The organism is Mesorhizobium amorphae (assembly GCF_014843845.1).
Lineage (GTDB): Bacteria > Pseudomonadota > Alphaproteobacteria > Rhizobiales > Rhizobiaceae > Mesorhizobium > Mesorhizobium amorphae_A.
The window spans coordinates 1-115,343 of sequence record NZ_JHQS01000122.1 but is presented as its reverse complement, the minus strand read 5'-3'; the positions used below and the strand labels follow the sequence as shown (position 1 = coordinate 115,343).

Annotated in this window: 99 protein-coding genes and 1 riboswitch (1 of these 100 running past the window's edge); of the genes, 44 read left to right on the top strand and 55 right to left on the bottom strand. The window is 64.3% G+C overall.

Annotation, left to right across the window (positions count from 1 at the left end; all coding sequences use genetic code 11):
* The 7 genes from DH08_RS31425 to DH08_RS31395 all read left to right on the top strand — a co-directional run.
* Positions 1 to 362, top strand: the end of a protein-coding gene (locus DH08_RS31425; RefSeq protein WP_192183111.1) for an ABC transporter ATP-binding protein. Its footprint begins 757 nt before the window's first position; the window shows 362 of its 1,119 coding nt (coding positions 758-1,119); its start codon lies beyond the left edge, outside the window; the stop codon is at positions 360 to 362.
* Positions 359 to 1,483, top strand: a complete 1,125-nt coding sequence (locus DH08_RS31420; RefSeq protein ID WP_192183110.1) for an ABC transporter ATP-binding protein — start codon at positions 359 to 361, stop codon at positions 1,481 to 1,483. Before DH08_RS31425 ends, DH08_RS31420 begins: the two co-directional genes overlap by 4 nt.
* Positions 1,483 to 3,036, top strand: a complete 1,554-nt coding sequence (locus DH08_RS31415) for an FGGY-family carbohydrate kinase (protein WP_192183109.1) — start codon at positions 1,483 to 1,485, stop codon at positions 3,034 to 3,036. The genes DH08_RS31420 and DH08_RS31415 overlap by 1 nt, the downstream gene beginning before the upstream one ends.
* A 10-nt stretch (positions 3,037 to 3,046) precedes the next feature.
* Positions 3,047 to 4,087, top strand: coding sequence for a 2-hydroxyacid dehydrogenase (locus tag DH08_RS31410; RefSeq protein ID WP_192183108.1), 1,041 nt, complete (start codon positions 3,047 to 3,049; stop codon positions 4,085 to 4,087).
* Positions 4,088 to 4,132: 45 nt separating this feature from the next.
* A complete protein-coding gene (locus DH08_RS31405; protein WP_192183107.1) occupies positions 4,133 to 5,650 on the top strand; it encodes a glycerol-3-phosphate dehydrogenase in 1,518 nt (505 codons plus the stop codon).
* On the top strand, positions 5,650 to 6,723 hold the full coding sequence (locus tag DH08_RS31400; RefSeq protein ID WP_192183106.1) for a class II aldolase/adducin family protein: 1,074 nt from the start codon (positions 5,650 to 5,652) through the stop codon (positions 6,721 to 6,723). Before DH08_RS31405 ends, DH08_RS31400 begins: the two co-directional genes overlap by 1 nt.
* Positions 6,724 to 6,806: 83 nt before the next feature.
* Complete coding sequence (locus DH08_RS31395) at positions 6,807 to 7,748, top strand: sugar phosphate isomerase/epimerase family protein (protein ID WP_192183105.1); 942 nt, start codon at positions 6,807 to 6,809, stop codon at positions 7,746 to 7,748.
* A 57-nt stretch (positions 7,749 to 7,805) separates the two neighbouring features.
* Here DH08_RS31395 and fba read toward each other — a convergent pair whose 3' ends face one another.
* Positions 7,806 to 8,870: a class II fructose-bisphosphate aldolase gene (gene fba / locus DH08_RS31390; RefSeq protein WP_120014302.1), complete on the bottom strand. Its 1,065-nt coding sequence runs from the start codon at positions 8,868 to 8,870 to the stop codon at positions 7,806 to 7,808.
* Positions 8,871 to 9,143: 273 nt separating this feature from the next.
* Between fba and DH08_RS31385 the strand changes: the two genes are divergently transcribed.
* Genes DH08_RS31385 through derI form a run of 3 tightly spaced genes read left to right on the top strand, consistent with a single transcriptional unit; the run spans position 9,144 to position 11,153 of the window.
* On the top strand, positions 9,144 to 9,914 hold the full coding sequence (locus DH08_RS31385) for a DeoR/GlpR family DNA-binding transcription regulator (RefSeq protein ID WP_192183104.1): 771 nt from the start codon (positions 9,144 to 9,146) through the stop codon (positions 9,912 to 9,914).
* Between the two features lie 12 nt (positions 9,915 to 9,926).
* Positions 9,927 to 10,685, top strand: coding sequence for a triose-phosphate isomerase (locus DH08_RS31380; RefSeq protein WP_192183103.1), 759 nt, complete (start codon positions 9,927 to 9,929; stop codon positions 10,683 to 10,685).
* A 27-nt stretch (positions 10,686 to 10,712) separates the two neighbouring features.
* Positions 10,713 to 11,153 (top strand): D-erythrulose-4-phosphate isomerase, encoded by a 441-nt coding sequence (gene derI, locus DH08_RS31375; RefSeq protein WP_120014119.1) that lies wholly within the window; start codon positions 10,713 to 10,715, stop codon positions 11,151 to 11,153.
* On the opposite strand, the gene dhaL is transcribed toward derI, so the two are convergent.
* The 5 genes from dhaL to mtnK form a co-directional block, all read right to left on the bottom strand.
* The gene (gene dhaL, locus DH08_RS31370) at positions 11,150 to 11,788 is read right to left on the bottom strand and encodes a dihydroxyacetone kinase subunit DhaL (protein WP_192183102.1); all 639 of its coding nucleotides are present in this window, start codon (positions 11,786 to 11,788) and stop codon (positions 11,150 to 11,152) included. The genes derI and dhaL overlap by 4 nt on opposite strands.
* Positions 11,789 to 11,796: 8 nt before the next feature.
* Positions 11,797 to 12,804 carry a dihydroxyacetone kinase subunit DhaK gene (locus DH08_RS31365; protein ID WP_192183101.1) on the bottom strand — a complete coding sequence of 336 codons (1,008 nt, stop codon included), beginning with the start codon at positions 12,802 to 12,804 and terminating at the stop codon, positions 11,797 to 11,799.
* A gap of 75 nt (positions 12,805 to 12,879) precedes the next feature.
* Entirely contained in the window at positions 12,880 to 13,353 is a 474-nt protein-coding gene (locus DH08_RS31360; protein WP_192183100.1) for a 6,7-dimethyl-8-ribityllumazine synthase, read from the bottom strand.
* A gap of 77 nt (positions 13,354 to 13,430) precedes the next feature.
* Positions 13,431 to 13,632, bottom strand: a riboswitch (FMN riboswitch).
* A gap of 79 nt (positions 13,633 to 13,711) precedes the next feature.
* Positions 13,712 to 14,806, bottom strand: a complete 1,095-nt coding sequence (gene mtnA, locus DH08_RS31355) for an S-methyl-5-thioribose-1-phosphate isomerase (protein WP_192183099.1) — start codon at positions 14,804 to 14,806, stop codon at positions 13,712 to 13,714.
* Positions 14,803 to 16,074 (bottom strand): S-methyl-5-thioribose kinase, encoded by a 1,272-nt coding sequence (mtnK, locus tag DH08_RS31350; protein ID WP_192183098.1) that lies wholly within the window; start codon positions 16,072 to 16,074, stop codon positions 14,803 to 14,805. Before mtnK ends, mtnA begins: the two co-directional genes overlap by 4 nt.
* A 136-nt stretch (positions 16,075 to 16,210) precedes the next feature.
* Here mtnK and DH08_RS31345 point away from each other — a divergent pair, with 136 nt between their 5' ends.
* The 3 genes from DH08_RS31345 to DH08_RS31335 all read left to right on the top strand — a co-directional run bounded on the left by DH08_RS31345 (position 16,211) and on the right by DH08_RS31335 (position 19,885).
* Entirely contained in the window at positions 16,211 to 17,722 is a 1,512-nt protein-coding gene (locus DH08_RS31345; protein WP_192183097.1) for a sugar ABC transporter ATP-binding protein, read from the top strand.
* Positions 17,723 to 17,788: 66 nt separating this feature from the next.
* Positions 17,789 to 18,784 (top strand): ABC transporter permease, encoded by a 996-nt coding sequence (locus tag DH08_RS31340; RefSeq protein WP_192183096.1) that lies wholly within the window; start codon positions 17,789 to 17,791, stop codon positions 18,782 to 18,784.
* A gap of 48 nt (positions 18,785 to 18,832) precedes the next feature.
* Positions 18,833 to 19,885, top strand: a complete 1,053-nt coding sequence (locus DH08_RS31335; RefSeq protein WP_192183095.1) for a substrate-binding domain-containing protein — start codon at positions 18,833 to 18,835, stop codon at positions 19,883 to 19,885.
* Between the two features lie 72 nt (positions 19,886 to 19,957).
* Here the strand turns inward: DH08_RS31335 and DH08_RS31330 are convergent, their stop codons facing one another.
* The 3 genes from DH08_RS31330 to DH08_RS31320 all read right to left on the bottom strand — a co-directional run bounded on the left by DH08_RS31330 (position 19,958) and on the right by DH08_RS31320 (position 24,276).
* Positions 19,958 to 21,034, bottom strand: coding sequence for a D-alanine--D-alanine ligase family protein (locus DH08_RS31330; protein WP_192183094.1), 1,077 nt, complete (start codon positions 21,032 to 21,034; stop codon positions 19,958 to 19,960).
* A 128-nt stretch (positions 21,035 to 21,162) separates the two neighbouring features.
* Positions 21,163 to 23,217: a bifunctional aldolase/short-chain dehydrogenase gene (locus tag DH08_RS31325; RefSeq protein ID WP_192183093.1), complete on the bottom strand. Its 2,055-nt coding sequence runs from the start codon at positions 23,215 to 23,217 to the stop codon at positions 21,163 to 21,165.
* Positions 23,218 to 23,310: 93 nt separating this feature from the next.
* On the bottom strand, positions 23,311 to 24,276 hold the full coding sequence (locus tag DH08_RS31320) for a sugar-binding transcriptional regulator (RefSeq protein WP_192183092.1): 966 nt from the start codon (positions 24,274 to 24,276) through the stop codon (positions 23,311 to 23,313).
* Positions 24,277 to 24,465: 189 nt separating this feature from the next.
* Between DH08_RS31320 and DH08_RS31315 the strand changes: the two genes are divergently transcribed.
* From DH08_RS31315 to DH08_RS31300, 4 genes are all read left to right on the top strand, one after another.
* Positions 24,466 to 26,106, top strand: coding sequence for an acyl-CoA synthetase (locus tag DH08_RS31315; RefSeq protein ID WP_192183091.1), 1,641 nt, complete (start codon positions 24,466 to 24,468; stop codon positions 26,104 to 26,106).
* Between the two features lie 250 nt (positions 26,107 to 26,356).
* Positions 26,357 to 26,965 (top strand): TetR/AcrR family transcriptional regulator, encoded by a 609-nt coding sequence (locus DH08_RS31310; RefSeq protein WP_192183090.1) that lies wholly within the window; start codon positions 26,357 to 26,359, stop codon positions 26,963 to 26,965.
* 75 nt (positions 26,966 to 27,040) lie between these two features.
* Entirely contained in the window at positions 27,041 to 28,177 is a 1,137-nt protein-coding gene (locus DH08_RS31305) for an efflux RND transporter periplasmic adaptor subunit (RefSeq protein WP_192183089.1), read from the top strand.
* Between the two features lie 257 nt (positions 28,178 to 28,434).
* The gene (locus tag DH08_RS31300; RefSeq protein ID WP_192183088.1) at positions 28,435 to 31,584 is read left to right on the top strand and encodes an efflux RND transporter permease subunit; all 3,150 of its coding nucleotides are present in this window, start codon (positions 28,435 to 28,437) and stop codon (positions 31,582 to 31,584) included.
* Positions 31,585 to 31,673: 89 nt separating this feature from the next.
* On the opposite strand, the gene DH08_RS31295 is transcribed toward DH08_RS31300, so the two are convergent.
* The 10 genes from DH08_RS31295 to DH08_RS31250 all read right to left on the bottom strand — a co-directional run bounded on the left by DH08_RS31295 (position 31,674) and on the right by DH08_RS31250 (position 46,164).
* The gene (locus tag DH08_RS31295) at positions 31,674 to 33,383 is read right to left on the bottom strand and encodes a trimethylamine N-oxide permease (protein ID WP_192183087.1); all 1,710 of its coding nucleotides are present in this window, start codon (positions 33,381 to 33,383) and stop codon (positions 31,674 to 31,676) included.
* A gap of 466 nt (positions 33,384 to 33,849) precedes the next feature.
* A complete protein-coding gene (locus tag DH08_RS31290) occupies positions 33,850 to 36,219 on the bottom strand; it encodes a trimethylamine N-oxide demethylase (RefSeq protein WP_192183086.1) in 2,370 nt (789 codons plus the stop codon).
* Positions 36,220 to 36,619: 400 nt separating this feature from the next.
* Complete coding sequence (locus DH08_RS31285) at positions 36,620 to 37,240, bottom strand: sarcosine oxidase subunit gamma family protein (RefSeq protein WP_192183085.1); 621 nt, start codon at positions 37,238 to 37,240, stop codon at positions 36,620 to 36,622.
* Positions 37,233 to 40,217, bottom strand: a complete 2,985-nt coding sequence (locus DH08_RS31280; protein WP_192183084.1) for a sarcosine oxidase subunit alpha — start codon at positions 40,215 to 40,217, stop codon at positions 37,233 to 37,235. The genes DH08_RS31285 and DH08_RS31280 overlap by 8 nt, the downstream gene beginning before the upstream one ends.
* Positions 40,217 to 40,492, bottom strand: a complete 276-nt coding sequence (locus tag DH08_RS31275; protein ID WP_192183083.1) for a sarcosine oxidase subunit delta — start codon at positions 40,490 to 40,492, stop codon at positions 40,217 to 40,219. The genes DH08_RS31280 and DH08_RS31275 overlap by 1 nt, the downstream gene beginning before the upstream one ends.
* A gap of 14 nt (positions 40,493 to 40,506) precedes the next feature.
* Complete coding sequence (locus DH08_RS31270; protein WP_192183082.1) at positions 40,507 to 41,760, bottom strand: sarcosine oxidase subunit beta family protein; 1,254 nt, start codon at positions 41,758 to 41,760, stop codon at positions 40,507 to 40,509.
* Positions 41,761 to 41,796: 36 nt separating this feature from the next.
* Complete coding sequence (glnT, locus tag DH08_RS31265; RefSeq protein ID WP_192183081.1) at positions 41,797 to 43,104, bottom strand: type III glutamate--ammonia ligase; 1,308 nt, start codon at positions 43,102 to 43,104, stop codon at positions 41,797 to 41,799.
* A gap of 92 nt (positions 43,105 to 43,196) precedes the next feature.
* Positions 43,197 to 44,525 carry an FMN-binding glutamate synthase family protein gene (locus DH08_RS31260; RefSeq protein WP_065518184.1) on the bottom strand — a complete coding sequence of 443 codons (1,329 nt, stop codon included), beginning with the start codon at positions 44,523 to 44,525 and terminating at the stop codon, positions 43,197 to 43,199.
* A gap of 6 nt (positions 44,526 to 44,531) precedes the next feature.
* Positions 44,532 to 45,263, bottom strand: a complete 732-nt coding sequence (locus DH08_RS31255) for a GltB/FmdC/FwdC-like GXGXG domain-containing protein (RefSeq protein ID WP_192183080.1) — start codon at positions 45,261 to 45,263, stop codon at positions 44,532 to 44,534.
* A gap of 4 nt (positions 45,264 to 45,267) precedes the next feature.
* On the bottom strand, positions 45,268 to 46,164 hold the full coding sequence (locus DH08_RS31250) for a class II glutamine amidotransferase (RefSeq protein ID WP_192183079.1): 897 nt from the start codon (positions 46,162 to 46,164) through the stop codon (positions 45,268 to 45,270).
* A gap of 361 nt (positions 46,165 to 46,525) precedes the next feature.
* Between DH08_RS31250 and DH08_RS31245 the strand changes: the two genes are divergently transcribed.
* From DH08_RS31245 to DH08_RS31230, 4 genes are read left to right on the top strand one after another with little or no spacing between them, the layout of a single operon-like run.
* Positions 46,526 to 47,659: an aminomethyl transferase family protein gene (locus tag DH08_RS31245; protein ID WP_192183078.1), complete on the top strand. Its 1,134-nt coding sequence runs from the start codon at positions 46,526 to 46,528 to the stop codon at positions 47,657 to 47,659.
* Positions 47,660 to 47,699: 40 nt separating this feature from the next.
* Positions 47,700 to 48,296, top strand: coding sequence for a dimethylamine monooxygenase subunit DmmA family protein (locus DH08_RS31240; RefSeq protein ID WP_192183077.1), 597 nt, complete (start codon positions 47,700 to 47,702; stop codon positions 48,294 to 48,296).
* Complete coding sequence (locus DH08_RS31235; protein WP_192183076.1) at positions 48,293 to 49,258, top strand: PDR/VanB family oxidoreductase; 966 nt, start codon at positions 48,293 to 48,295, stop codon at positions 49,256 to 49,258. The genes DH08_RS31240 and DH08_RS31235 overlap by 4 nt, the downstream gene beginning before the upstream one ends.
* A 9-nt stretch (positions 49,259 to 49,267) precedes the next feature.
* Entirely contained in the window at positions 49,268 to 50,317 is a 1,050-nt protein-coding gene (locus DH08_RS31230) for a heme-dependent oxidative N-demethylase family protein (protein WP_192183075.1), read from the top strand.
* A 219-nt stretch (positions 50,318 to 50,536) separates the two neighbouring features.
* On the opposite strand, the gene DH08_RS31225 is transcribed toward DH08_RS31230, so the two are convergent.
* The gene (locus DH08_RS31225) at positions 50,537 to 51,247 is read right to left on the bottom strand and encodes a helix-turn-helix domain-containing protein (RefSeq protein WP_192183074.1); all 711 of its coding nucleotides are present in this window, start codon (positions 51,245 to 51,247) and stop codon (positions 50,537 to 50,539) included.
* A gap of 319 nt (positions 51,248 to 51,566) precedes the next feature.
* On the opposite strand from DH08_RS31225, the gene DH08_RS31220 reads away from it, so the two are divergent.
* Positions 51,567 to 52,925: an NAD(P)-binding domain-containing protein gene (locus tag DH08_RS31220; protein WP_192183073.1), complete on the top strand. Its 1,359-nt coding sequence runs from the start codon at positions 51,567 to 51,569 to the stop codon at positions 52,923 to 52,925.
* Between the two features lie 17 nt (positions 52,926 to 52,942).
* On the opposite strand, the gene DH08_RS31215 is transcribed toward DH08_RS31220, so the two are convergent.
* The 3 genes from DH08_RS31215 to DH08_RS31205 form a co-directional block, all read right to left on the bottom strand.
* A complete protein-coding gene (locus DH08_RS31215) occupies positions 52,943 to 54,922 on the bottom strand; it encodes an ABC transporter permease (RefSeq protein WP_192183072.1) in 1,980 nt (659 codons plus the stop codon).
* Positions 54,919 to 55,998, bottom strand: coding sequence for a quaternary amine ABC transporter ATP-binding protein (locus DH08_RS31210; RefSeq protein ID WP_192183071.1), 1,080 nt, complete (start codon positions 55,996 to 55,998; stop codon positions 54,919 to 54,921). The genes DH08_RS31215 and DH08_RS31210 overlap by 4 nt, the downstream gene beginning before the upstream one ends.
* 75 nt (positions 55,999 to 56,073) lie before the next feature.
* Positions 56,074 to 57,048, bottom strand: coding sequence for an ABC transporter substrate-binding protein (locus tag DH08_RS31205; RefSeq protein ID WP_192183070.1), 975 nt, complete (start codon positions 57,046 to 57,048; stop codon positions 56,074 to 56,076).
* 23 nt (positions 57,049 to 57,071) lie between these two features.
* Between DH08_RS31205 and DH08_RS31200 the strand changes: the two genes are divergently transcribed.
* On the top strand, positions 57,072 to 57,227 hold the full coding sequence (locus tag DH08_RS31200) for a hypothetical protein (protein ID WP_192183069.1): 156 nt from the start codon (positions 57,072 to 57,074) through the stop codon (positions 57,225 to 57,227).
* 218 nt (positions 57,228 to 57,445) lie between these two features.
* On the opposite strand, the gene DH08_RS31195 is transcribed toward DH08_RS31200, so the two are convergent.
* The 6 genes from DH08_RS31195 to DH08_RS31170 all read right to left on the bottom strand — a co-directional run bounded on the left by DH08_RS31195 (position 57,446) and on the right by DH08_RS31170 (position 63,094).
* A complete protein-coding gene (locus tag DH08_RS31195) occupies positions 57,446 to 57,691 on the bottom strand; it encodes a hypothetical protein (protein WP_192183068.1) in 246 nt (81 codons plus the stop codon).
* A gap of 101 nt (positions 57,692 to 57,792) precedes the next feature.
* Complete coding sequence (locus tag DH08_RS31190; protein WP_192183067.1) at positions 57,793 to 58,578, bottom strand: glucose 1-dehydrogenase; 786 nt, start codon at positions 58,576 to 58,578, stop codon at positions 57,793 to 57,795.
* 11 nt (positions 58,579 to 58,589) lie between these two features.
* Positions 58,590 to 59,354, bottom strand: coding sequence for an SDR family oxidoreductase (locus DH08_RS31185; RefSeq protein ID WP_192183066.1), 765 nt, complete (start codon positions 59,352 to 59,354; stop codon positions 58,590 to 58,592).
* Positions 59,355 to 59,481: 127 nt separating this feature from the next.
* A complete protein-coding gene (locus tag DH08_RS31180) occupies positions 59,482 to 60,990 on the bottom strand; it encodes a sugar ABC transporter ATP-binding protein (protein ID WP_192183065.1) in 1,509 nt (502 codons plus the stop codon).
* A 50-nt stretch (positions 60,991 to 61,040) separates the two neighbouring features.
* Positions 61,041 to 61,979, bottom strand: coding sequence for a sugar ABC transporter substrate-binding protein (locus DH08_RS31175; protein ID WP_006204505.1), 939 nt, complete (start codon positions 61,977 to 61,979; stop codon positions 61,041 to 61,043).
* A 131-nt stretch (positions 61,980 to 62,110) separates the two neighbouring features.
* Positions 62,111 to 63,094 carry an ABC transporter permease gene (locus DH08_RS31170; protein WP_210328962.1) on the bottom strand — a complete coding sequence of 328 codons (984 nt, stop codon included), beginning with the start codon at positions 63,092 to 63,094 and terminating at the stop codon, positions 62,111 to 62,113.
* Positions 63,095 to 63,332: 238 nt separating this feature from the next.
* Between DH08_RS31170 and DH08_RS31165 the strand changes: the two genes are divergently transcribed.
* Positions 63,333 to 64,295: a sugar-binding transcriptional regulator gene (locus DH08_RS31165; RefSeq protein WP_192183063.1), complete on the top strand. Its 963-nt coding sequence runs from the start codon at positions 63,333 to 63,335 to the stop codon at positions 64,293 to 64,295.
* A gap of 41 nt (positions 64,296 to 64,336) precedes the next feature.
* On the opposite strand, the gene DH08_RS31160 is transcribed toward DH08_RS31165, so the two are convergent.
* The 5 genes from DH08_RS31160 to DH08_RS31140 form a co-directional block, all read right to left on the bottom strand.
* Positions 64,337 to 64,939, bottom strand: a complete 603-nt coding sequence (locus DH08_RS31160; protein WP_192183062.1) for a hypothetical protein — start codon at positions 64,937 to 64,939, stop codon at positions 64,337 to 64,339.
* Between the two features lie 98 nt (positions 64,940 to 65,037).
* Positions 65,038 to 66,531 carry a xylulokinase gene (locus tag DH08_RS31155; RefSeq protein ID WP_192183061.1) on the bottom strand — a complete coding sequence of 498 codons (1,494 nt, stop codon included), beginning with the start codon at positions 66,529 to 66,531 and terminating at the stop codon, positions 65,038 to 65,040.
* 21 nt (positions 66,532 to 66,552) lie between these two features.
* Positions 66,553 to 67,875, bottom strand: coding sequence for an NAD(P)H-dependent oxidoreductase (locus DH08_RS31150; RefSeq protein ID WP_192183060.1), 1,323 nt, complete (start codon positions 67,873 to 67,875; stop codon positions 66,553 to 66,555).
* 340 nt (positions 67,876 to 68,215) lie between these two features.
* On the bottom strand, positions 68,216 to 69,106 hold the full coding sequence (locus DH08_RS31145) for a DUF427 domain-containing protein (RefSeq protein WP_192183059.1): 891 nt from the start codon (positions 69,104 to 69,106) through the stop codon (positions 68,216 to 68,218).
* A 2-nt stretch (positions 69,107 to 69,108) separates the two neighbouring features.
* Positions 69,109 to 70,764, bottom strand: coding sequence for an ABC transporter substrate-binding protein (locus DH08_RS31140; RefSeq protein ID WP_192183058.1), 1,656 nt, complete (start codon positions 70,762 to 70,764; stop codon positions 69,109 to 69,111).
* A gap of 114 nt (positions 70,765 to 70,878) precedes the next feature.
* Between DH08_RS31140 and DH08_RS31135 the strand changes: the two genes are divergently transcribed.
* The gene (locus tag DH08_RS31135) at positions 70,879 to 71,799 is read left to right on the top strand and encodes a LysR family transcriptional regulator (protein ID WP_192183057.1); all 921 of its coding nucleotides are present in this window, start codon (positions 70,879 to 70,881) and stop codon (positions 71,797 to 71,799) included.
* Here the strand turns inward: DH08_RS31135 and DH08_RS31130 are convergent.
* From DH08_RS31130 to DH08_RS31090, 9 genes are all read right to left on the bottom strand, one after another.
* The gene (locus tag DH08_RS31130) at positions 71,759 to 73,834 is read right to left on the bottom strand and encodes a dipeptide ABC transporter ATP-binding protein (protein WP_192183056.1); all 2,076 of its coding nucleotides are present in this window, start codon (positions 73,832 to 73,834) and stop codon (positions 71,759 to 71,761) included. The genes DH08_RS31135 and DH08_RS31130 overlap by 41 nt on opposite strands.
* Entirely contained in the window at positions 73,827 to 74,711 is an 885-nt protein-coding gene (locus DH08_RS31125) for an ABC transporter permease (RefSeq protein WP_192183055.1), read from the bottom strand. Before DH08_RS31125 ends, DH08_RS31130 begins: the two co-directional genes overlap by 8 nt.
* Complete coding sequence (locus DH08_RS31120; RefSeq protein WP_081482077.1) at positions 74,708 to 75,661, bottom strand: ABC transporter permease; 954 nt, start codon at positions 75,659 to 75,661, stop codon at positions 74,708 to 74,710. Before DH08_RS31120 ends, DH08_RS31125 begins: the two co-directional genes overlap by 4 nt.
* 11 nt (positions 75,662 to 75,672) lie before the next feature.
* Positions 75,673 to 78,015, bottom strand: coding sequence for a molybdopterin guanine dinucleotide-containing S/N-oxide reductase (locus tag DH08_RS31115; protein ID WP_192183054.1), 2,343 nt, complete (start codon positions 78,013 to 78,015; stop codon positions 75,673 to 75,675).
* 131 nt (positions 78,016 to 78,146) lie between these two features.
* Complete coding sequence (locus tag DH08_RS31110) at positions 78,147 to 79,811, bottom strand: ABC transporter substrate-binding protein (RefSeq protein WP_192183053.1); 1,665 nt, start codon at positions 79,809 to 79,811, stop codon at positions 78,147 to 78,149.
* A 246-nt stretch (positions 79,812 to 80,057) separates the two neighbouring features.
* Complete coding sequence (locus DH08_RS31105; RefSeq protein ID WP_192183052.1) at positions 80,058 to 81,242, bottom strand: mandelate racemase/muconate lactonizing enzyme family protein; 1,185 nt, start codon at positions 81,240 to 81,242, stop codon at positions 80,058 to 80,060.
* A gap of 1 nt (position 81,243) precedes the next feature.
* Positions 81,244 to 82,347, bottom strand: a complete 1,104-nt coding sequence (locus DH08_RS31100) for an enolase C-terminal domain-like protein (RefSeq protein WP_192183051.1) — start codon at positions 82,345 to 82,347, stop codon at positions 81,244 to 81,246.
* Positions 82,348 to 82,372: 25 nt separating this feature from the next.
* Entirely contained in the window at positions 82,373 to 83,065 is a 693-nt protein-coding gene (locus DH08_RS31095) for a GntR family transcriptional regulator (RefSeq protein WP_192183050.1), read from the bottom strand.
* A gap of 97 nt (positions 83,066 to 83,162) precedes the next feature.
* Positions 83,163 to 83,951, bottom strand: a complete 789-nt coding sequence (locus DH08_RS31090) for a HalD/BesD family halogenase (protein ID WP_192183049.1) — start codon at positions 83,949 to 83,951, stop codon at positions 83,163 to 83,165.
* A gap of 103 nt (positions 83,952 to 84,054) precedes the next feature.
* On the opposite strand from DH08_RS31090, the gene DH08_RS31085 reads away from it, so the two are divergent.
* Complete coding sequence (locus tag DH08_RS31085) at positions 84,055 to 84,990, top strand: LysR substrate-binding domain-containing protein (RefSeq protein ID WP_192183048.1); 936 nt, start codon at positions 84,055 to 84,057, stop codon at positions 84,988 to 84,990.
* A gap of 74 nt (positions 84,991 to 85,064) precedes the next feature.
* Here the strand turns inward: DH08_RS31085 and DH08_RS31080 are convergent, their stop codons facing one another.
* From DH08_RS31080 to DH08_RS31070, 3 genes are read right to left on the bottom strand one after another with little or no spacing between them, the layout of a single operon-like run.
* Positions 85,065 to 86,216 carry an efflux RND transporter periplasmic adaptor subunit gene (locus tag DH08_RS31080; protein WP_192183047.1) on the bottom strand — a complete coding sequence of 384 codons (1,152 nt, stop codon included), beginning with the start codon at positions 86,214 to 86,216 and terminating at the stop codon, positions 85,065 to 85,067.
* 14 nt (positions 86,217 to 86,230) lie between these two features.
* On the bottom strand, positions 86,231 to 89,419 hold the full coding sequence (locus tag DH08_RS31075) for an efflux RND transporter permease subunit (RefSeq protein WP_192183046.1): 3,189 nt from the start codon (positions 89,417 to 89,419) through the stop codon (positions 86,231 to 86,233).
* Positions 89,413 to 89,664, bottom strand: a complete 252-nt coding sequence (locus tag DH08_RS31070) for a hypothetical protein (protein WP_192183045.1) — start codon at positions 89,662 to 89,664, stop codon at positions 89,413 to 89,415. The genes DH08_RS31075 and DH08_RS31070 overlap by 7 nt, the downstream gene beginning before the upstream one ends.
* A 246-nt stretch (positions 89,665 to 89,910) precedes the next feature.
* Between DH08_RS31070 and DH08_RS31065 the strand changes: the two genes are divergently transcribed.
* Positions 89,911 to 90,492: a TetR/AcrR family transcriptional regulator gene (locus DH08_RS31065; RefSeq protein WP_192183044.1), complete on the top strand. Its 582-nt coding sequence runs from the start codon at positions 89,911 to 89,913 to the stop codon at positions 90,490 to 90,492.
* A 310-nt stretch (positions 90,493 to 90,802) separates the two neighbouring features.
* Here DH08_RS31065 and DH08_RS31060 read toward each other — a convergent pair whose 3' ends face one another.
* The 6 genes from DH08_RS31060 to DH08_RS31035 form a co-directional block, all read right to left on the bottom strand.
* Positions 90,803 to 91,825, bottom strand: coding sequence for a LacI family DNA-binding transcriptional regulator (locus DH08_RS31060; protein WP_192183043.1), 1,023 nt, complete (start codon positions 91,823 to 91,825; stop codon positions 90,803 to 90,805).
* A 54-nt stretch (positions 91,826 to 91,879) separates the two neighbouring features.
* Complete coding sequence (locus DH08_RS31055) at positions 91,880 to 92,674, bottom strand: ATP-binding cassette domain-containing protein (protein ID WP_192183042.1); 795 nt, start codon at positions 92,672 to 92,674, stop codon at positions 91,880 to 91,882.
* A gap of 3 nt (positions 92,675 to 92,677) precedes the next feature.
* A complete protein-coding gene (locus DH08_RS31050; RefSeq protein WP_192183041.1) occupies positions 92,678 to 93,664 on the bottom strand; it encodes an ABC transporter permease subunit in 987 nt (328 codons plus the stop codon).
* A gap of 123 nt (positions 93,665 to 93,787) precedes the next feature.
* A complete protein-coding gene (locus tag DH08_RS31045; protein ID WP_192183040.1) occupies positions 93,788 to 94,720 on the bottom strand; it encodes a sugar ABC transporter substrate-binding protein in 933 nt (310 codons plus the stop codon).
* Between the two features lie 300 nt (positions 94,721 to 95,020).
* Positions 95,021 to 96,178, bottom strand: a complete 1,158-nt coding sequence (locus DH08_RS31040; RefSeq protein ID WP_192183039.1) for a fumarylacetoacetate hydrolase family protein — start codon at positions 96,176 to 96,178, stop codon at positions 95,021 to 95,023.
* An 85-nt stretch (positions 96,179 to 96,263) separates the two neighbouring features.
* On the bottom strand, positions 96,264 to 96,524 hold the full coding sequence (locus DH08_RS31035; RefSeq protein ID WP_192183166.1) for a hypothetical protein: 261 nt from the start codon (positions 96,522 to 96,524) through the stop codon (positions 96,264 to 96,266).
* On the opposite strand from DH08_RS31035, the gene DH08_RS31030 reads away from it, so the two are divergent.
* The 8 genes from DH08_RS31030 to ggt all read left to right on the top strand — a co-directional run bounded on the left by DH08_RS31030 (position 96,409) and on the right by ggt (position 105,715).
* Positions 96,409 to 97,692, top strand: a complete 1,284-nt coding sequence (locus tag DH08_RS31030) for an NAD(P)/FAD-dependent oxidoreductase (RefSeq protein WP_192183038.1) — start codon at positions 96,409 to 96,411, stop codon at positions 97,690 to 97,692. The two genes, DH08_RS31035 and DH08_RS31030, sit on opposite strands and share 116 nt — an antisense overlap.
* Before the next feature lie 97 nt (positions 97,693 to 97,789).
* Positions 97,790 to 98,677: an ABC transporter permease gene (locus DH08_RS31025; protein ID WP_192183037.1), complete on the top strand. Its 888-nt coding sequence runs from the start codon at positions 97,790 to 97,792 to the stop codon at positions 98,675 to 98,677.
* Positions 98,674 to 99,507: an ABC transporter permease gene (locus DH08_RS31020; RefSeq protein WP_192183036.1), complete on the top strand. Its 834-nt coding sequence runs from the start codon at positions 98,674 to 98,676 to the stop codon at positions 99,505 to 99,507. The genes DH08_RS31025 and DH08_RS31020 overlap by 4 nt, the downstream gene beginning before the upstream one ends.
* A gap of 26 nt (positions 99,508 to 99,533) precedes the next feature.
* Entirely contained in the window at positions 99,534 to 100,604 is a 1,071-nt protein-coding gene (locus tag DH08_RS31015; protein WP_192183035.1) for an ABC transporter substrate-binding protein, read from the top strand.
* A gap of 180 nt (positions 100,605 to 100,784) precedes the next feature.
* Positions 100,785 to 101,393, top strand: a complete 609-nt coding sequence (locus tag DH08_RS31010; protein WP_192183034.1) for a cupin domain-containing protein — start codon at positions 100,785 to 100,787, stop codon at positions 101,391 to 101,393.
* On the top strand, positions 101,383 to 102,468 hold the full coding sequence (locus tag DH08_RS31005) for an ABC transporter ATP-binding protein (protein ID WP_192183033.1): 1,086 nt from the start codon (positions 101,383 to 101,385) through the stop codon (positions 102,466 to 102,468). The genes DH08_RS31010 and DH08_RS31005 overlap by 11 nt, the downstream gene beginning before the upstream one ends.
* Positions 102,469 to 102,505: 37 nt before the next feature.
* On the top strand, positions 102,506 to 103,921 hold the full coding sequence (locus DH08_RS31000; protein WP_192183032.1) for an aldehyde dehydrogenase family protein: 1,416 nt from the start codon (positions 102,506 to 102,508) through the stop codon (positions 103,919 to 103,921).
* A 207-nt stretch (positions 103,922 to 104,128) separates the two neighbouring features.
* On the top strand, positions 104,129 to 105,715 hold the full coding sequence (ggt, locus tag DH08_RS30995; RefSeq protein ID WP_192183031.1) for a gamma-glutamyltransferase: 1,587 nt from the start codon (positions 104,129 to 104,131) through the stop codon (positions 105,713 to 105,715).
* Positions 105,716 to 105,800: 85 nt separating this feature from the next.
* Here ggt and DH08_RS30990 read toward each other — a convergent pair whose 3' ends face one another.
* A complete protein-coding gene (locus DH08_RS30990) occupies positions 105,801 to 106,493 on the bottom strand; it encodes a FadR/GntR family transcriptional regulator (RefSeq protein WP_192183030.1) in 693 nt (230 codons plus the stop codon).
* 189 nt (positions 106,494 to 106,682) lie between these two features.
* Here DH08_RS30990 and DH08_RS30985 point away from each other — a divergent pair, with 189 nt between their 5' ends.
* The 8 genes from DH08_RS30985 (at position 106,683) to DH08_RS30950 (ending at position 113,788) form a co-directional block, all read left to right on the top strand.
* A complete protein-coding gene (locus tag DH08_RS30985; protein ID WP_192183029.1) occupies positions 106,683 to 107,678 on the top strand; it encodes an ABC transporter substrate-binding protein in 996 nt (331 codons plus the stop codon).
* Between the two features lie 9 nt (positions 107,679 to 107,687).
* Entirely contained in the window at positions 107,688 to 108,515 is an 828-nt protein-coding gene (locus tag DH08_RS30980) for an ABC transporter permease (RefSeq protein ID WP_120014188.1), read from the top strand.
* A 1-nt stretch (position 108,516) separates the two neighbouring features.
* Positions 108,517 to 109,320, top strand: coding sequence for an ABC transporter ATP-binding protein (locus DH08_RS30975; RefSeq protein WP_040584280.1), 804 nt, complete (start codon positions 108,517 to 108,519; stop codon positions 109,318 to 109,320).
* 9 nt (positions 109,321 to 109,329) lie between these two features.
* Entirely contained in the window at positions 109,330 to 110,082 is a 753-nt protein-coding gene (locus tag DH08_RS30970; protein WP_006206628.1) for an ABC transporter permease, read from the top strand.
* On the top strand, positions 110,082 to 110,780 hold the full coding sequence (locus DH08_RS30965; protein ID WP_192183028.1) for a fumarylacetoacetate hydrolase family protein: 699 nt from the start codon (positions 110,082 to 110,084) through the stop codon (positions 110,778 to 110,780). The genes DH08_RS30970 and DH08_RS30965 overlap by 1 nt, the downstream gene beginning before the upstream one ends.
* Positions 110,773 to 112,293, top strand: coding sequence for an acyl--CoA ligase (locus DH08_RS30960; RefSeq protein WP_192183027.1), 1,521 nt, complete (start codon positions 110,773 to 110,775; stop codon positions 112,291 to 112,293). The genes DH08_RS30965 and DH08_RS30960 overlap by 8 nt, the downstream gene beginning before the upstream one ends.
* Entirely contained in the window at positions 112,293 to 113,276 is a 984-nt protein-coding gene (locus DH08_RS30955; protein WP_192183026.1) for a 2-dehydropantoate 2-reductase, read from the top strand. The genes DH08_RS30960 and DH08_RS30955 overlap by 1 nt, the downstream gene beginning before the upstream one ends.
* A 158-nt stretch (positions 113,277 to 113,434) precedes the next feature.
* The gene (locus DH08_RS30950; RefSeq protein ID WP_192183025.1) at positions 113,435 to 113,788 is read left to right on the top strand and encodes a nuclear transport factor 2 family protein; all 354 of its coding nucleotides are present in this window, start codon (positions 113,435 to 113,437) and stop codon (positions 113,786 to 113,788) included.
* 90 nt (positions 113,789 to 113,878) lie between these two features.
* Here DH08_RS30950 and DH08_RS30945 read toward each other — a convergent pair whose 3' ends face one another.
* Both DH08_RS30945 and DH08_RS30940 read right to left on the bottom strand, forming a co-directional pair.
* Positions 113,879 to 114,358 (bottom strand): SRPBCC family protein, encoded by a 480-nt coding sequence (locus tag DH08_RS30945; RefSeq protein ID WP_192183024.1) that lies wholly within the window; start codon positions 114,356 to 114,358, stop codon positions 113,879 to 113,881.
* Entirely contained in the window at positions 114,355 to 114,708 is a 354-nt protein-coding gene (locus DH08_RS30940; RefSeq protein WP_192183023.1) for an ArsR/SmtB family transcription factor, read from the bottom strand. Before DH08_RS30940 ends, DH08_RS30945 begins: the two co-directional genes overlap by 4 nt.
* Positions 114,709 to 114,882: 174 nt before the next feature.
* On the opposite strand from DH08_RS30940, the gene DH08_RS30935 reads away from it, so the two are divergent.
* Positions 114,883 to 115,230 (top strand): ArsC family reductase, encoded by a 348-nt coding sequence (locus DH08_RS30935; RefSeq protein ID WP_246801109.1) that lies wholly within the window; start codon positions 114,883 to 114,885, stop codon positions 115,228 to 115,230.
* Positions 115,231 to 115,343 lie beyond the last annotated feature (113 nt).

The window sequence follows — 115,343 nt, the reverse complement described above, 5'->3', positions numbered from 1 at the left end:
TCTATGTCGGCCTGTCTAATGTGCAGGTCCATCTCGCCGGCGCCTTCGAGGCGGCAGTCGGGCGCGACTGCGTCATCGGTCTGCGGCCCGAAGCGCTGAGCTTCGTCGGCGAAGCCACGCCGGGCGCTTTCCCGGTGACGGTCGAGGCCGAGACGCCGCTCAACGAAAAGATCGTCACGCTGGTGCGCACCGTGCGCGGCCGTGAAATCCTGGTCTCGCGTCCGGCCGGAGCCCCGGGCCAGGCCGAAGGCAAGGCCCACATCGCCGTCGACAGCAAAAGCGCGCTTCTGTTCGATCACGCGAGCGGCGAGCGCATCGGCGCCAACAAGGTCGTCAATTTGCGCAGCGGAGAAGCGGCATGAGCGCCAGCGCAATCACCATTTCCGGCGTCGACAAATTCTACGGTCCGATCGACCGCGGCGTGCACGCGGTCAAGAACCTGACGATGGAGATCGCCAAGGGCGAGATCGTCGCGCTGCTCGGCTCGTCCGGCTGCGGCAAGACCTCGACACTGCGCATGATCGCCGGCTTCGAGGAGGTCTCGCGCGGCGCGATCTCGGTCGGCGGCCGCAAGGTGCACACGCTGGCGCCGGTCAAGCGCAATGTGGCGATGGCCTTCGAGGGCTATTCGCTCTATCCGCCGCTCACCGTGCGCGAAAACATGGCTTTCGCCCTGAAGGCGGCCCGGCTGCCGAAGAGCGAGGTCGACGCCAAGGTCGCCAGCATCGCCAAGCTGCTCGAGATCGAGGACATCCTCGAGCGCTATCCGAGCTCGATCTCCGGCGGCCAGCAGCAGCGCGCCAGCCTCGGCCGGGCGCTGATCCGCAATGCCGACCTGCATCTGCTCGACGAGCCGATGGGCCAGCTCGAGCCGCAGCTGCGCGCCGTGCTGCGCGGCCGCATCAAGCACTTCATCAAGGAGCGCGGCCTGACCGCGATCCTGGTCACGCACGACCAGACCGAGGCCAATGCGCTGGCCGACCGTATCGCGGTGATGGAAGGCGGCGTGCTGCAGCAGTTCGACACGCCCGACATGATCAAACGGCGGCCGGCCAATTTGTTCACCGGCACCTTCGTCGGCGAACCGCCGATGAACGTCTTCGAGGCCTATGTCGGCAATGCCGCCGGCAAGATCAGTCTCAAGCTGCCCGATGGGCTCTCGCTCGACTACGACAAGGACGCCTTCAGCGCCCCGGTCCGCGACCAGTTGCTCAACCGCGAACGCGTCGTGATCGGCGTCAGGCCCTATGCGGTGCGTCGCTCGAAGGAGGGCGTGCCGGCCACAGTCTCGGCCAACCAATGGCTCGGCGACCAGACGCATATCGCCGCCGATTTCGCCGGCGGTTCGCTGGTCCTGGTCGAGCACGACCGCACCCGCCTGGAGTTGGGCGCGCCGATCAATGTCAGCATCGACCCGAAGAACCTGCATGTCTTCGACCAGGCGAGCGGCAATGCGATTTCGCACGGGATGGAGCTTGCCTGATGCGGGATGTGCTGATCGGCATCGACGCCGGCACGTCTGTCATCAAGTCCGTCGCCTTCGACACGGCGGGCCGGCAGATCGCAGCCGCGGCGCTGCCGAACAAATACGAGACACTGCCCGGTGGCGGCGCCGAGCAGGATCTGGCGCGCACCTGGGCCGATACGGCGACCACGTTGCGCCAGCTTGCCGACAAGGTGCCTGATCTCGCCAACCGCGTCATCGCCATCGCCGTGACCGGGCAGGGCGACGGCACCTGGCTGATCGATGCCGAGGGCGAGCCGGTCGCCAAGGGCTGGCTGTGGCTCGACGCGCGCGCTGCCTCGGTGGTCGAGGAGATCCGCGCCCGGCCCGAGGACCGACTGCGCTTCGAAAAGACCGGCAGCGGACTTGCCGCATGCCAGCAGGGATCGCAGTTCGCGTTCATCAAGCGCAACATACCGGCCATGCTCGCCAAGGCGGCGACGGCGTTCCACTGCAAGGACTGGCTCTATTTCCGGCTGACCGGCGAGCGGGCGACCGATCCGTCGGAAGGCACCTTCACCTTCGGCGACTTCCGCACCCGCGACTATTGCGACGATGTGCTCGATGTGCTCGGCGTCGCCGATCTCCGGCATCTCCTGCCGCCGATCGTCGACGGCACCAGGCAAAGCGCTGCACTGTCCAAGGCGGCGGCCGACGTCACCGGCCTGCTCGCCGGCACGCCGGTCGTGCTCGCCTATGTCGACGTTGTCTGCACTGCGCTCGGCGCCGGCCTGTTCGACCGGCAGCGCAAACCGGGCTGCACCATCATCGGCTCGACCGGCATGCATATGCGGCTTGCCGAGACGCCCGACGAGGTGCAGCTGAATGAGGCTGCGACCGGCTATACGATGGCGATGCCGGCGCCTGGCGTGTTCGCGCAACTCCAGTCGAACATGGCGGCGACGCTCAACATCGACTGGGTGCTCGGCCTCGCTTCCGGCATCCTCGCTTCGCAAGGGATTTCGCGTTCGAATGGCGAGATGATCGCGCTTGTCGACCAGTGGATAGCATCATCGAAGCCGGCGTCGCTGATCTACCAGCCGTACGTGTCGGAGGCCGGCGAGCGCGGGCCTTTCGTCGATGCCAATGCCAGGGCCGGCTTCGTCGGCATTTCCTCGCGCCACGGCTATGCCGACATGGTGCGTGCCGTCTTCGAAGGACTGGCCTTCGCGGCGCGCGATTGCTACGCCGCGATGGGCCCGCTGCCAAAGGAAATCCGCCTCACCGGCGGCGCGGCTCGCAGCCCGGCCTTGCGCAAGATCCTGGGTGCCGCGGTCGGCGCTGACATCCGCACCAGCGAGCGCGAGGAAGCGGGCGCGGCGGGTGCCGCGATGATCGCGGCGGTGTGCGTCGGCCAATACGCCTCGATGGACGATTGCGTCGCCGAATGGGTCACGCCCTTGCTCGGTGCGGCCGAGCCGAGCGACCAAAAGCTTGCCGCCATCTACGAGGCGATGGCCCCCTCCTACACATTGGCGCATGAGGCGCTGCGTCCGGTCTGGCGGTCGATGGCCGCGTCGAAAGCACATTGAGAAGTCGAGCATGCAGAAGAAAATAGCGATCATCGGCGACCGTTTCATGCTTCCGGAGGTGTTTCGGTCGGAGATCGAGAAGGCCTGCGGCAACAGCCTCGACATCCGCACGCTCGAGATGGCCTGGCCCGACGAGCCGATGGAGTTCGGTAATCCGGCGCTCGGCCTCGACAAGGTCAAGGAGTATTTCGGCGATCCGGACGAGGTGGTCGATTTCATCGGCGACGCCGAGATCTTCGTCACCCAGCTGTCGCCGCTGTCCGATGCCATGATGCGGCGCCTGCCGCTACTCAAGCTGGTCGCGGTGTCTCGCGGCGGACCGATCAACATCGACATGGCGGCTGCGAAAACGCATGGCATCACGGTGGTCAATGTGCCGGGACGCAATGCCAGCGCGGTGGCCGAATTCACCATCGGCGCCATCCTTGCCGAGACAAGGCTGATCCGCGTCGGCCACGAAGCCTTGCGCAAGGGCGAATGGCGGGGCGATCTCTACCGCGCCGACCGCACCGGCCGCGAGCTCAGCGAAATGACCGTCGGCGTCATCGGCTACGGCAATATCGGCACCAGGTTGGTGCGCCTGCTGCGCGCCTTCGGCTGCCGCATCCTGGTTTCCGATCCCTATGTGCAACTGAGCGCCGACGACCGCAATGCCGGCGTCGAACTGGTCGCGCTGGACGATCTTCTCGCCCGCTCCGATGTGGTCACGCTGCATTCCCGCGTGACCGCGGAAACCCGTTGGCTGATCAACAAGGACACCATCGCCAGGATGAAGCCCGGCGTGATCTTCATCAACACCGCGCGCGGCCCGCTGGTCGACTATGACGCGCTCTACGATGCGCTGGTGTCCGGCCACATCGCCAGCGCCATGCTGGAGACCTTCGCGGTCGAGCCGGTGCCGTCGGACTGGCCGCTGCTGCAGCTGCCCAATGTCACGCTGACGCCGCATATCGCCGGCGCCTCCGTGCGCACCGTCACCTACGCCGCCGAGCAGGCGGCCGAGGAGGTGCGTCGCTTCATCGCCGGTCTGCCGCCGGTCAATCCGTGCTAAGGCCGCCGCCATGAAACGGACAGTCTGCAGCGAGGGCCTAGCGTGATGAGCGGCGACAGCGAAATCGTCGACCTCTTCGTCATCGGCGGCGGCGTCAACGGCGCCGGCATCGCGCGCGATGCGGCCGGCCGCGGACTTTCCGTCATCCTGTGCGAAAAGGACGATCTCGCCGAAGGCACCAGCTCGCGTTCGGGCAAGCTCGTCCATGGCGGCTTGCGCTATCTCGAATATTACGAGTTCCGCCTGGTGCGCGAGGCGCTGATCGAGCGCGAGGTGCTGCTGGAATCAGCGCCGCACATCATCTGGCCGATGCGCTTCGTGCTGCCGCACAGCCCCGACGACCGGCCGGCCTGGCTGGTGCGTCTCGGGCTGTTCCTCTACGACCATCTCGGCGGCCGCAAGCGGCTGCCGGCCACCCGCACGCTCAACCTGCGCACCGCGCCCGAAGGCGCGCCGGTCAAGGATGCCTTCAAGCGTGGTTTCGAATATTCCGACTGCTGGGTCGACGATGCCCGCCTCGTCGTCATCAACGCGCTCGATGCTGCCGAGCGGGGCGCGAAGGTTTTCACCCGCACCGCTTGCACCGCTGCCCGCCGCGAGAACGGCCTGTGGGTCGTGGAAATGCGCGACGGCAGGACCGGCGTCAGAACCACGGTCAGGGCTCGTGCGCTGATCAATGCCGCCGGCCCCTGGGTCAACGACATCGTCAACCGCGTCGCCGGCCAGAACTCCAAGCGCAATGTGCGCCTGGTCAAGGGCAGCCATATCGTGGTGCCGAAATTCTGGGAGGGCCGGCAGGCCTATCTGGTCCAGAACAACGACAAGCGGGTGATCTTCATCAACCCCTACCAGAACGACCTGGCTTTGATCGGCACCACCGACATTCCCTATGACGGGCGGCCCGAGGACGTGACAGCGGAGGCGAGCGAGATCGACTACCTGATCAGGGTCGTCAACCGCTACTTCAAGCGCGGCCTTGCGCGCAGCGATGTTATCTATTCATTCTCCGGCGTCAGGCCGCTTTACGACGACAATGCCGACAATCCGAGCGCGGTGACCCGCGACTACATCTTCGAGATCGACGCATCGGACGGGCAGGCGCCGCTGCTCTCGGTCTTCGGCGGCAAGATCACCACCTTCCGCAAACTGGCCGAGCACGCGCTGGACCGGATCCAGCCTTTCTTCCCAAAGATGGGCAAGGCGTGGACGGCAAAAGCCCATCTGCCGGGCGGCGACATCGCCAATGCCGACTTCGAGCAGTTCCTCGGCGACCTCGGCCGCGACTATCCCTGGATGCCGGCCTCGTTGCTCAAGCACTATGGCCGGCTCTACGGCACGCGCACCCGCGCGCTGGTCGGCGCCGCCGGCTCGCTCGCCGATATGGGCCGACCTTTCGGCAAGGATTTCTTCGAGCGCGAGGCGAGCTACCTCTTCGCGCACGAATGGGCGCTGACGGCAGCCGACGTTCTCGACCGGCGCACCAAGCACGGCCTGCATCTCAGCGCCGCTGAGCGAGCCGCCTTCGAGGACTGGTGCGCAAACCGATTGGCGAAGGCCGGCTGATGGCTGCACGGATTGATCACGATGCCGCCGAGTTGGAGGCGCTGCAAGCGCTGTCCGCCAGCGTCGGCGCCGACCCGCTGCTGGTCCAGGGCGCCGGCGGCAACACCTCGCTCAAAGAGGCCGGCCTGCTGTGGATCAAGGCCTCCGGCACCTGGCTGATGAATGCGGCCACCACCGACATCATGGTCCCGGTGGAACTGGCCCCCTTGCTCGATGCGGTGGCGCGCAAGAGCCCGGCAGCCGAGAAGGCCGATCAATTCACACCGGCGGATCTCAATCCGCACCGGCTGCGGCCTTCGATCGAGACCACGGTGCATGCCTTGCTGCCGCAGAAGATCGTCGTCCATGTCCATTGCGTCGAGACGATCGCGATCGCCGTGCAGGCCAATGCCGAGGCCCTGCTTGAAGAACGTTTGCGCGGGCTCGACTGGGCGTTCGTGCCCTATCGCCGGCCGGGGCTGCCGCTGGCGCAAGGGATCGCCGAGCGGCTGCAGCCTCGCACCAATGTGCTGGTGCTTGGCAATCACGGGCTGGTCGTCGCCGCCGACACGGTTGCCGAGGCGAGCCTGCTGCTCAGGCGCGTCACCGGCCTGCTCGCCCGCCCGCCGCGCGCGGCACCATCGCCCGATCTCGACGCGCTGATCAGGCTCGCAATGGGCAGCGGCTACCGGCTTCCCGTAGCGGTTGAAGCGCATGCCGCCGCCACCGACCTCGCCAGTTGCCGCATCGCGGCCTCCGGCAGCCTCTATCCCGACCATGTCATCTTCCTCGGCACCGGATCGGTGATCGCCGGTCCGAACGAGAATGCCGACGCCGTGGTGGCCAGGACAACGGCCGCCGGGCAGCCGACGCCGGCCTCCATCCTCTTTCCCGGCAAGGGCATCCTGATGCGCAGGGATGCCAATGCCGGCGCCGAGGCGATGGCGCGCTGCCTCGCCGACGTCGCCGCGCGCATCGATCCCGCCGCGCGCGTCAACTATCTGAGCCTCGAGCAGAATGCCGAGCTGCTGAACTGGGACGCCGAGAAATACCGCCAGGAACTCAACCGGCGCAACGCCACCACACTGCAATGACGGCGCTCGGCCTCGATGGTTGCGGTCTGCATGGTCGTGCCGTCGAGCGCGATGCCCGGCTGGCCTGAACAGGAGTTTCGATTTTGGCCTTTACGCTGTCCCTCAACACCAATCCGCTGGTCAACCGCTTTGCCGACCCGGACGATCTGATCGACGCGATCGCCTATGGCATCGGCATCAGGGACGTGCAGCTGACGCATGAGTTCGTCAGTCCGGGCTGGCCGCCGGCGACGATCGCCAAGTTCGTGCGCTTGTTTCGTTCAGCGCTGGACCGGACGGGCGTGCGCATCACATCGGGCATGACCGGCCCCTATGGCCGGCTCAACCATTTCGGCCATCCCGACGCCGACGTGCGCCGCTACTATGTCGACTGGTTCAAGATTTTCGCCGACATCTCGGCCGAGCTCGGCGCCAGCGGCATCGGCACGCAGTTCGCCATCTTCACCCACAAGGACTATGACGATCCCGAGCGCCGCGCGAAGCTTCTCGACATCGCGCTCGAATGCTGGCGCGAGGTCGCCGAGCACGCCAAGGCCGCGGGGCTAACCTATTTGTTCTGGGAGCCGATGTCGGTCGGCCGCGAATTCGGCCATACCATCGAGAGCTGCCGGGCGCTGCACCGGGAGATCGAGGCGGCCGGCATGGCCATTCCGCTGCAGATGATGGTCGACATCGACCATGGCGACGTCACCTCGAGCAATCCGGCCGACATCGACCCCTATGCCTGGGCCGAGGCCTTTCCCAAAGAGTCGCCGATCATCCACATCAAGCAGTCGTCGATGAACAAGGGCGGCCACTGGCCGTTCACCGCCGCCTACAACAAGGACGGCCGCATCACGCCGGAAAAATTCCTGGAGACCGTGCGGCGCGGTGGCGGCACCGACAACGAGATCTGCCTGGAACTGTCGTTCCGCGAGCGCGATCCGGTCGACCATCAGGTCGTCGCCATGATCCGTGAATCGGTCGACTACTGGGCGCCTTTCATCGACGCTGGCAGGGCGGACCTGTTGCCGCGGGCAAAATGAAAGGGCGGAAGCCGATCTGGCTCCGCCCTTTGAGCCGGATCGTCCCGGCGGCCGAACTCAGCCGAACTTCGGGTCGAGGCTGCCCGACTTGTAGCGCTTGGCCATTTCGGCGACCGGCAGCGGCTTGATCTTCTGGGCATTGCCGGCGGTGCCGAACTGCTCGAAGCGCTCCTTGCAGAGCTTGCGCATCGCGGCCATCGCCGGCGTCAGATATTTGCGCGGGTCGAACTCCGAGGGGTTCTCGGTCAGCACCTTGCGGATCGCGCCGGTCAGCGCCATGCGGTTGTCGGTGTCGATGTTGATCTTGCGCACGCCGTGCTTGATGCCGCGCTGGATTTCCTCGACCGGCACGCCCCAGGTCGGCTTCATCTGGCCGCCATATTTGTTGATGATCTCCTGCAGGTCCTCCGGCACCGAGGACGAACCGTGCATGACCAGATGCATGTTCGGCAGGCGGCGGTGGATCTCCTCGATCACGTTCATGGCCAGCACCGCGCCGTCGGGCTTGCGCGAGAATTTGTAGGCGCCGTGGCTGGTGCCCATGGCGACAGCCAGCGCGTCGACATGGGTGTCCTTGACGAACTCGACCGCCTGCTCCGGGTCGGTCAAAAGCTGGTCGTGGCTGACGGCGCCTTCGACGCCGTGGCCGTCTTCCTGCTCGCCGCCGCCCATCTCCAGCGAGCCGAGCACGCCGATCTCGCCTTCCACCGAAACGCCGCCCCAATGCGCCATGTCGACGACGCGGCGCGTGATGCCGGAATTGTAGGCATAGTCGGCCGGCGTCTTGCCGTCTTCCTTCAGCGAGCCGTCCATCATCACCGAGGTGAAGCCGTACTGGATCGCGGTGACGCAGGTTGCTTCGTTGTTGCCATGGTCGAGATGCATGCAGACCGGGATGTCGGGGTGGATTTCGACCAGCGCATCGATCAGCTTGGCCAGCACCACGTCATTGGCATAGGCGCGCGCGCCGCGGCTCGCCTGCAGGATGACCGGCGACTTGGTCTCCTCAGCGGCCTCCATGATGGCAAGGCCCTGTTCCATGTTGTTCATGTTGAAGGCCGGCACGCCATAGCCATGTTCGGCGGCATGGTCGAGCAATTGTCTCAGTGTGATGCGAGCCACCCAATAGTCTCCCGTGTCTGGTTTCGAACCGTGTCTGTTGGCTGGCCGACCGTCGTCCAGCCCGTTGATGCTTCTGGCCGGATTTCCGCCGGACCGCAACCTGTCGACCGCGCGTCCGAAGCAATTCTTGTTACAGGACCGCAATCACAGGCGGACCGATATCCCAGAGAAATATAACATTATCACAAAGATTTTGGTGCAAACGTGCTTTTCCGGCGTTATATATCCGATCATGGGTTGAACGCGCAGCGTGTTGCGCGAGAAAGCGCCGGGATGAAAAGCGACGGCCGCCGCCAGGGCATCATGGATTTTCTGATGGACGCCGGCACGGCGTCGGTCGACGACCTTGCCTCGCGCTTCGGCGTGTCGAAGATGACCGTGCATCGCGACCTCGACGAACTCGAGGAAAGCGGCTTTCTGCGCAAGGTGCGCGGCGGCGCCTCGATCCAGCCGAGCGGCCTGTTCGAGAGCGATTTCCGCTACCGGCAGAAGCAGGCGGCCGAGGAAAAGCAGCGCCTGGCGGCCGCCGCGGTAGCGATGATCGAGCCGGGCCAGACCGTGATCATCGATGACGGCTCGACGGCGGGCGGCATTGCCGGTCGCCTCGCCGATCTTCGCCCGCTGACGGTGATCTCCAACAATCTGGCTGTCATCCAGGAACTGGCCGGCGTCGGCGGCATTACGCTGATCGCGCTTGGCGGCCAGTACAGCAAGAAATTCCATGGCTTCTTCGGCCTGCTCACCGAGGACATGCTGAAGTCGCTGCGCGCCGACGTCGCCTTCCTGTCGTCGTCCGCCATCCACGGCGCGTCGGCTTTCCATCAGGACCAGGAAGTGGTGCAGACCAAGCGGACGATGATGGCTGTCGCGGCGCGCAAATATCTGCTGGTCGATCACGGCAAGTTCGGTCGCACGGCGCTGCATTTCCTGACCGATCTCAGGGCGTTCGACACCGTCTTCACCGGTCGCGAACTGCAACCGCAGCTGCGCGAAGCGCTGGATGGCGCTGGCGTTTCACTGACGGTGGTTGGCAACAAGGATTAGGGAGCCGTACGCGTGGTCTACTGGGTCGGTACAAGCTGGAAGATGAACAAGACGCTCGCCGAGGCGCTCGACTTCGCGCGAGCGCTAGCCGGCTTCGTGCCGGGTTTCGACGAGCGCATCCAGCCCTTCGTCATTCCGCCGTTCACGGCGGTGCGCGAGGTCAAGGCTGCATTGTCGTCGACGCGCATCAAGGTCGGCGCGCAAAACATGCATTGGGCCGACGCCGGCGCCTGGACCGGCGAGATCTCCCCTGTGATGCTCGAGGATTGCATGCTCGATCTGGTCGAACTCGGCCACAGCGAACGGCGCGAGCATTTCGGCGAGACCGACCATGCCGTCGGCCTGAAAACGGCAGCGGCGGTCAAGCACGGGCTGGTGCCGCTGATCTGCGTCGGCGAAACGCTTGCCGAGCGCGAAGGCGGTAGGGCCGATGCGGTGCTGACCGCGCAGGTGCAAGGCGCGCTGCAATTCCTCGACGGCGAGGCAAAGGGCGCAAAGATCCTGTTTGCCTACGAGCCGGTCTGGGCGATCGGCGACAAGGGCATTCCGGCCAGCTCCGACTATGCCGACAGGCAGCAGGCGCTGATCAAGGAGGTGGCCGGCAGTCTTTTGCCTTCGGTACCGCCGGTTCTCTATGGCGGCAGCGTCAATCCGCAAAATGCCGCCGAGCTGATCGGCCAGCCCAATATCGACGGCCTGTTCATCGGCCGCTCGGCCTGGCAGGCGGACGACTACATCGACATCCTCAGCCGTGTCTCGGCGGCAATCTGAACCCATCGAATAGGAAAGGGCAAAAAAATGAAAATAGCCATTGGAGCCGACAGCGCCGGTAAGCCGCTGCTCGACGTGATTGCGGCCCATCTCGCCACCAAATCCGGCCTTACGGTCAGCGATCTCAGCCAGGCTGGCTACTATGCCGATCTGTCGCAGAAACTCGCGCAGACGATCGTCGACGGCGAGAACGACCGCGGCATCCTGTTTTGCGGCACCGGCATCGGCGTTTCGATCTCGGCCAACAAGGTGCCGGGCATTCGCGCGGCATTGACCCACGACACCTATTCGGCCGAGCGCGCGGCGAAGTCCAACAACGCCCAGATCATCACCATGGGCGCCCGCGTCATCGGTCCGGAACTGGCCAAGGCGATCGTCGACACCTGGCTGGCCTCGGAGTTCGACGAGAAGGGCCCGTCGGCCGGCAACGTCCAGGCGATCAATCGGCTCGATGCGGCGAAGGGCTAACCGAGGCTGCTCTTCATCGCGCCGATGACAGTGACGGCCGACGCCGCGCCCGGATCGATGTGCCCGAGCGAGCGCTCGCCGAGCCGCGAGGAGCGGCCCTTGGCCGCGATCATGTCCTTGGTCGCTTCCGCACCACGCTCGGCAGCGGCGAAGGCGGCATCGAGGCTTTCAGCCAGGGACTTGCCGGCGGCATGCGCGGTGGCCGCCGCTTGGGCCGCCGGCTGCCAGGCGTCGATCATCGTCTTTTCGCCGATCTCGGCCTTGCCGCGATCCTTGATGCCTTGCGTCATCGCCTGGAACAAGGCGATGACGTCGGCATCGGCCAGCGCCGCCTTGCCCTTGATGGCGGCAGCTCCACGCATGAGGGCCGTCGCGTAGAGCGGGCCCGACGAGGCGCCGACGGCATTGAGGAACGATTTTGCCGCCGTGTTCAGCAGCGCTGTAGGCTCGATCGCCGCAAGGTCGAGCGGCTCAAGCGCGTCGCGCACCGCGCCGAAGCCGAGCGCCATGGCAATGCCGTGGTCGGCGTCGCCGATGACGCCGTCGAGCTGGCAGAGCCGGTCCTTGTCGGCCTCGATCGCCACCGCGATGGCATCGAACATGTGCTTCAGCCGAGCCGTGTCGATGGCTGTCATGGTGTGCCTCAGCCGGCGCGGAACATGGCGCAGTCGCAAGGGTGGTCGAGCATCGTCTGCAGCTCGCCGTCGAGATGCTCCAGTGTCACCGAGGCGCCGGCCATTTCAAGCGAGGTGCAGTAATTGCCGACCCAGGTCGCGTGGATTGCAACACCGATGTCGTCGAGCCGCTGTTTGACGTGCCGGTTCATGATGTAGAGCTCCATCAGCGGCGTCGAGCCGAGCGAGTTGACGAGCACGGCGACCTTGTCACCGCGCGACGGTGCCATCTCGGCGAGGATCCTGTCCAGCATCTCGTCGGTGATCTCGTCGGCCGTTTTCAGCTTGCCGCGCGCGATGCCCGGCTCGCCATGGATGCCCATGCCGATCTCCATCTCGTCGGCGCCGATCTCGAAATTCGGCCGGCGAGTCTGCGGCAGCGAGCAGGGCGAAAGCGCCACGCCCATGGTGAAGGTGTGGCCGTTTGCCTTCCTGGCGATACGCTCGCATTCGTCGAAGGAAAGCATCCGATCGCAGGCCGCACCCGCCGCCTTGAAGATGAAGAAATTGCCGGCGACGCCGCGCCGTTTGTCCCGCTGGTCGCGCGGCGCGGAGGCAACGTCGTCGGTGGTCAGCACGGTGCGCACCTCGATGTCGTCCATCGCGGCCATCTCGGCGGCCATGTCGAAATTCATCACGTCGCCGGCATAGTTGCCATACATGAACAGCACGCCGGCGCCGCCGCTCACCGCCTTGGCGCATTCGAGGATCGGGTCCGGCGGCGGCGAGGCAAAGACGTTGCCTATGGCCGCGGCATCCGCCAGCCCCTTGCCGACAAAGCCGAGAAAGGTCGGCTCATGGCCCGAGCCGCCGCCGATGACGAGGCCGACCTTGCCGGGACGTGGACCGTCACGGGCGACGATCGAGCGCGGGCTGCCGTCCACGCTCCTGAGGTGGCGAGGATGCGCGGCGAGGATCCCTTCGAGCATCTCGTCGACGGAGCGGTTGCCGTCATTGATGATCTTCTTGGTCTGCACCGGCATCCTCCCGACTTTCGGTATTTTCCCAGATATTACCGGGTGTTGCCGGGATTTCCACCCGGCAAGGGCGCTTCAAGCCGCGATCTGTTCTCGCGCGGCGAGAATCTCGACGCAGGCATTGGCCGCCTCTTTGCCCTTCACTTGAAAATGCTCGAAGAAGAAGCGGTGATGCTCGGCGCTGTCGTGATAATTATGCGGCGTCAGCACCGCAGAGAGCACCGGCACGCCGGTCGCCAGTTGCACGTTCATCATGCCGTCGATGACGGCGCCGGCGACGAAATCGTGCCGGTAGATGCCGCCATTGACGACGAAGGCCGTGCCGAGGATCGCGGCATAGCGGCCGGTCCCGGCCAAAGTCTTGGCATGCAGCGGAATCTCGTAGGCACCCGGCACGTCGAACACATCGACGGCAAGGCGGCCGCCGCCGAGAACGGCAAGCTCGGCCTCGAACGCCGCCACGCACTGGTCGACGATGTCGGCATGCCAGCGCGCGCGAATGACGGCGACGCGAGCGATTTCATAGTCTTTTGGGGAATGCTGATTCATGGGTCCATCCTTCCGTTTCGAACCAGAATCAGGACGCACGATACGAAAATCCGGCCCGCACAAGCGGCCCGTCTTCCGTTCGTTCTCTTCCATCCGGACTGTGACCGTCGGCTCCGGAATCACACCGGATCTGCTGACCTTTCCGGCTAAGCGGAAAGCGCTCGCGGGCTTGGGCCTCGCGCATGACCCCGAAAACCGGAACGGTTTTCGGAAAGGAATCATGCGCAACCAAGAGTCCTTACCGCCGGTGGGGACTTTCACCCCGCCCTGAGAACATTGACGGCGTTTGTATGGAAGGGCAGTGCGTTGCTGTCAATCGCCGACAGGTGTTGGAACAACGATCCGTTCCATCTGCCAATCAGCCGCGCTCGGGGAACATCGCCTTCAACCCTTCGCGCGAGGCCTTGGCGATGCCGCGTTCGGTGATCAGGCCGGTGACCAGCCGTGCCGGCGTCACGTCGAAGGCGGGGTTTGCCGCCGGCGTCGCCTCCGGTGAGACACGCACCTGGGCGATATCGCCGGACGCGGTCTTGCCCCAGACCAGCGACACCTCGTCGCCGGAGCGTTCCTCGATCGGGATTTCGGCGAGACCGTCGCCGACCGTCCAGTCGATGGTCGGCGAGGGCAGTGCGACATAGAACGGCACGTCATTGTCGGCGGCGGCAAGCGCCTTGAGATAGGTGCCGATCTTGTTGCAGACGTCACCACTGGCAGTCGTGCGGTCGGTGCCGACGATGACCATGTCGATCTGGCCGCGCTGCATCAGGTGGCCGCCGGCATTGTCGACGATCAGCGTGTGCGGCACGCCATGGCCGGCCATCTCCCAGGCGGTCAGCTGGGCGCCCTGGTTGCGCGGCCGCGTCTCGTCGACATAGACATGGACGGGAATGCCGGCCTCGGTCGCCAGATAGATCGGCGCCGTAGCGGTGCCGTAGTCGACGGTCGCCAGCCAGCCGGCATTGCAATGGGTCAGGATGTTGACGGGTTCGCCCGGCTGCTTGCGTGCCGCGATCGCCTTGATGATCTCAAGCCCGTTCTCACCGATGGCGCGGTTCAGCCCGACATCCTCGTCGGCGATTTCGGCGGCGCGGCGGTAGGCTGCCTCGGCTCGTTGTTCTACCGGCAGTGGCTTGAGGAAGCGCCGCATCTCGTCGAGCGCCCAGCGCAGATTGATCGCCGTCGGGCGCGTCTCGTGCAAGGTTTCCCAGACGGCATCGAGAGCGGCGTCCGACGGGTCCTCGGCCATCTGGATAGCGACGCCGTAGGCGGCGGTGACGCCGATCAGCGGCGCGCCGCGCACCCACATGTCGCGGATCGCGGTGGCGATGCCGGCAACCGTGCCGATCTTTTCGACGCGAAAATCATGCGGCAGCCAGCGCTGGTCGATGATCGCGACCGAACGCTTGTCGTCGCTCAGCCAGATGGTGCGGTAATGGCGCTCGCCGACGTTCAAATGCTGTTCTCCCGTTCGATCAGCGCGGCCAGGGTGTTGACCTCGTCGATGCTGTGGATCTGGCGCCGGTTGACGGCGAGGTGACGGCCGAATTTCAGCGCCTTTGCTTCACATCTGGCGCGCATGTCTTCGTCGGCAATGGTCTCGAAATCGGCATTGTGGGCGAGGCCGAGGATGCGCCGGTGCACCTCGATGCCGGCGAAACCCAGCAGGTCGGTCCAGATCGAATGCAGCACGTGGTCGAGCGCCTGTTCGGCGCCGAGCAGGTCACCCTGATCCTCGAACAGGCTCTTCTGGTAGAGCATGCCGCTGCGCTCGGTTCGCCATAGATGCGCGAATTCGGTGCGGAACACGGCCCATGTCTCGACGACGACATCGAGCAGATAGGCACGCATGGCGTCGCGCTTGTCGGTCTGCTCATGGCCGCTTTGCGAGAAGAAGGACATCCAGAAATTGGCAAGCAGCATACCGACGTCGAAGGCCATCGGGCCGTAGAAGGCGAACTCCGGATCGATCATCCGGGTTTCCTGGTCGGTGACCATGATCGAGCCGGAATGCAAATCGCCATGCAGCAGCGTCTCGGCATTGGCGGCAAAGAGATGCTTCAGCCGCTGCGCCTCGACCTTGAGGTCACGGTCGGCGCGCAACTCGGCCACCAGGCTGTCGAGTTGCGGGCTGGTATGGCGATTCATTTTGGCGTCGAAATAGGGGTCGGAGAACACCAGGTTCTCGGTGATGTCGCAAAGCTCGACATTGTCGGCGAACAGCGCCAGATCCGCCTTGCGATCCTTGGTCACCATCGAGAGGTCGGAGCCGCGAAACAAAGTGCACGCCATGAACAGGCCGATGTCCCTGGCGATGTTCGGCAATTGCCTGCCTTCGATCAGCGCCCGCCGCAGAATGATGTGCGGCGACAGATACTCCATGATGATCAGCGCCTGGCCTTCGTCGAAATGATAGATCGCCGGCACCGAGCCGGGTGCGCGCGCTTCCTGCCTGGTCAGCGCATGATACTCGAAGAAGGAGCGCTTCAGCGGCAGCGGCCAGCTGTCGCCGACCAGCCGGACATAGGGCAGGGCCTGCTTGACCACGGCAGCGCCCGTTTCACCTTCGACGATGAACACAAGGTTCAGATTGCCGTCGCCGACCTCGCGCACTTTCCAGCGACTTGTGTCCTTGCCGATCTTCGCGGTGAGCGCGTCGTTGGCGCCAAGGCGCGTCGGCAGCGTCTCGACCGATAGTGCTTCGAACGGCAATTTCTGCGTCATCGTCATCCTCCCGCATATGCGCTCCGAACATAACGGAGGCATGGCGGTGGGGCCAAGCTAGAAAGCCATCTGGCAATTGTCAATCGTGTTGACAATTGCCGATACAGCCCATAGCGTCACGGTCAGGGAGGAACGAATGGGCGCTGATGCCGTGTTCCGTGTGGACGGCCTGAGGAAATCCTTTGGCCAGAACGAGGTGCTTGGCGGCATCTCGGTCGAGCTGCATGCGGGCGAGGTCACCGTGCTGATGGGCGCCAACGGCGCCGGCAAATCCACCCTGGTCAAGATCATCAGTGGCGTCTATGAGCGCGGCGCCGGCACAATGAGCCTCGCTGGTGAGGATTTCGCCCCGAAAACCCCGGCGGAGGCGATCCGCGCCGGCGTCGTCACCGTGCACCAGAACATCAATGACGGCGTCGTCGCCGATCTCGATGTCGCCACCAATCTGACGCTGGACAGGCTGAGCGGCAGCGGTGTGCCGACATTGTTCAATCCGGTCCGCGTGCGCCGCGAGGCCAAGGCCGTCGCCGACCGCATGGGTCTGGCCATCGACCTCAAGGCTCGGGTCAGCGACCTTTCGTTGGCCGACCGCCAGATGGTGGCCATAGCCCGCGCCATGGCGCACCGGCCGAAGGTGCTGATCCTCGACGAGCCGACGTCCTCTCTGTCCAGCGCCGAGGCCGACCGGCTGTTCGCGCTGATCGATCGGCTGCGCGAACAGGGCGTGGCGATCCTCTACATCTCGCACCGCATGTCGGACATCCGCCGGCTTGCCGACCGCATCGTCTCGATGCGCGACGGCGTGGTCAGTGGCGTGTTCGATCAAAAGCCGCTCGACTATGAGGGTGCGGTCAACGCCATGCTCGGCCGCAAGATCCATCTCGACCGCGTCGTCGCCCGGAATTCGGCACACCCCGTGCTGACGGTCGAAGGTTTGCGTCTTACGCCCGGCGCGCGGCCGATCTCGCTGACGCTCGGTGCCGGCGAGGTCGTTGCGGTCACCGGTCTCGTCGGCGTCGGCAAGACGGCGCTGGCCGAAACACTCTTTGGCGTGCGCAGGCCGCTGTCCGGCACCATGACGTTGAACGGCAAGCCCTATGCGCCGGCATCTGCGGGCGAGGCGATCGCCGCCGGCGCGTTTCTCGTCGCCAAGGACCGCGCCGAAAACGGCATCGTCGGCGGCTTCAACATCCAGGAAAACATCAGCCTGCCGTTCCACAGGCGCATGTCGCGTTTCGGTGTTCTCAAGCGCCGCATCGAGCGTGCCACCGCCCGCCGGCAGATCGATGAGCTTGGCATCGTCTGCCGCTCCGAGAAGGACGAGATGTCGGCGCTTTCCGGCGGTAACCAGCAAAAGGTGATGGTCGCCCGCTGGATGGCGCAGGAGGCAAAACTATTCATCCTCGACGAGCCGTTCCAGGGCGTCGACATCTCGGCCAGGCGCGATATCGCCGCCAAGCTGAGGGCAAGCGCCGACGGCCGCGCAACGCTGCTCTTCGTCACCGAGCTCGACGAGGCACTGGAGACGGCGGACCGCATCCTGGTGATGTCGGAGCAGACGATCGTCGGCGAGCACCGGAATGCCGACATCGACCTCGAGCGGCTGCTGGCCGAAGTGGCGGGCGGCCCGCTGCACAGTGCGGCATGAACCAGGGACATGGAATGGAGCAGGCATGAGTTGGGTTGAGACGACAGCAGCGCGCGGGTGTGCAGAATGATGCTGCGCGACCATGCCATCCGCTATGGCTTCATCGTTCTTCTGTTCGGGCTGATCGCCTATTTCGCCATCGCCGCCGACGGTTTCGTCTCGCCGCAAAGTGCGGTCTTCATCTTCCAGTCCGTCGCCATCACCGGCGTGCTGGCGCTCGGCGTCACCGCCACCCTGGTCGTCGGCGGCTTCGACCTGTCGATCGGCTCCGTCGCCACCAGCGCCATGATGGCGGCCTCCTATGTGATGGTTGTGCTCGAGCAGAACGCCGTCGTCGCGGTCATCGCCTGCCTGCTGATCGGCGTTCTCGTCGGTCTCATCAATGGCTGGCTGATCGTCTACATGCGCGTGCCGGACCTGCTGGCGACGCTCGGCATGATGTTCCTGCTCGTCGGCCTGCAGCGCATCCCGACCGAAGGACGCTCGATCGCCACCGGTATGACCATGCCCGACGGCTCGGTCGCCAACGGCAAGTTCGGCGATGCCTTCCTGGCGCTCGGCCGCCACCGCTTCGATTTCTTCATCCCGAACCTCATTCCGGTTTCGGTCGTCGTGCTGCTCGTGCTCGCCGTGCTGATCTGGTTCTTCCTCGAATACACCCGTTTCGGCCGCATGATGTATGCCGTCGGCAGCAACGAACGCGCCGCCGAACTCGCCGGCGCGCCTGTCAAGGCATACAAAATCTGGGCCTATGTTATTTCTGGAGTTTTTGCCTCGATCGGCGGGATTTTGCTCGCTGCCCGGCTTGGACGCGGTGACATCGCCTCGGGTAATAATCTGCTGCTCGACGCGGTGGCGGCAGCACTCATCGGTTACGCGGTCCTCGGGGCCGCCAAGCCCAACGCCTTCGGCACCGCCGTCGGCGCCGTGTTCGTCGGCGTGCTGCTGCAGGGCCTGACGATGATGAACGCGCCTTACTACACGCAGGATTTCGTCAAGGGCGTGGTTCTCGTCGTCGCCCTTGTCTTCACCTTCGCCCTTTCCGGCAGGGGCAAGAGATAGGGTTTCGACCGGGGCAGATTTTTGGGTTCAACAAGTGGAGGAAACAACGTGACGATCACAAGAAGACTTCTGGGAAAGCTGGCGCTCGGGCTTGCCGGCGCCACGATGCTGATACAGGCGCCGGCTCTTGCCGCGGACAAGCCGGCGCCGTTCGACAAACCCGGCGTCAAGATCGCGCTGGTTCGCTATCTCTCGACCGGCGACTTCTTCCAGGCCTATCTTTCCGGCGTAGAAGCGCAGTCGAAGGCGCTCGGCGTCGACCTGCGTGTGCTCGACAGCCGCCAGGACGCAGCGCTGCAGGCCGACATGGTCGACCAGGCCATCGCACTCGGCGTGCAGGGCATCATCATCCAGCACGGGCTGACGGAATCGATGAAGGACGCCGCCCAGCGCGCGGTCGATGCCGGCATCAAGGTCGTCGCCTTCGACGTCAATGTCGAAAACCCCAAGATCCCGCAGATCGAACAGTCAGACCGCGACCTTGCGCGCTTGGCGCTCGAACAGGCGGTCAAGGACAATGGCGAAAGCTGGAAGGCCGGCTATGTCTACGTCGCCGGCATCGCGCCGCTCGACCGCCGCAACGAGACCTGGGTCGACGTCAAGAAGAAGTTCTCCGGCATCAACGAAGTCGCGATGTTCGGCACGCTCGACAACCCGATCGCCAATTCGGTCGCCAACCAGGCGCGCTCGGTGCTGTCGGCGCATCCCGACATCAAGGTGATGTTCGCGCCCTATGACGAGTTCGCCAAGGGCGTGAAGATTGCCGTCGACGAGGCCGGCATGAACAAGGACATCAAGATCTATTCGGCCGACATCTCGACCTCCGACATCGCCGCGATGCGCGAGCCTGACAGCGCCTGGGCGGCCACCGCCGCCACCAACCCGGCCGTCGTCGGCCAGGTCTCGGTGCGCGCGCTGGCGCAACTGCTCGCCGGCGAAGACCCGGGCCACAACGTCATCGTGCCGCCGACGCTGATCACCCAGAAGGACCTCATCGACAAGGACATCAAGAACATGGAAGACCTGTCGGCCAAGCTGCCGCAGTTCGCCCATGCCGACGTCGCCATGCCGGCCTGGATGCCGAACCCGAACGCCAAGTAATCCTTGGCCTATCGGCAGAGTAAAAGAGCGGCTCGCGGGCCGCTCTTTTTGTTTGCAGCCGAAGCTTCGCCTTCAGCCCGATCGGCCGGCGCGCGCCAGCCCGTGCGCCACCAGCCGGTCGATGACCTCTGCGTAGCTGACGCCGCTTGCCGCCATCGCCTTGGCATACATGCTGATGTCGGTGAAACCGGGAATGGTGTTGAGCTCGTTGATGACGAAATCCATGTCCGGCGTGACGAAGAAATCGACCCGGGCCATGCCGTCGCAGCCGACCGCTCGGAACGCCTTTGCCGCCGTCTCGCGGACCCTGTCTTCGACCTCCTGAGGCAGTTCGGCAGGCACCTTCAGCGCCGCCCCATCCTTGTCGATGTACTTGGCGTCGTAGCTGTAGAAGCCGTGGCTTTCGGCCGGCACGATTTCGCCGGGGCGGGAAACGAACAGGCCGCCTTCTGTGTCCTCCAGCACGCTGCACTCGATCTCGCGGCCACGGATGAACTCTTCGGCCAACAGCTTGCGGTCGTGCTCAAAACCTTCGGCGAGCGCCCCGGCGAATTCCTGGCTGGCCGAGACCTTTCTGACGCCGACCGACGAGCCTTGCCGCGCCGGCTTGATGAACAGCGGCAGGCCGAGTTTTTCTTCCAATTCGGCGAAGGAAGGCGCCGCACCTTCATCGATCGTCACCGAGCGCGCGACAGGCAGCCCCGCAGCCCTCAGCAGCCGCTTGGCGATGTCCTTGTCGAGCGCCGTGGCCGAGCCAAGGATGCCGCAGCCGGCAAGCGGCACGCGTGCCACCTCGGCCAGCCCTTGCACGGCGCCGTCCTCGCCATGCAGGCCGTGCAGGACGGGAAACAAGATGTCGATGCCAGGCAGGTCGTGCGGCGAACCGCCGGCAGGGATCGCCAGCATCCGTCCATGCCCGCCCGGCACCAGGCAGACCTCCGTGCCGCTGGACGGTGTCGCCAGTGAGCCGCCTTCGAAGCGGCTCAGCAGCCATTGCCCTTCGCGGGTGACGAAGATCGGGATGGCGTCATATTTCGCCGGATCCAGCGCAGCCATGACATTGGTTGCCGAAAGCAGCGAGACCTCATGCTCGGCGGAGCGCCCGCCAAACAGCACGGCGATACGCAGTTTCTTCGAGGTGTCGGCCATGGTGTCTCCCAAGGATTCGTTCGTATGAGGATTCAATGGCAGGATTGGCGGGAGCAAGGCAGCTTGCCTCATTGGCAAAAAGAAAAGCGGCCCGCAGGCCGCTCTTTTGATGTTCTGATGTCCTGTCCCTACCGCATCGCGGCGGCGATATTGCCTCCATCCACTGTCGTCACGTCGGCGGTGGTCCGCTCGGCCAGCGCCTGGTGCAGGAAGGCCTGGGCGACGTCCTCGGCCGTCACCTCTTGCCCCAGCAGATTGCCGGACATGTATTCCTTCTCCGACACGCCGCGGGCACCCGAGCGGCTGGCGATCATGGCGTCGGTCAACAGCCCCGAGCGGATGCGGTCGGCATTGACCGCGTTGGAGCGGATGCCTTGGGAGCCGTAGTCGAGCGCGTATTGCCTGGACAGGAACAGCGTCGCCGCCTTGGGGATGCCATAGGCGCCGAATTTCGGCCCCGGATTGACCGCTTGCTTGGAGGTGTTGAACAGAAGCACGCCGCCGGTGCCCTGTTCCAGCATGATGCGTACGGCGTTCTGCGCCGCCGCCTGATGGGCGAAGAAGTTGAGCTCGAAACTCTTGCGTAGCATGGCGTCATCGAGCTCGCCGATCCGGCCTTCCCAGGCAGCACCGGCATTGGAGACCAATATGTCGAGGCCGCCGAAGACGGCGACCGCTTTGTCGAAGGCGGCGCGCAGCTCGGCCGGGTTGGTGATGTCGGCGCCGACGCCGATCGAGCCGTTGCCCGCCTTCCTGGCCGCTTCCGCGGCCTTGGCCGGATCGAGATCGACGATGACGGCGTGCGCTCCGTTGTCGGCGAACAGCTTGGCCGTCGCAGCGCCAATCGCGCCGGCGCCGCCGGTCACCAGCAGCACCTGGCCGGTCAGCGGCTTCGGCTTGTTCGAGGCAAGCTTGGCCTGCTCCAGCGACCAATATTCGAGCGGGAACAGATCGGCCTTCGACAGTGGATGGAAATGGCCGACGGCTTCGGCGCCGCGCACCGCCTCGATCCACATCTCGCCGACATCGGCAGCGATCCTGGCGTCCTTCAGCGTGCGGCCATGGCCGAACATGCCGAGGCCCGGCACCAGCGTCAGCCGCGGCATCGGGTCGAGCATGGTGCGCTTGACGTCGTCGAGCGCGTCATTGGTCTCGAAATAGGCGCGATAGTCCTTGGCGAAGGTCTCGACATGGCTGCGGATGACGGATTTGTAGTCGCCGATCTTGTCGGCGTCCGGCGCCGGCACCGCCATCGGCCCGGTCTTGATGCGGATCGACAGGTCCGGCGTCGACACGCCGCGGCCGGCATAGTCGGCGATCTCAGCGGAATTGATGAAATCGACGATGGCGTCGGAGGTGCGGAAATCGCTGATCATGCGGTCGAAGCGACCTTCGCCGCGCGAGACCGCCACCGCGCCGCGCAGCATTGGCGCGATGTCGTGCGGTTTCGCCAGCTTTGCCGGCAGCGCCGCTTTTTCGCTGCGCGGCTTGCCGTGCTTCGCGACATAGTCCTCGGCGACATTCACATAATGGATCATCCGGTCGTAGGCCTGCCTGGCATCGTCGCCGAAGGTGAAGATGCCATGCTTGTCGAGGATCAGGCCCTCGACGCTCGGGTCGGCGTCGAAGACGTCGCCCGCCGCCTTTGCCAGGTCGAATCCCGGCATGATGTAAGGCACGTAACCCATCTTGGCGCCAAACACTTTTCGCACCAGCGGCTCGCTGTCCTCCTGGTCGACGATGGCAAGAATGGCAGTCGAGTGCGTATGGTCGACGAATTTGTGCGGCAGGAAGGCGTGCAGCAGCGTCTCGACCGACGGATTGGGCGAGGCGGGGTTGATGAGGTTTGCCCGCTGCAACGCCACCATGTCCTCGTCGCCGAGCTTGTCCAGCGCACGCGCCTTGATGAGCGCGCCCATCTTGACCGCCGGCAGGCCCTGCGGCTCGATGACGGCCATGTCCCAGCCGCTGCCCTTGACGCAGAGCACATCCCACTCGTCGCCGACGAGGTCGGTGGCCTTGGTCTTGCAGGAGGTGTTGCCGCCGCCATGCAGCACCAGGCGGGGTTCGCCGCCGAGCAGCCGCGTCGTGTAGACGCGCAGCGCCAGATCGCGGCCGACGCCTTTCTTCGCATAGTCGGCAACCATCTTTTCGGCGTCGCCGTCATTCCACAAATTCCTCATTTCGCTTCGTCCGCTTTGCTGTCTTTGGTTGCTGTGAACAGGAATGCCGCGACGCTTTGATGACAATGCGCCGACGGCAAGGATTGTGTCTGTCTAGGAAGCCTTTTCGGTCGCCGCTCCCGCGTGCTCCAGCAGCCGCCGCGCCATCCGCGCGCCGACCACCAGATGCGTGCACAGCCCGCCGGCAAGCGCTGCGAGCAGCGGTTCGAACTTGCTGTCCTCCTGCACCACCATCAGGCGTTTTTCGATCTGGCGCAGCGACGACAGCGCCGCCGAGATGACACGGCGATTGTAGCTGCAGTCGAGCGCCTTGCCGCGGGCGTCGATGATCTGCCCGGCAATGACGCCAGCCGCACCCGCCTCGCGCAGTAAAGCCATCTCTCCGACGCTCAGCGCGCCGCATTTGACGACATGGCTGTCGGCATCGACCGTGCCGACCGAATAGAGCGCGAGATCGCAGTCGCTTATCCCGGACAATTGCTCGCGGATCACCGGTTCGGCGCGCAAGCCATGCGCCAGCGCTTCCGTCGTCAGCACCAGCGGCGCGTAGAAATTCAGCCCCTTGGCGTTGAGCCGGCGCGCTATTTCCATCGTGCACTGGTCCGGCCGGTAGGAATAGGGCGCGCCGAGATTGCCGCAGAGCTGCACCACGGTGACGTCCTGCAGGTCGGCATAGGACATGATGTCGGCGATGGTGTAGATGGTTCGGCCCCAGGCGACGCCGATGCGGTCGCCCTTCCTGACCAGTTCGAGAAAGACGCTCGCCGCCAGCACGGCGATGTCGGTCGACGCATCGATGACATAGTCGTTTTCCGGCGCGATCCAGACGGCGTCGAGGCTCAGCGCGTCTTCGAGCCGGCGCGCCATGACATCGTCGGTGAAAAGCTGGGTCGAGGTCGAGATGTTGACGATGCCGGTCTCGCGCGCCTTGCGCAGATACATGGCGACCGAGGCGCGCGAAATGTTGAGCTGGCTGGCTACCTGGTCCTGTCGCAGGCCGTGGGCGTAGTAAAGCCAGGCGGCCTTGTGGATAAGCTGTTCTGCCGGTCGGATCGCCATGCCATCTCCTCGGCTGACATTATTCACGGCTCTCGACAAAAGTCAAATTGAGCGGAGGCATACGATGCTCGCTCGCCCGCTGAATCTGGATCATCATTGTGCCAAATGCACCCTGTCGTGACATCGTTGTTGGTGACGCGGCGCGAGGCCTGTGATTAGAAGTCGATAATAGACATTGGGGAGGACGGGATGGGCAATCCCTACGAACAGGATCTGGGCAGGAACGCCGCCAACCACCAGCCACTGACGCCGCTGACCTATCTGGAGCGCGCGGCCAGGACCTATCCCGACCATGTCGCCATCATCCATGGCAGCCAGCGCATCGCCTATCGCGATTTCTGGCGGCGTTCGCTGAAGCTCGCCTCGGCGCTCTCGAAACGCGGCATCGGCAAGGGCGATACCGTGACCGTGATGCTCTCCAACACGCCGCCGATGCTGGAAGCGCATTTCGGTGTGCCGATGACCAAAGCGGTGTTGCATTCACTCAATACCCGCCTCGATGCGGCGGTGATCGCCTTCCAACTCGACCATGCCGAGACGAAAGTCCTCATCGTCGACCGTGAATTTTCCGGCGTCCTCAAGGAGGCTCTGGCGCAGGCCAAGACCAGGCCGCTGATCATCGACTATGACGATCCCGAATACGCCGCCGATGCGCCCTATCCGAAGGGCGGGCGCGTCGGCACGCTCGACTATGAGGAGTTCGTCGCCGGCGGCGACGAGGATTTTGCCTGGTCGATGCCCGATGACGAATGGGACGCCATCTCGCTGAATTACACCTCCGGCACGACTGGCAACCCCAAGGGCGTCGTCTACCACCATCGAGGCGCGGCCTTGATGGCCTACACCAACACCATCCATGCCGGCATGGCCAAGCATGCGGTCTATTTGTGGACGCTGCCGATGTTCCACTGCAATGGCTGGTGCTTTCCCTGGACGCTCGCTGTCCAGGCCGGCACCCATGTCTGTCTGCGCTGGGTGCGGCCGAAGCCGATCTACGACGCGATTGCCGACCATGGCGTCACGCATCTCTGCGGCGCGCCGATCGTCATGTCGGTGCTGATCAATGCGAAGGACGAGGATAAGCGGCAGTTCCCGCAGACGGTCACCTTCAACACCGCCGCCGCCCCGCCGCCGGAGGCGGTGCTGTCGGGGATGGCCGATGCCGGCTTTGCCGTCACCCATCTCTACGGCCTGACCGAGACCTACGGCCCGGCGGTCGTCAACGAATGGCACAATGAGTGGGATGGGCTGGAGAAGGGGCCGAGGACGGCAAAGAAGGCGCGGCAGGGCGTTCGCTATGCAGCGCTCGAGGGCCTGACCGTGATGAACCCCGAGACGATGATGGAGACGCCGGCCGACGGCGAGACCATCGGCGAGGTCATGTTCCGCGGCAACATCGTCATGAAGGGCTATCTGAAGAACCGCAAGGCGACCGACGAGGCCTTCGCCGGTGGCTGGTTCCACTCCGGCGACCTCGGCGTCATGCACCCCGACGGTTACATCCAACTCAAGGACCGCTCCAAGGACATCATCATCTCCGGGGGCGAGAACATCTCCTCGATCGAGGTCGAGGACGCGCTCTACAAGCATCCCGCCGTCGCCTCCTGCGGCGTCGTCGCCCGGGCCGACGACAAATGGGGCGAGGTGCCCGTCGCCTATGTCGAACTGAAGCCCGCCAAGACCGCGACCGAGGCCGAGATCATCGAGCATTGCCGCGCGCTGCTTGCCCGCTTCAAGGTGCCGAAGGCGGTGATCTTCGCCGAGATTCCGAAAACGTCGACCGGGAAGATTCAGAAGTTCCGGCTGCGGGAGATGGCGAAGGAGGCCTAGCTGTACTGCCGCTCTGGCCTCGACAATTTGCCGTGGGCCTTCGGAACTTCGTCATCCTAGGGTCTGCGCCGCGTCGCTTCGTTCCTTGCTTCGCCCTAGGATGACGAAGCGCCTGGCCGGCAGGCCGCTCTAGACTGTCACCATCTGTCACCAATTATACGCGTACGTCGAATCTGCGTTGACATCTCACGAATTTAGATTTACGACTGATGAAAATTGAAATTCGTCACTCATAATTTGACAGAGAGCCATGCCCGAGATCGCAAACATCGTGGCCGACCCGACCCGCCAGGAGAATGTCACCCGCATTCTCGACTGCGCCGAACGCCTGTTCCGCCACTATGGCTACGGCAAGACCAATGTCGCCGACATTGCGCGCGAGCTCGGCATGTCGCCGGCCAACATCTATCGCTTCTTCGCCTCCAAGGTCGAAATCCACCAGGCCGTCTGCGGCCGGATGCTCGGCGCCAGCTACCAGATGGCCTACGAGATTTCCCGCCTGCCGATCAGCGCCGAGGAGCGGCTGCGTCGCTACGTGCATGCGCAATACAAGATGACGATGGAGGTCATGCTCGACGACCAGAAGGTGCATGAGATGGTCATCGTGGCGCTCGAACGCGACTGGGGCGTCATCGACAAGCATATCGACAGCATCCACGATCTGTTCGCAGAGGTGATCCGCCAGGGTATCGAAGCCGGCGAGTTCGCCGAGCAGGATCCGGTGATCGCGTCGCGCTGTTTCGGCGCCGCCACCGTCATCCTGTGCCATCCGCAGATGGTGGCGCAATGTCTTGCCAAGACCAACCGGGCGATGCCCGACGACCTCATCGATTACGCGATCAAGGCCTTGAAGATATAACCGCCGCCCGCCGGGCGCCGGAAGACAGTTCATCTCCAGTTCGGGAGTACTAAAGTGTCTTTGTCCAATTCCATCATGAGCAGGCTTCCGGCAGTCGGTCCGGCCGTGCTCGTCGTCGCAGTGCTCGGGCTTGCCGGCTGCAGCCAGGAGAAGGCCGAAGTCAAGGATATCATCCGGCCGGTCAAGGTGGTCGAGATCGGTCAGGCGCAAACCACCCGCGAGCTCGACTATTCCGGCTCGGTGCGTGCCCGCACCGAGATGAACCTCGGCTTCCGGGTCGCCGGCAAGGTCACCGAGCGCCTCGTCGACATCGGCCAGCATGTGACCTCTGGCGATGTGCTGGCCCGCATCGACCCCTCCGACTACGACTTGTCGGTCAAGAGTGCGGTGGCGAACCTCGACGCCGCCGAGCGGCAGGTCGAGACGGTCGATCTGACCAAGAAGCGCGCCGAGCAGCTCTACGCCAAGAACTTCGCCTCCAAGTCGCAGCTTGAGCAGGCGACGCTGACCTACAACCAGGCGGTGGCGACGCGCGATGCGGCTCGCTCGACCCTTGCCCAGGCGCGCAACCAGGTCGGCTACACCGATCTCAAGGCAAGCCAGGACGGCATCGTCACCGCCGTCACTGCCGATGTCGGCCAGGTGGTCGGCGCCGGCACGCCGGTCATGACGGTCGCCGTCGACGGCGAGAAGGAAGTGCTGATCGCCGTTCCGGAAATGGATATCGCTGAATTCAAGCCGGGCAAGGACGTCAAGGCGAGCTTCTGGTCGGACGATGCGCTGACGCTTGCCGGCAAGGTCCGCGAGGTTGCCGGCAGTGCCGATCCGCAGTCGCGCACCTTTGCCGTTCGCGTCTCGCTGCCCAACGATCCGCGCGTGCTGCTTGGCATGACCGCCAACATCGAAGCCTCGGTGGCGAGCCGGCAGCAGATGGTGTCGGTCCCGCTCAGCGCGCTCGCCGAGAAGGACGGCCAGAAGATCGTCTGGACCGTCGACCGTAGCAGCGAGACGGTGCATCCGCGCCCGGTCAAGGTCGGCGACTTCACCGCCGACGGCGTCAATGTCGCCGACGGTCTGAAGCAGGGCGACGTCGTGGTTGCCGCCGGCACCCAGTTCATGACCGAGAACCTGAAGGTCAAGCTCTCCGGCGATGCAGCGCAGCAGGCCGCATCGGCGCAGAATGATGGCGAGACCACCAGCAGCCTGCGCTGAAGCCCAGGCGAAATGAAAACCCACTTGTCATCACCTTAGGCGGAAAGCCGCAGGGGTCTGGTGGGTCACGGTTTCCGGGCGGCGAGTGCCCGATTGTCGAGACGTCAGGTCGATGTAACCCCCACATCCGTCCTCGCGTCCCACCGCGACGAGTGTCTCTCCGCTCGGAAAGCCTCGTCGCCCGGAAGCCAGCATCGGAAATTCCGTGAGCATGCCGCGCGCATGCGCCGACAATCAATTGGATTGGACTGACGCCGATGACCACCGACACGAATGAAAAAAAGCCGTTCAACCTTTCGCGCTGGGCGATCGGACACCCGAGCATTGCGCGCTTCCTGTTTGGCCTGATCATCATCGCCGGCGCGCTCGGCCTGATGCGCATGGGCCAGAAGGAAGACCCGGATTTCACCTTCCGTGTCATGGTCGTCCAGGCGGTCTGGCCAGGCTCCTCGATCAAGGAGATGGAAGATCAGGTCGTCAACAAGATCGAGCGCAAGCTGCAGGAAACGCCGCATCTCGATTTCGTGCGTTCCTACACCCGTGCCGGCAGCGCCATCATCACCGTCCAGATCAAGGGCGACACCAACGCCGAAGAGGTGAAGGATGCCTTCTACCAGGTGCGCAAGAAGGTCGGCGATATCGCCGGCGATCTGCCGCAAGGGTTGCTCGGTCCCTATTTCAACGACGAGTTCGGCGACACCTTCATCACGCTGCATTCGATCAGCGGCGACGGCTACAGCTATCCCGAGCTGAAGAAGTTCGCCATCCAGGCGCGCGACATGCTGCTGACGACGCCCGGCGTCGAGAAGGCGGTCATCATCGGCGACCAGCCGGAAAAACTCTATATCGACGTCTCATCCAAGGCGCTCGCCGAACGCGGCCTGACGCTCACCGACCTGCAGAACGCCATCAAGGGCCAGAACAATGTCGATCCGGCGGGCTCGGTCGACACCGGCCTGCGTTCGGTGCGCATCTCGGTCGAGGGCGACGTGACCAAGGCGGCCGACATCCGCGAGCTGCGCCTGCGCGCCGGCAACCAGGTGACGCGTCTCGGCGACATCGCCACCGTGACCTCCGGTCTCGAGGATCCCTACCAGCGCAAATACCGCTTCAACGGCCACGAGAGCGTCCAGGTCGGCGTCGTCATGGCCAAGGGCTTCAACGTCAAGGACGTCGGCAAGGACGTCGAGGCGACCTATCAGCGCTTCGAGGAAGGGCTGCCCTATGGCGTCGCGGTCGACCAGATCTCCGACCAGCCAGAGGTCGTCAAGGATGCCGTCAACGAGTTCATGGAGGCGCTCGGCGAGGCGCTGCTGATCGTGCTCGTCGTTTCGTTCCTGTCGATCGGCTGGCGCTCCGGCCTGGTGATCGCGATCGCCATTCCTCTGGTGCTCGCCGCCACCTTCGCCATCATGTACGAGATCGGCATCGACCTGCAGCGCATCTCGCTCGGCGCGCTGATCATCGCGCTCGGCTTGCTCGTCGACGACGCCATGATCGTCGTCGAGATGATGGAACGAAAGCTCGAGGAAGGGCTGGTCAAGATCGAGGCGGCGAGCTTCGCCTATTCCTCGACCGCCTTCCCGATGCTGACCGGCACGCTGATCACCACCGCTGGCTTCATCCCGGTCGGCTTCGCCGCCTCGACGGCCGGCGAATATGTGCGCACGCTGTTCTACGTCGTCGGCATCGCGCTGGTCGTGTCCTGGTTCGTCGCGGTCTATTTCACGCCGTGGCTAGGCTACATGATCCTGAAGCAGCGCAAGCATGCCGGCAATCATCACGATGCCTTCGACACCAGCTTTTACCGGCGGCTGCGCGCCACCGTCGGCTGGGCCGTACGCCATCGCATCATCGTGCTGGCGATGACGCTAGTCACCTTCGGCACCAGCCTGTGGGCGTTCCAGTTCATCCCGCAGAATTTCTTCCCGCAGTCCTCGCGTCCGGAAATCCTCGTCGATCTCTGGCTGCCGGAAGGCACCAGCATCAAGGAAGTCGAGACGCAGGCCAAGGCGCTGGAATCCAGGATGATGGACGACCAGGACAAGCGCTTCATCGCCACCTATATCGGCGAGGGCGCGCCGCGCTTCTTCCTGCCGCTCGACCAGCAGCTCAGGAATCCGAACTTCGCCCAGCTTCTGGTGATGGCCAAGGACGAGCCGGCCCGCGAGAGGCTGATCGTCAAGCTGCGCACCATCCTGGCGCAGGAATTCCCCTCGATCCGTTCCAAGGTCGACCGCCTGTTCCTCGGCCCGCCCACCGGCTGGCCGGTGCAGATGCGCGTCATGGGTCCGGATCGCCAGGAGGTGCGTCGCATCGCCGACGAGGTGAAGGCCAAATTCCAGGCCAATCCGCTGCTCGGCGCCGTCCACGACGACTGGCTGGAGCCGGTGCCGGCGATGAAGCTGGTCATCGACCAGGACCGCGCCCGTGCCCTCGGCGTCAGCTCGCAGCGCATCCGCCAGATGCTGCAGGCGACCATGTCCGGCGCGCCGCTCGACGACTTCCGCGACGGCGAGGAGACGGTTTCCATCGTCGCCCGTGAGCCGGAGGCGAGCCGCAAGCTGCTGTCCTCGGTCGACTCGGTCTATATCCCGACCGACTTCGGTGGCTTCGTGCCGCTGTCGCAGGTGGCCAAGGTCGTTCCGGTGCTGGAGCAGGGCGTCGAATGGCGGCGTGACCGCTTGCCGACCATCTCGGTGCGCGGCACGCTGCCGGACGGCGTGCAGTCCAACGATGTCGTCACCAAGATGTACAACGACATCAAGGGCCTGCGCGATGGCCTCGCACCCGGCTACAAGATCGAGATCCAGGGCGGTGCGGAGGATTCGGCCGAGAGCCAGGCTTCGATCGCCGCCAAGGCGCCGATCATGCTCGCCGTCATCGTCGTGCTCTTGATGATCCAGCTGCAGCATTTCGGAAAGGCGATGCTGGTGCTGGCCACCGGCCCACTGGGCATCATCGGTGCGGCGGCGGCGCTTTTGATCAGCGGCGCGCCGTTCGGCTTCGTCGCCATTCTTGGCGTCATCGCCCTGCTCGGCATCATCATGCGCAACTCGATCATCCTGGTCGACCAGATCGACCAGGACATAGCCAGAGGCATGGAACGCTCGGAGGCCATCATCGGCTCGGCTGTCCGCCGCTTCAGGCCGATCGTGCTGACGGCGATGACGGCGGTGCTGGCGCTGATCCCGATCTCGCGCGCCGTGTTCTGGGGGCCGCTCGCCTACGCCATGATGGGCGGCATCCTCGTCGCCACCGTGCTCACCATCCTCGTGCTGCCGGCAGCCTACGCTCTGTTCTTCGGCCGCGAGCCCAAGAAGCGTGGAGCCGAGGAGCAACCGGCCGACGCCGTGCCGGAAAACACCGAACAGCCGCACTTGGCGCTGGCGCTGGCGGCGGAATGAAAAAAAGCCGGCCGGTCGATGTCTCGACCGGCCGGCAATCTCTTTGGGTCAGTCGGACGCTGCGACCAGCGCCCGGTTGGAGGCTGAGGTCAGATGACGAACAGCCAGTTGGCGAGCAGCATCACCACCACACCGGCGACCAGCGTCAGATAGGGCAGCATCCCCGCCTTCTTGACCTTGAGATCGGACGAGGTCATGCCGAGATCGGCCAGCATGTGGTCGGGGAATTTGCCCTTGTCCTGGATGTAGTGGCGGAAGCAGAACACCGGGATGATCAGCGCCGCCGTGATCAGGCCGGCCCACAGCGCCATCGGGTTCCAGACCTTGGCGCCGGCGCCCATGAAGATCACATTGACATAGGCGAAGATCGCGCCAACGCCGAGCAGCCAGCTCGGAGCCTTCCACGGCCGTGCGATATGGCCGTTGTCGATGCGGTGGATCCAGCCGGCATTGAGGTTGAGGAAGTTGAAGATGATGTAGCCGCAGTTCGACACGGCGAGGATGAAGAAGAAGCTCGTCGCGTCGGCCGAGGCGATGGCCAGCACGATCAGGTTGAAGACGAGGTCGGTCCACATCGCCCGCGTCGGCGCGCCGTGTTCGTTGACATGGCTGAGATAGCGCGGCAGCCAGCCATCGACCGAGCCCTGGTAGAGCGTGCGCGAGGAGCCGGCCATCGCCGTCATGATGCAGAGCACCAGCGCCAGGATCATCAGCATCACCAACAGGCTGTGGATCAGCTGTCCGCCGCCGACCATGCCGGCCAGCGCATCGGCAACGCCGGAGCCGTCGACGATCGGGGTGGCCAGCATGCCGTTCAAGCCAAGCACGCCCTGGAAGGTGAAGGGCACCAGGATGAACAAAAGCATGCACAGCAGGCCGGAGTAGAAGATCGCCTTGAACGTGTCGGTGCCGGGGTTCTTGAATTCCGACGTGTAGCAGACGGCGGTCTCGAAGCCGTAGGTCGACCACGCGGCGATGAACATGCCGCCAAGCACCAGCGTCCAGCCGGCGATGTTCCACGCGCCGGGCTCGGGCGCGTAGGCGGCGGCCAAAGGCACCAGCGGCGAGAAATTCGCCCAGTTGATCTGGCCGGTGAAGATCGGCACCACGCCGACGATCAGCATCGGGATGATGACCAGCAGCCCGATATATTTCTGCACATTGGCGGTGCCGAGAATGCCGCGATGCTGGATCGAGAAGATGATCAGCATCAGCACCGCGCCGATGAAGAAGGTTGAATTGAAGGTGAAGGAGACCGGGCCCAGCGTGTGGCTCCACAGCGACCAGGTGCGGATCGCCGGCGTCGCGGCGGCAGTCACCGCCGCGATGGCGTCGGCGGGAGCTGTTCCAACATGCGCCGCGATATAGGCGACGACTTCCGGCGAGGTCTCGCTGAACATCGGCAATGGCGCCAGCGCATTGAGGATGTAGGCGGCGGCGATCGAGCAGCCGAGCGACAGCACCGGCGACCAGGCGAACCAGTTGCACCACACCGACAGCGGCGCGATGAACTTCGAGTAGCGCAGCCAGGCGGTGGCGCCGTAGATCGAGGCGCCGCCGGACTTGTTCGGGAACAGGCCGGCGATTTCCGCATAGGTGAAGGACTGCAGGAAGCCCATGATCATGGACACGGTCCAGATCGCGAAGGCCAGCGTTCCGGTCGTGCCGGCAATGCCGCCGATCGAAAACAGGACGAGGGCTGGAACGCCGCTTGCCACCCAGAAGGCGCCGCGCCAGTCGATGTTGCGGTGCAGCTGCCCTTCGGCAGGCTGCACCAGGGCAGTGGTTACCGTGCTCATGTGTCTGTGGTCCCCTTTTTGTTGTCCCCGCCGGCGACGCCTCGGCTTCGCGAAGCTTCCCCCCGGCACAATATGACGACTGTCAGTGTTTCCACTCAGTCGTATTTTTTTCTTAACAGTGAAGATTGATCCGACGCGCTTTCACGTCAAGCGTTTTGTGACGCTGTGCACATCACGGTTGCGAAACGCGTCGGCCTTCGCAATGCGGATCACCAATTGTCGAAGGTCGGCGCGCCGCCCCTCATCGCCCTGCCGGGCACTTCTCCCCGTATAGTGACGGGGAGAAGGGGCTGGCCGCAACGCTGGCGCTCTTCTTTGCAGCGCCCGGCGATTGGCGAAACCGTTGATGAGAGCGCCCCTCTCCCCGTCACTATACGGGGAGAGGATGCCGGCAGGCAGGTGAGGGGTAGCGCAAACGTTTGGATAGACGCGATGGAGCGATTCAAACCTGATGCGATTGCCCCTCCTAGGAGCGCGGTTTGGTCTTCTGTGGGTCGTAGTGGGCGAAGGCAACGACTCGCGCCGGCAGCCGCTTGGCATGGCCGTCGAGCTTGCCGATCTCGACCTCGGTGCCGACAGCTGAATGCGTGACGTCGAGCCGCGCCAGCGCGATGGTCTTGTTCAGCACCGGCGAACGCATGCCGGAGGTGACAACGCCGATCTGGGCGCGGCCGACATGGACGCAGTCGCCATGGCCGACCGGAACATTGGCGTCGATGTCGAGGCCGACCAGTTTCGTCTGCGGGTGTTCCTTGCGGCGGATCAGCGCCTCGCGGCCGATGAAGTCGTCGGTCTTGGTCTTCAGCGGCACGGTGAAGCCGATGCCGGCCTCGAACGGGTCGGTCTGGTCGGAAAACTCGTAGCCGGCGAAGATCAGCCCGGCTTCGATACGCACCATGTCGAGCGCCTGCAGCCCCATCGGCTTCAGACCGTGCGGCTGTCCGGCCTCCCAGATCGCGTCGAAGACTTTTTCGGCGTCGCGCGGATGGCACCAGATCTCGTAGCCGAGTTCGCCGGTATAGCCGGTGCGCGAGACAACGACCGGAATGCCGTTGCCGCCGCCGATGCGGGCGACGGCGAAGCGGAACCATTCCAGCTCTTCGATCGACGGCTGCAGCGGCGAGGTCCAGATGACTTCTCTCAGGATGTCGCGGCTCTTCGGTCCTTGCACGGCGACATTGTGCATCTGGTCGGTCGACGAGCGCACCAGCACGTTTAGACCGAGTTTTTTCGCGGTCTCCCGCAGCCATTCGCCGGAAAGATCGTCGCCGCCGACCCAGCGGAAATTGTCCTTGCCCAGCCTCAGCAGCGTGCCGTCGTCGATCATGCCGCCATGCTCGTAGCACATCGCCGAATAGACGACCTGGCCGACGCCGAGCTTCTTGACGTCGCGGGTCAGCGTGTATTGCAGCAGCGCCTCGGAATCCGGGCCGGTGACCTCGAATTTGCGCAGCGGCGACAGGTCCATGATGACCGCGTCCTGCCGGCAGGCCCAGTATTCGGCGATGGCCCCTTCCTTGGCGAAGGAATTGGCCAGCCAGTAGCCCCTGTACTCGACGAAGTCGCGCGTGTGCTTGGCAAAGCTCGAATGAAAGGATGTCTCGCGGGTCATTTTCGGTTCCGAATCGGGCGTCATGCGTCTGGCGATCGCTCGCGAGAATTTGTGCTGGCCGGAATAGGTCCGCACATGGATGTCGGTGAGGTTCCAGCCATTGGCCGGCGTCGTGTCGTCCGGGCAGGCGGAGGACACGCAGACGATGTCGGTGAGCGCCCTGAGCAGCACATAGTCGCCCGGCCGCGACCACGGCTCGTCCGACACCATCACACCATGCGCGTCGATCGCCGTGTTGAAGAAGAAGTTGATCGCCATCCAGCCGGCACGAGGGGTAACGCCCTTGTCCGACAGCGCGCGGTTGAAATTTTCCGAGCAGTTGGTGTGACCGGGATAGCCGATGTCATCGTAATATTTGGCGGCACAGGCGAGCGCAAAGGCGTCGTGCCGGCCGCACGTATCCTGCACCACCTCGACCAGCGGCTCCATGTCCTGGTCGTAATATTTCGAATGCAGGCCGGGCATCGGATAGCTCGCGCCCATCAGCGTGCGCGTCGTCGTCACGTCGAGCGGATGGTCGCGGCCCTTGTCGAGCTTGCGCGCCGAAAAGCACTGGAAGTCGGTGCATTGGCGGCCGTCGACGTCGATGATCTGCAGATAGTCGCCGGCCTTGACGAAATAGGATTCCGCCGTCGCCGAATGGACGCGCAGGTCGAGCACAGGATCGGCCAGCGGATCGGCCAGTTGCGATTTCGCTGCCGGGCGGATCGTAGCGCGGCGAACAATCACGGTAAGCGGCGTCGCGGTGTCATGGCCGTCGACCAGCATCGGCCCGCCGGGTGCGGCGATCAGCATCGCACCGTCGTGTGCGACGGTGAAACTTTGCTCGGTGCCGGCCGGCGTGGCGCCGCCGAACACACGCACCGCCTTCGCCTGGTCAAGCTGCACCTGACGGCGCTCGAGCCCGCGACGCACCGCCGAAAGACTGTCGTCGCCGTCGACCAGCAGCGCCTTGATGCCGGCGGCATTGCTGTTGGATTTTTCGCCGAGAATAGCGGGATCGGTCGCGCCACTCTTGTCCCAGGCCAGAAGCTCGCAGGCCTGTCCGCCCTCGACATTGCGCACGCTGATCGTATCGCCGGCCTCGACCTCGATCAGCACCGCGCCATTGCCCTGGATCGTATAGCGCTCCATGCCGGGCGGCAGCGCGATCTGGCCGGGCCTGAGGATCAGGCTCGGCCGGGGCGGTCCGGCTGTTACGGCAGGGTAGGGCGACTGGCTCATCTCACCTCTGGGTCTCTGTTTTGTGCATGTCGTTATCCCAAAACCGCCGGACACTTTTGGGCGACATGCACCGGAGAAACAAGTTTGCCTGTGTGTGAAATTATTTTAGCAGCAAGAATAGCAGTGCGGTTGGATTTGGCAAGGCGGAGGTGGCCTTTTGGACGCGGTCGGCCAGGTTGAATTTCACCAATCAGCTTCGCGATCGTCGGCGACGCCCCTCATATGGCTGCCGCCATCTTCTCCCCGTAAACGGGGCGAAGGACGACATCGCCATGGCTTTCGCCAATCTCCAACGTCGTAGAGATGGCGCGGCGTCGCGGCCAGCGTCTTTCTCCCCGTTTACGGGGAGAAATGCCCGGCAGGGCAATGAGGGGCGGCGCGGAGATCTGCAATTATCGAACTAAAGTTCATCGGAATGGCCGATGTTGACGCCATACTCCGCGGCCGCGTCCAGCATCGTGTGCCACAGGCTTTCGGCAAAAGTCGCAAACACCAGAAGGTTGAACACCGCCTGTCCGTCACGGTCATCGCCGCGCCAGAGCGTGACGCTGGTGTGATCCATCGAGGTCGCGGCAGCAGCACCAATCGGGAATGCACCCTGGTGAAGATCGATCGACGTCAGTTTGGCGAGCATGGCGCGCGCCTTGGTGCCCGACACACTGGTCAGCACGCGCGCATGCGATTGGTCGGACAGCGAGGCCGAGCCGGCGAAAGCGGAGCCAACCGCCTCGATCGAATGCTTGCCGGCTTTGGACAAGACGAAGAACTGGTCCGGTCCCGACCAGATCAGCGTCGCATCGGGCGTGCCGACCGCCTTGGGCGCATCCGGAGCCGCAACGCCGAAGCGAGCCCTCGCAGCCTCGGCCATGTCAGCCGCCTTGCCGCGCCGCGCCATCACTTGGATCAGGTCGAAGCTACGGATTTCGGTCAGCGACACGCCTGCGTCGCCGCGCACGCCATATGGTCCTGCGACGAGCGCCCGTTCGAGCGGGCTGCGGACCTCCCAGGAAAACTCAGCCACGCTGGCGCCCTCCATCCGGATCGTAGAAGACGGGGTTGCAGAGCTCGACATCGTAGTCCTCGCCGCGCAGCGGATCATGCGCATGGACGATCTCGCCGATGCGTTCGCGGCCGCGCTCGACCAGGCCGAGCCCGATCCACTGGTCGAGCGTCGGCGAGAAGCAGACCGAGGTGACATAGCCCTGGTCGTTGTCCGGGCCAGGCGTCTGGCCCTTCGGGATGATGTGGGCGCCGGAGCGCAGGCGGCGCGCCTTGTCCGTCGGCTTGATGCCGACCACGACCTGCCGGTCAGGCGCGACCAGCGCCTCGCGGCCGGCCATGACGCGGCCAATAAAATCCTTCTTGGTCGACATCATCTTGCCGAGGCCGAGATCGGCGGCGGTCGTCGTGCCGTTCAGTTCCGGTCCCGCGACATGGCCCTTTTCGACGCGCATGACACCGAGCGCCTCGGTGCCGTATGGGGTCACGCCGAATTGCTTTCCGGCTAGCATCAAATTGCGCACCAGCGCCTCGCCGTAACGCGCCGGCACCGAAATCTCAAACGCCATCTCTCCGGAGAAGGAGATACGGAACAGCCTGGCCTTGATGCCGCCACGCAGCGCCACTTCGCGTGCGCCCATGAACGGAAAGCCTTCATTCGACAGGTCTTCGGCCGGATCGACGATTTCCTTGAGCAGATCACGGGTCTTCGGTCCGGCGATGGAAAATTGCGCCCACTGGTCGGAGACCGAGGTCAGCTGGACGTCGAGTTCCGGGAACAGCACCTGCCGGCAGAATTCGAGGTGCTGCATCACCAGTCCGGCCTTGGCGGTGGTGGTGGTCAGGAAATAATGGTCCTCGGCCAGCCGCGACGTGGTGCCGTCGTCATAGACCAGGCCGTCCTCGCGCAGCATCAGCCCGTAGCGCGCCTTGCCGACGGCAAGGTTGGAGAAAGTGTTGATGTAGACGCGGTCGAGGAAGGCGCCGGCATCGGGGCCGTGCACATCGATCTTGCCGAGCGTCGAGACATCGCAGAAGCCGACGCCGCCGCGCACCGCCTTGACCTCGCGGGTCACCGAATCCAGCCAGTCCTTCTCGCCGGCGCGCGGATACCATTGCGCCCGCTTCCACAGGCCGGTGTCGACGAACACAGCGCCCTGTTCGACCGCCCAGTGATGCGACGGCGTCAGCCGCGTCGCATGGAAAGTCTCGTCGCGATGGTGGCCGGCGAAGGCGCCGATGGCGACGGGCACGTAAGGAGGCCGGTAGATCGTCGTGCCGGTCTCGGGTATGGATTTGCCGCTGACAGCCGCCATGATGGCGAGGCCAGCGATGTTCGAGGTCTTGCCCTGGTCGGTCGCCATGCCGAGCGTCGTGTAGCGCTTCAGATGCTCGACCGACTCGAAGCCCTCGCGTTGCGCCAGTTCGACATCGGAAGCGGTGACGTCATGCTGGTAATCGACAAAGGCCTTGCCCTTGCCGGCGACATGCCAGAGCGGGGTCAGCGAGTAAGCCTCGTCTTCGGCGACGGGCGCCGCGCCCGCCTTGCGGTTGCGCCCGGCATCGCGTGCGGCCGAAGCGCCGGCTGCAAAACCTTCGCGCAGGCAGGCGCCGAGCCCAAAGTCGCCGTTGGCCGCACCCGCCGCCACCATGCCGGGAGGTGCACCATCCGGCACGAAGGCGGCGATGTCGCCGCGCCATTTCGGCCGGCCGCGATGGTAGGAGGTGAGCCCCACCGCCGGGTTCCAGCCTCCGGAAACGGCAAGCCCGTCGGCTTCGACTTCGGCGCGCGCGCCGCCGGTCATCGAGACCGAGATTTTCTTGACACCGTCCTTGCCGCCTTCGACACCGCTGACAGACCCATTCAGCACGGTGAAGCCTCCCTTGGAAGCCAGCGAACGATGGGCGGGCGAGACCTCCGCCCGGGCATCGATCACGGCCGCGATCTGCAATCCGGCGTCGAGCGCTGTCTCGACCGTGCGCCAGCCATCCTCGTTGTTGGTGAACAGCGCCACGCGCCTTGCCGGCGTCGCCGCATAGCGCGTGACATAGGTCCGCATCGCCGACGCCATCATCACGCCCGGCGTGTCGTTGCCGGCAAACACGATCGGCCGTTCGATGGCGCCTGCCGCGACGACGCAGCGCTTGGCCACGATCCGCCATAGGCGTTGGCGCACCTGCTGTTCGGGCGGTGAGGGCAGATGGTCGTTGACCCGCTCGATCGCGCCGTGGGTGCCGCCGTCGTAGACGCCGAACAGCGTCGTGCGGGTCATGATGCGGATATCGGGGAGGGCCGCCAATTCGGCCAGCGTCCGCGAAATCCAGTCGGCCGCCGGTAGGCGATCGATGGTGCCGCCGTCGGCAAGCAGCCGGCCGCCGAGAGCAAAATCCTCTTCGCACAGGATGACGCGAGCGCCTGAACGGCCGGCGGCCAATGCCGCCGCCAGCCCGGCCGGGCCGGAGCCTGCGATCAGCACATCGCAATGCGCCCAGGCCTTGTCGTAGTGGTCGGGGTCGGCAATGCCGGCGGCGCGGCCAAGGCCGGCGGCGCGGCGGATCGCCGGCTCGTAGATCGCCTCCCAGAATTTCGCCGGCCACATGAAGGTCTTGTAGTAGAAGCCGGCGACGAAGATCGGCGCGAACAGCTGGTTGACCGCCATGAAATCGTGGCGCAGCGACGGCCAGCGGTTCTGGCTGGCGGCTTCGAGGCCTTCATAGAGCTCGGCCGTCGTCGCCTTGGTGTTCGGCTCGCGCCGGGCGCCTGTGCGCAACTCGACCAGCGCATTGGGCTCTTCTGAGCCGGCGGTGAGGATGCCGCGCGGCCGATGATATTTGAACGAGCGGCCGACCAGCTTGACGCCATTGGCGACCAATGCCGAGGCAAGCGTATCGCCCTGGTAGCCGACGAAGGTCTTGCCGTCGAAACGGAAGCTCAGCGGCGCCGAGCGGTCGATCAGTCCACCATTGCTCAGCCGATGTGTCTGCGGGCCGCCGACCATCACGCACCAACCTTGGCGGCGCCGACGCCTGCCGCCGGCTCGACCGCCGAAATCTCATGCGTCAGCGTATTTCGGGTGACCTTCAGCCAGGCCCGGCAGCCGCCACCATGATACCAGTGCTCGCTCATTGCGCCGGCAACGTTGTCGCGCAGATAGACGTAGTCGAAGACCGCGTCTTCCCCGGCATCCGCCGCCGGCCGGGCCGGTTTGGCATCGCCCAAATAGGTGAACTCGCCGAGTTCGCGTTCGCCGCAGAAGGGACAGACAATGCGCATGCTCTCAGCCGCCTTCAATGCAGGTTCGGTTGGGCGCCCTGGCCCTTTTCGTCGATCATGGCGCCCCGCTGGAAACGGTCGAGGCGGAATTTTTCGGCCTCCTTGTGCGGCGTGTCGCGGGCAAGGAGATGGGCAAAGACCAGGCCGGAGCCGGGCGTCGCCTTGAAGCCGCCATAGCACCAGCCGGCGTTGAGATAGAGCCCGTCGACCGAGCTCTTGTCGATGATCGGCGAGCCGTCCATCGACATGTCCATGATGCCGCCCCATTGGCGCAGCAGCCGCACGCGGCCGATCATCGGCATCAGCGCCATGCCACCCTCGCAGACGTCCTCCATCACAGGCAGATTGCCGCGCTGGGCATAGGAGTTGTAGCCGTCGATGTCGCCGCCGAAGACCAGCCCGCCCTTGTCGGACTGGCTGACATAGAAGTGTCCGGCGCCGAAGGTCATGACGCCGGGCAACAGCGGCTTGATCGCCTCGGAGACGAAGGCCTGCAGCACATGGCTCTCGATCGGCAGGCGCAAGCCGGCCATCGCCGCGACGCGCGACGATGAGCCGGCCACCGCCATGCCGACCTTGCCGGCACCGATCCTGCCGCGCGAAGTCTCGACGCCGGTTACCTTGCCGTTGGCATCGCGCGTGAAACCTGTGACTTCGCAATTCTGGATGATGTCGACGCCGAGCGCGCTTGCCGCATGGGCATAGCCCCAGACCACCGCATCATGACGCGCCGTGCCGCCGCGTCGCTGCAAGAGCCCGCCCTGCACGGGAAAGCGCGCATTGTCGAAGTTCAGGAACGGCATCATCTTCCTGACCGCGGCGAGGTCGAGCAGTTCGGCGTCGATGCCGTTGATGCGCATCGTGTTGCCGCGTCGCGCATAGGCGTCGCGCTGCGCGTCGGAGTGGTAGAGGTTGATGACACCGCGCTGGCTGACCATCGTGTTGTAGTTGAGATCCTGCTCCATCCGCTCCCACAGCTTCATCGACAATTCGTAGAAGCCGGTATTGCCAGGCAGGCCGTAATTGGAGCGGATGATGGTGGTGTTGCGGCCGGCATTGCCGGAGCCGATCCAGCCTTTTTCGAGCACCGCGACATTTTTGATGCCGAACTCGCTGGCGAGGAACCACGCGGTCGCCAGCCCATGGCCGCCGCCGCCGATGATCACCACGTCGTAGCGATCCTTCGGTGTGGCGTCGCGCCAGGTGCGCTGCCAGTTCTTGTGGCCGGAAAGGGCGGCGCGGGCGAGCGAGAAGATTGAATATTTCATAAAATCATTCCGAAGCCGCTCACACCGCTGGGACTGCTAAATATCCAGCGTGTGGTCGCGCTCCCACTGCGTGAAGTGCGAAGCATAGGAATTCCATTCCTGGTGCTTCAGCTTTAGATAGGCCGACGAGAATTCCTCACCCAGCGCCGCTTTGAGCGATTTGTCTTTGTCGAACTCGCGCAGCGCATCGAGCAGGTTGAGCGGCAGCTTCGGCGCGCCCTTCACGGTATGGCCGAACTGGTACATGTCGATGTCGTAGCGCTTGCCGGGATCGGCCTTGGAGCGGATGCCGTCGAGGCCGGCGGCAATGATGACTGCCTGCAAGAGATAGGGGTTGGCCGCGCCATCCGGCAGGCGTAATTCGAAGCGGCCGGGGCCTGGCACGCGCACCATGTGGGTGCGGTTGTTGCCGGTCCAGGTCACCGTGTTCGGCGCCCAGGTCGCGCCTGAAATGGTGCGCGGTGCGTTGATGCGCTTGTAGGAATTGACCGTCGGGTTGGTGATCGCGGCGAGAGCCGAGGCATGCTTCATGATGCCGCCGAGGAAGTTCTTGCCTTTGGCGGAAAGTCCGAGCTCCATCGCATTGTCGGCGAAGACATTGGTCTTGCCGGCCTTGTCCCACACCGAGATATGCGCATGGCAGCCATTGCCGGTCAGGCCCTGGAAGGGTTTTGGCATGAAGGTCGCGCGCAGCCCGTGCTTTTCGGCGACCGACTTGACCATGAACTTGAAGAAGGAGTGCTTGTCGGCGGTGGCTAAAGCATCATCGAAGGCCCAGTTCATCTCGAACTGGCCGTTGGCGTCCTCATGGTCGTTCTGGTAGGGGCCCCAGCCGAGCGCCAGCATATGGTCACAGATCTCGGCGATGACATCGTAGCGGCGCATCACCGCCTGCTGGTCGTAGCAGGGTTTTGAGGCCGTGTCGTACTGGTCGGAGATCACGCTGCCGTCCGGCGAGATCAGGAAGAACTCGGCCTCGACGCCGGTCTTGACATGCATGCCGTCGCCGGCCGCCTCGGCAATCAGCCGCCTCAGCGTGTTGCGTGGCGTCTGGTCGACCTCCTTGTCGTCCATGATGCAGTTGGCGGCGACCCAGGCCACCTCCGGCTTCCATGGCAGCTGAATCACCGAATCCGGATCCGGCACCGCCAGCATGTCAGGGTGCGCCGGCGTCAGGTCCAGCCAGGTGGCGAAACCCGCGAAGCCCGCACCATCCTTCTGCATGTCGGCGATCGCTTGCGCCGGCACCAGCTTGGCGCGCTGCCCACCGAACAGGTCGGTGTAGGAAATCATGAAATATTTGACGCCGTGCTTTTTGGCGAATGCGGCGAGATCGTTCCCCATTATAGTTCCTCGCATGATGGTATTTTTGGATAGTGTCTTCGTTTGAGCATGATCTTTTCCGAAAACCGGATTCCACTTTTCGGGATCATGCTCTAGAAGCCGTTCTTCCCCGGTATCCAGTTGGTGCCGGCGAGCGGCACACCGGCCATGGCGGCGGCTTCGATGGTGAGCGCGACGAGATCCTCGGGCTCGAGATTGTGCAGGCTGTTCTTGCCGCACGCACGGGCAATCGTCTGCGCCTCCAGCGTCATCACCTTCAGGTAATTGGCCAGGCGTCGCCCGGCGGCGATCGGGTCGACCCGCTTCATCAGTTCGGGGTCCTGCGTGGTGATGCCGGCCGGGTCGCGTCCTTCGTGCCAGTCGTCATAGGCGCCGGCGGTGGTGCCGAGCTCGTTATAGTCGGCCTCCCAGCGCGGGTCGTTGTCGCCGAGCGCGACAAGGGCTGCCGTGCCGATCGAGACAGCGTCGACGCCAAGCGCCAGCGCCTTGGCGACGTCGGCGCCGTTGCGGATGCCGCCGGAGACAATCAGCTGCACCTTGCGGTGCATGCCGAGATCCTGCAGCGCCTGCACCGCCGGCCTGATGCAGGCAAGCGTCGGCTGGCCGACATTCTCGATGAACACTTCCTGCGTGGCGGCGGTGCCACCCTGCATGCCGTCGACGACGACGACATCGGCGCCGGCCTTTACGGCAAGGGCCGTGTCATAATAGGGGCGGGCGCCGCCGACCTTGACGTAGATCGGCTTTTCCCAGTCGGTGATCTCGCGCAGTTCGAGGATCTTGATCTCGAGATCGTCCGGTCCGGTCCAGTCGGGATGGCGCGAGGCCGAGCGTTGGTCGATGCCTTTCGGCAGCGTGCGCATCTCGGCGACGCGATCGGAGATTTTTTGGCCGAGCAGCATGCCGCCGCCGCCGGGCTTGGCGCCCTGGCCGACGACCACTTCGATCGCATCGGCCCGACGCAAATCGCGTGGGTTCATGCCGTAGCGCGAAGGCAGATATTGATAGACTAGTTGCTTCGAATGACCGCGCTCTTCCTCGGTCATGCCGCCGTCGCCGGTGGTCGTCGAGGTGCCGGAAAGCGTCGCGCCACGGCCCAAGGCTTCCTTGGCCGGCCCGGACAGCGAGCCGAAACTCATGCCGGCAATGGTGATCGGGATCTTCAGCTCGATCGGCTTCTTGGCATGGCGCGAGCCGAGCACCACGCTGGTGTCGCAGCGTTCGCGATAGCCTTCCAGCGGATAGCGCGAGATCGAGGCGCCGAGGAACAGCAGGTCGTCGAAATGCGGCAGCTTGCGCTTGGCGCCGGCGCCGCGGATGTCATAGATGCCGGTTGCCGCGGCGCGGCGGATTTCGGAAAGCGTGTAGTCGTCGAAGGTCGCGGATTTGCGCGGTGTCGTCGGCGGGTTGCGATAGGTCATCTTGCCTCAATACGCGTCGGCGTTGTCGATATTGAAATTGTAGAGCGTGCGCGCCGAGCCGTAGCGCTTGAACTCCGACGGCTTGACGCCAGTCACCCCGGCGCGGTCGAGCAGGCCCTGCAGCAGCTCGACATGCTCGGGCCGCATTTCCTTGGCGATGCAGTCCGCACCGAGGCTCTCGACCTTGCCGCGCACGAACAGCCGCGCCTCGTAGATGGAATCGCCGAGCGCATCGCCGGCATCGCCCAGCACCACCAGATTGCCGGACTGCGCCATGAAGGCCGACATGTGGCCGATATTGCCGTGCACGACGATGTCGATGCCTTTCATCGAGATGCCGCAGCGCGACGAGGCATTGCCTTCGATGACCAGCAGCCCGCCGCGGCCGGTAGCGCCGGCATATTGGCTGGCGTCGCCTTTGATGGTGATCGAGCCCGACATCATGTTTTCGCCAACGCCGGGACCGGCCGAACCGTGCACGGTGATGGCGCCGCCGGCATTCATGCCGCCGCAATAATAGCCGACGCTGCCGCGCACATCGATGGCGACCGGCTGGTCGACGCCGACGGCGACCGAATGGCTGCCTTTCGGATTGAGCACCTCCCAGGCCGTCTCGTTCGAGCCGGGGGTCAGCTGGTGGAGCGCCTGGTTGAGCTCGCGCAGCGACAGTTCGGCGAGGTCGAAGACCCTCGCATGGCTTTGGTCGCGTGTTGCCTTGGACACGTTGGTTGCCGGCATCAGCTCAATGCTCCCAGAAATAGACGGTTGCGGGCTCCGGTTCCCAGACCCTTGCATTGTCTATGCCGGGCAGTTTGGTGAGTGCACGATATTCGGAGCCGAAGGCGACATACTGGTCGGTCTCGGCCATCACGGCCGGCTTGCAGGCGATCGGGTCGCGCACCACGCCAAAACCGTTCTTGGTGCCGACGACGAAGGTGAAGAAGCCGTCGAGGTCGGAGAGCGTGCCTTCCAGCGCCTCGCCCAGATTTCTGCCATGCGCCATCTTGGAGGAGAGATAGGCGGCTGCCACCTCGGTATCGTTCTCGGTCTCGAACTTCATGCCGTCGCGGATCAGTTCGCGGCGGACATTGTTGTGGTTGGACAGCGAGCCGTTGTGCACCAGGCACTGGTCGGCGCCGGTCGAGAACGGATGCGCGCCCATCGTCGTCACCGCCGATTCCGTCGCCATACGGGTATGGCCGATGCCATGCGTGCCGGTCATCGAGCGCACGTCGAAACGGTCGACGACGGCTTCCGGCAGGCCGACTTCCTTGTAGATCTCGACCACGTCGCCGGCGCCCATGATGCGGATGTCGGGGCGCAGCGCCTGGATGGTCTCGCGCGCCTCGTCGATTTTGGCCGGCGTGGTCCTGATGACGGCGTGCGTCGATTTCACCGCGATGCTTATCGGCGCGCCGATGGCCTTGGCGACTTCGGCGTCGAGGCCGCGGAAATCGCGCTCGGGCTTGGCCGACTGGATGGTGATCTTGGCCTCGTTGCCGGACGGCGCGCCATAGATGGCGATACCGGCGCTGTCGGGACCGCGGTCGCTGAGCGAGATCAGCATCTCCGACAGCATCGCGCCGAGCTTCGGCTCCAGCGCCTTGTCCTTAAGGAAAAGTCCGACGATTCCGCACATGTCAGCCTCCGACGTTTGCAGCTAGAAGATGATGTACCGAATGCGTTGTCGAAATTCAATCATATGAAAAAAATTTTCCTCTAGTTACGTATGCGGCTCAATGCCGCTCTGCGCATCATGGCCGTCGCGGCGGGCACTGTGAAGCCATTGGGCATGGCGGATGCGCGCCATCTTATAGGCATCAAGACGGTTTTACGGTTGGTTAACCGCTAGTTTGGTGCTCCGAATTTTGCCTGACAATGAAATTATTTGCTTGCGGGTATTGCAGGGCTCGGGTGTTTGCGATCAATATTCGGCCAAAGCTCCGGCCACCGCGCACGGAGCAGGGAACATCAATGACTTTTGAACGGAGGACGAGCGGATGACGGCATCCTGGAGATTTTCGACCTTGGCTGATCGCCATCGCGCGCTCGGCTCGAAGCTCGAGGACTGGAGCGGCATGGGCACCGCCTGGACCTACGACAAGGACGCCGACGAGGAATACGTCGCCATTCGCACCAAGGCCGGGCTGATGGATGTCTCCGGCCTGAAAAAGGTCCACATCACCGGGCCGCACGCCGCGCATCTGATCGACCTCGCCACCACGCGCGACGTCGAAAAGATCTATCCCGGCAAGTCGGCCTATGCCTGCATGCTGAACGAGGCGGGAAAATTCACCGACGACTGCATCATCTACCGCATCAGCCCCAATAGCTGGATGGTCGTGCACGGCTCTGGCACCGGCCATGAGGAGTTGCAGCGTGCCTCGGTTGGGCGCGACGTGTCGCTGCGCTTCGACGACAATCTGCACGACCTCTCGCTGCAAGGCCCGACCGCCGTCGACTATCTGGCCAAGCACGTGCCGGGCATTCGCGACCTCAACTATTTCCACCACATGCAGACGCAGCTGTTCGGTCTTCCGGTGATGATCTCGCGCACCGGCTACACCGGCGAGCGCGGCTACGAGATCTTCTGCCGCGGCCAGGATGCCGGCACGATCTGGGACAGGATCCTCGATGAGGGCAAGAGCGCCGGCATCATTCCCTGCCGTTTCACCACGCTCGACATGCTGCGCGTCGAAAGTTATTTGCTCTTCTACCCCTACGATAATTCCCAAAAGTATCCGTTCGACAATGAAGGCCCCGGCGATACGCTGTGGGAACTCGGCCTCGACTTCACCGTCAGCCCCGGCAAGACCGGCTTCCGCGGCGGCGAGGAGCACTACCGCCTGAAGGGCAAGGAGCGCTTCAAGATCTACGGCGTGCTGCTCGACGGCAAGGAGCCGGCCGACGAGGGCGCACCGGTCTACCGTGGCGGCAAGAAGGTTGGCGTGGTGACCTGCGCCATGTATTCTCCGCTGGTCGAGAAATCGATGGGCATTGCCCGGCTCGACGTCGACTGCGCCGTCAAGGACACCAAGCTTGAGATCCGCAACAAGAGCGGCTCGATCAAGGCCACAGCGCAGCCGCTGCCGTTCGACGATCCCAAGAAGACCAAGCGCACCGCCAAAGGCTGAGGCACGATCAACAGCGAGGGGCTCGAGGCACAAAGACAGAATGGCAGCCAAAAGCATCATCAGCCGGCCGGTTTACGGAACCCTGTCTCCACAGGCCGGCAAGCATCATCTTTTCGTGGCGGATGCGGAAGGCGCGCTCGCGATAATTGGGATGGCCAAGAACGCTCCGGCCGGCTTTTTCGACGGAGCGGAAATAGTCTTCATTCCCGGCCCTGATGGCAAACATGTCGGCAGCCTCGAAGCGCTGAAGCCGGCGCAATTCCATCTGGCCCCATCCTTCGCCAGCCTGCTGCCGAGGCTCAAGCAGACGCTGACCAATGCGCATATGGGCCTGCGCCTCTATCTCTCCGGCACCGAAGGCCTGATCGGCCAGGCCATGCAGGTGGCGCTCGAAGCCGGCATCGACCACACCTCGATGCAGACCGAGCATCGTGGTTCCTTGGCGCGCCGCATGCAGTGCGTGCACTGCAAGGGCATCACCGAGAATGTGACGACGCAGCCGGCGACCTGTGCGCATTGCGGCCTTCTGCTTCTGGTGCGCGACCACTATTCCAGGCGCCTCGCCGCCTTTCAGGGCGTTTGCATCAACGCCGAGGACCGCAGCGAGATTCCTCCGATGGAGGAGATTTTTCGATGAGCACAGGAACAACAAAACTCGATGTCGTCGTCAGCGACGTCGTCCCGGTCAACGACCTCGTCACCCGCTTCCATTTCCGCCGGCGCGACCGCGAGCTGCTGCCGACCTTTTCCGGCGGCGCCCATGTCGTGGTCGAGATGCGCGATGGCGAGCGCACCAGGCTCAATCCCTATTCGCTGATGGGCTCGCCGCTCGACACCCGCGAATACACGATCTCGGTGCGTCGCGACGATGTCGGCCGCGGCGGCTCGCTGTTCATGCACCGGAGCGTCAAGCCCGGCCTGGAGATGGTGATCAGCTATCCGGTCAATCTGTTCTCGCTCGACCTGCGCGCCAGGAAACATCTGATGCTGGCCGGCGGCATCGGCATCACGCCGTTCATGGCGCAGACCTCGCAGCTTGCGGGCTCGGGCGGCAATTTCGAGTTGCACTACACCTCCCGCACCGCCTCGCTCGGCACCTATGCCGATCTGCTGCAGCAGCGCTACGACCGCAGGGTCCGGCTCTACCACGACGACCTTGACGAGCGGATCGAACTCGACCGGCTCTTGTCCTCGCAGCCGCTCGGCACGCATCTCTATGTCTGCGGCCCGGCCGGCATGATCAACTGGGTGCGCGACCGCGCGGCCGCACTTGGCTGGCCGGCGGAAACGGTGCATTTCGAGCATTTCGCGGCCCCCCAGCCCGGCGCCCCGTTCGACGTGACGCTGGCCGTCACCGGCAAGACGATCCGCGTCGGCTCGCAGCAGAGCCTCCTGGAGGCGATCGAGGCGGCCGGCGTCGATCCACCCTATCTCTGCCGCGGCGGCGTCTGCGGCCAGTGCGAGACCAATGTCGTCTCCCATGACGGCAAGTTCATCCACAACGACCACTGGCTGAGCGAGGAAGACCACCGCTCCGCCTGCAAGATCATGCCCTGCGTGTCGCGCTTCGAGGGCAAATCGCTGGTCTTGGAAAGATAGGAGGCGAGCTTGGGCATCACCTTTCGCAAGGAAACGTTCCGCGACGACTTCACCTTCAGGAACAGCCCGGAGCACATCAGGCGGTTTCCGTTCCCGTTCCACGAAGACAGCTACATGTATGCGGTCAACATCGAGCCGCATGTCGTCGGCCCGAAGGGCAGCGTGCTCGAAAACCTGATCGACGTCGACGAGCACTATGTCGCCGAGATGCAGGACCGTGCTTTGGTGCTGGCCGAGGACCCGCTGCGCTGCCAGTCGCTGCCGCACATGACGCTGGCCGGCTGGGATCTGCTCGAACTTCTGATGGAGCAGCAGGCGCTCGGCTATCCCGAGCATTTCACGCTGACGCGCGACGGCGACCGCTGGCGCTGGATCAACCGGCCGCTCGGCATCGACGACACCTTCACCTTCGGCGACACCTCGACGCTGCCCTACGGGCCGATGGAATACATCACCCGCCAGAGCCAGGGCGATTTCTGCATCCTCGACCAGCGCGACGGCAATCTGTGGATGGATGCCGGCATGGTCACCACCCAGGCCGACTGGTCGCTCGATTTCGACATCGGCATGAATTTCTTCGAATGGCACGCGCCGGTGCCGCTGGCGCATGAGAAGGGGATTTTCATCCGGGCGCTGAAATTCCTCACCAACATCCAGCAGGGCAAGCCGGCCAGGCGCCTCAACTGGACGATGACCATCAATCCGCGTCTCGACACCAGCCCCGAGAATTATCACAAATGGGGTCCGGACCGGACCACGGTGACGCCCGAGAATGTCGGCGACAAGGTGCATCTGCGCGTCGAGCTGCAGAGCTTCTGGCGGCTGCCGCGTTCGAACGGCATCGTCTTCCCGATCCGCTGCTATCTGATCAAGATGGACGAGCTGGTGACGCAGCCGAAATGGGCACGGCGCCTGCACCGCGTTATCCGCGACCTGCCGGAGGAGCTCGCCACCTACAAGGGCCTGACGCGCTATCGACCGACGCTGGTTGAATGGCTGTTGAAGCTGGATGATGGCAGCCCGACGAGCCCAGGGTTTGGGCCTGATTCAGTTTTCTGAAGAAGCCGCATCTGCAGTAACACAGCCGATCTCCCCCCTCGTGGGGGAGATGCCCGGCAGGGCAGAGGGGGGCGCGAAGGAACGCAAGCCTTGCCTACCTGCAGCGAACAACCACCAATAACCATGAGATTGCAGCTACTATCGATTGATAGGTCGGCGGGACAGCGCCCCCCTCTGTCCTGCCGGACATCTCCCCCACAAGGGGGGAGATTGGCCAACTCAACCCGCGCTGCTCTGCGGATAGCAGATGATCGAGAGATAGCGCATCGGCAGCCGTGTCAACTTTTCCGGTCCATGCGGCGCGTCCGCGTCGAAGAACAGGCTGTCGCCCGGCTTCATCGGGTAGAGGTTGCTGCCATGCCGGTAAACGACCTCGCCCTCCAGCATGTAGAGGAACTCCATGCCTTCATGCTGGAAGGTCGGGAACACGTCCGAATCCTCGGTCAGCGTGATCAGATAGGGTTCGACGACGACGCCGCTGGTGTTGGAGCCGATATGTCCCAGCAGATTGTACTGGTGGCCGGCGCGCGTGCCGCGGCGCTCGACATCGAGCCCTTCGCCGGCCTTGACGAAGACGGCGCTGCGCTCCTCCTCGAAGCGGCGGAAGAACGCGGTGACGGGAACGCCGAGCGCCCTGGACAGCGCCTGCAGCGTCGTCAGCGACGGCGAGGTGATGCCGTTCTCGATCTTCGACAGCATGCCCAGCGAAATGTCGGTGGCGACCGCCAGATCGGCGACAGTGATGCCGAGTTTCTTGCGGAACGCCCGCACCTCGCGGCCGATTGCCACTTCCAGCACCTTTTCGCGCGTGTCGCGAATGGCGTGCGGGTTCTGGGTCAGCGGCGTGCGGATAGCCCGTCCGTCGCCTGCCTTCGGCAGCGGCTTGGCCGCCGCGACACGAGGCTTGGGATCGGAACTCTTCTTCGCCATGTTGCCGCCTCGCGCTTCGCGGATTTATTTCACTCAAGGTGAACATATTCGCTGCCGATATAGAAGAGCAACCACCACGGCAAGCCATCCACGGCCGAATTGTGCGTTGCCGGCCTGCCGCTCAACCGATAGCCTTTCACCGGAAGTTGCCTGTGCGGAACGCGCTTTCCACACAAGGCCTGTTGACAGCACCGAAGGGCCAATTACTGTCCTGTGAGTGAAATTTGTTTCGTAAGAGCAATTCCAGGAAAAGTGTGAAACGGTTTTCTGTCCGGAATTGCGTCAGACAAAAGTCGAAATCAGGAACGGGAGGTCCGCCATGAAAAGTCGCGTTGCCGTCATCGGAGCCGGGCCGTCCGGCCTGGCGCAGCTCAGGGCCTTCAAGTCGGCCGCCGACAAGGGCGCCGAGATCCCCGAAGTCGTCTGTTTCGAAAAACAGTCCGACTGGGGCGGCCTGTGGAACTACACCTGGCGTACCGGCCTCGACGAGCATGGCGATCCGGTGCATGGCTCGATGTACCGTTACCTCTGGTCGAATGGGCCGAAGGAATGCCTCGAATTCGCCGACTACACGTTCGAGGAGCATTTCGGCCGGCCGATCGGCTCCTACCCGCCGCGCGCCGTTTTGTGGGACTACATCAAGGGCCGCGTCGAGAAGTCAGGCCTGCGCCAATGGGTGCGCTTCAACAGCCCGGTGCGCATGGTGACCTTCTCGGACGAAACCAAAAAATTCACCGTCACCGCGCATGACCGCACCAACGACGTCACCTACTCGGAAGAGTTCGACAATGTCGTCGTCGCCTCAGGGCACTTCTCCGTTCCGAACGTTCCCTATTTCGAAGGCTTTTCGACGTTCAACGGCCGCATCCTGCACAGCCACGATTTCCGCGACGCCATGGAGTTCAAGGGCAAGGACATATTGATCATCGGCCGTTCGTACTCGGCTGAGGATATCGGCTCGCAGTGCTACAAATACGGCGCCAAATCGATCACCTCCAGCTACCGCTCCAAGCCGATGGGCTTCAAATGGCCGGAGAACTGGAAGGAGGTGCCGCTGCTGCAGAAGGTCGTCGGCAAGACGGCCCACTTCAAGGACGGCACCACCAAGGATGTCGACGCCATCATCCTGTGCACCGGCTATCTGCATTCCTTCCCGTTCCTCACGGACGATCTGAAACTCAAGACCGCCAACCGCATGTGGCCGGACGGTATCTATGAGGGTGTCGTCTGGGAGAAGAACCCGAAGCTCTCCTATATCGGCATGCAGGACCAGTTCTACACCTTCAACATGTTCGACGCGCAGGCCTGGTTCGCGCGCGACGTCATCATGGGCCGTATCAAATTGCCGTCCGCCGAGGCGATGGCGGCGCACGGCGCGAAATGGCGCGCTCGCGAGGAAACGCTCGAAGACGCCGAGCAGATGATTTGGTTCCAGGGCGACTACACCAAGGAATTGATGGACCAGACCGACTATCCGGGCTTCGACGTCGAGGCGGTCAACCACACCTTCATGGAGTGGGAGCACCACAAGATGGAAGACATTATGAGCTTCCGCGACCACGCCTACCGCTCGCTGATGACCGGCACGATGGCGCCGCTGCACCATACGCCCTGGCTGCAGGTACTGGACGATTCGATGGAGAGCTATCTCGAGGTGAAGGGCGTGGCGGCGGAATAACCGTCGCGCCCAGGGGCCTATCCCAGCCTTGACCGTGCCTTCGCCGTCCAGGCGCTGAACAGTCGGTCGGCGACGATGCCGATGAAGGCGATGGCGAGACCGGCCACGATACCGCGGCCGGAATCGGCCTTGGACAGCGCGATGAACACCTCCTGGCCGAGATCGCGCGTGCCGACCATGGCGCAGATGATGATCATCGCCAGCGCCATCAATATGGTCTGGTTGACGCCGAGCATGATCTCGGGCAGCGCCAGCGGCAGTTGCACTCGAAAGAAGGTCTGGCGCGGGGTGCAGCCGGAAACCTTGGCCGCCTCGATCAGTGCCGGCGGCACCTGGCGAATACCGTGATTGGTGTAGCGGATGGCCGGCACCACGGCGAAGGCCACGGTGGCGATCATGGCGGTGACGTCGCCGACCCGGAACAGCATCACCACCGGGATGATGAAGCAGAAGGACGGCAGCACCTGCAGCGTGTCGATGATTGGTGTCACGGTCTTTTCGAAACGATCGCTGCGTGACGCCATCAGCCCGATCGGAATGCCGATCAGGCACGAGATGAAGGCCGAGAGGCCGCAGAGATAGACCGTCGCCATGGTCTTTTCCCACAGCCCGGTGATGGCGCAGAAGGCGGTCAGCGCCGCAACCAGGAAGGCCAGGCGCAGGCCGGAAAGCTGGTAGCCGGCAAGGCCGAGCAGGAAGACGGCGCCCAGCCACGGAAAGCCCTCGCAGAAGGCGCGCACCGGGTTCAGAACGTTGAGGATCAGCGCCACGCGAAACGCTTCGATCGTGTCGAAGAAGTTGATCGTCACCCAGCTCACCGCCGCCTTCCACAAAGGCGCGGTGGTGAAGGTGATCGCTTTCGGCACTGCCGCGAACGCCGGCACAAACAGGCTGAGCAAGGTGGTCGCGGCAAGGATGGCGACGGCCAGCGTCAGATTGGGATAGCGGCGCCAGAAGACCGGGCTCGCCGCCCGATAAGTCTGGCCCTGCGCATGATTGTGGGCGATCGCCTGGCTCAGCCGGTCGAGCGCAATCGCCAGCGCCACGATGGCAAGGCCCGCCTCCATCGCCTCGCCGACCTTCAGCGCGCGCAGCGCCAGGAGCACGTCGTAGCCGAGGCCGCCGGCGCCGATCATCGACGCGATGATCACCATGTTGAGCGCCAGCATGATGACCTGGTTGACGCCGACCATCAGTGTCGGCCGCGCCGAAGGCAGCAGCACCCGCCACAGTTTCTGCCGTGCCGTGCAGCCGGCCATCTCGCTGAAATCGTCGATCTCCGACGGCACGCGTGCCAGCCCCAGCATCGTTGCCCGCACCATCGGCGGCGTGGCGAAGATGGCGGTGGCGATCATCGCCGAAACCGGGCTGTTGCCGAACAGAAGCAGCATCGGGATCAGATAGGCGAAGGTCGGGATCGTTTGCATGAGGTCGAGGGCAGGGGAGACGATGAGCCGCTCGGCCCAAGGCCTGCGCCAGGCCCAGATGCCGACGAACAACCCGGTGACGATGCAGAACGGCACCGCGATCGAGATCAGCCCGAGCGTCAGCATGGCGCTGGTCCATTGCCCGAACAGCGCGATGTAGGCGAAGCAGCCGGCGACCAGCACGCCGAGTTTTCGGCCGCCGGCTGCATGCCCCGCAAGGAAGGCAGCAGCGCACACGCCGACCCAGGACAGACGGGGCAGGGCAAAGGCATCTGCGCCGTGGCCGATCTTGAAATTCTTGGCCAGAAGATTGAGCGCCAGATCGAGCGGCACGCCAAGCACGGCGGTGATCGAGCGCGTCAGCCAGGAGAAGTTCGACTTCACCCAGCGCATCAGCACGCTGATCCAGTCGGCGACGGGGACGACCGCCTCAGTCGGATAGTTGACGGCCCAGGGCAGGCTTTCCTGCAGCAGGAACACGACAAGCACGGCGGCCAGCGCGAGCGCCCAGACTGCCAGCCAGCGTTGAACCGGCGGCCTCGCGGCGCTGGCGCTTGCCGTCACCGTCATGCGCGGGCGCTCTTGTGCTCGATGCCGGCCAGCAGATCGATCACCGCTTGCGGCGTCACTTCGCCGATCGGCTTGCCGGTGCCGTTGACCACCGCGAACGGCTTGCCGGCGGAAACAATGCTGCCCGAGAAGCTCGATATCTTGGCCTCGGGCGAAACCGTGCCGCCGTGCTCGCTACCATCGCAGGCACGCATCAGGCTGCGCGCCGAGATCACCTTGGCGCGGTCGACGTCGCGGGTGAATTCGGCGACATAGTCGGTCGCCGGATTGACCACCAGCTCCTCCGGCGTGCCGATCTGGATGACCTCGCCGTCCTTCATGATGGCGATACGGTCGGCGAGCCTTATCGCCTCGTCGAAATCATGGGTGATGAAGACGATGGTCTTGTGCAGCATCGTCTGCAGCCGCATCAGCTCGTCCTGCATCTCGCGGCGGATCAGCGGATCGAGCGCCGAGAACGGCTCGTCGAGAAACCAGATCTCCGGTTTGGTGGCGAGGCTGCGGGCGATGCCGACACGCTGCTGCTGGCCGCCGGAGAGTTCGCGCGGATAGAAATGCTCGCGGCCACGCAGGCCGACAAGCTCGATGACTTCCCGAGCCCGCGCCTCGCGCGTCGCCCGGTCCTGCCCCTGGATGCTCAAGGGGAAGGCGATGTTTTCGAGCACGTTGAGATGCGGCAGCAGCGCGAAATTCTGGAACACCATGCCCATGCGGTGGCGCCTGAGTTCGATCAGCGCCGCGTCCGAAATCTTGAGCAGGTCCTTGCCTTCGAATTCGACCTTGCCATGGGTCGGCTCGACAAGCCGAGACATGCAGCGCACCAGCGTCGACTTGCCCGACCCCGAGAGCCCCATGATGATGAAGATCTCGCCCTGGCGTATTTCGAGATCGACGGCGCGCACAGCGCCGACCAGGCCGGCCCCTGCGATGTCAGCAGGGCTGGCCTTGCCGTCGCGCTGGCGAATGAAATCGGCCGCGTTAGCCCCGAACAGCTTCCAGACATTGCGGCAGGCAAGTTTTATTGGACGGGCATCCTTCGGCACGCCAACTGCCTGCGGTTCAATCGCTTCCGTCATCCAATGGTCCTTCTGGAAAATGGGACAGAGACCCGGCCGCTAGGGCCGGGTTCCGTGGCTTCCAGTTGGAACGGATCACTGCGCCCAGGCTTTCCAGTCGGCTTCGTGGGCGGCGATCCAGGCGGCGGCGACCTCTTCCGGCGTCTTGCCGCCGAGATCGATCTCGCCGCTCATCTTGTTGAGTTCGTCGGTGTCGACCGTGTAGGCCTTGGCCACCTTGTAGGCGACCGGCCATTTGTCCTTCATGCCGGCCCAGGAATATTTCCAGATCTCGCCATGCGGCTTGCCGCAATCATATTTGGCGTCCGGGTTCGTGCCCCATTTCGGGTCGGTGTAGCACTCCGGCGTGTATTCAGGGAATTGCACCCATTCGCCCTTGTACTTGGCCGGCGCCCAGTGCGGCGAATAGATCCACAGCATGATCGGCGCCTTGCGCTGGTAGGCCGAGTCCAGCTCGGCGAACATCGCCGCATCGGTACCGGCATGGATGACGGTGAAGGGCAGTTTCAGCGCCTCGACGCGTTCGTCGTCAAAGCCTTCCCAGGTCACCGGGCCGCCGAGATAGCGCCCCTTCGGCGTCGTCTCGGCTGTCGAAAAGGCCTCGGCGCATTTCGGGTCCTTCAGCGCTTCCCAGTTCGGCAGGCCCGGGCATTTCTCCTTCATGTATTCGGGGAACCACCACTCTTCCTTGGCCTTGGGGCCGAGCGCGCCGAGGCGTTCGGTCTGGCCGGTGGCGTCGGAGGCCTTCATGGCCTCGCCGGCGGTCGTGTCCCAGAATTCCAGGCCGACATCGAGATCGCCATTGGTCAGGCCGGTGGTCAGGCTGGAGAGGTAGTCGGCGGTCGGATATTCGACCGTGTAGCCGAGCTTTTCGAAGATGCCGCCGAGGATCTTGGCGTTGAGGTTGACGCTGGTCCAGTCGAACAGCGCGATCTTGATCGGGTCGTTGGATTCCGGCGCCGCTGCATAGGCCGGTGGTGTCAGCGCGCTTGCCGCGGCAAGCGCAAGTGCTCCCATTGATGCTGTCGAAATCATGCTCCGAAGTGACATGCTTGTTCTCCTGTCAAGCTCTGGTGAAGATGTCGGTCGTTCCCGTCTTCTTGTGTTTTGATTTCATTGTGTTGGCAAAAGCGGCAGGCGCGCAAGGCACCGATGCATCGATTGTCGTGCAGGCGCGGGGGATTGGTGAGAATTGGATTCCGGAGGATGCCGAGGGGACGCCGTCATGACTGCCGGCGGGCTGCTGCCGAAGCAGTCATCAACCGGTCGATCGCCACTCCCGCGGCGCTCCGAAACGTCCCAACCATCGAAATGGCCCCATAATCCCCAGCCAACAGCATCGCAAGCCGTCCGGCTTGCCGCAACCGTTTCATGGGATGAAATTATATATACCAACGTTCATGCCGCGCAACGCATAAAGCCCCTCGGCGGTGTCTCAGTTGGAAATTCACTGCCCCAAGTCGGTGCCGTCGTCCGGCGATCTGCTCGCTAGGATCTCATCCGTCAGAAGCCTCGCAAGATGGTCGCGGCTCATGCCCAACGTTTGCTTGAGAAACAATAGGAACACGCGCGCCCTGTCTGTTGACAGGCCGCTCGCCTCTGCCTGGGCGATTACTTCTTGCTGATGCTCTATCCGCTGTTCAAGCTCGCGGATGTACTGCTCGACCCTGGCGATGTCGTCCTCGATGCGCATGCCACGATGATGGCGGCAGAGATAAACAAAAGCTAGGGGTGCGATTGACGACCCGTCACTTGCTTGCCGGCCGGCGGTCGCTCAAGGCACGATCCGCCTGCTCACGACATGATCAGGCCGCCATCGACATTGATGGTCTGGCCGGTGATGTAGGTCGCATCGTCGCTGGCCAGGAAGCTGACCAGGCCGGAGACGTCCTCGCCGCTGCCGGCGCGGCCCATCGGGATGTTCTTCACCCATTCCGCCATCAACTCGCCCGGCTTGTAGTCGCCCATCAGCCTGCCCCAGGCGGCATCGTTGTAGGCCCACATGTCGGTGTCGATGATGCCGGGGCAGATGGCGTTGACGGTGATCTTCTCCTTGGCCACCTCCTTGGCCAGGCTCTGGGTGATGCCGACGACGCCGAATTTCGAGGCCGCGTAGTGCGGCGTGTAGATAAAACCCTGCCGTGCCTGGCCGGAGGCAGTGTTGATCAGCCGGCCGCCGTCGCCGTGTTTGCGCATGTGCAGGATCGCCTCCTGGCAGCACAGGAACACGCCCTTGGTGTTGACCGCCATCACCTTATCCCATTCGGCCTCGGTCATGGCTTCGATCCGGGCGATGGTGATGACGCCAGCATTCTGCACGGATATGTCGACGCGGCCGAATTGTTGTTCGGCGAGGTCGTAAAGTGCGGCGACTTCGTCCTTCTTCGTCACGTCCATCCGCATCGAAGCGACCTTCGCGCCCGCTGCCTTCAGGCTGGCCGCAACCTCGTCGACGCGCGAGTCGATGGCGCTGACGACGACCGCCGCACCTTCGGCCGCGAAACGCTTGGCCATGGCCGCGCCAATACCGCCGCTGGCGCCCGTGATGACCGCGGTCTTTCCTTCAAAACGCTTCTGCACTTCTTGTTCTCCTACCAGCAGACGAAGCCGCCATCGACGATCAGGTCGATGCCGGTAACGAAACTCGAAGCGCGGCTGGCCAGGAACACGGTCGGGCCGACCATTTCCTCCGGCATCGCCATGCGCCCCATCGGTGTGTCGCGCTCGAAGATCTTGACCTGGTCGGCGACCTCAGGCCGCTTGTTCATCGGCGTCAGCGTGTAGCCGGGGCTCACCACATTGACGCGCAGGCCGCGATCCGCCCATTCCATGGCGAGGCTCTTCGACATGTGGATGACGGCGGCCTTCGAGGAATTGTAGTGCGCCTGGGTCAGGCCGCGATTGACGATCGACCCCGACATCGAGGCGATGTTGATGATCGAGCCCTTGCGGCGCTTGAGCATCGTGCGCGCCTCGGCCTGGCAGGACAGGAACACGCCGCTGACATTGACGTCGTAGATTTTCTGCCATGTCTCCAGCGGCAGCGTCTCGGCCGGTTCGGCACCGGCGATGCCGGCATTGTTGACAGCGATGGTCAGCGCGCCGAGTTCGCTTTCGGTGCGCTCGACCGCTGCCGCAAGATCGTCTTCCGAGGTCACCGTGCCGGTCAGCACCAGCGCCTTGCGGCCGAGTGCGGTGATCCTTTGCGCCGTTTCGTCTAGGCCACCCTTGGAGGTGTGACCGAAGCAGGCGATGTCGGCGCCGGCCTCGGCCAACCCGATGGCGATCGCTTGCCCGATGCCGCTGCCGGCGCCGGTCACCAGCGCCACATCTCCATGAAGATCGAATAGTGTCATCGTCGGTTCCTCTCCTTCAACCGCCGGAATTCCTCAAAGGGAAGGGGCGCCAGTCCTGCTGGCGCCCCGCGCGGTCCGGTGCCTGGGAGGGTATCACCTGCTGCGCTTTGTTCCGATTCCTTGCTTTCTAGCTCGTCGCGAGCTCCATCACCGCGACATTGCTGGCTTCGCTGCGGTCGAGGATGCCGCGCTGGCGGCCACGGCTCAGCACCAGCACGCGATGCGAGAGGCCGAGCACCTCCTCGAGGTCGGAGCTCACCACCACCACCGCCATGCCGGAGCGGGCGAGGTCGGCGATCACATCGTAGATCGCTGCGCGAGCGCCGACATCGATGCCGCGCGTCGGCTCGTCGAGGATGAACACCTTGGGTGGCCGCGACACCCATTTGGCGATGATCACCTTCTGCTGGTTGCCACCGGAAAGTTTTGAGACCGCCTGGTTCGGCCGGCCCTTGACGCCGAGCCTGGAAATGCCGGCCTCGGCGAATTTCTGCACCGCCTTCGGGAATACCCAGCCCTTCGGCGCGACATGGTCGAAATTGCCGAACGCCAGGTTCTCGCCGATGGTCTGGTCGAGCACCACGCCTTGCGCCTTGCGGTCTTCCGGCACCAGCACCACGCCGGCCTTGATCGCCGCCGCCGGGCCGCTGAGATGCACCGGTTGGCCCCCAACGCGCACTGAGCCCGACGAGATCGGATCGGCGCCGGCGATCGCCCGCACCAGTTCCGTGCGGCCGGCGCCGATCAGCCCGGCAATGCCGAGGATTTCGCCCGATTTCACCGAGAAGCTGACATCATTGAAACTGCGCTCCGGCGAGGACAGGTTTTCGACCTCGAGCAGCGTGTCGGTGCCCGGCGGCGACAGCGTCGGGAACATCCGCTCGACGCTGCGGCCGACCATCTGTTCGACCACGGTGCGCACCGGGATGTCGGCGCGCTCGTGCCGGGCGACGATGCGTCCGTCGCGCATCACCACCACGCGGTCGGCGATCTGGGCGATCTCGTCCAGTCTGTGGCTGATATAGATGAAGGACATGCCTTCGGCCTTGAGCTTGCGGATCTGCTGGAACAGCAGCTCCGTTTCCTCGCCGCCGAGTGCTGCCGTCGGTTCGTCGAAGATCAGCAACTCGGCATTCAGCGTCAGCGCCTTGGCGATCTCGACCTGTTGCTGGGCGGCGATGCGCAGCGTGCGCACCTTGCGCTCCGGCGATACGTCGAGGCCGAGCCGCTTGAGCTGCGCCGAGGCCTTTGCGTTCATGATCGCGCGGTCGATGCGACCGCCGCGCATCGGCAGGCGCCCGACATAGACATTCTCCGCCACCGACAGGTCCGGCAGCAGCTTCAATTCCTGATGGATCATGCCGACGCCGGCCTCGATGGCCGCGGCGGGGTTGGCGGGGGAATAAGGCTTCCCCCGCCAGATTATGGAGCCGGCATCGGATTTGGTCGCGCCGGCGATGATGTTCGAGACGGTCGACTTGCCGGCGCCGTTCTCGCCGAGCAGCGCCACGACCTCGCCCGGCCGCACCTCGAAGCTCGCATCGGCCAGGACCTGGACCGGTCCGTAGCTCTTGCAGAGGCCGTTGACGAACAGCCCGTTGTGGGGGCTTTCGCTTTGGCGGGGATCAGGCGACATCGTTGCGCTCGTCAACTCTCAAACATGCTAGGTCTCAAACGTGCCAGGTCTCAAGGGTGCTTGGCGATGAACTGCTCGACATTGTCCTTGGTGGTCAGCGTCGCGTCCTGCAGCTGCTCGGCGGGAATTGTCTCGCCGGCCACCAGCTTGATCGCCGCATCGACGGCGAGCCGGCCCATGCCTTGCGTCTGCTGCGTCGCGGTGACGTCGAAGACGCCGTCCTTCAGCGCCTTCAGCGCCGCCACGTCGCCGTCGAAGCCGGCAACCCAGACCTTGTGGCCGGGATTGGCGACCTTGACCGCCTGCGCGGCACCCAGCGCCAGCGCATCGGCCTGGCCGATGACGATCGACACGTCGGGATGCGACTGCAAGAGATCCTGCGTCAGCTTGAAGCCTTCGTCCTGGTGCCAGCCTTCGCTCCACAGCTCGCCGACCACCTTGATATCGGGGTAGCCCTTGAGCGCTTCGCCGCAGCCCTTCGAGCGGTCGACTTCCGGAGTCGTGCCCTTCTGGCCGTGGATGATGATCAGCTCGCCCTTGCCGCCGGCCTGCTTGGCGATGTAGTCGCACACCGCCTGGGCCGAGGCGACGCTGTTGGTGGCGATGAAGGTGTCGCCGGGCGCGCCGTCGGCGTTGCGGTCGACATTGACCACCGGGATGCCGGCGGCCTTGGCCGTCTTGGTCGGCACCGTGGCGGCGGTGGCGCCGGCCGGGATGTAGATCAGCGCATCGATGTTCTGCGTGATCAGGTCCTGCACCTGGCTGACCTGCGTTGCCGAGTCGCCCTTGGCGTCGACGGTGACGACTTCGATGCCCTTTTCCTTGCCGTAGGCTTCGACGGACTGCTTGATCTGGTTGAAGAAGTCGGCCTGCAGATTGGCCACCGCAAGGCCAAGCTTCTTGGCCTCCTTGGCCGAGGCCATGTCGGTCAGGCCGAGCAGCGGAACGATGGCGGCTGCGGCAAGCAAGAGTGAACGTTTGGTCAGCATGGTTTTCCTCCGTTGATATTCAATCTGTCCCGCCTGCGCAGCTCAGCGCCCCTTGGCCGAACATTCCCAGTTTCGGATCGACCGATCCGTTTCCGCCCGGATGCCGGGCGAATCTCATTGCGCCCCGCTCTTCACTGCGCTCGCCGCCGCCAGGTGTCGGTGGCGACCGCCAGCGCGATCACCACGCCGATCACCACCTGCTGGATGAAGGGCGAGACGCCGAGCAGGTTGAGCCCATTGCGCAGCACGCCGATGATGAGCACGCCGACGGCGGTGCCGCCGATCGAGCCGACGCCGCCGGAGAGACTGGCGCCGCCAATCACCACCGCCGCGATCGTGTCCAGCTCATAGCCGAGGCCTGAGCTCGGCTGCACGGAATCGAGCCGTGCGGCGAGCACGATGCCGGCGAGACCGGCCAGCACACCGCAGATCGCATAGACCCAGTTGGTCAGCGACTTGACTGGAATGCCCGACAGCCGCGCGACCTCGGCGCTGCCGCCGATGGCGTAGAGGCTGCGGCCGGTGGCGCGGTAGTTGAGGAAGATGGCGAAGATGATCGCCAGCACGATCATCAGCCCGACGGTGACCGACAGGAAGCCGAAATGGCGGATGATCGACAGGTTGGTGAACCAGTCGGAAAAGCCGACGATCTGCGAGCCGTCGGTGATCATGTTGGCGAGACCGCGCGCCACCGACATCATCGCCAGCGTGGCGATGAAAGGCGGCAGCTTGGTGAGCGTCACCAGCAGGCCCGAGACCAGGCCGCACAGGCCGGCGACGACGAGCGCCGCGGCGATGCCGGCGGGCAGGCCGAGATTGAGATAGTCGGGATGAGCGACGAAGCCCATCACCATGGAGGCCAGCGCCAGCACCGATCCGACCGAAAGATCTATGCCGCCGATCAGGATCACCAGCGTCATGCCGATCGCCATGATGCCCAGCACCGTGATCTGGTCGAGCACGTTGAGGATGTTGCGCACCGTCAGGAACGTGTCGGTGGTTAGCGTCAGCGCCAGGCACAGAAGCAGCAGGCCGATCAGCGGTCCCATGGTTCCGGCGAACAGCGCCGAAAGCTTCGCGCCGGTCGCGCCTTGAGCGCCGGTCGTGGCTTTCAGATCGCTTGCATCATTGCTCACGGTCACTTCGTCTCCTCCGTCAGCGAACCGGCGATGCGTCGCCGGCTGCCTTTGTTCACCAGGCACCTCCCTGTGAACAATTTATCTTTGATATGCAATTTTGTTCAGCTAAACTGTTCATCAGAAAATTGTCAAGTGCCGCGAACGCATTCGGCGGCGGTTTGCGCGGCAATGCGGTTTGCCTTACGGGAAGCTTGTTGCGGGGAGGGCAAGAAAGATGGCGACCATGGAGAACGAGAGGGCCTCGCGCTTTCCGGACGCCGAACTGAAGGCCCGCGCGGCCTGGCACTATTATGTCGAGGGCCTGACGCAGGAGCGGATCTCCGAGATCCTCGGCATCGGCCGCATCAAGGTGCATCGCATCCTCTCGGCCGCCCGCGAGGAAGGGGTCGTCCAGTTCCGCATCCGCGACAGCGTCGTCGAATGCGTGCAACTCGAGGAGAGCCTGAAGCAGCGCTTCGGCCTGAGCCAGGCCGTTGTGGTGCCCTCGGCCGCCGACCGCAGCAATGCGCCGCTGATGATCGGCCATGCCGCCGCTGCCTATCTGGCCGACAATGTGAACATTGGCGATGTCATTGCGCTCGGCTGGGGCCGGACGCTGAAATTCGCCATCAAGGAATTGCCCAGGCGGCCGATCGCCAGAACCACGGTGGTCTCCATGCTTGGCGGCCTCACCCATGCCCAGCCGCTCAACCCGACCGAAAGCGCCTGGGAGTTCGCCGAAAAGATCGGCGCCGAATGTTTCCTGCTGCCGGTGCCGGTCTATGCCGACCGGCCGGAGCAGCGCGACGCCTTCATGAGTCAGCGCAGCGTCCAGGATGTCGTCTTCCGGGCGCGCCGCGCCAACATCGCTGTGCTCAGCGTCGGCTCGTTCTCCAACGACAGCCCGATCGCCAACTACGGTTTCATCAAGCCCAGCGAGCTCGAGGAGTTGCAGGCGGCCGGCGCCGTCGGCGATATTCTTTGCCATTTCATCGACGCCGAGGGTCGCCCGGTCGACCATGAGGTCAACCGCCGCGTCTGCGCCTATCCGCTGCAGGAGCTGTCGGACATTCCGAACATCATCCTGGTCTCGGGTGGGCAGGAGAAGGTGGCCATCATGCGCGCCGCGCTCGCCAACACCAAGATATCGGTGCTGATCACCGACGAGGACGCGGCCAAGGGCCTGCTTAGTCGCTGAGGTCTGGCGCTGATTTCGGCAAGCGGCTCAGCCGGGATGTTTCAAAACTCGCAGGGTTTGGGGCGGCTGTCGTCCGACCAGTCCGCGAGATCGATGGGCGTGAATGTCCCTTCGACCGGCTTGCCGTCGTCCAGATCCTGCGAGACGACGCCCTTGCCGGTGAGAAAATTGATGTCGCAGCCGCCGAGTGTCGTCTCGACCGTGCCATCGGATTTCTGCACGTTCCAGTCCCAGTCACGGCTATAGCCGGCGACCAGGAATTTGCCTTGGCGATAGACGATCGTCAGTATCGCTTCCGTCGATTTGTTGGCGCCGCAGCCGAAGCAGGAGGTGACAACAAGCGATCCCTTGCCCTTGCTTTCGAGCGCGAGAATCCGGTCCTCCGTAAGCGACTTCTTGACGAAGCTCGGTTTGCGCGAAGGGTCGCGCTTTCCGTCGCCGGCAGCCAGATAGATGGAGAGCTCCGCTTGCCCGTTGTCGGTATCCTGCGCGATGACGGCTCGATCCATTTGGCCATCAGAGTCGATGTCGAGCGCGACCTCGAATGGCGGTTCGGTAGGTTCGCTCTCGGCGAGCGCGGACATCGGGATTGTGGCAAGGGCGACCATCCAGGACAGGGCCGCGAGATGAGATGCAGTCTTCATGGACGCAAATCTAGCATTGGCCGGACAAGACGCAAAAGTGGCTCCGCTGGCAGACAGAACACCAGAAGTTCTGGATCTGGAAAACTAGCGCCGTCGACTTACGCCGAAGCGTTGGCGAGCCGTGCGTGGATGTCACGCGTCGCGTGATAGAGGTCGCGGTAGATCGCTTTGCGGGCGCGGTAGCCCGGGACCAGTTCATCGACGGGATCGACATGTCTGGTCGGCGCCGCGGTCATCGCCTCGGCCGCGGCCTCTGGCGACGCAAACCATCCGATCGCCGATGCCGTCAGCATCGCGGCACCCAGCGCCGCCGCTTCGTTGACCGGCGAGACGGAGAGCGACCGCTCGAGCACGCTGGCCATGATCCGCATCAGCAGCGCCGAATTGGTGCCGCCGCCGGCCGCGATCATTGCCGCCGGCTTGCCGCCGGTCTGGCTTTCCATCGCCTCGCTGGCGATGGCCTGCTCGAAGGCGATACCTTCGAGGGTCGCGCGGAAGAGATGCTTGGGCTCATGATCGAGCGACAGGCCGACGATGGCGCCACGCGCAGCGCCGTCCCAATAGGGGCTCATCACGCCAGCCCAGTAGGGCATGACCAGCAGGCCGTCGCTGCCGGCAGTAACATCGACCGCCGCTTTCTCCAGCACCGCCGCCGAGGCCGAACCGGTGGTGCGCACTATCCAGTCGACCAGCTGCATGCCCGAGCGCAGCACCGTCTCCAGCATGAAGCCGGATCCGGTCGGCGAGATCAGCGTGCGAAATGCATCCGACGTTGTGACCACTTGGGAATAGCAGCCGCTGACGACGCCGGAGCCAAGCGAGAGATAGCTCTTGCCTGCACCGTAGACGCCCATCCCCAGGCCCATCGCCTGGCCATCGCCGGCGCCGGCGACGATGGGCGTCCCGGCCCTCAGGCCGGTCAGCCCGGCAACGCTCTCGGCCAGTCCTCCGCAGATTTCGCCCGGTCCGATCAACTCCGGCAGTTGCTCCGGCCGCAAGCCCACGGCCTCCACAAGGCGCGGGTGCCAGCTGCCTGTCGCGACGTCGAGCAGCCCGAGCGGATCAGCGCTTGCCGTGCTGGTGACCAGCCGACCGGTCAGCCGGTGCACGAAGAAACCATGCACGTCGACAAGTGCTGCCGCGTTGGCCAAAACCTCGGGCTGATGTTCGGCGAGCCAGGCGACGGCGTAGAGCGCCGGCGTCGGGTCCGGCGGCTTGCCGCTCCAGTCGCGGATGACCTCGCGGCCAAGCTCCGCTGAAAGCCGCGCCACTTGCGGGCGGGCGCGTTCGTCCAGCCACAGGATCGCCGGTATGAGCGGCTTGCCGGCGCCGTCGATCAGCGTAAAGCTCTCCCGCTGATGGGCGATCGAAATTGCCGCCACGCGCTCGGCGCCGATTTTGTCGGCAACCTGCTTCAGCGCCGTGACAAGCGCTGTCCACCAGTGCTCCGCATCCTGCTCGAAATGGCCGGGCTTCGGATTGGAAAGCGGATAGGCCTCGCGCGCCTGGAACAGCTCCGCGCCGTCACGCGTGAAGGCGATCGCCTTCACGGCCGTCGTCGAGGCGTCGATCCCGATTACGACATCGTCCATCAGGCGAGGATCCGGTGGAGGTCAGGCAGCGTTGGTAACGAACCGTCCGTCCGACTGGTCGAGACGGCGGCGGATCTGGGTTATCACCATCGAATCGTCGGGTACACAGTTTTCATAGGTCAGGAACTCGCCGGTCTTGACCGGCTTGACCACCTTGGCGCGTTCGGCGAGGCCGAGCGGCAGCGCGCCCTTGGCGCGTGCGCCCTCCCAGGTCATGGCGAAGCCGCGATAGTCGTTCTCGCCGATCATGCCGAGCGACTGACCGGTGCCGAGGTCGCTCTTGGCCACCGCCACCGCCTCCGCCACCGGATGGTCGAGCGGCTCCATGTCGGCGCGCTTGTAGACCACGGCGCGCGCCGCCGAGAGCGGCACTTCCAGGCTGGTCAGATGGTAGGGGCGGAAGATCGTGAAATAGGGACCCTTGCCGACCTTGAGGTCGACCATGCGCTCCAGCACGCGCGGATGCTTCGTCTCGATGATGCAGAAGACGCCGGGCGCCACACCCTTGCCGATCGAGTAGTCGACCACGCCCTTGCGATGCAGCACGCCGCCATCCTCGCGCGGGCAGAGCACGCTGGCCAGCTCTTCAAGCGTCGCCGTCGGACCGTGCATGCCCGGCACGTCGGGCACCAGGCCGGTGGCGTTGGCGATCGCCACCATCTCGATCGCCGTCTTCGAGCCGTCGACGAACTCGACCAGCATGCGCGCGTTCATGTTGCGCTCGCTGGCCTCCTTCTCGTAGTCGGCCGGCATCGCGTCGATCTTCAGTGGATTGTTCTTGCCCTTGCCGGCGGCGATGATGTTGAAGCCGAGGCTTTTGGCAAAACCGATGATCTCCAGCGTGCAGGCGGGCTCGTCGCCGGCCGCACCGGTGTAGACGACGCCGGCCTTGCGCGCTTCCTCTTTCAGGAAGCGCCCGATGGTGATGTCGGCCTCGACATTGAGCATGACGATATGCTTGCCGTTCTTCATCACTTCGAGCGCGAACAGCGTGCCGATATTGGGATTGCCCGTGGCGTCGATGATGACGTCGATGCGGCCGGCGGCGGCGAGCGCATGCAGGTCCTCGGTCACCGCGATCTTGCCGACCTCGATGGCGCGGTCGATGGCCGCCGCGTTGGGCGCCTGGACTATGTCGGAACGGTCGTGGCCGGCAAGCAGTGCCGCATCGATCGCCGCCTGCGGCCTGACCTCAGAAATGGCGCCGATGCGCATCCCCGGCATCAACGCGACCTGGACGACGATGTCGGTGCCCATCTGCCCGGCGCCGGCCAGGCCGATGGTGATCGGCCCCTGCTTTTCAGCGCGCTGCAAGAGTTCCGCTGCGAATTGCGGATGGGACATGTCGCTTCCTCCAGTTCCTGACGCGCCGCTGCGTCGCAATCATCTTTTGAACATTCCTATTTCCATTTGAAAAATATTTCAACCGGCATTTCAGGAGGAATATCGATGTCGGCGGGACAGCGCCCCCCTCTGTCCTGCCGGACATCTCCCCCACGAGGGGGGAGATCAGCCGTCACCACAGCCTTCGCTAGTTTTCAACGTTGCAGGAATAAGCGGAGCGTCAAAACTGCCAATCTCCCCCCAAGTGGGGGGAGATTGTCCGGCAGGACAGAGGGGGGCGCGAAGGATCGCTACGGCTGTTATTCCGCACCGCTGCGCAGCGTCGCCTCCGAAACGCCGCTCAGAAGTAGCCGTCCGATGCGGCCGTCGCCTCTTTCGGGATCTCGACGCCGTCGACCAGGATTTTGTCGACCAGTTCATGGTGGAAGCAGACCAGCCCCTTGATGCGTTCGGCCTCGTGTACCGGCTCGGGATAGTACCAGACGAGGTTCTCGTGGCGCTTCTTGGAAGTCGTCACGTGATAATAGTTGGAGATGCCCTTGTAGGGGCAACGCGAAATGTAGCGGCTGGGCGCGAACATATCGAGCCTGGTGTCGGAAATCGGCAGATAGTGGCGCACCGGATGGCCGGTCTCGAACAGGAAGATGCCACGCCGTGAATCGGCAACCTGCTCGCCGTCGAGGATGACTTGCACCCGCCGCGACGAGGGCAGGCAGTCGACCCGGCGGAACGGGTCGCGGGCATGGACGAAGATCTCCTCGTCCTCTTCGAACCAGTGGCCCATCTTGCTCCAGTAGAAGGAAATGTAGTCTGAGATTGGCGGGCAGCCCTTGACCGGGTCGAGATAACGCCAGGCGCCGTCCTCGACCAGCGTGATGCCGGTGTTGAGCGAATAGTGGGTGGCGACGCCCTTGAACGGGTCCTCCGTCGTGGTCTTGCTGGGCAGCAGGAACTCCTCGCGCACGTCGCCGATCGGGAAGTAGTAGACCGGCAGATGGTCGGATTCGTAGAACACCAGCGCCTTGGTCGTGTCGGCGACGGTCATCGAGCCGACCTGCACCCGCAGCCGTTTCGGCGACGGCATGGTGAAGGCGACGTAGCCCGGCTCGAACTCGTACTGCACGATCGTGTCGAGCACGGGGAAATGCGGCCCGCGACCGCGCAAATGGGACTTGCGAATGGTAGTCTCCCGTTTCTTTTCGTTCGTGACGTGGCGTTGGTGCGCGGTCATGATCAGCCTATGGACACACGGTCGAGCAGCAGGCCGGCGGCGATCGGCGGCAGGCCGCTGACATTCTTGCGTACCGGCACCAGAAGGTCCGGGAAATAGCTGAAGATCACAGGCGTCTCGTCCAGCAGCAGCTTCTGGATGTCGGAGGCGGCCTTGCGCTGCGCATCGAGGTCGAGCGCCTTGAGGTAGCCGGCGACCAGCCCGTCATAGGCCGTGTTCTTGAAATGCGCCGCGTTCCACGGACCGTCGCTGACCAGCGGGCTCTTCAGGAACACGTTCGGCACGCTGCGGTGCGCGTAGTCGGTGATGCCGAGCGGGCTGTCCAGCCAGTCCGACTGTCCGAACACCGCCTTGCCGTAATATTTGTCCTGGTCCTCGATGTTGAGCGAGAGGCGGGCGCCGACTTCCTTGGCGAAGTTCTGGAACAGCTGCGCGTAGCCCGGAATGTCGGAATAGCGCAGTGTCGTCAGCGTCATGTCGAAGCCGCCGCCGAGCCCCGCGGCTTCCATGAGCTGCTTGGCCTTGGCGACGTCCTGCGTGCGCTGCGGGATCGACTTGTCGGTCGCCGGGAAGGCCGGCGCGAACGGGCTGTCATTGCCGGTCGCCGCCATGCCGCGGCACAGCCCGTCGACCAGTTTGGAACGGTCGATGCACAGAGCCAGCGCCTGGCGCACGCGCTTGTCGGTGAAAGGCGCCATGTCGCAACGCATGTGCAGCTGGCGGTGCGCGGTCGAGGCGATGCGCAGCACGGTGATGTCAGGGCTGTTCAGCACCACCTGGCTGACATCGAGCGGCACGGCATCGAGCAGGTCCACTTCGCCCGCCTGCAGCGCCAGGATGCGCGGCTGCACGTCGCCGTAGAACTTGAATTCGAGCCGGTCGGGCAGCGCCTTCTCACCCCAATAGTCGGGGTTGCGCACGAAGGTTGCGCCGACCTTCGGCGTGTAGGTCTCCAACCGGAACGGGCCGGTGCCTTCGAAGGTCTTTTCGTAATCGCCCTTGTAGCTCGCCGGCAGGATGACGGCGTTGTAATTGTCGATCGACACCGAATAGGGGAAGCTGCCATTCGGCGCGTCGAGATGGAAGGCGACGGTGTGGTCGTCGACCTTCTGGGTGCCGCCTTTCGACAGCAGGCCCTTGAACACCGACAGCGCATTGGATGAGCCGCTCGGATCGGCGAGCCTGTCGAATGTCGCCACGACATCGTCGGCCTTGAAGTCCTCGCCATTGTGGAATTTCACGCCCTTGCGCAGCTTGAAGGTCCACACGCTGCCGTCCTCGTTCGGCGCCCAGCTTTCGGCCAGCACCGGCTTCAGGGTGAGGTCCGGCTGGGTGATGCAGAGGAATTCGGCGGTCTGGAAGACCAGCTGGTAACTGCCGCTGTCGTAATAGGTGACGGGGTCGATGGCGCCGCCGGGCGTGGCGATGCCGGCGCGCACGGTGCCGCCCGGCTTGCCTTCGGCGCGCGCCTGCGGCGCTCCAAGTCCGAGCGATGAAACGATGCCGCCGAGGAACGGCAGCGACAGGCCGAGCATGCTGCCATGCCTGAGGAATTCGCGGCGGCCGATCCTGCCGGCCAAAAGCTCGTCGATAGCGGAATTTTCGATTTCGGTGAGACTCCGGCGGGCGGCGTCGATCATCCTGAAATGCTTTGGCATGGCGGCATTCCTTGCTTATCGTGGGGGCTCGGCCATCTAGTTCACTGTTGATCCCACCCGGAAAGCGATATTTTTTGATGGGGGTCATCGAAATCTTCGATGCAAGGTGGAGCCATGGACACAGAAAATCTGCGCAGTTTTCTTGAGGTTGCCGCACATGGAAGCTTCACCGTCGCGGCGAACCGGCTGAACCTCGCCCAGTCTACCGTCAGCGCGCGGATCAGGGGTCTTGAGGAGCAATTGGGGCGCAAGCTCTTTGTGCGCGACCGCGATGGCATCACGCTTACGCCGGCCGGCCGGCAGTTCCTGCCGCACGCATCCTCGATCACCCGCACCTGGGAGCAATCGCGGCAGGACATCGCCGTTCCTGATGGTTACGAAACGCTGCTCAGGCTCACCGCTCCCGCTTACCTCTGGGACCGCATCACCTCGCCCTGGATCGCCTGGATGCGCGAAAGGCGCCCGAACGTGGCGCTGCGACTCGAAGGCAGTTTCCCGGATCTGGCGATCGACCAGATGGCCGAAGGCCTGCTCGACATCTGCATCCTCTATCTGCCGCGGCCGCATCCCGGCATCGTCTATGAGACGCTGGCGGTCGACCAGGTGGTGCTTGTCCAGCACACGGCGCAGACCGGACCGTGGACGGAAAACTACATCTTGATGGATTGGGGGCTCGAATTCCGCGTCGAGCACGACCGCGCTTTTGCCGGCCTGGTCAAGCCGGCCATATCGGCCGGGCTGGTCTTCATCGGACTGCAGCACGTGCTGTCGCAGCAGGCGGCCGCCTATCTGCCGCTCAGCGCCGTCAGCGGCCATATCGAGCGCGGCGAGCTGCGACGCATCGAGGGCGCGCCGGTGTTCCAGCGGCCGATCTATCTCGCCTATCCGTCGAACCCGGCCTCGTCGGACACGCTGAATGTCGCGCTCGAGGGATTGCGCGATCTGGCGCGGGACTGGACGACCGGCGGCGGCTTTGCCGAAGGCGACCGTGCCTTCAGCATGGCGGATTCAAACCCGCAGAGCGATCACCTTTAGCCGATCGTCGGGCAGGTTCCGCCTGCATCGCCGGCTTCTGCAATCTTGCGAGCTCGGCATACGGAATATGGCAGCGGATCGAATGGCCGGGCTCAGCCTCCGCCAGTGGCGGCTCCTGCGTCTCGCAGATCGCGCCGATCTTGCGCGGGCAGCGCGTCTGGAACACGCAGCCCGGCGGCGGATGGGTGGCGCTGGGGATTTCGCCGTCGAGGCGGATGCGCGCGGTCTCGGTCTGGTCGAGCTTTGGCACCGCCGAAAGCAGCGCTTCCGTATAGGGGTGGTGCGGGCCGGAAAACACCGCCTCGGATGGCCCCAGTTCCATGATCCGGCCGAGATAGAGCACCGCGATCTGGTCGGAGAGATAGCGCACCACGCCGAGATCGTGCGAGATGAAGATATAGCTCACATCTTCCTTCGACTGCAGATCGGCGAGCAGATTGAGGATCGCCGCCTGCACCGACACGTCGAGCGCCGAGGTCGGCTCGTCGCAGACGACGATGCGCGGCTCGCCGGCGAAGGCGCGCGCAATGGCGACGCGCTGCTTCAGCCCGCCCGAGAGCTGGCGCGGCTTGACGGCGAGATGCCGATCGGTAAGCCGTACCGAACGGACGAGCTCGTCGAGGCGGGCCTGGAGTGCAGCGCCGCGAAGCCCGGCCAGCCGCTTCAGAGCGCGGCTGATCAGATGGCGGATCGAATGCGAGCGGTTGAGCGCCGAATCCGGGTTCTGGAAGACGATCTGCATCGCCTTGATCTGGTCGTCGGTGCGGCTTTCCAGCCGTGGCGCCAGCGCCTTGCCCTCGAGCCTGATCGAGCCGCCATCGTCCGGCGGCACCAGGCCGAGCAGCAGCCTGGCGAAGGTGGTCTTGCCGCTGCCGGATTCGCCGACCAGGCCGAGCGTTTCGCCGGGCCGCAGGCTGACCGAGACATCCTTCACCGCCCGCAGCGCATGGCCGTGGCTGGCATAGGTCTTGTTCAATCCCTCGACATGGAGGACCGGTTCCGATTTGGCCTTCGGTGCGGCAGCCACATCGCTTGGCGTCGCGCGCGGCAGCGCCTGCGCCTGTTCGTGGTAATGGCAGCGCGACAGCCGGCCCCCAAGGTCGTAGAGCGGCGGCAATTCGCTGCGGCAGCGATCAGTGGCCAGAGCGCAGCGGTCGGCGAAGGCGCAGCCCTTGATGTCGGCGCCGATGCCGGGCAGGAAGCCGGGAATGGTGTCGAGGCGGCCCTGGTCCTTGCGCTGGCCGCCGCGCGGCAGGCAGCGCAGCAGCGCCACGGTGTAGGGATGGCGCGGATCGTTGAACACGTCTTGCGTCGAGCCTTCCTCGACCAGCATGCCGGCATAGAGCACGCCGACCCGGTCGCACATTTTTGAGACGACCGCGAGGTTGTGGCTGATGAACAGGATCGAGGCCGACAGTTCCTGCCTGAGCAGCGCGATCAGGTCGAGCACTTCGGCCTCCACCGTCGCGTCGAGGCCGGTGGTCGGCTCATCGAGGATCAGCATGGTCGGGTCGTTGGCCAAAGCCATGGCAATCGCCACGCGCTGCTGCATGCCGCCTGAAAGCTGGTGCGGATAGCGCTGCATGACGCTTGACGGATCGGAGATGCGCACGCGGTTCAGCATGGCGATCGCCCGTTCGGCGGCTGCCTCTCCCATGACGCCGCCAAGCTCGAATATCTCGGTCAGCTGGCGGCCGATGCGCAGCGACGGGTTCAGCGCCTTGCCGGGGTCCTGATAGACCATCGACACGCTTTCGGCGCGGGCGCGCCGCAGCGCCTCGCCGTCGAGCTTCATCACGTCCTGGCCGTCGAGCGAGATGGCCCCGCCGGTGATCGAGCCATTCCTCGGGAGATAGCGCACCACCGACAGCGCCACGGTGGACTTGCCGCAGCCGGATTCGCCGACCAGCCCATAGGCTTCGCCCTGGCCGATGGCGAGGTTGAGGTTGCGCAGCACCGCCCGGTTGCGGCCGCCGACCCGGTAGGCGACGGAGAGGTCGGAGAGTTCGAGCGCGTTGGCGGCCTTCTCAGTCATTGAACGCTCCGTGGACACCGTCCGCCGCGAGGTTGACGCCGATCACCAGCGAGGCGATGGCCAGAGCGTCGAACAGCACCGTCCACCAGAAGCCGCCGCCGATCATGCCGTAGTTGCTGGAGATCGAGAGCCCCCAGTCGGGGGAGGGCGGCTGGATGCCGAAGCCCATGAAGGAGAGCGTGGCGACGGCGAAGATGGCATAGCCGAGCCGCACCGTCGTTTCGACCAGGATCGGCGGGATGACATTGGGCAGGATCTCGACGAACATCGTGTGGAAAGCGCTTTCGTGGCGGAGCTGCGCTGCCGCGACATAGTCGAGCTCGCGTTCGGCCAGCACCGCCGAACGCACCGTACGCGCGATGATCGGCGCGAAGCTGAGGCCTATGACGACGATGACGGTCGTCTTCGAGGTGCCGAGCGCGACGATGGCGAGCAGCGCCACGATCACCACGGGGATCGCCATGAAGGCTTCGAGGATGCGGCTGATGATGTCGTCGACGATGCCGCGGAAATAGCCGGTGAACAGGCCGAGCGCAGTGCCGGCCACGGTCGCTAGCAAGGTGGCCAAAGGCGCCACGGTGAGGATGTCGCGCGAGCCGACGATGACGCGCGAGAACACATCGCGGCCGATCTGGTCGGTGCCGAACCAGTGTTCGGCCGAAGGTGGCGCCAGCGCATTGATGATGTCGTCGGCGAGCGGGTCGTAAGGGACAAAATGCTCGCCGAACAGCGCGCAGGCGATCCAGAACAGCACGATGCCAAGGCCGGTGAGAAACGTGCCCGACCGCAGCAGGGAGAAAAAGACCTCCGCCATCGGACCGCGTCGGCCGGCATTGTCGGGCGCCGGCATGCCGGCCGGACTGTCGGTGGCGCTCATTGGTCTGTCCCCAGCCGGATCCGCGGGTTGAGCACGGAATAGAGGAAGTCGGCGGCCAAAGTGGCCACCGCATAGACGATGCCGATGGTCAGGATCCCCGCCTCGAGGATAGGAAAATCCTTGCCGCGCGCGGCGGTGAAGATCAGCGAGCCGATGCCCTGGTAGCGGAACAGCGTTTCGATGACGACGAGGCCGCCGATGAGATAGCCGGTCTGCGTCGCGATGACGGTGATGGTCGGCAGCAGCGCGTTGCGCAGCACATGGCGCCAGATCACCGTCCGCCACGGCAGCCCCTTGAGCACGGCGGTGCGGGTGTAGTCGGAATCGAGCGCCTCGATCATGCCAGAGCGCGCCATGCGGGCGATGTAGCCGAACAGCACCAGGAACAGCGGCAGCGACGGCAGGATCAGATAATAGAGCTGGGTGAAGAAGCCGGCATCGCGCGGCCAGGCGGCGGAGATCGGCAGCCAGCGCAGCCAGACCCCGAAGATCAGGATGAGAATGATGCCGGTGACGAACTCCGGCAGCACCGTCACCGACAGGCCGCCGAGGCTGATGATGCGGTCCAGTGGCCGGTTGAGGTTGAGCGCGGCAATGACGCCGCCGAGGATTCCGATCGGCACCACCAGCACGAAGGCGACCGCCGCCAGCTTCATCGAATTGCCCAGCGCATCGATGACGAAGGGCGCCACCGGCGAGCGGAAAATATAGGAGGTACCCATGTCGCCCTGGAGGAAATTCCAGATCCAGCTCGCATATTGGGTGAGCAGCGGCCGATCGACGCCGAGCGTGTGATTGAGCGTGTCGACGGCGCGCTGGTCGGCAAACGGTCCCAATATGGCGCGCCCGACATTGCCGGGCAGCACCTGGCCACCCAGGAAAACCATGATGCTGAGCAGGAACAGCGTGACGAGCGATAGAGCCAGGCGCCGGACAAGGAAGGAGAGAATGGCATCGACTCCTATGAAAGGCCGGCCGCGCCGGGGATGTCGGACAAATTCAGTATGACAGGCGGTTCGAACGCCGTCACCGGCGGAACGGCGCCCGCAAATCGTGACACCTGGACCAGCGTCGAATTGCAGGTCGGCGACTGGGCAAGGCGCGACGTGCCCCGGTCCGCCGTCAGCACATTCGGGTTGCCGTGCTTTTCCAGGCTGCACGATTGCCCGGGTTCGGCAGGATCGAACCATGCGCCGGTCGGCAGCTGCACGACGCCGGGAATCAGGCTGCCGGTCAGGATTGCCCCGGCCAGGCACGATCCGCGATCGTTGAAGACGACGACGATTTCTCCGTCCAGGATGCCGCGTGCGGCGGCGTCGGTTCGGTTGATCCACAGCGGTGCGCGGCCCGACACCTTGCCCGCGCGGCTGACCGAGCCGTGGTCGTACTGGCTATGCAGCTTGTCGGCCGGTTGCGGCGACAACAGATGCAGCGGGAACCGTTCGGCAAGGCCGCTGCCAAGCCATTCCCGCGGCTCGCGCCACACCGCATGGCCGGGGCAGTCGTCATAGCCGAAACCATCGACCTTCGCGGAATAGAGCTCGATACGCCCCGATGGCGTCGCCAGCCGGTGGCGCTCTGGGTCGGAGCGGAACGGCCCCAGGAATGTCTGCGAGGTGATGCGGCGGGTGAGCTCGGCGTGGCCGTCATCCCAGAAACGCTCGAAAGGCGGCATGTCGACGCCGGCGGCGCTCGCATTCTCCCTGGCCTGGGCGTAGAGCAGACGGATCCACTCTTCGGCATCGCGGCCTTCGGTGAAGGTTTCGCGCACGCCAAGCCGCGTCGCCAGATCGGCAAAGATCCGAAAGTCGTCGCGTGCCGCCTCCACCGGATCGATGGCCTGTTTCATGGCGACCATCAGGTTCTCGCGGTTCGAAAAGGCGAGGTCGTTGCGCTCCAGCGGCGTCGTGACCGGCAGCACGATGTCGGCATGGCGTGCCGTCGCCGTCCAGAAGGGCTCATGGACGATGACCGTCTCGGGCCGCTGCCAGGCCTCGACGAGCCGGTTCAGGTCCTGATGGTGGTGGAACGGATTGCCGCCGGCCCAGTAGACGAGCCTGACATCGGGATAGGACAGTTCAGCACCGTTGAACGCGAACGAGCCACCGGGATCGAGCAGCATGTCGGCGACACGCGCCACGGGTATGAAATCCGGCACGCCGTTGCGGCCCTGCGGCACGGACGGCCAGCGAAAGCCGAGCTCCGGCCGTCCGGCGCCGTTCGTCGATGAATAGCCGAATCCGAAGCCGCCGCCGGGCAATCCGATCTGGCCGAGCAGCGCGGCGAGCGTGATCGCCGCCCAGTAGGGCTGCTCGCCATGGTCGGCACGCTGCAGCGACCAACTGACCATCAGCATGGTGCGCTTGCCGGCCATCTCCCTGGCCAGCGCGACCATTTTCTCCGCTGCCACGCCGCTGAGCGCCGCCGCCCAAGCCGGGTCCTTAGGCTGGCCGTCGCTTTCGCCCAGGACATAGGCCCGCACAATTTCGAAGCCGGTGCAGTAGCGTGCCAGGAAGGCTTCGTCGTGGCGGCCCTCGCTGACCAGGACATGGCACAGCGCCAGCATGATGGCGGTGTCGCTGTTCGGCCGCAGCGGCAGCCATTCGCTGTCGACGCCGCGCGGCGCGTCGTCGCGCACGGGCGAGACATTGATGAGCCGGGCGCCGTTGCCGACGGCCTTCTGCAAGGCAGCCGCGGCTTCGTGGCGTGCCGCGCCGCCGCCCTGGATCTGCGCGTTGCGCCAAGGTAGCCCGCCGAAGGCGACGATCAGCTCGCTGTGCTGCTCGATCCCGTCCCAGGTGGAATGATTGCCGGTCAGCCCGTCGGTCCCGCCAAGCACATGCGGCAGGATGATCTCGGCCGCGCCATAGGAGTAGCTGAGGACCGAGCTTGTGTAGCCGCCGATCGTGTTGAGGAAGCGGTGGACCTGGCTTTGGGCATGGTGGAACCGCCCGGCGCTCGCCCAGCCGTAGGAGCCGGCGTAGATCGCGGCGTTGCCATGCGCGGTGCGGACCCGGTCAAGCTCGGCCGCGACGATATCGAGCGCCGTTTCCCAGGGCACTTCGACAAAGGGTTCGCCGCCCCGCCGGCCGCGCGCTGACGATCGGTCCCCTTCGAGCCAGCCGCGCCTGATGGCGGGGCGAGCGACGCGCATGTTTCCCTGCGCGGCGCCGAGCATTGATTTGCCGATCGGCGACGGATCGGGATCGCCGCTCCACGGTTCCACACCGACGAGCCTGCCATTCTCGGCGCTGACCTCGTATGTCCCCCAATGCATGGTGGTGAGCAGGGTTCTGGACTCCATGGGACGCGTCAATCTGGATCATCGCGCGTTGGCCGATGCCGGGCAAGGCGCTACGCGCCTGTCCCGGCTGGTCTCAAGGTGCCAGCCCCTGGCATTGGGCTGGCGGTCGCGGGATCAGCTCTTCCTCCCGCTCAGGCCTTCGACGCCTTGTCGAGGAACAACTGCGACATGGCGGTGGGCTGCACGCCGGTGACGCCCTTCGCCGTCGCCGTCAGATAGTCGTAGAAATAGCCGAAGATGACGGGCGTTTCCTCGAGCAGCAGCTTCTGGATCTTGCCGGCCGAGGCCTTCTGCGCCTCGAGGTCGAGTGCCGCGATGTAGCTGGTCGCCAGCGTGTCGTAATCCTTGTTCTTGAAATGCGCCGCATTCCAGGTGCCGTCGCTCTTCAGCGGTGCTGCAAGATAGACGTTGGGCACGCCGCGGTGGCCGTAGTCGGTGATGCCCATCACCGAGTCCAGCCAGTTCGACTTGCCGAACACGGCATCGCCGTAATAGGCGCCTTGGTCGAGGATGTTGAGCTCGAGCTCGATGCCGATCTCCTTGACCCAGTTCTGGATGAGCTGGGCATATTCGGGGATTTCGAGATAGCGCTCGGTGGTCAGCGTCACCTTGAAGCCCTTGCCGGCGCCGGCCGCTTCCATCAGCTGCTTGGCCTGAGCGATGTCCTGCTCGCGCTGCGGCACGCTCGGATCGGTCGAGGGATAGGCAGAGGCGAACGGGCTGTCGTTGCCCTCCAGGGCGCGGCCTTTCATCAGGCCGGCGACAAGCTTCTTGCGGTCGAGGCTGAGCGCGATGGCGCGCCGCACGCGCGGATCCTTGAACGGATCGGAATCGCAGCGCAGGTGCAGCTGCTGGTGCGCCACCGATTTCAGGCTGATGATGTCGACATTCGGATCGTTGAGCAGGCCGACGCCAGCCAGCACAGGCATCTGGTTGATGATGTCGACCTGGCCGCCCTGTAGCGCCAGGATCTGCGGCTGCATGTCGGCGAAGAAGGTGAATTCGGTGCGCTCCGGCAGCGCCTTCGTCCCCCAATAGTCCTCGTTGCGCACGAAGGAGGCGCCGACCTTGGGCGTGTATTTCTCGATCTTGAACGGCCCGGTGCCGTCGAAGCTCTTTTCGTAGTCGCCCTTGTAGCTCGCCGGGATGATGACGGCGTTGTAATTGTCCGACGACACCATGTAGGGGAAGTTGCCGTTCGGCGCGTCGAGATGGAACTCGACCGTATGGTCATCGACCTTCTTGGTCGCGCCCTTTTGCAATATGCCGCTGAACACCGACAGCGCGTTGGACGAATTGGCCGGGTCGGCAAGCCGGTCGATGCTGGCCACCACGTCGTCGGCCTTCATCTCGCCGCCGCTGTGGAACTTGACGCCCTTGCGCAGCTTGAAGGTCCAGACCGTGCCTTTGTCGTTCGGCTTCCAGCTTTCGGCCAGCGCCGGCTGCAACACCAGGTCGGGCCCGTCGATGCAGAGGAACTCGGCGACTTGCTGCATCACCAGCAGACCGCCGGCGTCGGCGATGGTCACCGGGTCGATCGCTGCTGCCGGCACGCTGCTCGCCACGCGGATGGTCGCACCCGGAGCGCCCGCTGCGCGAGCGAGCGAGGGCACGGCACCGAGGCCGGCGGCTGTGCTTATGCCGCCCAGCAGCGGCAGCGACAGGCCGAGCAGGCTGCCGTGGCGGATGAAGTCGCGGCGGCTGACCCGGCCGTCGATCAGCCCGTCGATGAGATGGTTTTCGAGCGGCGAGCGCGTGCGCCGGATGAGGTCGAGAAGGCGATAGTTCTTGCTCATGGGACTTACCCTTTCCCCTGTGTTCTTGTGATTGACGAATGTTCTTGTGATTGACGAATTCCGTGGAGTTCTCCTGGATCCCGGCCGTCAATGTGGTCTTCGACCGGAACTCTAGCCTATCCGGTCCTGCGCGGGCCGGATTTTCGAAGCACTGCTTCCACCCGTTCGTCCCGCGTTACGCGATCCTTGTCGCGGCAGCGGGCTTCTCTTGTTGTATCCGTCTCCTGTTGGTTTGTGTGATCACTCCTAGTTCAACGGCAGGCGCCGATACGTGCCGGGCTTCGCCGAGTCGTGATACTTGTTGCACGGCCCGTTCTCGACAAAGTCGCGATGGCAGGCGGCAAGCTTCTCGCGCGACAGGGTGACGCCGAGGCCGTGGCCTTCGGGCACGCGCACGACATTATTTCGCGGCGAAAACGGCCCTTCCTCGATCACGTCGATAGGCCACATGCGAAACAGCGACTGGTTGGGTTCGCGGATCCATCCGAGGGCTGCGCACAGATGCAGATAGCAGGCGCTGCCGATGCCGCTGTCGCCGCTGTAGCACCAGAAATCGATGCCGGCATGCTCGCAGGCACCGACGAAGCGCAGCAGCCGGCCGATGCCGCCATGCGCCGTCGGATTGCCGACGAAGGCATCCGGCACCTTGATCTCCATCGCGCGGGCAATATCGATGTTGTGGGTCGAGAACGGGATCGAGCAATGGCGGCGCAATTCGCGCATCTCCTCGATGGTTGCCACCGGATCCTCCCAGTTGCGCACGCCAAGCTCTTCCAGCGGCCGCGCCAGCCGCCTGGCGGTGGCCAGCGAATAGGCCTGGTTGGAATCGATGCGGATCATCGCATCGTCGCCGAGCTTTTTGCGGATCAGCTCGATCATCCTGAGCGAGATCTTGGGATCCTGCGTCGAGAACTTGCCTTCGAAGAAAGTCGTGCCGTGGGTCTCGTGCAGTTCGACGCAGTAGTCGGCGACTTCTTCCGGCGTCGTTTCGCCCTTCACTTTCGGGCCGTTGCCGCGTAGCGAGAAGTAGTCGGTGAATGGGATGTCCTTGCGCACCGCGCCGCCGAGCAGCTGATAGAGCGGCTGCTTCCACGCCTTGCCGCGCAGGTCCCACAACGCCATCTCGATGGCGCCGAAGGCCATGATGCGGCTGCGGTCGTTGATCGACTGCACGCCGGTCCAGTAGGGCAGGCAGGCTTCCTCCGCGCCGGCGATATCGAAAGCGTCGCGGCCGACGAGCCGTGGCGCCAGCACATCATTGATGATTGCCGCGGCAGCCGGCGTCGGTGCTTCGCCGAGGCCGGCCAGACCGTCCTCGGTCTCGACCTCGACGATTGTCGGCGAGAAGCCGTCGAGTTCGCCGAACACCCAGGCATAGGGCGCTTCGAGCCTCAGATTGATCGGCGTCGCCCTTATGCGGCGGATCTTCATCTCAGCCGATCTCGAAGAAGGGCTTGCCAAGCAGGTCGGGCACGACATCGATGCCGAGGCCGGGACCATCGGGAACGCCCATGCGGCTGCCAGTCACCGGCGGCATGTTGGAGGCGGTACGCACCGTCACCCATTCGTGGAAGGCAATGGCATGCAGCCGCCGATCCTCCGGCGTCGACAGCGACAGATGCGCCATCGCCGCCGTGTCGATCTCGGCGCCGCCCGTGTCCTCGACGGTGATCATGAAGCCGAGATCGACGGCGAGGTCGCGGATCTGGCGCGTCTTGGTCACGCCGCCGAGACGCGAGATCTTCAGCGTCAGCCCATCGGCGGCACCCTTGCGGTGGATGTCGAGCATGTCGTCCAGCGAGGCGACGGATTCGTCGAGCACCATCGGCTTGTCGAGCATGCGGCGCACCGACATGTTCTCGTCGATCGTCGTGCAGGGCTGCTCGAACGTGTAGTCGATGGCGCGCGTCGCATCGGCGAACTGGCGCGCCTGGTAGGGCGTCCAGCCGGCATTGGCGTCGCAGAAGATGACGGTGCCCTTCGGTACCGCATCGGCGACGGCGCTGACGCGCTCGATGTCGTCACGGACATTGCCGCCGACCTTGACCTGCAGCCGATGGAACCCCTGGCCGACGATGCGCTTGGCGAGCGCCGCCATCTGATCGACCGTGCCGTGGGTGACCACCTTGTAAAGCTCCGCCGTCTCGCTCTCGCGGCCGCCGAGCAACGTCACCAGAGGCACATCGGCGGCGCGCGCGGCGAGATCCCAGCAGGCCATGTCGAGAGCCGACTTGATATAGGGATGGCCCTTGAACACCGTGTCCATCAGCCGGCCGATGCCGGCAAGCCCGCGCGGATCCTGGCCGATCAGGTGCGGTGCGATTTCGACGACGCCGGCGCGGGTGCCGGCGGGGAAGGCAGGCGAATAGAAATTGCCGAGCGGCGCCATTTCACCCCAGCCCGTCACCCCGCTGTCTGAGGTGATGGCGACGATCACCGCGTCGAACGCGTCGGCGATGCGCCCCTTTGACATGCGGTAGGGCCCGTCCACGAAGGGCTGCACGACATGGTAGGCTTTTATGGTTTTGATCTTCACGTTGTTGTCCAAAGTTCGGGATTGGTCAGGCGCCCTTCGACGCGCGCTTTTCGAGGCCGCGCGCGTAGGCAAGGAGCTCTTCGAAGTCGAGGTCGATATGTTCACGGGCATGGCGCTGGGCGGCACGCATGTCCTTGCCCTTCAGCAGCTGCACATAGGTCTCGTGGACGTCTTCCGAGGGCACCGGCTCGTTGCGGGCCCGCTGGTGGAGGGCGAAATACATCTGCAGCCGGCTGGTCAGCCGTTGCCAGGTTTCCAGGAGCACCGAATTGTCGGCCCATTCGTAGATCAGGCCGTGCAACTGTAGCGCCGTTTCGATCTGGCGGGTTGTGTCGAGATCGCGGGTCGCTTGCTTCACCGCTTCGTGGCGCCGGTCGAGCTCGTCGAAGAAGCGCTGGTCGCGCAGCTTCCAGGCGCGCTCGATGGCAAGCTCGTCCATCACCTTGTTGAACGAATAGGCGTCGTCGATGTCCTTGGCGGCCACATTGATTACGAATGTGCCGGCATAGGGGATGCTGGTCAGGATGCCCTCCTGCACCAGCTCGCGCATCGCCTCGCGCAGCGGCGCGCGGCTCACCCGCATCTGCTCGGAAATCCTCAGTTCGTTGAGCTTCTGTCCCGGCTCCAGCTGGCCGGTCAGGATCGCCCGCCTGAGCAGCGCCACGATCTCGGCCCTGCGCGTCGTATCCGCAATCGGACTGAAGTCCAGCTTGGCCATGCGCTCACTCCGGGAGAACCGGAGATAAGACAAGCAGATTGTCGACAATCTAGCAATAGCGTGTTTCTTGGTTGCCCGCTTTTTTGATGGCGGTGCGCTATGCAGCTCTTCCGTAGAAACCCACCCGCTCCTCGGCACTGAACATCACGCCCGGTTTCTCATAGTAGGAAAACACAGCGATCATCCGCTCGCGCTCGCCCTCGACGGTGGTGACGCGATGCGCGGTGTTCTTGCCGCGAAAGACGTTCAGCGTGCCCGCCTTCATCCGCAATATCTTCGCCTCGGGGTCGCGCCCTTCGAGCAGCCTGGCGACGCCGTCATAGTTCGGATTGTCGTCCGAGCGCAGATCGGTGCGGTATTCGAGATCGCCGCCGCGCTCTGCGGCCTGCAGCAGAAGCGTCGTTGTGAACTCCGAACGGTCGAAATGCCAGTTGAGCGCCTCGCCGGCGCGGTAGCCCATGACATTGGTGCGGGCCAGCGGATCCTGCATGACATGCAACTGCTGCTTGCCCATCGCCGCCGCCAGGAAGCGCAGCAGCGGTTCGTACTCGTAGATGGCGAGCACGGTGCTGCCTGGAATCTGGTCGGCGCAGACGGTGTGGCTGATGGTCTCGACCTTGCGCAGCGCCGGATGGTCGGGGGCAAGCTCGGGAATGTCGGGCTTGAAGTAGATGTTGTGCATGCGCTTGTGGATGTGCGAGCGCGTGTCCATGATGGGCCGGATTTCCTTGACGGCCCGTTCGGCGACGCCGGGGCGCAGAAAACCCTCGAGATTGAACATGCCGTCGGCTTCCAGTGCCGCAACGGACTGATCCACAAGGCGCTTCCATTCGGGGCTGCCCTCGCGGTCGAGCGGGTAGCGGTCCAGGTCGAGAATGTCTTTCATCGTCGCGTCTCCAGCAAATCTGGCTTCACTAGACAGCAAGGAAATCTTTCTCTCAACGCGGAAAATTGTTAGGCTTGCATAAGGAAAACTTGGGGAAGCTGGTATGGAAAAACTTCCGCCGCTGAATGCCGTGCGGGCCTTCGAGGTCGCGGCTCGCGCCGGCTCCTTCACGCTCGCCGCAACCGAGCTTGGCGTCTCCTCGGCCGCTGTCAGCCAGCAGATCCGCAATCTGGAAGACTGGTTCGGCAAGCAGTTGTTCGTGCGCAACGGCAACCGCATCACGCTGACCGATGCCGGCCATGCCATCTACCCGCAGGCGTCGCGCGCGCTTGGCGACATCGCCGCGATCGGCCGGCGCATGCTGGAAGGCGGCTTGCGAACCCGTCTTGTCGTCAGCGTGCCGTTTTCGTTGGCTGAACTGTGGCTGGCGCCAAAACTGGCAGTGCTTCTGGAGACCTTTCCGCAGATGGCGATCGACGTTCGGGTCGAGGATGACCCTGTCGACATTGCCCGTCAGAACATCGACCTGCGCATCAGCTATGGCGACTATCACTATCCCGGCTTGAAGCTCGTCCGCCTCGTCCATGACGATGTGCTGCCGGTCTGCGCGCCGGACTTCTGGGGCCGCCACGGCAATGGCGCGTCCGGCCTCGAGGACGTGCACGACAGCATGTTCATCCACACCAACTGGGGTCCGAATTATGCCACGCACCCGAGCTGGGCGGACTGGTTCGCGGCGTCAGGACAAAGCCGCTCGCCAGATCCGTCGCAAGGACGGCGCGTCGGGCTGTCCAGCCTGGCGATCGCCTCGGCCCGGCTCGGCCTCGGCATCGCGCTTGGCCAGCGGGTCATGGCTCGCGCCGATCTGGAAGCCGGCCACCTGATCGCGCTGTCACCGGTTTCAGTGCGGCTTGGCCATCCCTACTGCGCCTTCATGCTGCCGGCCAAGGCCGAGCGTGCCGACGTCGCCGGCCTTGTCGAACTGCTTGGAGCAGTTCCAGGAAAAGTGCGCAGCGGTTTTCCGTCCGGAATTGCGTAAAAACAAAAAAATAGCAAAACGGCGCCCCCGGCTTGAGGCCGAGGGCGCCGTTGGACCGGGCCTGACGGGGGTTGTCAGGTGGCCGGTTTCTGGGGCAGCGGCGAAACCGGCATTCCGGGTCCGATCTTCTGCAGATTGCCGGTGATGACCTGATCGCCTTCGGCAATGCCGCTCGAGATGGCAATGAGATCGCCATTGACCGGGCCGAGCGACACGATGCGCTGGTCGACCGTGTTGCCCTTGCCGAGGACATAGAGGTATTTGCCGAGCTGGCTCGAGCCCAGCGCTACCTGCGGCACCATCAGCGCGTCGGGCTGCTCCTTGATGTGCAGCCGCACCCGGACATACTGGCCGGGCAGCAGCGTGAACTTCGCATTGCCGATCGTCGCGCGCGCCGTGATGGTGCCGGTCGAGTGGTCGACCGTGTTGTCGATGAAGGTGAGCTGACCCTTCTGGCTAGGCTCCGTCTCGCCGGGAAGCAGGATATCGACATCGATCGGGCCTGCCGCCCTGGCTTGCTCGATCTGCGCCAGATCCGTTTCGCTCGGATTGAAGGTGACGTAGATCGGGTCGAGCTGCACCAGCGTGTTGAGCACCGTGCCGCCGACGCTGACCAGCGTGCCGACGGAGGCCTGGTTGCGGCCGATGCGGCCGGGGAACGGCGCCTTGATCTCGGCATAGCTCAGATTGAGCTCCGCGGTCCGCACCGCGGCCTGGTTGACCGCCAGTGAGGCCTCGGCCTCGCGCAAGGTGCTGGTGCGCTGGTCGAAGCTGTCCTTGGCAAGGTAGCCGCTCTTGGCGAGCTCGGTGCCGCGGCCGAGATTGGAGCGCGCATAGTCGAGCGTTGCCGTGTCGCGCTGCACCTGCGCCTTGGCCTGGTCGAGAGCCGCCTGGAAATCCTCCGGAGCGATCCGGTAGAGCAGGTCGCCCTGCTTGACGTCGCTGCCGTCGGCGGCTGCCTGCTCCTGCAGGTAGCCCGGCACGCGCGCCTGCAGCGTGATACTGCGGATCGGCTCGGTGCGCGCCGCATAGTCGAGATAGATCGGGATCGTCTTCCTGACGACGTTCACCACCGGCACCGGCATGACGAACGCAGCCGGAGCCGGAGCCGCCCCTGCGGTGCCGGCGTTGACGCCGAGATTGCCCATGTCGAGCAGATGCACGCTCGCCACCGAGATTGCGCCCAGCGCGACGGCCGTTCCCAAAGCGATTTTCCATTTACGCATTTTGGTCTCCAATCCTATTCGGCTGCTTCGGCCAGGCGCGTCGGCGCTGGTTCGGCAGTCGGTTCAATATTGTCATGTTCATGTGCGGCCGTGGGCTCGCTGCGCTCGCGGCCTTCGCGCAGCCGTTCGATCACCGCGTAGAAGACGGGCACGAACACCAGCGACAGGATTGTCGCTGCCACCATGCCGCCAAAGACGGTGGTGCCAATTGACTGCCGGCTTGCTGCACCGGCGCCCGTCGCAAACATCAGCGGCAACACGCCGAGGATGAAGGCGAAGGCCGTCATCAGGATCGGCCGCAACCTTAGCCGTGCGGCTTCCATCGCCGCGTCGACGATGGTGAGGCCTTCCTCGCGTCGCCGCCTTGCAAACTCGACGATCAGGATCGCGTTCTTGGCGGCGAGGCCAATCAGCATGACGAAGCCGATCTGCGAGTAGACGTCGATCTGCATGCCGCGCAGGAACAGGGCTGCGAAGGCGCCGAACAGGGCCAGTGGCACCGCCAAGAGCACCATGAACGGCATCGCCCAGCTTTCATACTGCATCGCCAGGATCAGGAAGACGAAGACGATGGCGAGGCCGAAGACGACCGACGCGATCGATCCTGCCTTGAGCTCCTGGAAGGTGATGCCGGTCCACTCGAAACCGAAATCCCTTGGCAGCGCGGTGGCAGCGGCCCGTTCCATCGCGGCAACCGCCTGACCCGAAGAATAGCCGGGGGCAGCGCCGCCATTGATCGTGGCCGAGGCGTTGTTGTTGTAGTGCGGCACGGTTTCCGGACCGACGAATGGCACCAGCTTGCCCAACGTCGAGAGCGGCACCATGCCGCCAGACGCATTGCGCACATAGAGCCGCGAAATGTCGGCCGCACCCGCACGTGCATCCTTGTCGGCCTGGATGGTCACCCGGAAGGTGCGGCCGAACAGGTTGAAGTCATTCACGTAGAGCGAGCCGAGATAGATCTGCAGCGTGTTGAAGACATCGGGCAGGTTGAGGCCGAGCAGTTTGGCCTTGCTGCGGTCGAGGTCGTAGTTGAACTGCGGCGTCGAAGTCGAGAACGGCGAGAACAGCTGCTGCGGATTGATTTCCGGCTGCTTGCGCGCCTCGGCGATGACGGCTTGCGTCGCATCGTTGAGAGCTACGCTGCCGCGCCCGGTGAGATCCTCGACGACGAATTCGAAGCCGCCCGTGGTGCCGATACCCGGGATCGAAGGCGGATCGAAGGACAGCGCGAATGCTTCCGGAATCTGCATCAGCTTGCCGCGCACATCGGCGACGAGCTTCGATGCGCTCTGGTCGGGGCCGCGTTCCTCCCAAGGCTTCAGGATGGCGAACTCGACCGCCGAGTTCGACTGCGCCGCGCTGGTCAGGAAGTTCAGGCCGCTGATCGAGCCGACGATGTCGACGCCAGGCGTCGCCTGCAGAATGTCGCGCGCCTTCTGCGCCACCGCGTCTGTGCGTTCCAGCGAGGCGCCGTCAGGCAGCTGGATGACGACGAAGAAGTAGCCCTGGTCCTCGACCGGAAGGAAGGTCGAGGGCAGCTTCTGCCAGACGAAGTAGGTGGCGACCAGCCCGGCCGCGAAAAGGCCGAGCATGATCCAGCGCAGCCGGATCAGGATGCGCACGCCATGGGCATAGGCATGCGAGAGCTTGTCGAAGCCGGTGTTGAACCAGCGGAACGGCGCGAACTGCGTCTCGCCGCGATGGCGCAGGAAGGCAGCACTCAGCGCCGGGCTGAGCGTCAGCGAGTTGAAGGCCGAGATGCCGACCGAAATCGCCACTGTCAGTGCGAACTGGTTGTAGAGCTTGCCCGAGACGCCGGGGATGAAGGCGACTGGCACGAAGACGGCCATCAGCACTGCTGTGGTGGCGATGATCGGTCCGGTGACTTCGGCCATCGCGGCCTTGGTCGCCGCCAGCGGTTTGAGACCCGCCTCCAATTGTCGTTCGACATTTTCCACCACCACGATGGCGTCGTCGACGACAAGGCCGATGGCCAGCACCATGCCGAGCAGAGAGAGCATGTTGAGCGAGAAGCCGAGCATGTACATGACGACCATGGTCGCCACCAGCGACACCGGAATGGCGATGGTCGGGATGATCGTCGTGCGCCAACTCTGCAGGAAGATGAACACCACCGCCACGACCAGCACCAGCGCTTCGCCGAGCGTGATCAGCACGTCATGCATCGAGGCCGACACGAAGCGCGTCGTGTCATAGTGCATGGCATAGGAGACGCCTTTGGGGAAACGCGCCGACAGCTCCTGCATCTTGTCCTTGACGCGCTGCTGCAGATCGAGCGCGTTGGAGCCGGGCATCTGGTAGACGGCGAGCACGACGGTCGGGTCCTTGCCGAAGAAGGCCGAGGACGAATATTGCAGCGCGCCGAGTTCGATGCGGGCGACGTCGCGCAGCCGCACCAGCGAGCCGCTGTCGGTGTTGGCGCGCACGACGATGTCGCCGAACTCTTTCGGGTCGCTCAGGCGGCCGACAGCGCTGACCTGCATTTCGAAAGCAGTGCCGGCGGGCGCCGGCGACTGGCCGATCTTGCCGGCCGCCACCTGGACGTTCTGTTCCGAGATGGCGTTCTGGATGTCGACTGCGGTGATGCCGAGATTGGCAAGTTTGTCCGGGTCGAGCCATACGCGCATTGAATAGCGGCGCTCGCCGAAAATCTGCACGTCGCCGACGCCTTGCAACCGCTTCAACGGATCGACCACCTGCAGATAGGCAAGGTTGCTCAGCGCTACCGGGTCGACCGATTTGTCGGGCGAGGTCAGGTTGACGATGAGAACGAAGTTCGGGTTCTGCTTCTTGATCGTCACGCCGCCCTGGTTGACGATCGCCGGCAGCGACGAGGCGGCCTGTGAGACGCGATTCTGGACGTCGACGGCCGCCGTGCTCAGCGGATAGCCGACATCGAAAGTGATGGTGATGGTCGAGGAGCCGTCATTGGAGCTCGACGACGACATGTAGGTCATGCCTTCAACGCCGTTGATCTGCTGCTCCAGCGGCGTTGTCACCGTATCGGCGACCACCTGCGCGCTGGCGCCCGGATAATGGGCGCTGACCACGACCTGCGGCGGCGTGATGTCGGGAAACTGCGAGACCGGCAAAAGGAAATAACAAATCGCCCCGGCGAGCACCATGATGATGGCGATCGCCGACGCGAAGATCGGGCGGTGGATGAAATAGTTCACCATGACACGCAGGCCTCGTTGAATGCTTTTGCTTCGCCAAACGCGTTGGCGATTCTGGACAGCTGCCGGCTGCGCGCCGTCTCTTCCGGAAAGCGCGGCGCCGCCTTGCGCGCTGGCACCTGTGCGGCCGCCAGCGAACGCAGGGTTGCCTCGAAGGCGCGCGGATCGACGCGGTCCGCCTTCATCACCAGCCGGATCATCGGATCCCGCATGGCTTCATCGATCGTCAAATCCTTGCGCTGCGACATAGGAGCGGCTCCTGGCTGGCGATTCGCATCGGATGATCGCGAACCGTTTTCCTCGTTCTCACCGGCCGAAGCCGCATGACAGGCAGTTTCTTGCCTTGCTTCCGTCCCGGCAGGGCCCAACGGCGGTGCCAATCGTTGACGGCAGGCAAGATAGGTGTTACCAGTAAGTAACATCGCTAAAGTTACAGACCGGTAACACCCTAGTCAAGAGGTGAGCCGAATTTTTAGGGAGACAAGGAGACTTCGATGGCAGACGGCACGACGGAACGCGTTCGCCCGCGGGATCGTATCCTGGAGACGGCGCAGGACATGTTTCACAAGCATGGCATCAAGGGCGTCGGCGTCGACGCCATCACCGAAGCCGCCGGCACCAACAAGATGACTCTGTACCGTCATTTCGAGTCCAAGGACGACCTGATCATAGAATGCCTGCGCGCCACCGCATGCAAGGCCGCCGCGATATGGGACGCATTCGAGGCCGAATATCCCGGCGACAAGCTCGCGCAACTGCATGCCTGGGTTCGAAAGGCCGCCGATATGCTCAACGCGGACAGCCGCGGCTGCGACATGGCCAATGCCGCAATCGAGCTCAGCGAGACCGACCATCCGGCGCGACGCGTCATCAAGGAACTCAAGGAAGCCCAGCGCGACCGGCTGGTGGCGCTCTGCCGCGACGCAGGCGTTGGCCAGGCCGAGCTTCTCGCCGATACGCTGTCGCTGCTCCTCGAAGGCGCGCGCGTCTCGATGCAGAGCGTCGGCGCCGAAGGCCCGAGCGCACAGTTCGTGCGCATGGCGGAAGGCCTGATCGCGTCGTTCCGGGCGCGATAGACCGACGCTTCGCGTTTTTGACGCTGAAGAATCCCGAATCTGTACCCGGAACGAAACCCGGAACGAAAAAAGCCCGCTGCCGGGAGGAGGTGGCAGCGGGCTCGATTTCGAACGAGGCGCGGGAGGAGGTGCGCCGCATTCAGCGTCGGCATCGCATCTGGGAGGAGTAGATGGCCGACACCCAGATATCTACCGATTGCTTAATGATTCGGCAACCATAAAAGTTGCATAGCAGGTGTGCAGAATTGCCGCATCAGCCACCAATCCTCCGACAAATCCGGACAAAGCGACCTTGCTGCGGCGCACTAACCTATTGAACCGGCACGTTTTCTTTGAAGATCAGGCGTGGCTCGATGAATTTTTTCGTCAGGTAAGGCGCCGAAGACGCGATCGAGCCGAGCAGGCGGATGACCGACTGTTCGGCGATCAGCCGCGCGTTCTGGTCGATGACGACATCGGCGATATCGTCGACCAGATAGCCGCGCGTTTCCCTGGTCAGGTCGTGGCAGATGAACACCGGCTTCTTCTTCGGCCTTGCCTCCAGCAGCGCTTTCGCCACGCCCGAGCGGCCGGCGCCGACGCAATAGATGCCGAGCAATTCCGGCTCATTGTGCAGCGCCTTCATCGTCGCGGTGTAGCTCACCTCCGGCTCGTCATTGATCTCGACGGCGCTTGAGACGGTGAGATTGGGGAATTCCTCTGAGAGTACAGAGCGGAAGCCCATCTCGCGTTCCTCATGGCCGCGATAGGAGCGTGAGCCGACCACCATGGCCAGATGGCCGGTGCGGCCGCCGAGGAAGCGGCCCATCAAAAGTGCCGCGGTGCGCCCGGCGACCCGGTTGTCGATGCCGACATAGGCCGAGCGCGGTGCCGCCGGAACGTCCGAGACCAGCGTGACCAGACGGATGCCGGCCTCGACCACCTCGCGCAGGATGTTGCGCGTTCTCGGATGATCGACGGCGATGACGCCGACGCCGTTCGCCCTCAACGACAGGTTTTCGATGGCGCCTTGCAGCGCGCCAGGCGCGATGCCGGCGAGGCTGTGGATGCGGCAGGACGCGACCAGCGGCAGGCGCGCAGCATAGTCCTCGATATGTTTGGCGAGATCGATCATGAAGGCGTTCGAGCCGATCGGCAGGAAGAACTCCAGATGCGCCGGCCTCGACGGCAGCGCCACCTGGTCGACGACAGGCAGGTAGCCGAGCTGCCTGGCAGCCTCCATCACGCGCTGCCGGTTGGCGGCGCTGGCGCCCGCGCGGTTGTTCAGCACCCGGTCGACCGTTGCGGTCGACAGCCCGCAGCTTCTGGCGATATCGGCAACGGTGGCCTTCATTGTCACAGTCATAGGAGCTGATGCGATCCTGTGCCAGACAGCGATGGATGGTGCTCAGCCTGGCCGTTGCGTGTCCTCGGCGAGAGCCGCGCGGATTTCCTTGTCGGACATGCCGGTGATGATCCGCTCGACTTCGGCGACATTGGTCTTCTTCGGATCGATGTCGTCGGCCACCACCTTGCCCATGCGCATGACGACGATGCGGTCGACCACCTGGAAGACGTGATGGATGTTGTGGGCGATGAAGATGCAGGAGTGGCCGGAATCGCGGGCGCTGCGCACGAAGCTCAACACGCCTTGCGTCTCGGCGACGCCGAGATTGTTGGTCGGCTCGTCGAGGATGATCAGGTCGCTGTCGAAATGCATGGCGCGCGCGATCGCCACCGCCTGTCGCTCGCCGCCCGACAGCGAGCCGATCGGCGTCGTCGGCGGAATGTTCTTGGAGATGCCGACCTGTTTCAGCAGGTCGCGGGCCACCACGTTCATCGCCTCCTGGTCCATGCGGTTGAGGAAGCGCGGCGGCTTGATCGGCTCGCGGCCGAGGAACAAATTGCGGGCGATCGACAGCTGCGTGACCAGTGCCGAATCCTGGTAGATCGTCTCGATGCCGTGGGCGATCGCGTCGCTGGTGCTGCGCAGGTTCACCTTCTTGCCGCGGATGAAGATGTCGCCGCTGGTCAGCGGCACCGCGCCCGACAATACCTTGATCAGCGTCGACTTGCCGGCGCCGTTGTCGCCGAGCAGGCCGACGATCTCCTGTTCGTTGACGTGGAAATTGGCGTCCACCAGCGCCTGCACGCGCCCGTAGGACTTGCGGATGTTCGTCATGCGGATGAGCGGTTCAGCCATGGTTCACGTCCCTGCCTGATGCCGGCGTTCCAGCCATGAGTGGAGCGCCATCATGCCGAGGATGATGGCGCCGATGAAGATGTTGTAGGCGAGCCCCGGCACGCCGATCAGCACGATGCCGTTGCGCATCACGCGCAGGATCAGGATGCCGAGCACGGTGCCGATGATCGTGCCGCGTCCGCCGGTCAGCGCCGTGCCGCCGATCACCACCATGGCGATGACCTCGAGCTCGTAGCCGGTGCCGCTGTTGGGATTGGCCGCCGAGGTGCGCAGCGAGGAAATGACGCCGGCAAGCGAAGCCATCAGCGACGACAGTACGAACAGGCCGATCTTGACACCGTTGACGTTGACGCCGCGGGCGCGCGCCGCATTGGGGTTGCCGCCGGCGGCCTGTATCCAGTTGCCGGTGCGGCTCTGCGTCAGCACGTAGCCCAGCGCGATCGCCGCGGCGATGAACCAGAACAGCGACATGTAGACGCGGAACGGGCCGATGAAGAAATCGCCGACCAGCGCTTCCGCCAGCCAGCTGCCTTCGGCGCTCCAGGTCCGCTGCGGAAAGCCGTCGGTGACGAACAGCGCGGTGCCGCGCACCACCAGCAGCATGCCGAGCGTCACCAGGAAGGACGGGATCTTCAGCTGCGTCACGAACCAGCCATTGACCAGCCCGATGAAGGTGGCGACGACCAGCGCAATGACGAGCCCCATCTCCAGCGAGGTGGCACCGCTGTTGAACAGCGTCCACATCAGCACCGGCGAGAAGCCGAACAGCGATCCGACCGAGAGGTCGAATTCGCCCGATGTCATCAAAAGCGTCATCGCCAGCGCGATCAGGCCGAGCTCGACGGTGAAGGCCAGTATGTTGGAAATGTTCTGCGGCGACAGGAAGTCGGGATTGATGCCCCAGAAGACGACGAGCTCGATGACGAGCAGGACAAATGGCCCGAATTCCGGCCTGCCGATCAGGCCTTGGATGAGGGAACGATTTTCCACGAGCAACCCGCGACATGAATGGAATGGGCTGAGACCTGCACCGTAGAAGACGGCGCGGGCTCCAGCGACGATAGCGTCCAGCGCCGCGCGTCGAAAGGCGCGCGGCGCTGGTAGTCGTGGGGCCTATTTGCCGGACAGGATCTTGTCGTACACTTCGGCGGTGTCTTTTTCGTAGAGCGCGCCGGTGATGACGTTGAAGCCCGGAGGAATGCCGGCGGCGGCCATGTTGGCCAGCGAAAGCGCCACATAGCTGGTCGCCTGCGGATCCTGCCACTGCGCGGCATTGACATAGCCGTTCAGCACTTCCTGCGTGGTGTCGAGTGAGTTGCCCCAGCCGACGACCGGGATTTCGCCCGGCTTGACGCCGACCTGGTCGAACACCCGCTTGATCGAGCCGGTGACGAGGTCGCCGAGGCCGATGATCGCCTTGACCTTGGCCTTGTTGGCGGTGAGGTAATCGACCATGCGGTTGATCACTTCGGCCTGGTCGAGCGTGGCTTCGGTGATTTCGTAGGTGATGCCGAGCGGCTCGAACACGCTCTTGATGCCTTCCTCTTCCTGCACGCCATAGGTGGCGCCGGGGACCTCGACCGGCATCCAGACGAAATCGCCCTTCTTCACCAGGCCCTTGTCGACCAGATACTGCGCCCAGTGCTTGCCGAAGGTGACATTGTCGCCGCCGACATAGGCGTTGAAATTGGCCTTCGGGTCGGGCGTGTTGAAGTTGATGATCGGGATGTTGGCGGCGCGCGCTTCCTTGACGATCTCGACAAGGCTGCCCGGATCGGGGCTGGTGGTGACGATGCCGTCGGCCTTGGCCGAGATGGCGGCACGCACTGCCTCCTGTTGCGAGGCCACGTCGTTATTGTGGAACGAGGTGTTGACGGTGTTGCCGGTGTCGGTCGCCCATTGCTTGGCGCCGGCCAGGAAGTAGGTCCAGACCGGGTCGGCCGGGCCGCCATGCGAAATCCAGTAGAACGTCTTGGCCTGTGCCGCCGCCGGAATGGCAAGCGCCATGATCAAGCCAAGCACGAGCAGTCTTAGCCTCGTCAGCATTTGATTTCCTCCCATGTTGAAAAACGACCTCCCGTCAGGCGCGATGCGGCCCAAAGACCGCATCTCCTGCCAGCGCCGACCGGGTGCCCTCAGAGCATTCCCTTTTCCGTCCACTGGCAAGCCTCCACCAGCCAATGGACGTTGGCGCACGGCACAGCGCCATCAGCAATCCCATCAGATTGCATCAGCTGGGGTGATATTTTCCGGAAGCTCGGAGCCTCGTTGGCACGGACCGTCGCCCTCGCCCGCCGAACCGACCAGGCATTCAGCAAGGAAAGGGTCGCAGGCGAGGCGGGTCGGCTAGATCAAACCGGCCTTGGCGAGGTCGCGCATGAGGTGGCTGGCGCCATAGGTCCAGTGCGGACAGTCGGGCGACAGCCGCACACGATTGACCAGCGCGCCGAATTTCTCCGACGAGATGGTGACGATGTCACCGACCTTGTGGGTAAAACCCTTGCCCTTTTCGCCGCGATCCTTCGACGGCACGAACATGGTGCCGAGATAGAGCGCCAGCCCATCCGGATACTGGTGGTGCGGACCCATGGCGGCTGCGACCAGTTCTTCCGGCGAGCGGCTGATCTCGGCCATCGAGCTGGCGCCCTCCAGCGAAAACCCGTCCTCGCCCTCGACCTTCAGGCGCACGATGGCCTGCTTCACGTCATCGATGGAGAAGGTGTCGTCGAACAGCCGGATGAACGGTCCGAGCGAGGCCGAGGCGTTGTTGTCCTTGGCCTTGCCGAGCAGCAGCGCCGAACGTCCCTCGACGTCGCGCAGATTGACGTCGTTGCCGATCGTGGCGCCGACGATGCTGCCGCTGCTGGCGGCGATCATGGCGATCTCCGGCTCCGGATTGTTCCAGGTCGACACTGGATGCAGCCCGACATCGGCGCCGAAACCGACCGAGGCCATCGGCTGGCATTTGGTGAAGATCTCGGCATCCGGTCCGATGCCCACTTCCAGATATTGCGACCAGGCGCCGCGCTGGATCAGCCTGGCCTTAATCTCCATCGCTTCGGGCGAGCCTGGCTTCAGCTTCGACAGATCATGGCCGATCAGCCCGGCAATGTCGGCGCGAATGGCATCGGCCCTTTCCGCCGAGCCACGCGCCTGTTCCTCAATGACCCGTTCGAGCAGGCTGACGACGAAGGTGACGCCGGAGGCCTTGACCGCCTGCAGGTCGACCGGTGAGAGCAGATAGGGTCTTGCCGGATCGCGCGTCGCCGCGAAACTGTTGGCGGCGATCGCGTCGAGCGAACCGATCGGCTTGCCTTTGGCAGTGCGAACATGGCCTGCGGGGTCCGCCATTTCGCAGACATCGCGGACGGTTGGCGCTGTGCTTGATGTGATGTCGAAGACCGTGCCGTCGCGCACCGTGACCACCAGCGGATAGGACGCTTCGCCTGTCCTGGCGCGGCCGATGAACAGGCCGTCGGCGGGCAGGTGGCTTGGATTGATCATGGCTGCGGTTCTCCCAGTCTGGTTACGGCGGTCCGCCTTGGCCGAAAGGCGGGCCGATCGGCGCGGCACTTTCGTCGGATTCCGGTCAAAGGTCTATCCCGTTCGTGATCCGGTTTTCGACAGGGTCGGCCGGAAAATTACCTACAGGCGTCGCAACAGGATCGAAACGCTCTTTCAAATATGTGAAATCGACAATAGGATTTTCACGCGCAATCAACCTCAGGTGATCCTTGCCCGCACCGTTTTCCGATCCGATCTGGCAAAAGCCCAAGGCTGTATCGGCATTCCCGTCGCTTTTTCCGGCCGGCAGCCCTGTCGATGTCGTCATCGTCGGCGGCGGCATCATGGGCCTGTCGACCGCGTTGCACGCGGCGCGCCTCGGTCTTGCAGTCCAGGTACTGGAGGCCGGCGCGATCGGAGAGGGCGCATCGGGGCTGAATGGCGGCCAGGTCATACCCGGCCTCAAATATGATCCGGAATGGCTCGTCGAGCATTTCGGGCTCGAACGCGGCGAGGCGCTGGTCAATTTTGCCGCCTCGACAGCCGATGCGGTTTTCGACCTGATCCGCGACGAGAGACTGGCGGTGCCGTTCGTTCGCAATGGCTGGATCCAGGCCACGCACACCGAGACCGCGTTGAAGGCGGCAGTCAACCGGGATAGGCAGTGGCGGGCGCGTGGTGCCGATGTTGAGCTTCTGAGCCAGGCGGAAATCGCGGCGATGACTGGCGCGCAGGGCTATCTCGGCGGCTGGCTCGACCGCCGCGCCGGCGTCATCGATCCGCTCGCCTATACATCGGAGTTAGCGCGCGTTGCCACAGCCGCCGGCGCCCGGATCGCCGAGCGCCAGAAGGTGGTGAAACTTGCCAAGGACGCCGGCTTTTGGCGCGTCTCGACCGCAAACGGCGCCGAATTGCGGGCGAAGGCGGTTGTCCTTGCAACCAACGCCTATACCGGCGGGCTGCTTCCCGGCTTGGCTGAGACCATCGTGCCGCTGCATTCGTTCCAGATCGCGACGGCGCCGTTGTCTTCCAATCTCGCGGCGACGATTCTGCCGGAAGGGCAAGCAGTGTCGGATTCGCGCCGCATCCTCGTCTATTACCGCAAGAGCGCCGACGGCCGGCTGGTGCTCGGTGGGCGCGGCCGCATGGCGCAGCCGGCCAGTGAGGGTGACTGGGCGCATCTCGAACGGGCGCTGGTCAGGCTCTATCCAGCGCTTGCCGGCGTCGCGATAGAAAAACGCTGGTTCGGCCGCGTGGCGATGACGCCGGACCACTTGCCGCATATTCACGAGCCGGAGCCGGGCCTGCTCGCCGTGGTCGGCTGCCAGGGCCGCGGTGTCGGCCTGATGACCGCGCTCGGCGGGCGGATGGCGAGCTACCTTGCGAACGGCGATATCAACCAGCTGCCGTTCCCGCTGTCGCCGATCCGGCCGATCCCGTTCCACGCTTTCCGCCAGATTGGCGTCGCCGCGACGATCGCCTGGTATCGGATGCTGGACGCCTTCGAACGCTGATTTCGAAGGCGGCGGTTGGGCACCATGCGATTCAACTTGACAGTTTCATGAATATGAAAAAAGCTAAGCCGATTTCATAATTCCTTTGGACGGTTCGATGTCGACCATCGTTGCAGGGCAGTCGCTGCCGGAATCCCGGTCTTCACCGGCTTTTCGCTTCGCGATGCTGCTGCCGGGCGGACTGGTCACTTTCTTCCTCATCCTGTTTGCCCTCGGCCTCGTGCTCTTCCTCGCCTTCCGCGGCAATGACGGCTCACTGCTCGGGGCCGGCCTCACTGTCGCGAACTTCGCCACGGTCGCGTCCGAACCGCTCTACTGGACGGTGACGCTACGCTCGCTGGCAATCGCCGGCCTGGTAACATTGGCGACCGTCGTCACCGCCTATCCCGTCGCCTATTATCTCGCCTTCCACGCCGGGCGGCGGCGCGGCCTCCTGCTGTTCCTGGTGACGCTGCCGTTCTGGACCAGCTATCTCTTGCGCGTCTTCGCCTGGAAGATCGTGCTCGCCTATAATGGCGTGCTGAACTCGGCGCTGATCGAAAGCGGCATCTGGTCGGAGCCGACGCTTGCCTTCCTCAACACGCCGGCCGCGGTCGTCGTCACGCTCGCTCATGCCTACGCGCCCTTCGCCATCCTGCCCATCTATGTGGCGCTCGACACCATTCCGAAATCGCTGCTCGAAGCGGCGTCCGATCTTGGCGCCAGGCCGTTCACCTCTTTCCGCCGCGTCGTGCTGCCGAACTCGATGCCGGGCGTATTGGCAGCGGCGCTCGTCGTCTTCGTGCCGACGGTCGGCGACTACGTCACCCCGGCCATGGTCGGCGGTCCGGCCAGCACCATGATCGGCTCGCTGATCCAGTCCGAGTTCGGCAAGGCCAATGACTGGCCGTTCGGCGCGGCACTTTCGGTCTGCGTCATGCTGGTCATCCTCTGCGTGGTCCTGGTCGCGCGCGGTGCCGACCGCAGATTCGGCAGCCGCACATGAGCACGGCGCGCACCGAGGCCAATGCAGGCGGTCGCTGGCTCGGCGCCTATGTGCTTGCCTATCTGGTCTTCCTCTATCTGCCGATCCTGCTGATCCCGCTGTTTTCCTTCAACGATTCCATCCAGGCGGCGTTTCCGCTGCAAGGTTTTACGCTGCAATGGTACGCGACGCTCTACGGCAATCCGGCCCTGTCAGGCGCATTAGCCAACAGCCTCGTCATCGGCACCATCGCCGCCAGCGGCGCTACTCTCTGCGGTATCACCGTGTCCTACATGGACCTCTATGGCCGCTCGCCGCTGGCCGCCACCATCAGCGCCATTGCCCGGCTGCCGATCCTCATTCCCGGCGTCATCGTCGGCATTTCGCTGCTGATCCTGGTCAACCTCGTCGGCTTCGGCCCGTCGCGCGTCGCTATAGTGCTCGGCCACATATTGGTGGCACTGCCGACGACCGTGGTCGTCATGCGCAGCCGCTTCGCCGCCATCCCGAAGACCATCCGCGAGGCGGCACTCGATCTGGGCGCCTCCGACTGGACGACGTTCCGGCGCGTCATGCTGCCGCTCAGCCTGCCGGCCGTGCTGTCGGCCTTCATGCTGGCTTTCCTGACGTCCTTCGACGAGTTCATCGTCGTGTTCTTCCTGGCCGGAACCGAGCCGACGCTGCCGCTCTACATCTGGAGCCAGCTGCGCTTCCCGCGCTCGCTGCCGACCGTCATGGCGCTGGGCACCGCGATCCTGGTCGCGTCCTTCGTCATCGCCGCCTTCGCCGAAGTTTTGCGCCACCGCGGGCTCGGCACCGCCCGCCGGACAGCCGCCGCCAACCCAGCCTGACCATAACAACGAAGAGGAGAACGAAAATGGCATTCGACCTGAAATCGATCACCGGAAACAAGGCGCGAGCCGGCCTCGCCGCTCTCGCGCTGGCGCTGTCGTCGACAGTCGCCTTCGCCGGCGACAAGCTGCAATATTTCACCTGGTCGGGCTACGAACTGCCCGACTTCAACAAGAGCTTCCTTGCCGCCCATCCCGATGGCGTCGAGGCCTCGATCTTCGGCGACGATGACGACGCCTTCACCAAGGTCAAGGCCGGCTTCCGGCCGGATGTCGCCCACCCGTGCTACGACAAGGTGGCGCGCTGGAACAAGGAAGGCCTGCTGCAGCCGATCGACACCAAGCGCATCAAGAACTGGGATTCGATCTTCCCGGTGTTCAAGAACCTGCCCGATTTGCAGGCCGGCGACGGCAAAGTCTGGATGGTGCCGTGGGACTGGGGCAACACCTCGATCCTCTACCGCACCGACCTGGTGAAGGATCCCGAAGCGAGCTGGAACCTGCTGTGGGACAAGCAATATGCCGGGCGCATGGCGACAATCGATGCCGTGCACGACACGCCAGTCGTGGCGGCGCTTCTCGCCGGCGTCAATCCGTTCGACATGACGCCCGAGCAAATGGACAAGGTGGCGGAGAAGCTGCGCGAGCAGCGTCCGCTGCTCTCCAACTACACCACCGACATGACCTCGGTGGAGCAGGCGCTGGCCAGCGGCCAGCTGGTCGCCGCCATGACGTGGAACGCGTCGGCCACTTCGCTGAAGAAGCAGGGCGTGCCGGTCGAGTTCATGAAGCCGAAGGAAGGCATGCTGACTTGGGCTTGCGGCTTCGTCATGCTCAAGGACGCCAAGAATGTCGACCTCGCCTATGACTTTATCAACAGCCGGCTGGAGACGGATTCGGGCAAATACCTGATCCAGGCCTATGGCTATGGCAGCTCGACCAGTTCGGCCTTCGCCGCCGTGCCGAAGGAGGAGCTGGACAAGCTGCAGCTGCCGTCCGACCCGGAGGTGATGCTGAAGACCACAATCTTCACCGGGCCGATGAAACAGAATGACGATCTCGCCAAGATGTTTGAGAAGGTGAAGGCGGGCGGCTGAGCTGGTTCCTCCTTCTCCCCTTGTGGGAGAAGGTGTCGCCGAAGGCGACGGATGGGGGGTGTTCCAGCTTGGCAATGACGGTGCTCCGGCCAACACCCCTCATCCGTCTCGGCGCTTCGCGCCGATCCACCTTCTCCCACAAGGGGAGAAGGGAGAGGGCAAGCAAACGAGGACGAACGGATGGACATGCTGGACGAGGCGGCCGATAGGCCGAAGGACGATGCCGACGTGCGGGTCGGCCGGCGCGTGCGGGCGCTGCGGCTGGAGCGCAACCTGTCGCTGGCCGAGCTTGCCGCCAAGGCCGGCGTGTCGATCGGGGCGCTGAGCCAGATCGAGCGTGGCATGTCCTCGCTGCGCGTCAAAGTGATCTGGCCGCTCGCCGCCGCTTTGGACATCGAGCCGTCGGCACTGATCGCCGACGGCAACGATGCCGTCAACGACCTCTATTGCGTGCGCGCCGACAAGCGGCGGCAGATCCCGGTGAAGTCGGAAGGCATCGCCAAGGCGCTGCTGTCGCCGCCCGCCGCCACGCTCACCGGCATGCTGGTGAGCGTCGAGGCCGGCGGCGGCACCGCCGAGGCCTATGCGCATGCCGGCCATGAGTTCGGCTATGTCCTGTCGGGCGAGGTCGAGCTGGTGGTGGATGCGACCACCTACGGGCTGAAGGCCGGCGACAGTTTTGCTTTCAAGAGCACGCTTCTGCACGCCTTCCGCAACCCGGGTGTCGAGCGCTGCCAGATCCTGTGGGTCAACACGACAAAACCATCCGAGGTGCGCGATGGCGCCTGATGCCCTGGTGCGGCTGGATGCGGTCTCGAAGATTTTCCCCGGCGGCATCGTCGGGCTTGACGCCGTCGACCTCGACATCGCCCGCGGCGAATTCCTGACCTTGCTTGGACCCTCCGGCTGCGGCAAGACCACCAGCCTCAGGGTGATCGCCGGTTTCGAGAGCCCGTCGAGCGGCAAGGTGCTGCTCGAAGGCCGCGACATCACCGCGCTCAGGCCGTTCGACCGGCCGGTCAACACCGTGTTCCAGGACTATGCGCTGTTCCCGCACATGAACGTCACTGAGAATGTCGGCTTCGGCCTGTCGCTGCGCAAGCTCTCGGGGACGGAACAGGCCAAGCGCGTCGGCGAAGCGCTCGACATGGTCGGCCTCGGCGACAAGATCGGCGCCCGCGTGTCTGAGCTCTCGGGCGGCCAGCGCCAACGCGTCGCGCTCGCTCGCGCCATTGTCTGCGACCCGCGCGTGCTGTTGCTCGACGAGCCGCTGTCGGCGCTCGACGCGCATCTGCGCGAACAGATGCAGGTCGAACTGAAGCGGTTGCAGTCGCGGCTTGGCACCACCTTCGTCATGGTCACCCACGACCAGACCGAGGCGCTGTCGATCTCCGACCGCATCGTCGTCATGAACAAGGGTCGCATCGAACAGATCGCACCGCCGGCGACGCTCTACGACCGGCCCGCCACCAAATTCGTTGCCAGCTTCATCGGCACGATGAACCTGCTGCAGTCGCGCTTTGTCGGCCGCGACGGCGACCGCCTGCGCTTCACCGCTGGCACGTTGCCCTTGGAGGCTGTTTTGGAAACCGGCGAGGCACCCGGCGAAGGCGCTGTACGCACCATCGGCGTGCGTCCCGAGGACCTGCTGGTGGCAACCGAGGCGGCCTCCGGCACCGCGCCGGCGCGGGTCAACAGCATCGTCTTCCACGGCCGCACCTTGCGTCTGCATGCCGAATTGGGGCAGGGGATGCCGGTGGTGATCGACGCGCCGCGCCGGGCCGAAGGTTTTCAATTCAGCGTCGGCGACGTGGCGCATATCAGCCTGCGCCGTGGCGCTAGCTGCCCTATGCTGCCAAGCTAACCTCATTTCATCTTCCAGAAAAACCGGAGCACTGCCTGTGAGCAATCATCTGAATTTCTTCATCGACGGCAAATGGGTGGCGCCCGTGGTGCCGGCAACGCTGGACGTGATCGACCCCTCCACCGAAGAGGCCTACACCAAGATATCCGTTGGCTCGAAGGCCGATGTCGACAACGCGGTGGCCGCTTTCCCGTCTTTCTCGCAGACCAGCAAGGCCGAGCGCCTGACGCTCCTGAAGCGTATCCTCGAAGTCTACAACAAGCGCTACGAGGACATCGCCCAGGCCGTCAGCCAGGAGATGGGTGCGCCGATCACCTGGGCGCGCGAGGCGCAGGCCTGGGCCGGCAGGGCGCATATGGAAGCCACCATCAAGGCGCTGGAGGACTATGATTTCAGCGAGAAGCGCGGCGGCACCATGGTGGTCAAGGAGCCGATCGGCGTCTGCGCGCTGATCACGCCCTGGAACTGGCCGCTCAACCAGATCGTCTGCAAGGTGGCGCCGGCCATCGCTGCCGGCTGCACCGTGGTGCTGAAGCCGTCCGAGATCGCACCGATCAGCGGCATCGTCTTCTCGGAAGTGATGGAGGCCGCAGGCACGCCGAAGGGCGTCTACAACATGGTCAACGGCACCGGTCCGGACGTCGGCCAGATCATGGCCGGTCATCCCGATGTCGACATGGTCTCGTTTACGGGCTCGACCCGCGCGGGCATCATCGTCGCCAAGACGGCGGCCGAGACAGTCAAGCGCGTGGCGCAGGAGCTTGGCGGCAAGTCGGCCAACATCGTGCTGCCGGACGCCGACTTCGAGGCCGCCGTGCGCCAGGGCGTCAACGCCTGTTTCGGCAACAGCGGCCAGTCCTGCGATGCGCCGACGCGCATGCTGGTGCCGGCCGGCCGCCATGACGAGGCGCTGGCCATCGCCAAGCAGGCCGCCGAAGCGCACAAGGTCGGCGATCCGCGCTCGGAAGAGACCAAGCTCGGACCGGTGGTCTCCAACATCCAGTTCGACAAGATCCAGCGGCTGATCGAGGCTGGCATCAAGGAAGGCGCGACGCTCGTCACCGGCGGTCCCGGTCGGCCCGAGCACCTCAACCGCGGCTACTATGTGCGCCCGACCGTATTCGGCCACGTCACGCCGGGCATGACCGTCGAGAAGGAAGAGATTTTTGGGCCGGTGCTGTCGGTCATTTCCTACAATGACGAGGACGAGGCGGTGAAGATCGCCAACGACACGGTCTACGGTCTCGCCGCCTATGTGCAGTCGCAGGACATCGATCGCGCCCGCAAGGTGGCTGCCCGCCTGCGCGCCGGCCAGGTGTCGATCAACTATCCGGAGTGGGACACGTTCGCGCCCTTCGGCGGCTACAAGCAGTCCGGCAACGGCCGTGAGTATGCGGACTGGGCCATCCACGACTTCCTCGAGGTCAAGGGCATCATCGGCTACGGCGCCTGATCATCTCGACAGGCTTTCCCGGCGCTGTGACGCGCCGGGAAACTTCCCTGAACGGCGCCCTCCAATACAGCGCCTCGGCACGCCAGGCCGCGCGGCTTGAATTCGTCGTTGCCGCTGCCATCGCTTGCCCTATCGTACATCCTGCCGCCTCCCGCGCCCTTCCTGGTCGCGGACGATGCCGTGATCCAAAAGGATACCCAGAACAGCATGCGTGATTTCCAGTTTCCAGGCCGCTCGCCGGTCCGCGCTACCGAAGCGATGGCCGCAACCTCGCATCCGCTCTCGACACTAGCCGCCATCGACATGCTGCGCTCCGGCGGCAACGCCATGGACGCCGCCGTCTGCGCCGCCGCCGTCCAGGCGGTGGTCGAGCCGCAATCGACCGGCATTGGCGGCGATTGTTTTGTCCTCTACTGCCCGAAAGGGCAGGGCGAGGTGCTGGCCTTCAACGGTTCGGGTCGCGCGCCCGCCGCCGCGACCGTCGACTGGTATCTGGAGAACGGCTTTAGCGAGCTTCCCAAGCAAGGTCCGCACGCGGTAACCGTGCCGGGCGCCGTCGACGCCTGGTGCCGGCTGTTGGCCGATCATGGCCGCAAGGGCATCGCCGACGCTCTCGCGCCTGCCATCCACTATGCCGAGAACGGCTATGTCGTGCACGACCGCGTCGCCTTCGACTGGGAAGATCCGGAAACCGATCTGTCGCTCGATGAGGCGGCGGCGCGCATCTTCCTGCCCGGTGGCAAGCCGCCGAAAGCCGGCGATGTTCACCGCCAGCCGGAATTGGCCGCGACGCTGCGCATCATCGCTAAAAGCGGCCGCGCCGGTTTCTATGAAGGCGCGGTGGCGGAAGACATTGTCGGCCGGCTGCGCCAACTGGGCGGCCTGCATACTCTGGATGATTTCGCCGCGACAAGGGGCGACTACAAGACACCGGTCGGCACCTCCTATGGCGGCTACGGCATTCATCAGATGCCACCGAACAACCAGGGGCTGACGGCGCTGCTGATGCTGAATGTGCTCTCCGGCTTCGAACTCGGCGCGCTCGACCCCAATGGCGCGGAGCGACTGCATCTGGAGATAGAGGCCGGGCGCCTGGCTTACCGTGACCGCGACACACTCATCGGCGATCAGGACCATGTCGCGGTGCCGGTGAAGGAGCTTCTGTCCGGCGCCTATGCCGACAGGCTGCGCGCCGCGATCGACCGCGAGCACGCGATGACGCATCTGCCACGTTTGGAACTGCCGGGCAGCGACACGGTCTACATCTCCATCGTCGACCGCGACTTGAATGCCGTGAGCTTCATCAACTCGACCTACTATTCCTTCGGCAGTGGGGTTGTCGGTCCGAGGACCGGCGTCATGCTGCAGAACCGTGGCTCCAGCTTTCGGCTCAATCCGAAGCACCCCAATTGCATCGCACCCGGCAAGCGGCCGATGCACACGATCATGCCCGGCATGGTGACCAAGAATGGCCGCGCGGTGATGCCGTTTGGCGTCATGGGCGGCGGCTACCAGCCCTTCGGCCATGTCCACCTGCTCACCAACATGATCGACTTCGGCATGGACCCGCAGCAGGCGCTGGACGCGCCGCGCGTCTTCTACAACAACGACGTCGTCGAGGCGGAGCGAAGCGTTCCGGCCGACGTGATTGAGGGCTTGCGCCGGCGCGGCCATCAGGTGATCGAGCCCGATCACCCTCTGGGCGGCGGGCAGGCGGTGCTGATCGACTGGGCGAAGGGAACGCTGACCGGCGCGTCCGACCCGCGCAAGGATGGACTGGCGCTCGGCTATTGAGGTCATACGATTCTGGCGCCCGATAGGATCACGCTCACCCCATGACGGGCTGAGCCGACTGATCGTCGAAACGGCAGCGCAGGTACTATTCAGCCGCCTCATGTGCCGGAATCAAACGCCGACCAACCTGCACCAGATGCAGGCGCATCGCGGCCGCGGCGCCCGCAAGATCGCGGTCGGCAATCGCCTCCACGATCTTCTCGTGGTCGGCGAAACTGTGATGGTCGGCCGGGGGGCGCGTGCCATCGGCACGCAGACGGCCCCAGACCACGGTACGCCGCACCGCGTTCAGCACGTCGAACAGGCCGAGCAGCACGTTGTTGCTGCTCGCCTCAGCGATCTGGCGGTGGAGCAGATTGTCGATGTTTTCATACTGCCGCCACGTCGCCGCTTCGCGGGTCTGGGCGAGGGATTTCCGCATCGCGGCTATATCGTCAAGCGTGGCGTGCAGGGCTGCCTCGCGCGCGATTTCCGGCTCGATGATAAGGCGCGCACGCATCACATCGGCGGGGTTGGTGCGCCCGGCGATTTCCGAAATGCCGATCGTCTCTTCGATCGGGCCGCTTCCGACGAAGGTGCCCTTGCCGACGTGACGCCAGATGCGGCCGTCCTTCTCAAGCACCGCCAGAGCCTTGCGCAAATCGCCCCGCGAAACGCCGAGACTTTCGCAAAGCTCCCGTTCGGCCGGCAGCCGCGTCTCGCCGGAAAGGTCCATCTGCGCCAGATAGGCCTGAAGCTGTACCAGCGCTGCGTGACCGCCGTCTCCGACAATGTCCATTGGTTTAACCAATTCGCCGATTGATTCCTATCCTTGGTGATAAATCGATAGCGTGAGGCCGTCAATATCCGAACTGCGAACCGCGGATCGTGTGCTAACTCGGTCGAATGCGAATTATTGCTTGACCAATCTGACCAAAATCCTTAACCATTTGCAATATTGGTTACAAGAAAAACGGGAGGAATCAACATGACCAAGCTGTCCAGACGTGCCGTCCTTGCAACCGCGCTCGTCGCGGCGATCGGCAGTGCAATGTCGATCGAGGCTGCCAGCGCCGGCGATATGCGGATCGCGTTCGGGGATTTGCCGGGAATCGAATCCATCCAGACGCTCACCGCCATCGAACGCGCGAAGGAACGCGGAGTAAACGTCGAACTGATCGTGCTCAACGATGAAGACCTGGCCGCCCAGGCCATCGTCGGCAACCAGGCAGATGTCGGCATCGGTGCACCCTACACGCTGATCCAGAAGGCGGGCGTGCCTATTCGCCTGTTCGCGCAGATTTCGACGCTGCGCTTTTTCCCGGTGGTCAACGGTGAGTTCTACAAGGAGTGGAAGGATCTGGACGGACAGGACGTGGCGGTGCAGGCGCGCGGCTCCGGCACCGAGGCCGTCATGCTGCTGATGGCCAAGACCCACGGCATCAAGCTCGGCACTGTCAGCTACGTCCCCGGCTCCGAGGTCCGGCGCAATGCGCTTATCCAGGGCACCCTGAAAGCCTCGATCGTCGACGCGGCCAATCGGCGCGCGCTCGAGGCGGAAGCGCCCGGCAAGTTCATCGTGCTGCCGGTCGATGACCTCAGCGCCACCGACGAAGGTCTGTTCGCCACCGCCGACTATCTGAAGAACAATGCCGCCGATGTCGATATCCTCGTCGAGGAATTGATGAAGACGGGGCGCGAGATCACCGAGAACCCCGCCGTCGCAGTCGAGTTTCGCAACAAGTACAAGCTGCTGCCCGACCTTGGCGCCGACGCCGACGCGGAAATTTCCGAGTACTACAAGGAATCGGCCACCGCCGGCAGCCTGGTGCTGAACGGCGGCGGAGCGGAGGCCGCAGCCGACGATTTTGGGTTCTTCAGCCTTGCCGGCCAGATCGAAGGCGATCCGGCCTCCCTCAAGGTCGAGGATTTCTGGGATGTCGCAGCTATCGACCGCGCCGTCGCCAAACTCGGCAAGAAATAGGTCTGGCGGATGGCGACCGGCATCAGGACGGAGAGCGAGGCCGTCGGCCTCGCGACCCGTTCGACACGCGGCGAAGTGGGTGGATGGCGGGACCAGCCAGTTCTCTTGAGGCTGGTCTCGATCGCCCTTTTTGCGGGCATCTGGGAAATCGCCGGCCGCATACCGGTGAGCTTTGCGTTTCCAACCTTCTCGGCCACTTTCACCGCATTCATCGGGCTGATCGCCGACGGCAGCCTGCCGTTGGCGTATGTCTCGACGCTGCAACCCTTGCTGCTCGGTATAGTGCTGTCGGCTTTCCTCGGCGTCGGCCTCGGAACGCTGTGCGGCCTGTGGCGGACCGGTGAATGGCTGCTGATCCCGGTGTTTATCGTGCTCCAGGCCGCACCCGTCGCCGCCTTCATCCCGATGGTGACTTTCGTCTACGGCATCGGCATGACCGCCAAGACGCTTGCTGTGATGATACTGGCTTTGCCGGTCATCGTGCTCAACACTTACAAGGCGGTGCGAAACGTCAACGAGTCGCTCGTCGTCATGTGCCGCTCGTTCCTCGGAACGCGCTGGCAAGTGGTCACACAGATCGTCCTTCCTGACGCCAGCCCGGTCATTTTCGCGGGTCTGCGCTTGGGTGTGGCGGCGGGCTTCGTCGGCGTCGTGCTGGCCGAACTGCTGATCACGCCGACCGGAATCGGCGACCTGATCACCTTTCACCGTTCGCGCGCCGACTATGCCGAAATGTATGCAACGATTGCCTCGATTATCGCGCTTTCGACCCTGACGCTGATTGTGCTGCAGTGGATCGAGGTCCGTGTTTTCAGGCCCGAGACAAGAGGAGCCTGAGATGCGCGCTGCTGTGCTGCGAAAGGAACCGTCATCAATGCCCGCACCAATCGATCCGATCGTCGAGGTGAGGGGAATCTCCAAGAGCTACGGGAGCACCGAAGCTTTGCGCGGCATAGACCTCGACTTTCCGCGTGGCAAGCTGACCAGCCTGCTCGGCCCGAGCGGCTGCGGAAAGACGACGCTTCTCAAGATCATCGCCGGGCTGATCAAGGCCAACGCCGGCTCGATCGCGGTCGACGGCAAGGTGGTCACCGCGCCGGGCCCCGAGCGTGCCTTCGTGTTCCAGGATTTTGCGCTGATGCCGTGGGCAACCGCGCTCCGCAACGTCGCCTTCGGGCTCGAACTGCGCGGCAAGGCAAGAGCCGAGCGCGAGGAGATCGCCCGCCACTACATTGCCGAGGTCGGGCTCGCCGGGTTCGAGGATAAATATCCACACCAGCTTTCGGGCGGCATGCGCCAGCGCGTCGGTCTGGCGCGCGCCTTGTCGGTCGATGCTGACGTGCTGCTTCTCGACGAACCGTTCTCGGCTGTTGACGAGCAGAACCGGCGGAAATTTCAGGAAGACCTGATCAGGTTGCGCAGCAACCAGAACAAGACCTTCATCTTCGTCACGCACTCGATCGAGGAGGCGGTTTATATATCCGATCGCATAGTGCTGCTGTCGCCCCGGCCGGGCAGGGTTTCGCAGATCATCGAACCCGAGATCGACCGCTCCGGCGACCCGGATCTCATCCACCGCGACAAGCACTATCTCGATACGGTCCAGGAAATCTGGCAGGGGTTGAAGCAATATGCCGAATGAGGCCCTGAGATGACCCTTTTCGGCTACCGCGTCCCGATGATGGCATCGCTGCTTGTCTGGTGCGTGCTGTGGGAGATCGTCGGCAGGCTCGACCTGGTCTTCCTGCTGCCGCCACTCAGCGAGGTGCTGAGCGCGGCTGTGGGTCTGGTGCAGACTCCGTCCTGGCAGAGCGCGACGGTCACGACGCTGCGCGCGTTTTTCACCGGAATGGTCCTGTCGATCGTGATCGGTGTGCCGCTCGGCATTCTCATGGGCCGCGTGAAGATCGCCGACGACCTGCTCGGCATGTGGGTCAACATCTTTTCCAGCGCCCCGCTCTCGGCCCTGGTGCCGGTGCTGATGATCCTGTTCGGCTTCGGCGAAAGGACGATCGTCGCGGCGGTGTTCCTGTTTGCGATCTGGATCATCGTCCTTGATACCCGCGCCGGCGTACGGCACATCTCGCCGTCTCTCATCGAGATGGCGCGATCCTATGGCGCCTCGCGACGGGCGCTGTACCTGAAAATCATCCTCTGGGCGGCGCTGCCGGAAATCCTCGCCGGCATAAGGCTCGGCCTCATCCGCGGCGTGAAGGGCGTTGTGATCGGCCAGCTGCTGGTCGCCATCGTCGGCTATGGCGCACTCTTCGAGACCTTCTCGCGGAATTTCCGCATGGCCGAGTTCTGGGCCCTCACCATCATCCTTTTCGCCTTCGCCCTCCTGATCGCCGAACTGATCGAGCGGGCCGAAGCCAAAGTCGAATACTACGCAGGAGCAAGATAATGAACATTCACGGCGCAGACTACGCAATCGAACCGACCACGATTCCGGCCATCCCGGTCGCTCGGTCGGACAAGCTGTTTCCGGTGCATCGGGTCTATTGCGTCGGCCGCAACTATGCGGCGCACGCCGTCGAAATGGGCCACGATCCGAACAAGGAGCCGCCTTTCTTCTTCCAGAAGAACCCCGACAACCTCAACATATCCGGAGAATTTCCCTATCCGCCGGCTTCCAGCGACGTCCACTATGAGATCGAGATGGTGGTGGCGTTGAAAAGCGGCGGCAAGGACATTCCGGTGGACAAAGCGCTCGACTGCGTTTTCGGCTACGGCGTCGGCCTCGACATGACGCGGCGCGACCTGCAGGCCGTGGCCAAGGATCTCGGTCGGCCCTGGGAGGTCGGCAAGGCCTTCGAGGCGTCGGCGCCATGCACCCCGCTGGTTCCTGCAAGCGCGATCGGCCATCCCGCCCAAGGTGCGATCTGGCTGGACCTGAACGGGCAGCGCAAGCAGACGGGCGATCTCAACCAGATGATCTGGAAGGTGCCTGAAATGATCAGTTACCTGTCTGGCCTGTTTACGCTCATGCCCGGAGACATTATCCTTTCGGGGACGCCGTCCGGCGTCGGCGCCGTCCAGCGCGGCGACATTCTCACCGGCCATATCGACAGTGTTGGCGACATCGAGGTCAGCGTTGTCTGAAACGAATTCGATCATCGCACGGATCGCCGCAGGTACAGACGGCGCGCCGGCGATTTCAGCACCCGATCGGACAACCCTCACGCATGGCGGGTTGCGCCGCCTGATCCGCGAGACGGCGGCGCGGCTTAATGCGCTCGGCCTCGGCCGTGGCGATCGCGTCGCCATCGTGCTGCCCAACGGACCGGAGATGGCGACGGCCTTTGTCGCGGTGGCGGCCGCGGCTTCGACGGCGCCGCTCAATCCCGCCTACCGGGCCGACGAGCTCGATTTCTATCTCTCCGACATCGGCGCCAAGGCAATCCTCGCCGCCAAGGACGATAGCGGTCCGGCCGTCGCCGTCGCCGAGCGCCTCGGTATCCGCGTGCTGCGGCTCGTTGCGTTGCCTGATGCGCCGGCCGGAAGCTTCAGCATCGAGGGCGAACCGGTCGGTCCGTCTGTTTTGTCCGGGCTGGCGCAGGATGGCGATATCGCGCTGCTGCTGCACACGTCGGGCACCACCTCACGCCCCAAGCTGGTGCCGCTCAGCCATGCCAACCTCGCCGCCTCGGCTGCCCATATCGGCGCGACGCTCGGCCTGACCGCCGGCGACCGCTGCCTCAACATCATGCCGCTGTTCCACATCCACGGGCTGATCGCCGCGGTGCTGTCCTCGCTCGCCGCTGGCGGCAGCGTCTTCTGCACGCCGGGCTTCAACGCACTGCGTTTCTTCCATTGGCTCGGCGAAGCAAAGCCGAGCTGGTACACGGCAGTACCCACCATGCATCAGGCGATCCTGCCGCGCGCCGCGCGCAATGCTGAACCACTGGCTGCAGCACCGCTCCGCTTCATCCGCTCGTCTTCGGCCTCGCTGCCGGCACAGGTGATGGCCGAGCTCGAAGCGACCTTCTCCTGCCCGGTGATCGAATCCTACGGCATGACCGAGGCCGCGCACCAAATGGCGTCGAACCGGCTACCGCCTGGCCAACGCAAGCCTGGCAGCGTCGGCGCCGCCGCCGGACCGGACGTTGCGGTCATGGCTCCCGACGGGCGTTTGCTCGAAACCGGCGAGACCGGTGAGATCGTCATTCGCGGCCCCAATGTCACGGCCGGCTATGAGAAGAACCCGGACGCCAATGCCAGCGCCTTCGCCCATGGCTGGTTCCACACCGGTGACCAGGGCGTGCTCGACGAGGACGGCTATCTGCGCGTTACCGGACGGCTGAAGGAGATCATCAACCGCGGCGGCGAAAAAATCTCGCCGCTCGAGGTCGACGGCGTGCTGATGGATCATCCGGCGGTGGCGCAGGTCGTCACCTTCGCCATGCCGCATGACAAGCTCGGCGAAGAGGTCGCCGCCGCCGTCGTGCTGCGCGAAGGGTTGAGCGCCAGCGAAGCCGACATCCGCTCCTTTGCCGCGACGCGGCTCGCCGATTTCAAGGTGCCGCGCAAGGTCCTCATCCTCGACGAGATCCCCAAGGGCGCGACCGGCAAGTTGCAGCGCATCGGCCTTGCCGCCAAGCTCGGTCTCGGCTGATGCGCGTTACCGTTTTCGGCGCCGGCGCCATCGGCGGCTACCTCGCCGCCAAGCTTGCCATCGCCGGCAAGGTCGATCTGTCGATCGTGGCGCGCGGTGCGCATCTCGATGCAATCAAGGCAAGTGGACTCCGCCTGATTGAGGACGGCCATGAATCCGTTGCTCCGGTCAGGGCCGCCGCGCGCGCCGAAGAACTCGGCGTCCAGGATTATGTCGTGCTGGCGCTGAAGGCGCATTCGGTCGGCCCGGCGCTCGATCAGATCGCGCCGCTGCTTGGGCCGGACACCGCCGTCGTCACCATGCAGAACGGCGTGCCCTGGTGGTATTTCTACAAGGCCGGCGGTGCGCTCGAAGGCACCCGCATTCAGGCCGTCGATCCCGGCGGCACGATCTGGCAGCGTCTCGGGCCGGAGCGCGTCATCGGCTCGGTCGTCTATCCCGCCGCCGAGGTCGATGCGCCCGGCGTGATCCGCCATGTCGAGGGCGCGCGCTTCTCGCTCGGCGAGCCATCAGGCGAGAAGAGCGGGCGTGTCACGCGGCTCGCCAGGGAATTGGTCGCGGCGGGCTTGCAGGCGCCGGTGCGCGACGACATCCGCAACGAGATCTGGGTCAAGCTCTGGGGCAATCTCTCCTTCAATCCGATCTCGGCGCTGACCGGCAGCACGCTGGCATCCATCGTCGCCGACGAGGCGACGCGCGCGCTGGCCCGCGCCATGATGCTGCAAGCGCAGGCGATCGGCGAAAGCCTCGGCGTGCGCTTCCCCGTCGCGGTCGACCGGCGCATCAAGGGCGCCGGCGATGTCGGCGAGCACAAGACCTCGATGCTTCAGGATCTGGAGCGCGGCCGTCCGATGGAGATCGACGCGCTGGTCACGGCGGTGCAGGAACTGGGCCGGCTGACCGGCCAACCAACGCCCACCATTGACAGCGTACTGGCACTGGTTCGCCGCCTCGCCATCGAACGCGGCTGCTATCAGGCATAGGGAGCGGGTTGCTCCAACCCGGATCGCAAGCATTGAGCATCACAAATCGCTCAGACATTGCTTCCATCCTGACATGAGTTGTCAGCTACCGAACGGGCCGACGGTGGCAGGCCAGCAAGCGGTTCCCTATCTGGATTGCGTCTGGACAGGAGGAACACATGACCACTGCGGAAATTGCCAAGGATTTCACAGAGCTTCTCAAGCAGGGCAACAACGAAGCTGCTGCCGAGAAATACAATGCCGACAACATCGCCAGCTACGAAGCCATGGACGGACCGATGGCCGTCTGCGAAGGCAAGGACACCGTCAAGCAGAAGGGCCAGTGGTGGCAAGAGAACAACGAAGTCCATGGCGGCTCGGTCGAGGGCCCTTATGTCAACGGCGACCAGTTCGCGGTCCGCTTCAAGTTTGACATAACGCCCAAGGCGACCGGTGAGCGCGTCACCATGGATGAGGTTGGCCTGTACACGGTCAAGAACGGCAAAATCACCGAAGAGCGCTTCTACTATTGAGGCCGGAAACACCACCGGCTTGCTGGTGGCTGCCGCTTCGTTGCATGACATAGGCGGCCAGGACGGTGCCCTGGCCGCCATATGTCAATCTCAGATCGTCTTCACATGGTCCGCAAGCTGGTCGAGCACCGTTCCCCAGCCATCGTAAAAACCCATCTCTTCATGGTTCTTGCGCGTCGCCTCGTCGCGGTGGATGGCGGTCGCGGTGTAGCGTGTCGCCTTGCCTTCCGGCTGAAACGATATCACCGCGGTGATGAAAGGCTCGCCCGACGGTCGGAAACCGGGCAGCAGCGCGTCAGTCCAAACGAGCCGCTCGTTCGGCACGATCTCGAGATAGCAGCAATGGCGGTCGTTGACTTGCTTGCCATCCGGCGACTGCATGCGCGTCCGGAACAACCCGCCGGGCCGAAGGTCGATCTCGCAGTCCGTGATGATCCATGGCTTCGGCGTGAACCATTGCTTGACGTGCTCCGGCGTCGTCCAGGCCCGCCACAACAATTCGCGCGGCGCATCGACGACGCGCTCCAGCATGAGGTCCAGTCTGGGGTCTGGCTTGAACGGATAGCTCATTTTTCTGTCTCCTTCAGCGTCATCACATAGGCGTCGAACTGGTCGAGACGGCGCTCCCAAAGAGCGCGCTGCTCGGATAGCCAGTTTTCGGCCAGCTTCAGCGGTTCGGGCGAAAGCCGGTAGGTCCGGACGCGGCCGGCCTTTTCCGAGCGCACCAGCCCGCAGCCTTCCAACACCTTGAGGTGCTCGATGAAGGAGGGCAGCGCCATGTCGAAGGGCTCGGCAAGCTCGCTGACCGAAGCCGGGCTCCGGTTCAGCCGCTCCACCACAAGGCGCCGCGTCGGATCGGCAAGGGCGCGGAAAATGCCGTCGATCGGTGGCGGACTGGGAGTTGCCGTCTGCAGGCTCATACCTCTTCCTTCTTGCGGATCGCGCACCACTGCGGGCGCTTCGCATATTACTTAGGAAAATTCCTTAGTATTGGCAAGACCGAAACTCGAAAATGCTGACAAGGCCATTGGCAAAGCAGGCAGGGCGGGCCTAGCTTGCCGCCAGATTCGAAAACCCATCTGTCCGAGGTTGTCTTGACGATCACCATGTACGGCATCACCACCTGCGACACGATCAAGAAGGCGCGCGTCTGGCTGGAGGGGCGCGACGTTCCCTACCGCTTCCATGACTATCGGGCCGAAGGGCTGGAGGCGGACAGGCTGAACGGATGGGTCGGCAAGGTCGGCTGGGAAAAGCTGCTCAACAAGGGCAGTACGACGTTTCGCGAACTACCGGACAAGGAGAAAGACGCGCTCGACGAGAAGAAGGCCAAGGCGCTGATGCTGGCGAAGCCGACGATGATCAAGCGGCCGGTGCTGGAGGTCGGCGATCGCATCCTGGTCGGCTTCAAGCCGGAGGCGTATGAGGACGCGGTGAAGTAGGAAGCGGGACAGCGAGGCTGCCGATCTCCCCCCTTGCGGGGGAGACGGCCGGCAGGCCAGAGCGACTGTCTTGGAAGTCAAGCGTTCTGCCATGGTTTTTGGTCCCGGATGAT

What these genes read in the sequence shown, in the direction of transcription:
- DH08_RS31420 (WP_192183110.1), top strand. Translation starts at nt 359, where the DNA reads ATGAGCGCCAGCGCAATCACCATTTCCGGCGTCGACAAATTCTACGGT.
- DH08_RS31415 (WP_192183109.1), top strand. Translation starts at nt 1,483, where the DNA reads ATGCGGGATGTGCTGATCGGCATCGACGCCGGCACGTCTGTCATCAAG.
- DH08_RS31410 (WP_192183108.1), top strand. Translation starts at nt 3,047, where the DNA reads ATGCAGAAGAAAATAGCGATCATCGGCGACCGTTTCATGCTTCCGGAG.
- DH08_RS31405 (WP_192183107.1), top strand. Translation starts at nt 4,133, where the DNA reads ATGAGCGGCGACAGCGAAATCGTCGACCTCTTCGTCATCGGCGGCGGC.
- DH08_RS31400 (WP_192183106.1), top strand. Translation starts at nt 5,650, where the DNA reads ATGGCTGCACGGATTGATCACGATGCCGCCGAGTTGGAGGCGCTGCAA.
- DH08_RS31385 (WP_192183104.1), top strand. Translation starts at nt 9,144, where the DNA reads ATGAAAAGCGACGGCCGCCGCCAGGGCATCATGGATTTTCTGATGGAC.
- derI (WP_120014119.1), top strand. Translation starts at nt 10,713, where the DNA reads ATGAAAATAGCCATTGGAGCCGACAGCGCCGGTAAGCCGCTGCTCGAC.
- dhaL (WP_192183102.1), bottom strand. Translation starts at nt 11,788, where the DNA reads ATGACAGCCATCGACACGGCTCGGCTGAAGCACATGTTCGATGCCATC.
- DH08_RS31360 (WP_192183100.1), bottom strand. Translation starts at nt 13,353, where the DNA reads ATGAATCAGCATTCCCCAAAAGACTATGAAATCGCTCGCGTCGCCGTC.
- mtnK (WP_192183098.1), bottom strand. Translation starts at nt 16,074, where the DNA reads ATGACGCAGAAATTGCCGTTCGAAGCACTATCGGTCGAGACGCTGCCG.
- DH08_RS31345 (WP_192183097.1), top strand. Translation starts at nt 16,211, where the DNA reads ATGGGCGCTGATGCCGTGTTCCGTGTGGACGGCCTGAGGAAATCCTTT.
- DH08_RS31340 (WP_192183096.1), top strand. Translation starts at nt 17,789, where the DNA reads ATGATGCTGCGCGACCATGCCATCCGCTATGGCTTCATCGTTCTTCTG.
- DH08_RS31330 (WP_192183094.1), bottom strand. Translation starts at nt 21,034, where the DNA reads ATGGCCGACACCTCGAAGAAACTGCGTATCGCCGTGCTGTTTGGCGGG.
- DH08_RS31325 (WP_192183093.1), bottom strand. Translation starts at nt 23,217, where the DNA reads ATGAGGAATTTGTGGAATGACGGCGACGCCGAAAAGATGGTTGCCGAC.
- DH08_RS31320 (WP_192183092.1), bottom strand. Translation starts at nt 24,276, where the DNA reads ATGGCGATCCGACCGGCAGAACAGCTTATCCACAAGGCCGCCTGGCTT.
- DH08_RS31315 (WP_192183091.1), top strand. Translation starts at nt 24,466, where the DNA reads ATGGGCAATCCCTACGAACAGGATCTGGGCAGGAACGCCGCCAACCAC.
- DH08_RS31310 (WP_192183090.1), top strand. Translation starts at nt 26,357, where the DNA reads ATGCCCGAGATCGCAAACATCGTGGCCGACCCGACCCGCCAGGAGAAT.
- DH08_RS31305 (WP_192183089.1), top strand. Translation starts at nt 27,041, where the DNA reads ATGAGCAGGCTTCCGGCAGTCGGTCCGGCCGTGCTCGTCGTCGCAGTG.
- DH08_RS31300 (WP_192183088.1), top strand. Translation starts at nt 28,435, where the DNA reads ATGACCACCGACACGAATGAAAAAAAGCCGTTCAACCTTTCGCGCTGG.
- DH08_RS31295 (WP_192183087.1), bottom strand. Translation starts at nt 33,383, where the DNA reads ATGAGCACGGTAACCACTGCCCTGGTGCAGCCTGCCGAAGGGCAGCTG.
- DH08_RS31290 (WP_192183086.1), bottom strand. Translation starts at nt 36,219, where the DNA reads ATGAGCCAGTCGCCCTACCCTGCCGTAACAGCCGGACCGCCCCGGCCG.
- DH08_RS31280 (WP_192183084.1), bottom strand. Translation starts at nt 40,217, where the DNA reads ATGGTCGGCGGCCCGCAGACACATCGGCTGAGCAATGGTGGACTGATC.
- DH08_RS31275 (WP_192183083.1), bottom strand. Translation starts at nt 40,492, where the DNA reads ATGCGCATTGTCTGTCCCTTCTGCGGCGAACGCGAACTCGGCGAGTTC.
- DH08_RS31270 (WP_192183082.1), bottom strand. Translation starts at nt 41,760, where the DNA reads ATGAAATATTCAATCTTCTCGCTCGCCCGCGCCGCCCTTTCCGGCCAC.
- glnT (WP_192183081.1), bottom strand. Translation starts at nt 43,104, where the DNA reads ATGGGGAACGATCTCGCCGCATTCGCCAAAAAGCACGGCGTCAAATAT.
- DH08_RS31260 (WP_065518184.1), bottom strand. Translation starts at nt 44,525, where the DNA reads ATGACCTATCGCAACCCGCCGACGACACCGCGCAAATCCGCGACCTTC.
- DH08_RS31255 (WP_192183080.1), bottom strand. Translation starts at nt 45,263, where the DNA reads ATGCCGGCAACCAACGTGTCCAAGGCAACACGCGACCAAAGCCATGCG.
- DH08_RS31250 (WP_192183079.1), bottom strand. Translation starts at nt 46,164, where the DNA reads ATGTGCGGAATCGTCGGACTTTTCCTTAAGGACAAGGCGCTGGAGCCG.
- DH08_RS31245 (WP_192183078.1), top strand. Translation starts at nt 46,526, where the DNA reads ATGACGGCATCCTGGAGATTTTCGACCTTGGCTGATCGCCATCGCGCG.
- DH08_RS31240 (WP_192183077.1), top strand. Translation starts at nt 47,700, where the DNA reads ATGGCAGCCAAAAGCATCATCAGCCGGCCGGTTTACGGAACCCTGTCT.
- DH08_RS31235 (WP_192183076.1), top strand. Translation starts at nt 48,293, where the DNA reads ATGAGCACAGGAACAACAAAACTCGATGTCGTCGTCAGCGACGTCGTC.
- DH08_RS31225 (WP_192183074.1), bottom strand. Translation starts at nt 51,247, where the DNA reads ATGGCGAAGAAGAGTTCCGATCCCAAGCCTCGTGTCGCGGCGGCCAAG.
- DH08_RS31220 (WP_192183073.1), top strand. Translation starts at nt 51,567, where the DNA reads ATGAAAAGTCGCGTTGCCGTCATCGGAGCCGGGCCGTCCGGCCTGGCG.
- DH08_RS31215 (WP_192183072.1), bottom strand. Translation starts at nt 54,922, where the DNA reads ATGACGGTGACGGCAAGCGCCAGCGCCGCGAGGCCGCCGGTTCAACGC.
- DH08_RS31210 (WP_192183071.1), bottom strand. Translation starts at nt 55,998, where the DNA reads ATGACGGAAGCGATTGAACCGCAGGCAGTTGGCGTGCCGAAGGATGCC.
- DH08_RS31205 (WP_192183070.1), bottom strand. Translation starts at nt 57,048, where the DNA reads ATGTCACTTCGGAGCATGATTTCGACAGCATCAATGGGAGCACTTGCG.
- DH08_RS31195 (WP_192183068.1), bottom strand. Translation starts at nt 57,691, where the DNA reads ATGCGCATCGAGGACGACATCGCCAGGGTCGAGCAGTACATCCGCGAG.
- DH08_RS31185 (WP_192183066.1), bottom strand. Translation starts at nt 59,354, where the DNA reads ATGACACTATTCGATCTTCATGGAGATGTGGCGCTGGTGACCGGCGCC.
- DH08_RS31180 (WP_192183065.1), bottom strand. Translation starts at nt 60,990, where the DNA reads ATGTCGCCTGATCCCCGCCAAAGCGAAAGCCCCCACAACGGGCTGTTC.
- DH08_RS31175 (WP_006204505.1), bottom strand. Translation starts at nt 61,979, where the DNA reads ATGCTGACCAAACGTTCACTCTTGCTTGCCGCAGCCGCCATCGTTCCG.
- DH08_RS31165 (WP_192183063.1), top strand. Translation starts at nt 63,333, where the DNA reads ATGGCGACCATGGAGAACGAGAGGGCCTCGCGCTTTCCGGACGCCGAA.
- DH08_RS31160 (WP_192183062.1), bottom strand. Translation starts at nt 64,939, where the DNA reads ATGAAGACTGCATCTCATCTCGCGGCCCTGTCCTGGATGGTCGCCCTT.
- DH08_RS31155 (WP_192183061.1), bottom strand. Translation starts at nt 66,531, where the DNA reads ATGGACGATGTCGTAATCGGGATCGACGCCTCGACGACGGCCGTGAAG.
- DH08_RS31150 (WP_192183060.1), bottom strand. Translation starts at nt 67,875, where the DNA reads ATGTCCCATCCGCAATTCGCAGCGGAACTCTTGCAGCGCGCTGAAAAG.
- DH08_RS31145 (WP_192183059.1), bottom strand. Translation starts at nt 69,106, where the DNA reads ATGACCGCGCACCAACGCCACGTCACGAACGAAAAGAAACGGGAGACT.
- DH08_RS31140 (WP_192183058.1), bottom strand. Translation starts at nt 70,764, where the DNA reads ATGCCAAAGCATTTCAGGATGATCGACGCCGCCCGCCGGAGTCTCACC.
- DH08_RS31135 (WP_192183057.1), top strand. Translation starts at nt 70,879, where the DNA reads ATGGACACAGAAAATCTGCGCAGTTTTCTTGAGGTTGCCGCACATGGA.
- DH08_RS31130 (WP_192183056.1), bottom strand. Translation starts at nt 73,834, where the DNA reads ATGACTGAGAAGGCCGCCAACGCGCTCGAACTCTCCGACCTCTCCGTC.
- DH08_RS31125 (WP_192183055.1), bottom strand. Translation starts at nt 74,711, where the DNA reads ATGAGCGCCACCGACAGTCCGGCCGGCATGCCGGCGCCCGACAATGCC.
- DH08_RS31115 (WP_192183054.1), bottom strand. Translation starts at nt 78,015, where the DNA reads ATGGAGTCCAGAACCCTGCTCACCACCATGCATTGGGGGACATACGAG.
- DH08_RS31110 (WP_192183053.1), bottom strand. Translation starts at nt 79,811, where the DNA reads ATGAGCAAGAACTATCGCCTTCTCGACCTCATCCGGCGCACGCGCTCG.
- DH08_RS31105 (WP_192183052.1), bottom strand. Translation starts at nt 81,242, where the DNA reads ATGAAGATCCGCCGCATAAGGGCGACGCCGATCAATCTGAGGCTCGAA.
- DH08_RS31095 (WP_192183050.1), bottom strand. Translation starts at nt 83,065, where the DNA reads ATGGCCAAGCTGGACTTCAGTCCGATTGCGGATACGACGCGCAGGGCC.
- DH08_RS31090 (WP_192183049.1), bottom strand. Translation starts at nt 83,951, where the DNA reads ATGAAAGACATTCTCGACCTGGACCGCTACCCGCTCGACCGCGAGGGC.
- DH08_RS31085 (WP_192183048.1), top strand. Translation starts at nt 84,055, where the DNA reads ATGGAAAAACTTCCGCCGCTGAATGCCGTGCGGGCCTTCGAGGTCGCG.
- DH08_RS31080 (WP_192183047.1), bottom strand. Translation starts at nt 86,216, where the DNA reads ATGCGTAAATGGAAAATCGCTTTGGGAACGGCCGTCGCGCTGGGCGCA.
- DH08_RS31075 (WP_192183046.1), bottom strand. Translation starts at nt 89,419, where the DNA reads ATGGTGAACTATTTCATCCACCGCCCGATCTTCGCGTCGGCGATCGCC.
- DH08_RS31070 (WP_192183045.1), bottom strand. Translation starts at nt 89,664, where the DNA reads ATGTCGCAGCGCAAGGATTTGACGATCGATGAAGCCATGCGGGATCCG.
- DH08_RS31065 (WP_192183044.1), top strand. Translation starts at nt 89,911, where the DNA reads ATGGCAGACGGCACGACGGAACGCGTTCGCCCGCGGGATCGTATCCTG.
- DH08_RS31060 (WP_192183043.1), bottom strand. Translation starts at nt 91,825, where the DNA reads ATGAAGGCCACCGTTGCCGATATCGCCAGAAGCTGCGGGCTGTCGACC.
- DH08_RS31055 (WP_192183042.1), bottom strand. Translation starts at nt 92,674, where the DNA reads ATGGCTGAACCGCTCATCCGCATGACGAACATCCGCAAGTCCTACGGG.
- DH08_RS31045 (WP_192183040.1), bottom strand. Translation starts at nt 94,720, where the DNA reads ATGCTGACGAGGCTAAGACTGCTCGTGCTTGGCTTGATCATGGCGCTT.
- DH08_RS31040 (WP_192183039.1), bottom strand. Translation starts at nt 96,178, where the DNA reads ATGATCAATCCAAGCCACCTGCCCGCCGACGGCCTGTTCATCGGCCGC.
- DH08_RS31035 (WP_192183166.1), bottom strand. Translation starts at nt 96,524, where the DNA reads ATGATGCCGCCGCCGACGATGACGACATCGACAGGGCTGCCGGCCGGA.
- DH08_RS31025 (WP_192183037.1), top strand. Translation starts at nt 97,790, where the DNA reads ATGTCGACCATCGTTGCAGGGCAGTCGCTGCCGGAATCCCGGTCTTCA.
- DH08_RS31020 (WP_192183036.1), top strand. Translation starts at nt 98,674, where the DNA reads ATGAGCACGGCGCGCACCGAGGCCAATGCAGGCGGTCGCTGGCTCGGC.
- DH08_RS31015 (WP_192183035.1), top strand. Translation starts at nt 99,534, where the DNA reads ATGGCATTCGACCTGAAATCGATCACCGGAAACAAGGCGCGAGCCGGC.
- DH08_RS31010 (WP_192183034.1), top strand. Translation starts at nt 100,785, where the DNA reads ATGGACATGCTGGACGAGGCGGCCGATAGGCCGAAGGACGATGCCGAC.
- DH08_RS31005 (WP_192183033.1), top strand. Translation starts at nt 101,383, where the DNA reads ATGGCGCCTGATGCCCTGGTGCGGCTGGATGCGGTCTCGAAGATTTTC.
- ggt (WP_192183031.1), top strand. Translation starts at nt 104,129, where the DNA reads ATGCGTGATTTCCAGTTTCCAGGCCGCTCGCCGGTCCGCGCTACCGAA.
- DH08_RS30990 (WP_192183030.1), bottom strand. Translation starts at nt 106,493, where the DNA reads ATGGACATTGTCGGAGACGGCGGTCACGCAGCGCTGGTACAGCTTCAG.
- DH08_RS30985 (WP_192183029.1), top strand. Translation starts at nt 106,683, where the DNA reads ATGACCAAGCTGTCCAGACGTGCCGTCCTTGCAACCGCGCTCGTCGCG.
- DH08_RS30980 (WP_120014188.1), top strand. Translation starts at nt 107,688, where the DNA reads ATGGCGACCGGCATCAGGACGGAGAGCGAGGCCGTCGGCCTCGCGACC.
- DH08_RS30975 (WP_040584280.1), top strand. Translation starts at nt 108,517, where the DNA reads ATGCGCGCTGCTGTGCTGCGAAAGGAACCGTCATCAATGCCCGCACCA.
- DH08_RS30970 (WP_006206628.1), top strand. Translation starts at nt 109,330, where the DNA reads ATGACCCTTTTCGGCTACCGCGTCCCGATGATGGCATCGCTGCTTGTC.
- DH08_RS30965 (WP_192183028.1), top strand. Translation starts at nt 110,082, where the DNA reads ATGAACATTCACGGCGCAGACTACGCAATCGAACCGACCACGATTCCG.
- DH08_RS30955 (WP_192183026.1), top strand. Translation starts at nt 112,293, where the DNA reads ATGCGCGTTACCGTTTTCGGCGCCGGCGCCATCGGCGGCTACCTCGCC.
- DH08_RS30950 (WP_192183025.1), top strand. Translation starts at nt 113,435, where the DNA reads ATGACCACTGCGGAAATTGCCAAGGATTTCACAGAGCTTCTCAAGCAG.
- DH08_RS30945 (WP_192183024.1), bottom strand. Translation starts at nt 114,358, where the DNA reads ATGAGCTATCCGTTCAAGCCAGACCCCAGACTGGACCTCATGCTGGAG.
- DH08_RS30940 (WP_192183023.1), bottom strand. Translation starts at nt 114,708, where the DNA reads ATGAGCCTGCAGACGGCAACTCCCAGTCCGCCACCGATCGACGGCATT.